The sequence below is a fragment of the Micromonospora sp. NPDC002389 genome (assembly GCF_040296095.1).
GTDB lineage: Bacteria > Actinomycetota > Actinomycetes > Mycobacteriales > Micromonosporaceae > Micromonospora.
The window spans coordinates 248087-361939 of record NZ_JBEOWP010000001.1 but is presented as its reverse complement, the minus strand read 5'-3'; the positions used below and the strand labels follow the sequence as shown (position 1 = coordinate 361939).

At 72.0% G+C, this 113853-nt stretch carries 101 protein-coding genes and 2 tRNA genes (2 of these 103 only partly in view); 59 read left to right on the top strand and 44 right to left on the bottom strand.

The window, feature by feature from the left end:
- Positions 1-578, top strand: the 3' portion of a protein-coding gene (sucD, locus tag ABT008_RS01640; protein ID WP_176095199.1) for a succinate--CoA ligase subunit alpha. Its footprint begins 310 nt before the window's first position; 578 of the gene's 888 nt are visible here — the last part of the coding sequence; its start codon lies off the left edge, out of view; it ends in the stop codon at positions 576-578.
- 44 nt (positions 579-622) lie between these two features.
- On the opposite strand, the gene ABT008_RS01635 is transcribed toward sucD, so the two are convergent.
- Positions 623-883, bottom strand: coding sequence for a DUF4190 domain-containing protein (locus tag ABT008_RS01635; RefSeq protein ID WP_350692730.1), 261 nt, complete (start codon positions 881-883; stop codon positions 623-625).
- 160 nt (positions 884-1043) lie between these two features.
- Here ABT008_RS01635 and ABT008_RS01630 point away from each other — a divergent pair, with 160 nt between their 5' ends.
- Positions 1044-2336, top strand: a complete 1293-nt coding sequence (locus tag ABT008_RS01630) for a cell division protein PerM (protein ID WP_350692729.1) — start codon at positions 1044-1046, stop codon at positions 2334-2336.
- A gap of 133 nt (positions 2337-2469) precedes the next feature.
- Here ABT008_RS01630 and ABT008_RS01625 read toward each other — a convergent pair whose 3' ends face one another.
- Both ABT008_RS01625 and ABT008_RS01620 read right to left on the bottom strand, forming a co-directional pair.
- Positions 2470-3159 (bottom strand): DUF4190 domain-containing protein, encoded by a 690-nt coding sequence (locus ABT008_RS01625; protein ID WP_350692727.1) that lies wholly within the window; start codon positions 3157-3159, stop codon positions 2470-2472.
- Between the two features lie 13 nt (positions 3160-3172).
- Positions 3173-3463, bottom strand: a complete 291-nt coding sequence (locus ABT008_RS01620) for a CD225/dispanin family protein (RefSeq protein WP_350692725.1) — start codon at positions 3461-3463, stop codon at positions 3173-3175.
- Between the two features lie 172 nt (positions 3464-3635).
- Between ABT008_RS01620 and purN the strand changes: the two genes are divergently transcribed.
- Together purN and purH are read left to right on the top strand one after the other, a co-directional pair.
- A complete protein-coding gene (gene purN, locus ABT008_RS01615) occupies positions 3636-4247 on the top strand; it encodes a phosphoribosylglycinamide formyltransferase (RefSeq protein ID WP_350692723.1) in 612 nt (203 codons plus the stop codon).
- Positions 4244-5815 carry a bifunctional phosphoribosylaminoimidazolecarboxamide formyltransferase/IMP cyclohydrolase gene (gene purH, locus ABT008_RS01610; RefSeq protein ID WP_350692721.1) on the top strand — a complete coding sequence of 524 codons (1572 nt, stop codon included), beginning with the start codon at positions 4244-4246 and terminating at the stop codon, positions 5813-5815. The genes purN and purH overlap by 4 nt, the downstream gene beginning before the upstream one ends.
- Before the next feature lie 97 nt (positions 5816-5912).
- On the opposite strand, the gene ABT008_RS01605 is transcribed toward purH, so the two are convergent.
- From ABT008_RS01605 to ABT008_RS01585, 5 genes are all read right to left on the bottom strand, one after another.
- Positions 5913-6938, bottom strand: coding sequence for an ABC transporter ATP-binding protein (locus ABT008_RS01605; protein WP_350692719.1), 1026 nt, complete (start codon positions 6936-6938; stop codon positions 5913-5915).
- On the bottom strand, positions 6922-7953 hold the full coding sequence (locus tag ABT008_RS01600; RefSeq protein WP_350692718.1) for an ABC transporter ATP-binding protein: 1032 nt from the start codon (positions 7951-7953) through the stop codon (positions 6922-6924). Before ABT008_RS01600 ends, ABT008_RS01605 begins: the two co-directional genes overlap by 17 nt.
- Before the next feature lie 5 nt (positions 7954-7958).
- Positions 7959-8915, bottom strand: a complete 957-nt coding sequence (locus ABT008_RS01595) for an ABC transporter permease (RefSeq protein WP_350692716.1) — start codon at positions 8913-8915, stop codon at positions 7959-7961.
- A gap of 112 nt (positions 8916-9027) precedes the next feature.
- Positions 9028-9966 (bottom strand): ABC transporter permease, encoded by a 939-nt coding sequence (locus tag ABT008_RS01590; RefSeq protein ID WP_350692715.1) that lies wholly within the window; start codon positions 9964-9966, stop codon positions 9028-9030.
- Positions 9967-10043: 77 nt separating this feature from the next.
- Entirely contained in the window at positions 10044-11645 is a 1602-nt protein-coding gene (locus ABT008_RS01585) for a peptide ABC transporter substrate-binding protein (protein ID WP_350692713.1), read from the bottom strand.
- A gap of 433 nt (positions 11646-12078) precedes the next feature.
- Here ABT008_RS01585 and ABT008_RS01580 point away from each other — a divergent pair, with 433 nt between their 5' ends.
- Positions 12079-12939 (top strand): bifunctional methylenetetrahydrofolate dehydrogenase/methenyltetrahydrofolate cyclohydrolase, encoded by an 861-nt coding sequence (locus ABT008_RS01580; protein ID WP_350692712.1) that lies wholly within the window; start codon positions 12079-12081, stop codon positions 12937-12939.
- Positions 12940-13038: 99 nt separating this feature from the next.
- Positions 13039-13989: a malate dehydrogenase gene (locus ABT008_RS01575; RefSeq protein ID WP_350692710.1), complete on the top strand. Its 951-nt coding sequence runs from the start codon at positions 13039-13041 to the stop codon at positions 13987-13989.
- A 118-nt stretch (positions 13990-14107) separates the two neighbouring features.
- On the opposite strand, the gene ABT008_RS01570 is transcribed toward ABT008_RS01575, so the two are convergent.
- The gene (locus tag ABT008_RS01570) at positions 14108-14875 is read right to left on the bottom strand and encodes a TetR/AcrR family transcriptional regulator (protein ID WP_350692708.1); all 768 of its coding nucleotides are present in this window, start codon (positions 14873-14875) and stop codon (positions 14108-14110) included.
- 82 nt (positions 14876-14957) lie between these two features.
- Between ABT008_RS01570 and ABT008_RS01565 the strand changes: the two genes are divergently transcribed.
- Together ABT008_RS01565 and ABT008_RS01560 are read left to right on the top strand one after the other, a co-directional pair.
- Entirely contained in the window at positions 14958-15356 is a 399-nt protein-coding gene (locus ABT008_RS01565) for a VOC family protein (protein ID WP_350692707.1), read from the top strand.
- 162 nt (positions 15357-15518) lie between these two features.
- Positions 15519-16736: an NADP-dependent isocitrate dehydrogenase gene (locus ABT008_RS01560; protein ID WP_117226137.1), complete on the top strand. Its 1218-nt coding sequence runs from the start codon at positions 15519-15521 to the stop codon at positions 16734-16736.
- Between the two features lie 455 nt (positions 16737-17191).
- On the opposite strand, the gene galT is transcribed toward ABT008_RS01560, so the two are convergent.
- The 4 genes from galT to ABT008_RS01540 form a co-directional block, all read right to left on the bottom strand.
- Complete coding sequence (gene galT / locus ABT008_RS01555) at positions 17192-18268, bottom strand: galactose-1-phosphate uridylyltransferase (RefSeq protein WP_350692704.1); 1077 nt, start codon at positions 18266-18268, stop codon at positions 17192-17194.
- The gene (locus ABT008_RS01550) at positions 18265-19053 is read right to left on the bottom strand and encodes a DeoR/GlpR family DNA-binding transcription regulator (RefSeq protein WP_350692703.1); all 789 of its coding nucleotides are present in this window, start codon (positions 19051-19053) and stop codon (positions 18265-18267) included. Before ABT008_RS01550 ends, galT begins: the two co-directional genes overlap by 4 nt.
- Positions 19054-19144: 91 nt before the next feature.
- A complete protein-coding gene (gene cysC, locus ABT008_RS01545) occupies positions 19145-20674 on the bottom strand; it encodes an adenylyl-sulfate kinase (RefSeq protein ID WP_350692701.1) in 1530 nt (509 codons plus the stop codon).
- A gap of 108 nt (positions 20675-20782) precedes the next feature.
- On the bottom strand, positions 20783-22342 hold the full coding sequence (locus ABT008_RS01540; protein ID WP_350692699.1) for a glycosyltransferase family 2 protein: 1560 nt from the start codon (positions 22340-22342) through the stop codon (positions 20783-20785).
- 292 nt (positions 22343-22634) lie between these two features.
- Between ABT008_RS01540 and ABT008_RS01535 the strand changes: the two genes are divergently transcribed.
- The 4 genes from ABT008_RS01535 to ABT008_RS01520 are packed head-to-tail and all read left to right on the top strand — an operon-like array spanning position 22635 to position 26083.
- Positions 22635-23549, top strand: coding sequence for an ABC transporter ATP-binding protein (locus ABT008_RS01535; RefSeq protein ID WP_350692698.1), 915 nt, complete (start codon positions 22635-22637; stop codon positions 23547-23549).
- Complete coding sequence (locus ABT008_RS01530; RefSeq protein ID WP_350692697.1) at positions 23542-24423, top strand: ABC transporter permease; 882 nt, start codon at positions 23542-23544, stop codon at positions 24421-24423. The genes ABT008_RS01535 and ABT008_RS01530 overlap by 8 nt, the downstream gene beginning before the upstream one ends.
- Positions 24420-25373, top strand: coding sequence for an ABC transporter ATP-binding protein (locus ABT008_RS01525; RefSeq protein ID WP_350692695.1), 954 nt, complete (start codon positions 24420-24422; stop codon positions 25371-25373). Before ABT008_RS01530 ends, ABT008_RS01525 begins: the two co-directional genes overlap by 4 nt.
- Positions 25373-26083 (top strand): ABC transporter permease, encoded by a 711-nt coding sequence (locus tag ABT008_RS01520; protein ID WP_350692694.1) that lies wholly within the window; start codon positions 25373-25375, stop codon positions 26081-26083. The genes ABT008_RS01525 and ABT008_RS01520 overlap by 1 nt, the downstream gene beginning before the upstream one ends.
- 178 nt (positions 26084-26261) lie before the next feature.
- On the opposite strand, the gene valS is transcribed toward ABT008_RS01520, so the two are convergent.
- Genes valS through ABT008_RS01505 form a run of 3 tightly spaced genes read right to left on the bottom strand, consistent with a single transcriptional unit; the run spans position 26262 to position 32689 of the window.
- The gene (gene valS, locus ABT008_RS01515) at positions 26262-28826 is read right to left on the bottom strand and encodes a valine--tRNA ligase (RefSeq protein ID WP_350692693.1); all 2565 of its coding nucleotides are present in this window, start codon (positions 28824-28826) and stop codon (positions 26262-26264) included.
- A gap of 45 nt (positions 28827-28871) precedes the next feature.
- The gene (locus ABT008_RS01510) at positions 28872-30758 is read right to left on the bottom strand and encodes an ABC transporter ATP-binding protein (protein ID WP_502890314.1); all 1887 of its coding nucleotides are present in this window, start codon (positions 30756-30758) and stop codon (positions 28872-28874) included.
- The gene (locus ABT008_RS01505; protein WP_502890313.1) at positions 30755-32689 is read right to left on the bottom strand and encodes an ABC transporter ATP-binding protein; all 1935 of its coding nucleotides are present in this window, start codon (positions 32687-32689) and stop codon (positions 30755-30757) included. The genes ABT008_RS01510 and ABT008_RS01505 overlap by 4 nt, the downstream gene beginning before the upstream one ends.
- On the opposite strand from ABT008_RS01505, the gene ABT008_RS01500 reads away from it, so the two are divergent.
- Positions 32593-34008 (top strand): MFS transporter, encoded by a 1416-nt coding sequence (locus tag ABT008_RS01500; protein ID WP_502890312.1) that lies wholly within the window; start codon positions 32593-32595, stop codon positions 34006-34008. The genes ABT008_RS01505 and ABT008_RS01500 overlap by 97 nt on opposite strands.
- A gap of 96 nt (positions 34009-34104) precedes the next feature.
- Here ABT008_RS01500 and ABT008_RS01495 read toward each other — a convergent pair whose 3' ends face one another.
- Both ABT008_RS01495 and ABT008_RS01490 read right to left on the bottom strand, forming a co-directional pair.
- Entirely contained in the window at positions 34105-34584 is a 480-nt protein-coding gene (locus tag ABT008_RS01495) for a methylated-DNA--[protein]-cysteine S-methyltransferase (RefSeq protein ID WP_350693165.1), read from the bottom strand.
- Positions 34585-34655: 71 nt separating this feature from the next.
- Positions 34656-36173 carry a DNA-3-methyladenine glycosylase 2 family protein gene (locus tag ABT008_RS01490; RefSeq protein ID WP_350692689.1) on the bottom strand — a complete coding sequence of 506 codons (1518 nt, stop codon included), beginning with the start codon at positions 36171-36173 and terminating at the stop codon, positions 34656-34658.
- Positions 36174-36405: 232 nt separating this feature from the next.
- Here ABT008_RS01490 and ABT008_RS01485 point away from each other — a divergent pair, with 232 nt between their 5' ends.
- The 3 genes from ABT008_RS01485 (at position 36406) to ABT008_RS01475 (ending at position 39098) form a co-directional block, all read left to right on the top strand.
- Positions 36406-36891: a hypothetical protein gene (locus tag ABT008_RS01485; protein ID WP_350692688.1), complete on the top strand. Its 486-nt coding sequence runs from the start codon at positions 36406-36408 to the stop codon at positions 36889-36891.
- Positions 36892-36938: 47 nt separating this feature from the next.
- Positions 36939-38024 carry a redox-regulated ATPase YchF gene (ychF, locus tag ABT008_RS01480; protein WP_350692686.1) on the top strand — a complete coding sequence of 362 codons (1086 nt, stop codon included), beginning with the start codon at positions 36939-36941 and terminating at the stop codon, positions 38022-38024.
- Between the two features lie 135 nt (positions 38025-38159).
- Complete coding sequence (locus tag ABT008_RS01475; protein WP_350692685.1) at positions 38160-39098, top strand: hypothetical protein; 939 nt, start codon at positions 38160-38162, stop codon at positions 39096-39098.
- Between the two features lie 35 nt (positions 39099-39133).
- Here ABT008_RS01475 and ABT008_RS01470 read toward each other — a convergent pair whose 3' ends face one another.
- Entirely contained in the window at positions 39134-39856 is a 723-nt protein-coding gene (locus ABT008_RS01470; RefSeq protein WP_350692683.1) for a SanA/YdcF family protein, read from the bottom strand.
- Positions 39857-40480: 624 nt separating this feature from the next.
- Entirely contained in the window at positions 40481-41218 is a 738-nt protein-coding gene (locus ABT008_RS01465; protein ID WP_350692682.1) for a methyltransferase domain-containing protein, read from the bottom strand.
- A gap of 267 nt (positions 41219-41485) precedes the next feature.
- Here ABT008_RS01465 and ABT008_RS01460 point away from each other — a divergent pair, with 267 nt between their 5' ends.
- Both ABT008_RS01460 and ABT008_RS01455 read left to right on the top strand, forming a co-directional pair.
- A complete protein-coding gene (locus ABT008_RS01460) occupies positions 41486-42400 on the top strand; it encodes a hypothetical protein (protein WP_350692681.1) in 915 nt (304 codons plus the stop codon).
- Entirely contained in the window at positions 42397-42792 is a 396-nt protein-coding gene (locus tag ABT008_RS01455) for a type II toxin-antitoxin system VapC family toxin (RefSeq protein ID WP_350692679.1), read from the top strand. Before ABT008_RS01460 ends, ABT008_RS01455 begins: the two co-directional genes overlap by 4 nt.
- A 486-nt stretch (positions 42793-43278) precedes the next feature.
- On the opposite strand, the gene ABT008_RS01450 is transcribed toward ABT008_RS01455, so the two are convergent.
- A complete protein-coding gene (locus ABT008_RS01450; protein ID WP_350692677.1) occupies positions 43279-43695 on the bottom strand; it encodes a GntR family transcriptional regulator in 417 nt (138 codons plus the stop codon).
- Positions 43696-44025: 330 nt separating this feature from the next.
- Here ABT008_RS01450 and ABT008_RS01445 point away from each other — a divergent pair, with 330 nt between their 5' ends.
- The 3 genes from ABT008_RS01445 to ABT008_RS01435 are packed head-to-tail and all read left to right on the top strand — an operon-like array spanning position 44026 to position 46612.
- On the top strand, positions 44026-44319 hold the full coding sequence (locus ABT008_RS01445; protein WP_350693164.1) for a DivIVA domain-containing protein: 294 nt from the start codon (positions 44026-44028) through the stop codon (positions 44317-44319).
- Positions 44319-44567, top strand: a complete 249-nt coding sequence (locus ABT008_RS01440; protein ID WP_350692676.1) for a hypothetical protein — start codon at positions 44319-44321, stop codon at positions 44565-44567. The genes ABT008_RS01445 and ABT008_RS01440 overlap by 1 nt, the downstream gene beginning before the upstream one ends.
- Entirely contained in the window at positions 44567-46612 is a 2046-nt protein-coding gene (locus ABT008_RS01435; RefSeq protein WP_350692674.1) for a hypothetical protein, read from the top strand. The genes ABT008_RS01440 and ABT008_RS01435 overlap by 1 nt, the downstream gene beginning before the upstream one ends.
- On the opposite strand, the gene ABT008_RS01430 is transcribed toward ABT008_RS01435, so the two are convergent.
- Together ABT008_RS01430 and ABT008_RS01425 are read right to left on the bottom strand one after the other, a co-directional pair.
- Positions 46605-46967 (bottom strand): PH domain-containing protein, encoded by a 363-nt coding sequence (locus ABT008_RS01430; RefSeq protein ID WP_117226445.1) that lies wholly within the window; start codon positions 46965-46967, stop codon positions 46605-46607. The genes ABT008_RS01435 and ABT008_RS01430 overlap by 8 nt on opposite strands.
- 45 nt (positions 46968-47012) lie before the next feature.
- Positions 47013-47909, bottom strand: a complete 897-nt coding sequence (locus ABT008_RS01425; RefSeq protein WP_350693163.1) for a LysR family transcriptional regulator — start codon at positions 47907-47909, stop codon at positions 47013-47015.
- 86 nt (positions 47910-47995) lie between these two features.
- Between ABT008_RS01425 and ABT008_RS01420 the strand changes: the two genes are divergently transcribed.
- Positions 47996-48415, top strand: a complete 420-nt coding sequence (locus ABT008_RS01420; RefSeq protein ID WP_350692673.1) for a VOC family protein — start codon at positions 47996-47998, stop codon at positions 48413-48415.
- A 22-nt stretch (positions 48416-48437) separates the two neighbouring features.
- Here the strand turns inward: ABT008_RS01420 and ABT008_RS01415 are convergent, their stop codons facing one another.
- On the bottom strand, positions 48438-48761 hold the full coding sequence (locus tag ABT008_RS01415; protein WP_350692671.1) for a 4a-hydroxytetrahydrobiopterin dehydratase: 324 nt from the start codon (positions 48759-48761) through the stop codon (positions 48438-48440).
- Between the two features lie 182 nt (positions 48762-48943).
- On the opposite strand from ABT008_RS01415, the gene ABT008_RS01410 reads away from it, so the two are divergent.
- Positions 48944-49399 carry a (deoxy)nucleoside triphosphate pyrophosphohydrolase gene (locus ABT008_RS01410; RefSeq protein WP_350692669.1) on the top strand — a complete coding sequence of 152 codons (456 nt, stop codon included), beginning with the start codon at positions 48944-48946 and terminating at the stop codon, positions 49397-49399.
- Positions 49400-49651: 252 nt separating this feature from the next.
- Here ABT008_RS01410 and ABT008_RS01405 read toward each other — a convergent pair whose 3' ends face one another.
- The 5 genes from ABT008_RS01405 to ABT008_RS01385 all read right to left on the bottom strand — a co-directional run bounded on the left by ABT008_RS01405 (position 49652) and on the right by ABT008_RS01385 (position 56618).
- Positions 49652-50722 (bottom strand): succinate dehydrogenase/fumarate reductase iron-sulfur subunit, encoded by a 1071-nt coding sequence (locus ABT008_RS01405; protein WP_350692668.1) that lies wholly within the window; start codon positions 50720-50722, stop codon positions 49652-49654.
- Positions 50723-50725: 3 nt separating this feature from the next.
- Positions 50726-52675, bottom strand: a complete 1950-nt coding sequence (locus ABT008_RS01400; protein ID WP_350692666.1) for a fumarate reductase/succinate dehydrogenase flavoprotein subunit — start codon at positions 52673-52675, stop codon at positions 50726-50728.
- An 11-nt stretch (positions 52676-52686) separates the two neighbouring features.
- A complete protein-coding gene (gene sdhC, locus ABT008_RS01395; RefSeq protein ID WP_350692664.1) occupies positions 52687-53499 on the bottom strand; it encodes a succinate dehydrogenase subunit SdhC in 813 nt (270 codons plus the stop codon).
- A 270-nt stretch (positions 53500-53769) separates the two neighbouring features.
- On the bottom strand, positions 53770-55185 hold the full coding sequence (locus ABT008_RS01390) for a TldD/PmbA family protein (protein ID WP_350692662.1): 1416 nt from the start codon (positions 55183-55185) through the stop codon (positions 53770-53772).
- On the bottom strand, positions 55182-56618 hold the full coding sequence (locus ABT008_RS01385; RefSeq protein WP_350692660.1) for a TldD/PmbA family protein: 1437 nt from the start codon (positions 56616-56618) through the stop codon (positions 55182-55184). The genes ABT008_RS01390 and ABT008_RS01385 overlap by 4 nt, the downstream gene beginning before the upstream one ends.
- A 159-nt stretch (positions 56619-56777) precedes the next feature.
- Between ABT008_RS01385 and ABT008_RS01380 the strand changes: the two genes are divergently transcribed.
- From ABT008_RS01380 to ABT008_RS01360, 5 genes are read left to right on the top strand one after another with little or no spacing between them, the layout of a single operon-like run.
- Complete coding sequence (locus ABT008_RS01380) at positions 56778-57809, top strand: ABC transporter ATP-binding protein (protein ID WP_350692658.1); 1032 nt, start codon at positions 56778-56780, stop codon at positions 57807-57809.
- The gene (locus ABT008_RS01375; protein ID WP_350692656.1) at positions 57806-58813 is read left to right on the top strand and encodes an ABC transporter ATP-binding protein; all 1008 of its coding nucleotides are present in this window, start codon (positions 57806-57808) and stop codon (positions 58811-58813) included. The genes ABT008_RS01380 and ABT008_RS01375 overlap by 4 nt, the downstream gene beginning before the upstream one ends.
- The gene (locus ABT008_RS01370; protein WP_350692655.1) at positions 58810-59748 is read left to right on the top strand and encodes an ABC transporter permease; all 939 of its coding nucleotides are present in this window, start codon (positions 58810-58812) and stop codon (positions 59746-59748) included. The genes ABT008_RS01375 and ABT008_RS01370 overlap by 4 nt, the downstream gene beginning before the upstream one ends.
- A 14-nt stretch (positions 59749-59762) precedes the next feature.
- Positions 59763-60749, top strand: coding sequence for an ABC transporter permease (locus tag ABT008_RS01365; protein WP_350692654.1), 987 nt, complete (start codon positions 59763-59765; stop codon positions 60747-60749).
- 33 nt (positions 60750-60782) lie between these two features.
- Positions 60783-62525, top strand: a complete 1743-nt coding sequence (locus tag ABT008_RS01360; RefSeq protein ID WP_350692652.1) for an ABC transporter substrate-binding protein — start codon at positions 60783-60785, stop codon at positions 62523-62525.
- A 53-nt stretch (positions 62526-62578) separates the two neighbouring features.
- On the opposite strand, the gene ABT008_RS01355 is transcribed toward ABT008_RS01360, so the two are convergent.
- Positions 62579-64726, bottom strand: coding sequence for a S9 family peptidase (locus ABT008_RS01355; protein WP_350692650.1), 2148 nt, complete (start codon positions 64724-64726; stop codon positions 62579-62581).
- A gap of 86 nt (positions 64727-64812) precedes the next feature.
- On the opposite strand from ABT008_RS01355, the gene mshB reads away from it, so the two are divergent.
- The 3 genes from mshB to ABT008_RS01340 all read left to right on the top strand — a co-directional run bounded on the left by mshB (position 64813) and on the right by ABT008_RS01340 (position 66734).
- Complete coding sequence (gene mshB, locus ABT008_RS01350) at positions 64813-65739, top strand: N-acetyl-1-D-myo-inositol-2-amino-2-deoxy-alpha-D-glucopyranoside deacetylase (RefSeq protein ID WP_350692648.1); 927 nt, start codon at positions 64813-64815, stop codon at positions 65737-65739.
- 14 nt (positions 65740-65753) lie between these two features.
- Complete coding sequence (locus ABT008_RS01345; RefSeq protein ID WP_350693162.1) at positions 65754-66191, top strand: hypothetical protein; 438 nt, start codon at positions 65754-65756, stop codon at positions 66189-66191.
- 78 nt (positions 66192-66269) lie between these two features.
- Positions 66270-66734, top strand: coding sequence for a hypothetical protein (locus tag ABT008_RS01340; RefSeq protein ID WP_350692647.1), 465 nt, complete (start codon positions 66270-66272; stop codon positions 66732-66734).
- 32 nt (positions 66735-66766) lie between these two features.
- Here ABT008_RS01340 and ABT008_RS01335 read toward each other — a convergent pair whose 3' ends face one another.
- Positions 66767-67738 carry a GNAT family N-acetyltransferase gene (locus tag ABT008_RS01335; protein ID WP_350692645.1) on the bottom strand — a complete coding sequence of 324 codons (972 nt, stop codon included), beginning with the start codon at positions 67736-67738 and terminating at the stop codon, positions 66767-66769.
- A 79-nt stretch (positions 67739-67817) separates the two neighbouring features.
- On the opposite strand from ABT008_RS01335, the gene fdxA reads away from it, so the two are divergent.
- The 5 genes from fdxA (at position 67818) to ABT008_RS01310 (ending at position 71618) form a co-directional block, all read left to right on the top strand.
- Positions 67818-68144, top strand: a complete 327-nt coding sequence (gene fdxA / locus ABT008_RS01330; RefSeq protein ID WP_007464872.1) for a ferredoxin — start codon at positions 67818-67820, stop codon at positions 68142-68144.
- A complete protein-coding gene (gene dapC, locus ABT008_RS01325; RefSeq protein WP_350693161.1) occupies positions 68141-69250 on the top strand; it encodes a succinyldiaminopimelate transaminase in 1110 nt (369 codons plus the stop codon). Before fdxA ends, dapC begins: the two co-directional genes overlap by 4 nt.
- Complete coding sequence (locus ABT008_RS01320) at positions 69250-70242, top strand: prephenate dehydrogenase (protein ID WP_350692643.1); 993 nt, start codon at positions 69250-69252, stop codon at positions 70240-70242. The genes dapC and ABT008_RS01320 overlap by 1 nt, the downstream gene beginning before the upstream one ends.
- An 84-nt stretch (positions 70243-70326) precedes the next feature.
- Positions 70327-70971: an SIMPL domain-containing protein gene (locus tag ABT008_RS01315; protein WP_350692641.1), complete on the top strand. Its 645-nt coding sequence runs from the start codon at positions 70327-70329 to the stop codon at positions 70969-70971.
- Positions 70971-71618, top strand: coding sequence for a nucleoside/nucleotide kinase family protein (locus tag ABT008_RS01310; protein WP_350692640.1), 648 nt, complete (start codon positions 70971-70973; stop codon positions 71616-71618). Before ABT008_RS01315 ends, ABT008_RS01310 begins: the two co-directional genes overlap by 1 nt.
- Here the strand turns inward: ABT008_RS01310 and ABT008_RS01305 are convergent.
- Positions 71595-74222 (bottom strand): hypothetical protein, encoded by a 2628-nt coding sequence (locus ABT008_RS01305; protein WP_350692639.1) that lies wholly within the window; start codon positions 74220-74222, stop codon positions 71595-71597. The genes ABT008_RS01310 and ABT008_RS01305 overlap by 24 nt on opposite strands.
- Before the next feature lie 140 nt (positions 74223-74362).
- Positions 74363-74923, bottom strand: a complete 561-nt coding sequence (locus tag ABT008_RS01300) for a sugar O-acetyltransferase (RefSeq protein ID WP_350693159.1) — start codon at positions 74921-74923, stop codon at positions 74363-74365.
- Between the two features lie 140 nt (positions 74924-75063).
- Here ABT008_RS01300 and ABT008_RS01295 point away from each other — a divergent pair, with 140 nt between their 5' ends.
- Positions 75064-78390, top strand: a complete 3327-nt coding sequence (locus ABT008_RS01295; RefSeq protein ID WP_350692637.1) for a S8 family serine peptidase — start codon at positions 75064-75066, stop codon at positions 78388-78390.
- Positions 78391-78486: 96 nt separating this feature from the next.
- On the opposite strand, the gene dapD is transcribed toward ABT008_RS01295, so the two are convergent.
- Positions 78487-79446 (bottom strand): 2,3,4,5-tetrahydropyridine-2,6-dicarboxylate N-succinyltransferase, encoded by a 960-nt coding sequence (dapD, locus tag ABT008_RS01290; protein ID WP_350692635.1) that lies wholly within the window; start codon positions 79444-79446, stop codon positions 78487-78489.
- 137 nt (positions 79447-79583) lie between these two features.
- Between dapD and dapE the strand changes: the two genes are divergently transcribed.
- Positions 79584-80657, top strand: coding sequence for a succinyl-diaminopimelate desuccinylase (gene dapE / locus ABT008_RS01285; protein WP_350692633.1), 1074 nt, complete (start codon positions 79584-79586; stop codon positions 80655-80657).
- A gap of 109 nt (positions 80658-80766) precedes the next feature.
- Here the strand turns inward: dapE and ABT008_RS01280 are convergent, their stop codons facing one another.
- Positions 80767-80919 (bottom strand): hypothetical protein, encoded by a 153-nt coding sequence (locus ABT008_RS01280; protein WP_350692631.1) that lies wholly within the window; start codon positions 80917-80919, stop codon positions 80767-80769.
- A 138-nt stretch (positions 80920-81057) separates the two neighbouring features.
- Here ABT008_RS01280 and ABT008_RS01275 point away from each other — a divergent pair, with 138 nt between their 5' ends.
- The 9 genes from ABT008_RS01275 (at position 81058) to nudC (ending at position 94203) form a co-directional block, all read left to right on the top strand.
- Entirely contained in the window at positions 81058-81912 is an 855-nt protein-coding gene (locus ABT008_RS01275) for an LOG family protein (RefSeq protein WP_350692630.1), read from the top strand.
- Position 81913: 1 nt separating this feature from the next.
- Positions 81914-82459, top strand: coding sequence for an LOG family protein (locus ABT008_RS01270; protein ID WP_350692628.1), 546 nt, complete (start codon positions 81914-81916; stop codon positions 82457-82459).
- Between the two features lie 52 nt (positions 82460-82511).
- A complete protein-coding gene (locus ABT008_RS01265; protein WP_350692626.1) occupies positions 82512-86105 on the top strand; it encodes an ATP-dependent helicase in 3594 nt (1197 codons plus the stop codon).
- A gap of 25 nt (positions 86106-86130) precedes the next feature.
- Complete coding sequence (locus tag ABT008_RS01260; RefSeq protein WP_350692625.1) at positions 86131-89490, top strand: ATP-dependent helicase; 3360 nt, start codon at positions 86131-86133, stop codon at positions 89488-89490.
- A 221-nt stretch (positions 89491-89711) separates the two neighbouring features.
- Positions 89712-89915: a cold-shock protein gene (locus ABT008_RS01255; RefSeq protein ID WP_155214663.1), complete on the top strand. Its 204-nt coding sequence runs from the start codon at positions 89712-89714 to the stop codon at positions 89913-89915.
- 220 nt (positions 89916-90135) lie between these two features.
- Positions 90136-90321 carry a hypothetical protein gene (locus ABT008_RS01250; protein ID WP_350692623.1) on the top strand — a complete coding sequence of 62 codons (186 nt, stop codon included), beginning with the start codon at positions 90136-90138 and terminating at the stop codon, positions 90319-90321.
- A 118-nt stretch (positions 90322-90439) separates the two neighbouring features.
- The gene (locus ABT008_RS01245) at positions 90440-91753 is read left to right on the top strand and encodes a M16 family metallopeptidase (protein WP_350692622.1); all 1314 of its coding nucleotides are present in this window, start codon (positions 90440-90442) and stop codon (positions 91751-91753) included.
- A 114-nt stretch (positions 91754-91867) separates the two neighbouring features.
- Entirely contained in the window at positions 91868-93199 is a 1332-nt protein-coding gene (locus ABT008_RS01240; protein WP_350692620.1) for a M16 family metallopeptidase, read from the top strand.
- 20 nt (positions 93200-93219) lie between these two features.
- Complete coding sequence (gene nudC, locus ABT008_RS01235; protein WP_350693158.1) at positions 93220-94203, top strand: NAD(+) diphosphatase; 984 nt, start codon at positions 93220-93222, stop codon at positions 94201-94203.
- A 233-nt stretch (positions 94204-94436) separates the two neighbouring features.
- Here nudC and ABT008_RS01230 read toward each other — a convergent pair whose 3' ends face one another.
- From ABT008_RS01230 to ABT008_RS01220, 3 genes are all read right to left on the bottom strand, one after another.
- Positions 94437-94709, bottom strand: a complete 273-nt coding sequence (locus tag ABT008_RS01230; protein ID WP_350692619.1) for a hypothetical protein — start codon at positions 94707-94709, stop codon at positions 94437-94439.
- 234 nt (positions 94710-94943) lie between these two features.
- Positions 94944-95180 (bottom strand): DUF397 domain-containing protein, encoded by a 237-nt coding sequence (locus ABT008_RS01225; protein ID WP_350692618.1) that lies wholly within the window; start codon positions 95178-95180, stop codon positions 94944-94946.
- Between the two features lie 69 nt (positions 95181-95249).
- On the bottom strand, positions 95250-96230 hold the full coding sequence (locus ABT008_RS01220) for a helix-turn-helix domain-containing protein (RefSeq protein ID WP_350692616.1): 981 nt from the start codon (positions 96228-96230) through the stop codon (positions 95250-95252).
- A gap of 223 nt (positions 96231-96453) precedes the next feature.
- Between ABT008_RS01220 and ABT008_RS01215 the strand changes: the two genes are divergently transcribed.
- Entirely contained in the window at positions 96454-97773 is a 1320-nt protein-coding gene (locus ABT008_RS01215; protein WP_350692615.1) for an MFS transporter, read from the top strand.
- Between the two features lie 55 nt (positions 97774-97828).
- Here ABT008_RS01215 and ABT008_RS01210 read toward each other — a convergent pair whose 3' ends face one another.
- Complete coding sequence (locus ABT008_RS01210; protein ID WP_350693156.1) at positions 97829-98071, bottom strand: mycoredoxin; 243 nt, start codon at positions 98069-98071, stop codon at positions 97829-97831.
- 93 nt (positions 98072-98164) lie between these two features.
- Between ABT008_RS01210 and ABT008_RS01205 the strand changes: the two genes are divergently transcribed.
- From ABT008_RS01205 to ABT008_RS01195, 3 genes are all read left to right on the top strand, one after another.
- Entirely contained in the window at positions 98165-100315 is a 2151-nt protein-coding gene (locus tag ABT008_RS01205; protein WP_350692614.1) for an ATP-dependent DNA helicase UvrD2, read from the top strand.
- Positions 100316-100455: 140 nt separating this feature from the next.
- Positions 100456-100740 (top strand): hypothetical protein, encoded by a 285-nt coding sequence (locus ABT008_RS01200; protein ID WP_350692613.1) that lies wholly within the window; start codon positions 100456-100458, stop codon positions 100738-100740.
- A gap of 135 nt (positions 100741-100875) precedes the next feature.
- Positions 100876-101241 (top strand): WhiB family transcriptional regulator, encoded by a 366-nt coding sequence (locus ABT008_RS01195; protein ID WP_350692611.1) that lies wholly within the window; start codon positions 100876-100878, stop codon positions 101239-101241.
- Between the two features lie 311 nt (positions 101242-101552).
- Here ABT008_RS01195 and ABT008_RS01190 read toward each other — a convergent pair whose 3' ends face one another.
- The 3 genes from ABT008_RS01190 to ABT008_RS01180 form a co-directional block, all read right to left on the bottom strand.
- A complete protein-coding gene (locus ABT008_RS01190; protein ID WP_350692609.1) occupies positions 101553-102881 on the bottom strand; it encodes an ABC1 kinase family protein in 1329 nt (442 codons plus the stop codon).
- A gap of 10 nt (positions 102882-102891) precedes the next feature.
- Entirely contained in the window at positions 102892-103995 is a 1104-nt protein-coding gene (locus tag ABT008_RS01185) for a TOMM precursor leader peptide-binding protein (protein WP_350692607.1), read from the bottom strand.
- A gap of 192 nt (positions 103996-104187) precedes the next feature.
- Entirely contained in the window at positions 104188-104355 is a 168-nt protein-coding gene (locus ABT008_RS01180; RefSeq protein WP_012014940.1) for a DUF5679 domain-containing protein, read from the bottom strand.
- A 536-nt stretch (positions 104356-104891) separates the two neighbouring features.
- Here ABT008_RS01180 and ABT008_RS01175 point away from each other — a divergent pair.
- Together ABT008_RS01175 and ABT008_RS01170 are read left to right on the top strand one after the other, a co-directional pair.
- Positions 104892-105413, top strand: coding sequence for a M48 metallopeptidase family protein (locus ABT008_RS01175; RefSeq protein WP_350692605.1), 522 nt, complete (start codon positions 104892-104894; stop codon positions 105411-105413).
- A gap of 32 nt (positions 105414-105445) precedes the next feature.
- On the top strand, positions 105446-106066 hold the full coding sequence (locus tag ABT008_RS01170; protein ID WP_350692604.1) for a hypothetical protein: 621 nt from the start codon (positions 105446-105448) through the stop codon (positions 106064-106066).
- A 25-nt stretch (positions 106067-106091) separates the two neighbouring features.
- On the opposite strand, the gene ABT008_RS01165 is transcribed toward ABT008_RS01170, so the two are convergent.
- Positions 106092-107405 (bottom strand): zinc-dependent metalloprotease, encoded by a 1314-nt coding sequence (locus tag ABT008_RS01165; RefSeq protein ID WP_350692602.1) that lies wholly within the window; start codon positions 107403-107405, stop codon positions 106092-106094.
- Between the two features lie 113 nt (positions 107406-107518).
- Here ABT008_RS01165 and ABT008_RS01160 point away from each other — a divergent pair, with 113 nt between their 5' ends.
- The 6 genes from ABT008_RS01160 to ABT008_RS01135 all read left to right on the top strand — a co-directional run bounded on the left by ABT008_RS01160 (position 107519) and on the right by ABT008_RS01135 (position 113494).
- Positions 107519-108532 carry a YlbL family protein gene (locus tag ABT008_RS01160; RefSeq protein ID WP_350692601.1) on the top strand — a complete coding sequence of 338 codons (1014 nt, stop codon included), beginning with the start codon at positions 107519-107521 and terminating at the stop codon, positions 108530-108532.
- 189 nt (positions 108533-108721) lie between these two features.
- Positions 108722-111721 carry a UPF0182 family membrane protein gene (locus ABT008_RS01155; RefSeq protein ID WP_350692599.1) on the top strand — a complete coding sequence of 1000 codons (3000 nt, stop codon included), beginning with the start codon at positions 108722-108724 and terminating at the stop codon, positions 111719-111721.
- Between the two features lie 172 nt (positions 111722-111893).
- Positions 111894-111967, top strand: a tRNA-Met gene (locus ABT008_RS01150).
- 151 nt (positions 111968-112118) lie between these two features.
- Positions 112119-112192: transfer RNA gene (locus ABT008_RS01145), tRNA-Met, on the top strand.
- A 150-nt stretch (positions 112193-112342) separates the two neighbouring features.
- Complete coding sequence (locus ABT008_RS01140) at positions 112343-112585, top strand: hypothetical protein (protein ID WP_350692598.1); 243 nt, start codon at positions 112343-112345, stop codon at positions 112583-112585.
- A gap of 75 nt (positions 112586-112660) precedes the next feature.
- Positions 112661-113494 carry a phosphoribosylaminoimidazolesuccinocarboxamide synthase gene (locus ABT008_RS01135; RefSeq protein ID WP_350692596.1) on the top strand — a complete coding sequence of 278 codons (834 nt, stop codon included), beginning with the start codon at positions 112661-112663 and terminating at the stop codon, positions 113492-113494.
- Positions 113495-113510: 16 nt separating this feature from the next.
- On the opposite strand, the gene ABT008_RS01130 is transcribed toward ABT008_RS01135, so the two are convergent.
- On the bottom strand, positions 113511-113853 hold the 3' portion of the coding sequence (locus tag ABT008_RS01130) for an ATP-binding protein (protein WP_350692594.1). 128 nt of this gene lie beyond the right edge of the window; only the last 343 of its 471 coding nucleotides appear in the window; the start codon falls outside the window, past its right edge; its stop codon occupies positions 113511-113513.

Sequence of the window (113853 nt, the reverse complement as noted above, 5' to 3'; positions counted from 1 at the left end):
TGCCGGTGCACGACACCGCCGCCTTCTGGGCGTACAACACGGGCAAGGGCGAGCGGACCCGGATCGTCGGGCCGAACTGCCCCGGCATCGCCTCGCCGGGTGCCTCCAACGCCGGCATCATCCCGGCCGACATCACCGGCAGCGGCCGGATCGGCCTGGTCAGCAAGAGCGGCACGCTGACCTACCAGATGATGTACGAGCTGCGGGACATCGGCTTCTCGACCTGCGTCGGCATCGGTGGTGACCCGATCATCGGCACCACGCACATCGACGCGCTGGCCGCGTTCGAGGCCGACCCGGACACCGACGCCATCGTGATGATCGGTGAGATCGGCGGCGACGCCGAGGAGCGGGCGGCCGAGTACATCAAGGCCAACGTCACCAAGCCGGTGGTCGGCTACATCGCCGGCTTCACCGCCCCGCCCGGCAAGACCATGGGGCACGCCGGTGCGATCATCTCCGGCTCGGCGGGTACCGCCGACGCGAAGAAGGCCGCGCTTGAGGCGGTCGGCGTCAAGGTCGGCAAGACCCCGACCGAGACCGCCAAGCTGATGCGGGAGATCATGTCCGCCGGCTGAGCCGGTACGACAGTCTTCGAGGGGCCGACCGGAAGGTCGGCCCCTCAGCGGTTCCAGTACGGGTAGTTGCCCGTGGCGGACAGGATCAGGCTGATCACGATGTTGAGCACACCCAGGCCGATCGAGACGTAGCCGAGCACCGGCGACTGCCGGTAGCGGCGTGCGTCGCGGATCGACAACCAGCCGAAGACGATGCCGAGGATGCCGCAGCAGAGCACCCCGGTCACGATGCCCAGCACGCCCCACAGAGTGGTGCGGTCCCGGCCTGCCGGTGGCGGCGGGGGCGGTGGATACGGAGCGTTCACGGCACTTCCCTTTCGGACACTAGCTGCCGCGACGTCGGCCACGGCCCTGAGCCGAGGCTAGACCGGACCCTGCGGCCGGCACGCCGGATCAGCGAACTCACCTCCGGACGGGGTGGTGTCCGGACAGCCGGGGCGGCCCCGGCATGCCAGAGTAGAGACGATGTCCTCCGTCACCCCTGACCAGCCACGCCGGGCCACCGACGCCCGCGGGGTCGGCGCCCGGCCACCCGGTCGCGCCGGCCCGCCCCGCCGGGTACCGGTGCAACGGGGCACGCCCGGCGGTCGCCGTCACCCGCCCCTCGCGGTCGCCGCGCTGGTGGCCGCCGGTGGGGCCGCGCTCACGTCCTGGCTGCCGGTGGCGTTCGCACTCTGGTTGTTCCAGCTCAGCGAGGGCGCCGCCACCCTGCTGGGCGCGATCCGCGCTGGGGCGGCCGGATGGCTGCTGGGGCACGGCGTACCGCTGGACACCGCCGCCGGCCCCCTGGGCCTGGCCCCGCTCGCGGTCACCGTGCTGGCGATCTGGCGACTCACCCGCGCCGGCGTGCACGCCAGCCGCGCGGTCGGCGCACGCGGCAGCCGGTCGCCGGGACGCACGCTGGCCGTCGCGGCGGCGGTCGGAGTCGGGTACGGCCTGATCGGGCTGCTCGCCGCGCTGCTCGTGGGCACCGGCGACACCGGTGTGTCGTGGTCCCGGGCCGCAGTGACGCTCGCCGTGCTCGGCACACTCGCCGCCGGTCTCGGCGCGGCCCGGACCACCGAGCTGGCCGACGTGCTCGCCGGGCAGGTGCCGACGCCGGTGCGCGAAGGGGCCCGGGCCGGCCTGGTGGCCGCACTGGTGCTGCTCGGCGCGGGGGCGGCCGGGGCGGGACTGGCCGTGGCGACCGGCGGGGGCGACGCGGCCGACCTGATCGGCGCCTACCGCACCGGCGTGGCCGGGCAGGCGGGCATCACCCTGGTCAGCCTGGCGTACGCGCCGAACGCCGCCCTCTGGTCCACCAGCTACCTGCTCGGGCCCGGCTTCGCCGTCGGCACCGACACGGCGGTCCGCACCAGCGAGGTGTCCGTCGGCGCGCTACCGGCACTGCCGTTGTTCGCCGGACTGCCGAGCGGGCCGGTCGACGGGCTCGGCTCGATCGTGATTCTCGCGATGCCGGTCCTGGTGGGCATGGGTGCCGGTTGGCTACTGGCCCGCCGGTTGATCCGGTCCGCCGGGGTCGACCGCGCACCGCTGCGCTGGCGGCGGCTGCTGGTGCCGGCCGTACTCGTCGGCCCGGTGGCCGGGGCGCTTCTCGGGGTGCTCGCCGAGGTCTCCGGCGGGCCGCTCGGTGCCGGGCGGCTGGCCGAGGTCGGCCCGGTCGGTTGGCAGGTGGCGCTGGCCGCGACGCTGATCACGGGCGGCGGGGCGGTGCTCGGCGCGGCGGCCACCCGCTGGCTCACCCGTCGACCGGGCTGACCGCTGGGCCGCCCGTCACCGCAGCGAGAAGGCCAGAAACGGGCGTCGACCGTCACCGCTGTGGGAAGGCCAGAAACGGGCGAGGGGCGCTCTGGCAGTGCGGAGCGCCCCTCGACCAGCTTTGTCGTTGTCTCTAGCCACGGGTCACAAAGCTGATCAAGATCATTACGATCTGGAGCACGCCCAGCAGAAGCCCGATGCCACCACAGATCAGGCCGGCGAGGGCCTGCCCGGAGTTGGTGGCCAGGCCCTGATCGGCCTTCTGCTTGCCCATCCAACCGGTGATGGCCGCGGCCAACCCCAGCGGGATGCCGAGATAGCAGCAGACCAGCGGAATCGATGCGATGCCGAGGATCATCGACACCAGGCCGAGGGTGTTCTGCTGTCCCCCCGAGCCGGCAAAGCCCGCGTGCGGGTACATCGGCGCACCGCCGTACGGCTGCGGGGCGTACGGGTCATGGTAGGGCTGGCCACCGTAGGGGTGCCCCGACGTCGGCGGCTGACCGTAGGCCGGGGGCTGACCGTACGCCGGCTGTCCGGCGGGCGGCGCCGAGTACGGGTCGTGCGGCTGCCCGGAGATGGGCGGCTGCTGACCGTACGGGTCGTAGGGCTGCCCCGAGGTGGGCGGCTGCTGACCGTACGGGTCGGCCTGCTGGTACGGGTCGGCCTGCTGGTACGGGTCGACCGCAGGCGTGTGCGGTTCAGGTGTGGCGTACGGGTTGGCCGGCGGCGGTGCGTACGGGTTGTGCGGAGGTGGAGCTGTCGGGTCCCCGTACGGCTGTTGCTGGCCGTACGGGTCCTGACCGGGGTTACCGGGTTGCATGTGGTTCCGTAACTCAGACGTTCGAGCCGCTGAGCGAACCGAGCACGCCACCACCGACGCAGCAGAGCAGCACGATCACGAGCCAGGCGACACCGACGATGATGGCCCACTTGGACCACTTCTTGGACTCGGCGGACGCGGCCTGGGCACCGGCGTGGTCACCCTGCTGGAGCAGCTGGTTGACCTTCGAGGCGTTGATGATGGCGGGGATCGCCAGCGGCCAGAAGAGGAAGATGGCGACGATCGACATCGTCATGTTGTTGTCGACCTGCTGGGGCGGCTGGGAGGGGTATCCGGGCTGCATGATGACGAGCTCCTCACGTACGTGTCGCTGATGGGTGCGGGCCGGACGTGCGCCGGTCCCAAGCGACCGGCAGCGTACCCGGTCTGTGCGACTTCGGTGGTCGGCGAAGGGCGGGCGGCCCACCGGGTGGGCACCGGACCAGCGCTGATCCGCCGCCGGATAGGGTGTGCCGGTGACCGAGCCCGCCCGCATCGTCGTCCTCGTCTCCGGCTCCGGCAGCAACCTGCAGGCGCTGCTGGACGCGACCGCCGACCCGGCGTACGGGGCCCGGGTGGTCGCGGTGGGCGCGGACCGCGACGGCATCGCCGGGCTGGACCGGGCCGCCGCCGCAGGGGTGCCGACCTTCGTGGCGCGGGTCAAGGACCACCCGTCCCGCGAGGAGTGGGACGCGGCGCTCACCGAACGGGTCGCCGAGCACCGGCCCGACCTGGTCGTCTCGGCCGGGTTCCTGAAGCTGGTCGGTACGCGGTTCCTCGCCGCCTTCGGCGACCGCTACCTGAACACCCACAACACCCTCCTGCCGGCGTTCCCCGGCATCCACGGCCCCCGGGACGCGCTCGCCTACGGGGTGAAGGTCACCGGGGCGACGCTCTTCTTCGTCGACGCCGGGATGGACACCGGCCCGATCGTGGCGCAGGTGGCGGTGCCGGTGCACGAGGACGACGACGTGGACACGCTCACCGAGCGCATCAAGGAAGCCGAGCGGCAGCAACTCGTCGAGCAGGTGGGCCGGCTGGTCCGCGAGGGTTGGACGATCACCGGGAGAAAGGTCACAGTTCCGTGAGTTCCATCGAGGACGGGCGTCGCCCGATCCGGCGGGCACTGGTCAGCGTCTACGACAAGAGCGGTCTGGTCGACCTGGCCCGGGCGTTGCACGCCGCCGGTGTGGAGATCGTCTCCACCGGGAGCACCGCGTCGACGATCGCCGGTGCCGGCGTGCCGGTGACCGCCGTGGAGCAGGTGACCGGCTTCCCGGAGATCCTCGACGGCCGGGTGAAGACCCTGCACCCGAAGATCCACGGTGGACTCCTCGCCGACCTGCGCAAGGACACCCACATCGCCCAGCTCGACGAGCACGGCATCGCCGGGATCGACCTGCTGGTGTCCAACCTGTACCCGTTCCAGCAGACCGTCGCCTCCGGCGCGAGCCAGGACGAGTGCGTCGAGCAGATCGACATCGGTGGTCCGGCGATGGTGCGCGCCGCCGCCAAGAACCACGCCTCGGTGGCCGTGGTGACCGACCCGGCCGCGTACCCGCTGCTGCTGGCCGCGCTCGACGGCGGTGGCTTCACCCTGGCGCAGCGGCGGGCGCTGGCCGCCCGCGCCTTCGCCGACATCGCCGAGTACGACGTGGCGGTCGCCGACTGGTTCGCCACGTCCCTGGCCCCGGCGGAGGACGGCGGAGCGGAGTTCGCCGGGCTGGCGCTGCGGCGGCAGGCGGTGCTGCGGTACGGCGAGAACCCGCACCAGGGCGCGGCGGTCTATGCGGACCCGGCGAGCCCGCCCGGGTTGGCCCAGGCCGAGCAGTTGCACGGCAAGGAGATGTCCTACAACAACTACGTCGACGCGGACGCCGCCTGGCGGGCCGCGAACGACTTCGCCGACCAGCCGGCGGTGGCCGTGATCAAGCACGCCAACCCGTGCGGCATCGCGGTCGGCGCGGACGTGGCCGAGGCCCACCGCAAGGCGCACGCCTGCGACCCGGTCTCCGCCTTCGGCGGCGTCATCGCGGTGAACCGGCCGGTCTCGGTCGAGCTGGCCGGGCAGATCGCCGAGATCTTCACCGAGGTCGTGGTGGCGCCCGGGTACGAGCCGGGGGCCGCCGAGGTGCTCCAGGCCAAGAAGAACATCCGGCTGCTGCGGGCACCGGAGTTCCGCCCGCTGCCGACCGAGTGGCGGCAGATCACCGGCGGTGTGCTGGTGCAGGAACGCGACGCGATCGACGCCGAGGGCGACGCCCCGGCGACCTGGCGGTTGGCCACCGGCGAGGCGGCCGACGAGGCGACCCTGGCCGACCTGGCCTTCGCCTGGCGGGCGGTACGCGCGGTGAAGAGCAACGCGATCCTGCTGGCGCAGGACGGCGCGACGGTCGGCGTCGGGATGGGCCAGGTCAACCGGGTCGACTCGGCGCGACTGGCGGTCAGCCGGGCCGGTGCCGACCGGGCGCGGGGCGCGGTGGCGGCCTCGGACGCGTTCTTCCCGTTCGCCGACGGCCCGCAGATCCTGATCGACGCCGGCATCCGGGCGATCGTGCAGCCGGGCGGCTCGATCCGGGACGAGGAGGTGATCGCCGCCTGCAAGCAGGCCGGCGTCACCATGTACCTGACCGGCACCCGGCACTTCTTCCACTGACCCGCCGCCGCGCCCCCTGCGGCGCCGTGTGCTCTTGCGGCTGTGGTGTTAGGAAGGGTCCCCTGCTATGCACCAGGCGTTAGCAGGGGACCCTTCCTTACACCGATCGCAGCTCGGCGAAATGACAGGCGGACGGGTGCGGGTCGGCGGCCCGCGGCACCGCCTGCGGATCCTCGACCGCGCAGATCTCCTGCGCCTTCCAGCACCGGGTCCGGAAGTGACAGCCGCTCGGCGGGTCGGCCGGGCTCGGCACGTCACCGCGCAACCGGATCACCGTACGGCGCTCCCGGGCGTCCGGGTCCGGCACCGGCGCGGCCGAGAGCAGCGCCTGCGTGTACGGGTGGGTGGCCCGCTGGTAGATCTCGTCCTCGGTGCCGATCTCCACGATCCGGCCCAGGTACATCACCGCGATCCGGTCCGAGATGTGCCGCACCACGGACAGGTCGTGCGCGATGAAGATGTACGACAGCCCGAACTCGTCCTGAAGCTGCTCCAACAGGTTGATCACCTGGGCCTGGATGGAGACGTCCAACGCGGAGACCGGCTCGTCGCAGACGATCACCTCGGGACGCAGCGCGAGTGCCCGGGCGATGCCGATGCGCTGCCGCTGGCCACCGGAGAACTGGTGCGGGTAGCGGTTGACGTGTTCCGGGTTCAGCCCGACCACGTCGAGCAGTTCCTGCACCCGCCGCTCGCGACTGCCCTTCGGGGCTGCCTCGGGATGGATCTCGAACGGCTCACCGATGATGTCGCCGACGGTCATTCGCGGGTTCAGCGAGGTGTATGGGTCCTGCATGACCATCTGCATGTTCCGGCGGATCCGGCGTAACCGGGCTCCGGAGGCGGCGAAGAGGTCCTGCCCGGCCAGGGTGGCCCGGCCGGCGGTCGGCCGCTCCAGCCGCATCAGCAGCCGGGCCAGGGTGGACTTGCCGCAGCCGGACTCGCCGACGATGCCCAGCGTCTCGCCCCGGCGGAGCTGGAAGCTCACCCCGTCGACGGCCTTCACCGCGCCGACCCTCTTCTGGAACAGCACCCCCCGCGTGATCGGGAAGTGCTTGACCACGTGGTCGACGTCGAGGATCGTCTCGCCGGTCACCGTGGTGGGCTCAGTCGGCGCGGTCATCGCGTACCTCCTGCGCGAAGTGGCACGCGCTGGTCCGGCCGTCGCCGAGGACCAGGTCGTGCGGTACCTCGTCGACACAGACCTGCTGCGCGTACGGGCATCGGGGATGGAACGGGCAGCCGCCGGGGATGCGCATCAGGTTCGGCGGCAGACCCCGGATGGTGGAGAGCGGCCCGCCGCGCTGGTCCAGGCGCGGGATCGACGCCAGCAGCCCCTTGGTGTACGGGTGGGCGGGCGCCCGGTACAGCGAACGTACGTCGGCGTGCTCGACGATGCGGCCCGCGTACATGACGGCGATCCGGTCGGCCACGTCGGCGACCACGCCCAGGTCGTGGGTGATCAGGATCATCGCCATGTCCAGGTCCCGCCGCAGGTCGGCGAGGAGGTCCATGATCTGCGCCTGCACGGTGACGTCGAGCGCGGTGGTCGGCTCGTCGGCGATGAGCACCTTGGGTTCCATGGCCAGCGCCATCGCGATCATCACGCGTTGGCGCATGCCGCCGGAGAACTGGTGCGGGTAGTCGCCGAGACGTGCGCCGGCGGCCGGGATCTGCACCAGGTCCATCAACTCCACCGCGCGGCGACGGGCGTCGGCACGGGTCATGCCGAGCCGCTGGCGCAGCGTCTCGCCGATCTGCCAACCGACCGGGAAGACCGGGTTCAACGCGGAGAGGGCGTCCTGGAAGATCATCGCGATCTCCTTGCCCCGGACCTGCCGGCGTTGCTCCTCGGGCAGGGCGAGCAGGTCGCGCCCCTGATAGAGGATCTGCCCGGAGGTGACGTGCGCCGGTGGGCTGTCCAGGATGCCCATCACGGCCTGCGCGGTGACGGATTTGCCGGAGCCGGACTCGCCCAGCACCGCGAGCGTCTCGCCCGGGTCCAGGTGGTAGCTGACCCCGTTGATCACCGTGGCCACCCCCTCGCCGGTACGGAACTCGATGTGCAGGTCCCGCACCTGGAGCAGGTGGCCGCCGGGTGGGGTGGGGGTGGCCGGGGTCGGTGGCGTCGTGGTCATGTCGGTCACCGCAGCTTCGGGTCGAACGCGTCGCGGATGGCGTCGCCGAGCATGATGAACGCCAGCACGGTCAGGGCCAGGAACGTCGACGGGACGACCAGCGGCGTCGCCGACTCGCGCATGTGCACCCGACCGTTGTTGATGTCGATGCCCCAGGAGATGGTCGGCTCCCTCAGGCCGATGCCGAGGAACGAGAGCGTCGCCTCGGCGGCGATGAACGAACCGAGCGCGATGGTCAGCACCACGATCGCCGGGGCGAGCGCGTTCGGCAGGATGTGCCGCCACATGATCCGGCCGTTGCCGGCGCCCAGCATCCGGGCGGCGGACACGTAGTCCTGCTCCCGGGCGGTGATCACCGAGGAGCGGACCACCCGGGCGGCGGTGGTCCAGCCGAGCACCGCGAGTACGAAGATGACGGCACCGACGCGTACCGTGGCGCTGTCGCTGGCGACCCGCTTGAGCAGCACGATCGCGGCCAGCAGCAGGGGGATGCCGAGCACGATGTCGATGACCCGGCTCAGCACCGCGTCGACCCAGCCGCCGAAGTACCCGGCGAGCATCCCGACGACCAGCGCGATCACCCCGGTGAGCAGCGCCGAGAGGGCGCCGACCAGCAGGGACGCCCGGGCGCCGTAGACCGCGCGGGCGTACGTGTCGCAGCCCTGGAAGTCGTACCCGAAGATCGCCCCGCCGGACGGGGCGGCGTGCTGCCGGGACAGTACGCACTCACCCGGATCGTTGCTGGTGAACAGCCCGGGCACGGCGGCCATCGCGGCCACCAGCAGCACCAGCGCCAGGCTGATCCAGAAGATCGGCTTGCGGCGCAGGTCGCGCCAGGCGTCACCGGCCAGACTGCGCGGCTTGCGAGGTCGGCCGACCTGGTCCGGCGCGACCGGCTCACCCGACGGCCCACGTCGCGCGGCCTGGTTCTCCGACGCCGCCACGGTCTCGAAGTCACTCATGCCAGCCCCTCGCTGCGCTCGGTGCCGGCATTTCCGCTGAGCTGATGATTCGTTCGCTGCGCTCACTCATGCCGCCCCCTCGCTGCGCTCGGTTTCGGCTCCCTCGCTGCGCTCACTCATAGCGGATCCTCGGGTCCAGGACGGCGTACAGGACGTCCACCACCAGGTTGGAGACCAGGTAGACCACGACGAGCACGCTGACGATGCCCACCACCAGCGGGCCGTCCTCGGTGCGGATGCCGCGGAACAGGTTGAAGCCGACGCCGGGGATGTTGAACACGCCCTCGGTGATGATCGCGCCGCTCATCAGGTTGCCCACCTCGACGCCGAGGAAGGTGATCACCGGGATGAGCGAGTTGCGCAGGACGTGCACGCTGACCACCCGCCGGTTCGGCAGGCCCTTGGAGCGGGCGGTACGCACGTAGTCGGCGCGCAGGTTCTCGGCCACCGAGGTACGGGTCAGCCGCAGCGCGGTGGCCAGCGAGAGCGAGCCGAGCACGATCCCGGGCAGCAGCAGGGAGCGGAAGTCGGGGTCGGCACCGGCGGTGGGCGGGAAGACCTGCCACTTGACACCCAGGAAGTACTGCGCGAGCGGCGCGAGCACGATGGTCGGGATGCCGAGCACCAGCAGCGTCAGCAGCAGGGTGGCGTTGTCGAAGATGCCGGCCCGGCGGATGCCGGCGAGGACGCCTGCGGTGACCCCGAAGATCACGGCGACCGCGATGGCGATCAGTGCCAGTTTGATGGTGACCGGCCAGGCGGTGGCGAGGATGTCACCGATCGACCGTCCGGTGAGTGACTCACCGAGGTCGCCGCGGAGCAGGTTGGCGAGGTAGTCGACGTAGCGGTAGAAGAAGCCGCCGACGCCGGTCGCGTCGAGGTGGTACTTCTCGGTGAGATAGGCCCGCTGTGCCTCGGTGACCGGACGTTCACCGGCGAGCGCCTGGATCGGGTCGCCCTGGCCGGCGAACATCAGCGCGTAGACGATCAGCGTGGTGCCGAAGAAGGCCAGGACCATCTGCAGTAGGCGCCGCACGATGAAGCGGAACATACTAGGCAGTCTTCCCAAAAAGGGCGAACCACGTGGCGGGTCGGGTCACCTCGACCCGACCCGCACCCGTGGTCGTGTTACTTGACGGCCTCGATCTGGATCAGGTCGACCCGGTCGAAGAGGTCCATCTCGACGTTCTTCACCTTGGTCGAGTGACCGAAGTTGTTCTGACCGAAGCGCAGCGGCACCACCGGCAGGTCCTCGGCCAGCAGGTCCTCGGCCGCCTGGTACTTCTCGATCGCCTCGTCCTCGCTGGGGGCGCTGGCGCCCTCGGCGAGCAGCTCGTCGAACTCCGGGTTGCGGTAGCCGTAGTAGTTCGACGAACCGTTCGAGCTGTACAGCGGGCCCAGGTAGTTCTCCATGGACGGGAAGTCCATGATCCAGCCCATCCGGAACAGGCCGACCGGCTGCTTGGCCTTGACCTTGGTCAGCAGGTCGGCGAACTTCGGCTCGGCGTTGCCGACGCAGTCCACGCCCAGGTTGGCCTTGAGCTGGTTGCAGGTGGCGTCGATCCAGTCCTTGTGCCCACCGTCGCCGTTGTACGACAGAGTGATCTTCGACGGGCCGCCCGCAGCCTGGTACAACGCCTTGGCCCTGGCCGGGTCGAACTCGCCCGGTGCGCCGACGGTGTTCTCCCGGTAGCCGGCGACCACCGGGGAGACGAACGAGCGGGCCGGCTGCTGCGAGTCCTTGAAGATCGACCGGGTGATCTCCTCGCGGTCGATCGCCATCGAGATGGCCTTGCGGACGTCCGGGTTGCTGTACTCCTCCTGGAAGGTGGGGAAGGCCAGGAAGTGCAGCGACGAGGCGGGACTCTGCTGGAACCGGTCACCCAGGTCGGTGGCGGCGGTCGACAGGTTCTCGGTCGGGATCGTCTTGATCACGTCGAGGTTGTCCGACAACACGTCCGCGTACGCGGCGGTGAGCTGCTGGTAGATCCGGAACTCGACGCCGGCCACCTTCGGCTGCTCGCCGGGGAAGGCGTCGTACCGCTCGACCTCGACCTTGGCGTCGTGCTGCCAGGTGCCCTTCATCTTGAACGGGCCCTGACCGATCGGCGCCTGCTCGTACCCCTCGGCCAGCTCGCCGGGCGCGGAGAACGCGGCCTGCGGCAGCGGGTAGAAGGCGGTGTAGCCGAGCATCGCGGTGAACTCGCTGTACGGCTGGGACAGCGTGACGGTGAAGGTGTCGTCGTCGACCTTCTTGAGCCCGCTGAGCGTGGTGGCCTTCGGGTTCTCGCCCTGGAGGTCGTCGTACCCGGCGATCTTCTCGAAGAAGTAGCTGGAGTTCTGCCCGTTCGGGGCGTACGCGCCGTAGTTCCAGGCGTCGATGTAGTTGTCGGCGGTGACGTCCTCGCCGTTGTGGAACGTGTAGCCGTCCTTCAGCGTGATCGTCCAGGTGGTGTTGTCCTCGGACGTGATCGACTCGGCCGCGACCTCGTACGGCTTGTGGGCCTCGTCGTAGTCGACCAGCGGGCTGAACAGGGCGGCGAGCACCTGGGAACCGCTCGTCTCGTTGGTGTTGGTCGGCACCAGGTGCTGCGGCTCGGCGATCTCGATTCGCACGGCCGCGTTGGGGTCGCTCTCACCGGAACCGTCGCCGCCCGAGCCGCAGGCCACCAGGCCCAGGGTCACCGCGAGCGGGAGGGCGGTCCAGGCGGCGAGCCTACGAACGCGCATTGAGCCTCCTCATCTCATTACGCTGCGCTATCGAGCCCGGATTGGGGGTAACTCTGCGCAACGCTCGGCAACGGTAAGTCGTGCGCCGAGACTCGGCAACGTAGTGGTCTCGAAGGGGTAACAGAACGAGGCCCTACAGGTTGGCGGGACCCGGTCGGCGTGCTACGCCGAAGCGCCCAAAGCGTCGATGACGTGCAGACCTCTAGGGAGGTTGGAAGGTGCGGCGCGGCGGCCGGTGCCTTCTCGGGATCGGGCGGCCCGATCGTCGGATACGTGGTCCTTCGTGCCCGGCTGTCCGGAGTCGGAGTGGTCGGCGGCACAAGTAGTCACTCAAAGTGAGGAACGACACCTGACGGAAAGTAGTTTCGTGGTCGGTGTCGCGGGCCCGCCAGGTCGGGGGAGGCGACGGTGGCGGGCGTGAGACGATCAGATCGTGACGGCGACGCTTCTGGACGGCAAGGCGACCGCGGCGGAGATCAAGGACGAGCTGCGGGCGCGGGTCAAGGCCCTGGCGGAACGGGGAACCGTGCCGGGACTGGGCACGGTGCTGGTCGGTAGCGACCCCGGTTCCCAGGCGTACGTCAACGGCAAGCACCGCGACTGCGCCGAGGTCGGCATCGCCTCGATCCGCCGGGAGCTGCCGGCCGACGCGACCCAGGAGCAGGTCGACCGGACCGTGGCCGAGCTGAACGCCGACCCGGCGTGTCACGGCTACATCGTCCAACTGCCCCTGCCGGCGCACCTGGACACCCAGCGGGTGCTCGAACTGATCGACCCGGAGAAGGACGCCGACGGCCTGCACCCGGTCAACCTGGGCCGGCTGGTGCTCGGCTACGACGCGCCGCTGCCCTGCACCCCGCGCGGCATCGTGGAACTGCTCCGTCGGCACGAGGTGCCGCTGCGCGGTGCCAACGTCGCGGTGGTGGGACGCGGCAACACCGTCGGTCGTCCGCTCGGGCTGCTGCTGACCCGGCGCAGCGAGAACGCCACCGTGACGCTCTGCCACACCGGCACCCTCGACCTGGCCGCGCACACCCGCGCCGCCGACATCGTCATCGTTGCGGCCGGCGTACCCGGCCTGCTCACCGCCGAGATGATCACCCCGGGCGCGGTGGTGGTCGACGTGGGCATCACCCGGGTCATCGGCTCGGACGGCAAGGGTCGCTACACCGGCGACGTGGACCCGGAGGTCTTCGAGGTGGCCGGCAAGGTGGTGCCGATGCCCGGCGGGGTCGGTCCGATGACCCGGGCCATGCTGCTGACCAACGTGGTCGAGCGGGCCGAACGCGGCTGAGGTGACGGAAGGCCCATAACCGTCCGCCCCTGGCCTGCCCGGTGCCAGGATGGCTGATACCGTCCGGAAAACCGACTGGTAGCAGGGAGTGGGACGACCATGGGTAAGAAGGTCACTGTCGTCGGCGCCGGATTCTACGGCTCCACCACCGCGCAGCGCCTGGCCGAGTACGACGTCTTCGACACCGTCGTCATCACCGACATCATCGACGGCAAGCCCGCGGGCATCGCCCTCGACCTCAACCAGTCCCGTGCGGTCGAGGGTTTCGAGACCAAGGTCGTCGGCGTCACCACCGGCCCCAACGGCGAGGGCTACGAGGGCATCGAGGGCTCCGACGTCGTCGTCATCACCGCCGGTCTGCCGCGTAAGCCGGGCATGAGCCGGATGGACCTGCTGGAGACCAACGCCAAGATCGTGCGCCAGGTCGCCGAGAACGTCGCCAAGTACGCCCCGAACGCCGTCGTCATCGTGGTCTCCAACCCGCTGGACGAGATGACCGCGCTGGCCCAGATCGCCACCCAGTTCCCGCGCAACCGGGTGCTCGGGCAGGCCGGCATGCTGGACACCGCCCGGTTCAGCAACTTCGTCGCCGAGGCGTTGCAGGTGCCGGTCAAGTCGGTGAAGACGCTGACCCTGGGGTCGCACGGCGACACCATGGTCCCGGTGCCGTCGCAGAGCAGCGTGAACGGCAAGCCGCTGCGCGAGGCGATGCCGGCCGAGCAGATCGAGGACCTGGTCGTCCGCACCCGTAACGGTGGGGCCGAGGTGGTCGCCCTGCTCAAGACCGGTTCGGCGTACTACGCCCCGTCGGCCGCCGCCGCCCGGATGGCCAAGGCCGTCGCCGAGGACTCCGGCGAGGTCATGCCGGTCTGCGCCTGGGTCGACGGCGAGTACGGCATCTCCGGCGTCTACCTGGGCGTCGAGGCGGCGATCGGCGCCGAGGGCGTCAAGCGCGTGGTCGAGACCGACCTGGACGCCGACGAGCTGGCCAGCCTCAAGGAGGCCGCCGAGGCCGTCCGCGCCAAGCAGGCCGACGTCGCCAACATGTGATCCACGCGTCGCCGGCGCCCCACGACCCCGTGTCGTGGGGCGCCGCGCCGTCTCCACGCCAGGTTGATCAAGAAGTTTGCGTCTCCGAATCGCTCCTCGGGAGACGCAAACTTCTTGATCAACTCGACTGGTCGATGAGGGTGGTCAGGGCGTCCAGGATGCGGGTCAGGCCGAAGGCGTAGGCGTGGTCGGGATGGTAGGCCGCGTGCTGGGCGGTGCCGGCGGCGGCGCCGACGCGTACGGCGGTGGGGTACTGCTGCTCGTCGAGGACCTGGGCCAGTAGGGGGGCGTTCGCCGTCCACCACTGCTCGTCGGTCCAGGCGGTCTGCGCTCGGGCGGAGCGCGCCTCGGCCGCCGAGCGGGCCGCGGCCCGGACGAAGTCGAGGACGAAGGTCAACGCGGCGTCCCGGGTCACGTCGTCCAGACCGGTGTCGTCGAAGGCGCGCAGCTCGTGCTCGTACTTGGCCATCAGGCCCGGCCCCAGCGGCGGGCGGCCGGTGGCGACCTCGGCGGCCCAGGGGTGGGCGATGAAGAGCTCCCGGTTGTCCTGCGCGAGCGCCGCCACCCGTGCCCGCCACGGCTGGTCGGAGAGGTCCGGCCGGGGCATGCCCGCGTAGATCGCGTCCAGCATCAGGTCGAGCAGTTCGGCCTTGCCCGGCACGTACGTGTAGAGGGTCATCGGCGCCACCCCGACGGCCTGGGCGAGCGCGCGCATCGTCACCGCGTCCAGCCCCTCGGCGTCGGCCAGCGCGATGGCGGCCATCACGATCTCGTCCAACGAGCGGCCCTGGCGGGGGCCGCGGCGCGGAGGGCCGGCGTCGGGCTGCCGCCAGAGCAGGCGCAGGGTGTGGGCGGGATCGCCGCCTCCGGTGTGATGGTCGGGCACCCTCCGATCTTTGCAGGCCAAATCTCTGTACGCAGTACGATGTACAATGTACGAAGTAAATTTCCGCAAGGTGGGAGAGCGCATGCAGATCACCGCTTCGGCCATCTCGCTCAACGTCGAGGACGTGACGACGTCGGCCGAGTTCGTCAAGCAGCACTTCGGGTTCCGGGAGGAGATGTCGGCCGACGGGTTCGTCTCGCTGGCCCGGGACGGGGTCGGCTTCAACCTGATCTTCCTGCGTACTGGCCTGGCCAGCCTTCAGCCCGCGAGCCTGAAGGATCAGCGGGCCGAGGGCGTGCTCGTCGTGTTCGTGGTGGACGACATCGACACCGAGTACGCCCGCCTCCAGGCCGCCGGTGTGCCGATCGTCACCGAGCTGCAGACCGAGCCCTGGGGAGAGCGTTTCTTCCAGATCGCCGACCCCAACGGGGTGATCCTGCAGGTGGTCCAGTGGCTGCACGGCACCGAGCAGGCCGACTGATCCACCGCGCATGCGCCGGGCCTGGCGGGGTAACTCCCGTCGGGCCCGGAGGCCGTTCCCTGCCGTCGGACGGTCGACCGGTGGGCGCGGCGTTCCCCGTCCCGGCCGATCCAGTACGCTCGTACTGCTTGAGCATGTGTCCCCCGAGAGGAGCGCCGGCCGATGGCGAAGATCAAGGTAAACAACCCGGTCGTAGAGCTCGACGGCGACGAGATGACCCGGATCATCTGGAAGCAGATCCGCGAGCAGCTGATCCTGCCCTACCTCGACGTCGACCTGCACTACTACGACCTGTCGATCCAGCACCGTGACGCCACCGACGACCAGGTGACCGTCGACGCCGCGAACGCCATCAAGGAACACGGCGTCGGCGTCAAGTGCGCCACGATCACCCCGGACGAGGCCCGGGTGGAGGAGTTCGGGCTGAAGAAGATGTGGCGGTCGCCGAACGGCACCATCCGCAACATCCTCGGCGGCGTCGTCTTCCGCGAGCCGATCATCATGTCGAACGTGCCCCGGCTCGTCCCGGGCTGGACCAAGCCGATCATCATCGGCCGGCACGCCCACGGCGACCAGTACCGCGCCACCGACTTCGTGGTCCCCGGCCCGGGCACGGTCACCATCACCTACACCCCGGCCGACGGGTCGGACCCGGTGGAGATGGAGATCGCCAACTTCCCGGGCGGCGGCATCGCCATGGGCATGTACAACTACGACGACTCGATCCGGGACTTCGCGCGGGCCTCGTTCCGCTACGGCCTGGACCGCGGCTACCCGGTCTACATGTCCACCAAGAACACCATCCTCAAGGCGTACGACGGCCGGTTCAAGGACATCTTCGCCGAGGTGTTCGAGAACGAGTTCAAGGCGGAGTTCGACGCCGCGGGCCTGACCTACGAGCACCGGCTCATCGACGACATGGTCGCCGCCGCGCTCAAGTGGGAGGGCGGCTACGTCTGGGCGTGCAAGAACTACGACGGTGACGTGCAGTCGGACACCGTCGCGCAGGGCTTCGGCTCGCTCGGTCTGATGACCTCCGTGCTGCTCTCGCCCGACGGTCGCACCGTCGAGGCCGAGGCCGCGCACGGCACCGTCACCCGGCACTACCGGCAGTGGCAGAAGGGCGAGAAGACCTCCACCAACCCGATCGCCTCGATCTACGCCTGGACCCGGGGCCTGGCCCACCGGGGCAAGCTGGACGGCACCCCGGCGGTCACCGAGTTCGCCAACACCCTGGAGCAGGTCATCGTCTCCACCGTCGAGAGCGGGCAGATGACCAAGGACCTGGCGCTGCTCATCTCGCGGGACGCCCCGTGGCAGACCACCGACGAGTTCATGAACACGCTCGACGAGAACCTGGCGCGCCGCCTGGCCGCCTGAGTCCCCGTCCGCATCCCGCGAGCCCGCCGGCCGACCAGCCGGCGGGCTCGCGGTCTGCTGCGGCGGGCTCGTGCTCCTCGGCGGGCTCGCGGTCTCCGGCGGGCTCGTGGCCCTCTGCGGGCTCGTGGCCCTCTCCGGCGCGGCGCGGGGGACACGCCGTGCCGCGTCACCCGATCCGGCGCGCCTCGTTGACCAGGATGGACGAGATGCCAGTCCCGTCCTGGAAGGTTGACCGTCGCCGCCGCGCGGCACGCGTGCCCAGCAGCCAGCCTTCCTCGGCTGTCACGACAGCCAGCCGTCCCTTCCCCGCGGGGGGCCCTGTCCCGGGCCCCCCGCGCCCTGCTTCCCGGCCCCCCGCGCCCTGCTTCCCGGCCTTCGCGTGCTGCCGCTGCGTTCCTGCCGACCGCGTTCCTGTCGGCCCGGACCCCGTGCGCGCCGACCGGCCCCGTGCCAGGTCAGACGGCGCGGAGCCGGGCGGCGGCCTGCTCCGGGGCGATGTCGTTGCTGAACACGCCCATCGCGGACTCCGTGCCGGCCAGGTACTTCAGCTTGTCCGCGGCCCGCCTCACGCTGAACAGTTGCAGATGCAGGTGGCCCAGCTCCCGGTCGACGCGTACCGGTGCCTGGTGCCAGGCGGCGATGTACGGCATCGGCGCGTCGAACAGGCCGTCGAAGCGGCGCAGCAGGTCCAGGTAGAGCGGGCCGAAGGCGTCCCGCTCGGCCTCGCTCAACGCCGGGATGTCGGGCACCGGCCGGTGCGGGGCGAGGTGCACCTCGAACGGCCAGCGGGCGGCGGCGGGGACGTACGCGGTCCAGTGCTCGTTGCCGGCCACCACCCGCTCGCCGGCCGCGCGTTCGGCGGCGAGCACGTCGGCGTAGAGGTTCCGACCGCCGGTGCGCTCCGCGTGCCGGCGGGCCGCGCCCAACAGTGACCGGGTACGCGGCGTGACGAACGGGAACGCGTAGATCTGCCCGTGCGGGTGGTGCAGGGTCACCCCGATCTCCACCCCCCGGTTCTCGAAGCAGAACACCTGCTCCACGCCGGGCAACTCGCCCAACGTGGCGGTCCGGTCGGCCAGCGCGTCGAGCACGGTGCGGACCCGGCGCGGCGGCAGACCGGCGAAGGAGCCGTGGTGGTCGTCGGTGAAACAGACCACCTCGCAACGCCCCTGCCCCGGCCGGACCGCCGTGAACGGCGTCATCTCGGTGGGCTCGTCGACCACGTTGCCGCTCAGCGCCGGGAAACGGTTCTCGAAGACCGCCACGTCATAGTCGGGTGCCGGGATCTCGCTGAACCACTCGTCGGTGGAGGGGCAGAGCGGGCACTGGGCGGCCGACGGAAGGAAGATCCGCGTCTGCCGGTGGACCGCCAGCGCCACCCACTCGTCGGTGAGTGGGTCGTAGCGGAGTTGGGAGGCGGGTGGGGGAGGGGGCAGGTCGCGCCGGTCCGGCTGGTCCCGGACGGCGTCGTCCCGCTCGTCGAAGTAGATCAGTTCACGGCCGTCGGCCAGCCTGATCGCGGTACGCCTCATCGCAGCCCTCCGGGACCGGTCGCCGGCACCACGAGCAGCTCACCGACCCGGTCGGCGAGCAGCCGACGGGCCTCCGGAGCCAGCCGGTCGTCGGTGACCAGCACGTGCGCGTCCGACAGCGGGGCGATGGCCGAGAGGCCGACGGTGCCCCACTTGGTGTGGTCGGCGAGCACCACGAGCCGGTCGGCGGCGGCCACCAGGGCCCGGTTGGTCTCCGCCTCCAGCAGGTTCGGCGTGGTGAAGCCTGCCCGGTCGGTGACCCCGTGGACGCCGAGGAAGAGCAGGTCCAGGTGCAGGGACCGGACAGCCGCCACGGCCAGCGGCCCGACCAGCGCGTCCGACGGCGTCCGCACGCCGCCGGTGAGCACCACCGTCTGGTCGTCCCGGCCCTGGTCGTGCAGGATGTCGGCGACCGGCAGCGAGTTGGTCACCACGGTCAGGGACGGCACGTCGACCAGCCGTCGGGCCAGCTCGGCGGTGGTGGTGCCGGCGGAGAGCGCGATCGCCGCGCCGGGGTGCACCAGCCGTGCCGCACGGGTGGCGATGGCGGCCTTCTCGGCCTGCTGGCGCACCGACTTGGCCTGGAAGCCGGGCTCGTCGGTGGAGCCGGCGACGGTGGCGCCGCCGTGTACCTTGGCCAGCAGGCCGCGCTCGTGCAGCAGGTCCAGGTCGCGTCGGATGGTCATGTCGGAGACACCGAACTCGACGGCCAGCTCACCGACGCGGACCCCGCCGGTCGCCCGGACCCGGTCCAGGATCGCCGCCTGGCGTTGTTGGGCGAGCATCGGCACCCTCCGCGCCCCACGTCAACGAACATCTTCGAACATGGGCAAACATAGCGCGGGTCGGCAACCTCCCGAAAGGATGATCCCCGGGTCAGAGCGCCGGTCGGGGCGGCTCGACCCAGCCGGTCTCGGTGAGCTGGTGCAGGACCGCGTGCACCGCCTCGTCCACCGCGACATCCGTGGTGTCGAGGACCAGGTCGGCGTCGGTCGGCTCCTCGTACGGGTCGTCGATGCCGGTCATGCCGGTGAGCAGACCGGCCCGCGCCCGCGCGTACAGGCCCTTGCGGTCGCGTTGCTCGCACACCTGCAACGGCGTGGCCACGTGCACCAGGACGAAACCGGCACCCGCCGCCACGGCCATCTCCCGGGCGATCGCCCGAGCCTGGGCGTAGGGGGCGATCGGGCAGCAGATGGCGATGCCCCGGTGCCGGGCGATCTCGGCGGCCACCCAGCCGATCCGGCGCACGTTCGTGTCCCGGTCGGCCCTGCTGAAGCCCAGTCCGGCGGTCAGCTCCCGGCGCACCACGTCGCCGTCGAGCAGTGTCACCGTACGCTCGCCCTGCTCGCGTAGGGTGTCGGCGAGACCTCGGGCGACCGTCGACTTGCCCGAGCCGGAGAGCCCGGTGAGGAAGACCACCAGCCCCCGGTGCCGCCGGGGTGGCCGCGCCCGGGTCAACTCCTTCGCCACCGCGGGCGGGGTGTGCCACTCCGGCAGCGGGAAGCCCCGGTCCAGCAGGTCGTCGACCTCGGCCTGGGTCAGCGCCAACCGCCGGTTGCGCGGCGGGATGTCCTCGCGCCAGCGCCACTGGCCGTCCCGGTTGTCGTACGCGAGTTCCCGGGGCACCAGCACCCGCAGCCCGGCGCCGGAGAGCATCTCACCGGTGGAGAGCAGGTGGGTGACGCCGTACGCGGCGGACACCCGGGCCCGCAGCAGGGCGTCGCTGATCTCGTCCCGCCGCCGGGAGAACGGCACCGCGACCAGGGTGGCCGGCGGCATTCGGTCGCGGGCGGCGAAGACGCCGCGCACCAGCGCCTCCGGGGACAGGCCCCCGGTGCCGTCCTCGCCCACCGGGATCATGATCAACAGGTGGGCGCTGAGCGTGCGGACCGCGTGCGCGATCTGGGCCAGTTGCGGCCGGTGCAGCGGCCGGTCGGCCACCACGCCGAGCACCCGGCCGGGCGGCAGCATGGCCCGGATCTCCTCGGGCGGGCGACGCAGCCGCTGGAACGGACCGTGCCCGCCGTCGCCGAGCCGGCGGACAGCGCCGCCGACCCCGGCCACGCCGTCCCGGACCTGCCAGGCGTCGGCCACCTCCAGCGCCGCCACCGGCGCTCCCTCGCCGTCGGTGAGCACCAGCGTGCGGCGGTCCGGGTCGTGCAGGTCGAGCCCCTGGGCCAGCGTCGTGGGCACCTGGAGGGTCACCGCGACCGGCCACGGCGCGCCGTCGACGAGCCGACCACGGCGGCTGACGGAGACCAGGTCGGCCCGGGTCATGAAGCCGGCCAGCGGTGCGTACGCACCGGTGAGCAACAGCTCCAGATCCGCGAGCTCGCCGGGACGCGGCGTGTACGTCGGCGCGTCCCGCAGCACCTCGTCGGGCAGCACCCACCCGTTGCTCATCAGACCCCCAACTCCGGCGACCGGCACACAGTTTCGCAGCCGGTCGCCGATCGGTCGAGAGCGCCACTCCTCCCACGGCGCCCGCCGGGCCCGGTGAGTGATCCAGGGTCAGGTGGTGCCGACCGCGCCGCGTCCGGTCGGACCGGGACGGCGGCCGAACGCCCGCTGCAACCGCCGCAACAGGCCGACCTTCTCCGGCTGCCGCGGGGGAGCCGGACTCGGGCGCCTGTCCACCACCACCGGGCCGTCGGCGCCGACGGACACCGCCAGCGGCACCTTCGCCCCCTTGGTCCAGCCGGAACAGGTCACCCGGGCCTTCAGGGTCCACTCACCCGCGTCCGGGCCGCCGTCGAGCGTGTCGACGTCGACCGTCGCGGTGCCCTGGTAGACCATGTGCAGGCCACCCGAGGCGGCGGTGACGCGCTTCACCTCGAACCGCACCGGCAGGAGGAACTCCACGCCGTCCCCGGCGCGCCGGGCGACGACGTCCAGCCGGCCGTGCCGCAGCTCCTTGGTGCAGTCGAGCAGGTCGGCGGAGATCTCCTCGACCGGTACGACGAGCAGGTCCCGCCCGTCGGCATGGGAGAACGCGATCGGCCCGTCGCCGTCGCGTAGTTGCCCGGTCAGGGTGACGACGAGCGTCGAGCCGGTCAGCTCGTACCCGGTCAGGCGGACGACGGCACGGACGCCCGCCTCCCACTCGGCCAGGCGGTGCAGGTCCTCGGCGCGGCCCTCGGCGGCGAGCCCGGCGACGGTCCGTTGCAGCGCGGGCAGCGCGGCGGCGACCCCCGGCGCGAACCGTTCCCGGATCGTCCTGCGGACCTCGTCGACGACCTGGTCGGCCCAGTCCCGTGGCGCATCCCGCAGCCGCTTGCCGCGCAGGCGGGCGACCATCTCGTTGCGCAGCCACCGCCGGTGCAACCGGTCGCGCAGCGGACCCGGCGGCACGTGCGCGTCGACGATGTCGAGCACCGCGCGCAGGCTGTCGAAGTACTCGGCCGGATCCAGCCGGGTGGCGGTCAGGTTGCCACCGTCGGCCCGCTTGGCGTGGTGGTAGCAGGTGTAGCCGGACAGCACGCTGACCCGGCGGGCGAGCAGGTACGCCCGGGTCACCAGGTGATGGTCCTCCAGGCGTCGCCGGTCCTCCGGGAACCGCAGGTCGTGCTTCAGCAGGAAGGCCCGACGGAACATCTTGTGGCAGGTCAGGCTGTCGATCAGCGGGGCGTCGTCAAGCGTGGCGTGCGGGCGGTCGACCCGGAACAACTCCCGGGGCACGGACCGGCCGTGGCCGACCATCTTGCCGATCGCGATGTCCGCGTCGTGCCGCACGGCGTACGCGTACAGCCGTTCCAGGGCCTCGTCGGCGAGCCAGTCGTCGTCGTCGACGAACTGGACGTACTCCCCGCGCGCCCGGGCGACCCCGAGGTTGCGCGGCCGCGACGGCCAGCCGGTGTTCTCGACGTGCAGCACCTGGATGTGCGGGTGCGCGGCGGCCAACTCGTCCAGCCGGTCCCCGGTGTCGTCGGTCGAACCGTCGTCGATGAAGATCACCTCGAACTCCGTCGCCGGCATGGACTGCCGCAGCAGGGAGTCGACGAGCGTCTGGATGGTCCCGCCGACGTTGTATGCCGGCACCACCACGCTTACTTTGGGCCCGCCAACCGTCATCGCCCTCCTGTCCCCCGCTTTGGCCGATTGTCGTATCGCGTGCTCCAGTGTGTACCAAATGCCGCGATCACGGAGCGTGCGGGCTCGAATCCTCCTCTTTCGGCGCGGCGGACGCAACCGGCACCGGCGCGCCGGTGTCGCGGGGTGCGGGTGTCGCGGGGTCAGGGTGTCGCAGGGTGCGGGTCGAGGGCGTGGTAGCTCACCCTAGGGGGAAGCTACCCGGGGAGGATCAGGGGAAACAGGGGCGGTCACCGGGGTCCGGAACATTGCCCGTCTTCTCTAGGCTGTCGACGTGACACTGATCGCAACCGAGTCGTTGACGAAGGTCTACGGCGGCGGGGTCACCGCACTGTCCGAGCTGACGGTAGCGGTGGAGCCAGGAATAGTCGGGCTCGTCGGCGCCAACGGCGCCGGCAAGTCGACGCTGATCAAGCTCCTGCTCGGCCTGCTCGCCCCGACCAGTGGCCAGGTACGCGTACTCGGCCTCGACCCCACCACCGACCCCGCGGCGGTACGCGCCCGGGTCGGCTACATGCCGGAGCACGACTGCCTGCCGCCCGACCTGTCCGGCGCCGAACTGGTCACCCACCTCGGGCGGATCAGCGGCCTGCCCCGCACGGTGGCGCGCGAACGCGCCTCCGAGGCGCTGCGGCACGTCGGGCTGCACGAGGAGCGGCACCGCCCGGTGGGCGGCTACTCCACCGGCATGAAGCAGCGGGTCAAGCTCGCCCAGGCGCTGGTGCACGACCCCGACCTGCTGCTGCTCGACGAGCCCACCAACGGTCTCGACCCGGCCGGCCGGGACGCGATGCTGGCCCTGGTGCACCGGATCGGCACCGAGTTCGGCATCTCCGTGCTGGTCTGCTCGCACCTGCTCGGCGAGGTCGAGCGGATCTGCGACACGCTGGTCGCGATCGACGGCGGACGGCTGCTGCGTGCCGACCACATCGCCGCGATGACCTCGGCCACCGACGTGCTCGCCGTCGAGGTGAGCGAGGGCACCGACGACCTGGCCGCCCGGCTGACCGCGCTCGACCTGCCGGTGAGCCGGGAGGGGCAACTGCTCCTGGTCCCGCTCGCCGACGACGGCACCTACGACCTGATCCTCGGTGCGGTGGCCGAACTGGACCTGCCGCTGCACCGGTTGGACCAGCGTCGACACCGGGTCTCCGAACTCTTCTCCCGAAGGGAGAGCACCCATGCCTGAGCCGACCGGCGTCATCCACGACATCGGCTACCAGCGGTACACCGGCCCCCGGCTCGGACGCCGCTACGTCTTCGGATCGCTCTACCTGCACGGCGTACGCACCGCCTTCGGGTTGGGCCGCAGCGCCAAGGCGAAGATCTTTCCCTGGCTGGTGGTCGGCATCGTGCTCATGGTGGCCGTCGCCGCCACCGCGATGCGTGCCCAGTTCGGCGAGGTCGTGATGACCTACGCGCAGTTCGCCGACAACATGAGCTGGCTGGTCCTGTTCTTCGTCGCGGTGGCCGCGCCCGAGCTGGTCTCCCGGGACCTGCGCAGCGGCGTGCTGCCGCTGTACTTCTCCCGGCCGCTGCCCCGCGCCGACTACCCGCTGGCCAAGCTGCTCGCCCTGGTCACCTCGCTCTGGCTGCTGCTCGGTGCGCCGCAGCTCTTCATGTTCCTCGGTGCCGCGTTCACGCTGGACGGTCCCGGCGCAGTCTGGGACGAGTTCGTGGACCTGGTCGGCGGGCTGCTCTACGCCGGTCTCTGGGCGGCGGTCTTCGCCTCGATCGGCCTGCTGGTCGCCTCGCTGACCGGCAAGCGGGCCTTCGCCGCCGGTGGCATCGTCGCGGTCTTCCTGATGACCACGCCGATCGTCGGCACCATGTCGATCCTGCCCTCGCAGGCGGCCAACCAGCTCTCCGGTCTCGCCTCCCCGTCCACTCTGGTGCAGGGCGTCGGCGTCTGGACGCTGCGCGACCTGTTGATCACCGATCAGGACGCCTTCGTGCCCGACCTCGGCCCGTTCGGCCCGGTGTACGCCGTGGCCGCCGTCGCGCTCGTGGCCGGCTGCGTCGCCCTGCTGCTGGCCCGCTACCGGAAGGTGGCCGCACGATGACCACGACCTCCTCCGCCGCCGCGCCGACGGCCACCACCACCAGCAGCCTCGACCTGGCCGGGGTCTCCCGCTGGTACGGCAACGTGGTCGCCGTCAACGACGTCAGCATGTCCCTCGGCCCCGGGGTGACCGGCCTGCTCGGGCCGAACGGGGCCGGCAAGACCACGCTGCTGCACATGATGGCCGGCTTCCTCGCCCCGTCCCGTGGCGCGGTCACCCTGGACGGGCGGCCCACCTGGCGCAACCCCGAGGTCTACCGCCGGCTCGGGCTGGTCAGCGAGCGGGAGGCGGTGCACTCGTTCCTCACCGCCTACGAGTTCGTGCTGGCTACCGCCAAGATGCACAAGCTGCCCGATCCACCGGAGGCGGCCCGCCGGGCGATCGCCATGGTCGAGATGGAGGGCGCGCAGGACCGCCGCATCGGCACGTACTCCAAGGGCATGCGGCAGCGGGCCCGGGTGGCGGCGGCGCTGGTACACGAGCCGCAGGTGTTGCTGCTCGACGAGCCGTTCAACGGCATGGACCCGCGCCAGCGGCTGCACATGATGGAGCTGCTGCACTCGCTCGGCGACGCGGGCCGCACCATCCTGTTCAGCTCGCACATCCTGGAGGAGGTCGAGCAGGTCTCCGGCACCGTGCAGGTGATGGTCGCCGGCCGGCTCGCCGCCTCCGGTGACTTCCGCACCATCCGCCGCCTGATGACCAACCGGCCGCACGTGTTCGCGATCCGCTCCACCGACGACCGGGCGCTGGCCGTCGCGCTGATGGCCGAACCCTCGGTCAGCGGCGTCGAGCTGGGCCGCAACGGCCTGACCGTACGCGCTGGCGACTACGGCTCGTTCACCCGGGCGCTGCCGAAGGTGGCGCTGGCCCGGGGCGTACGCGTCAGCCAGCTCGTGCCCGAGGACGAATCCCTGGAGAGCGTCTTCTCCTACCTGGTGGAGGCCTGATGTCCACTGTCTCCTGGATCACCGCGCGCGGGCTGTTCGGTCGCCGTCGGTTCCTGTTGCTGCTGCCGCTGCCCGTCCTGCTGGTGGCGCTGGCCGTACTCTCCCGTGGTCTGGGGGTGGCGCCCACCGACTGGGGGCCGCCGGTGCTGGTCGGCCTCGGCCTGGCCGTGGTGCTGCCGGTGATCGCGCTGATCGTCGGCACCGGCGTGCTCGGTGCCGAGATCGACGACGGCACGGTGGTGCACGTGCTCACCACGCCGCTGCCGCGCTGGCAGATCGTGCTGCCGAAGCTTGCGGTGGCGGCCGGGGCCACCGCCGTCACCGTGGCGGTGCCGCTGTTCGCCGCCGGCCTGCTGGCCGACTCGGCCCGCCTCGGTCTGGCGCTCGCCGTCGCCGCGGCGATCGGAGCGCTGGCCTACTCGGCGCTGTTCGTGGCGAGCAGCCTGCTCACCCGGCGGCCGGTGTTGCTCGGCCTGGTCTACGTGCTGATCTGGGAGGGGCTGCTCAGCAACGTGGTCACCGGCACGCGGGTGCTCTCCATCCAGCACTACGTGATCGCCATCGCCGACAAGCTCGCCCCGACCGCGCTGCTCAACACCACGGTCTCCGTGCCGGTGGCGGCGGTGATGACGGTGCTGGTCAGCATCGGCTTCACGCTGCTCGCCATCGACCGCCTGCGCTCCTTCTCGGTAGCCGGCGAAACCAGCTGACGGATGTAAGGAAGGGCCCCTTATTAACGACTCCGGCATAGGAGGGGCCCCCTGTTAACAGTCCCGGCGGACCCGTGCCGGCCGGTTGTTAACAGGGGGCCCTTTCTATACACCAGGCGTTAACAGGGGGCCCTTCCTTACAACGCAGCCCTTCCTTACATCGCAGCCTTGCTGCAACTCAGAAGGCGCAGGCGATGACGAGTTCGGTGGTGCGGTCCGGCAGCAGGTCGAGTTTGCCGATCCGGCCCGCCGCCCGTAGGTCGTCGGCGACCTCGGTGAGCTGGTCGAGCAGGGCGGCCGGACCGAGCGCCTCGGCCAGCGGCACCTCGGCCTTCATCGACAGTTTCCGCTCGGACTTGGCCCGCCGGACCTGCCCCAACGCGTCGGACGCCAGCCGCAGCAGCGCCGGGTCACCCTCGCCCTGGACGGCCCGGTTCACCTCGTACGTGGTGGGCCACGGCGCCCGGTGCACCGACCCGTACCGCCACCAGGACCACACCTCCTCGGTCGCGTACGGCAGCACCGGTGCGAAGAGCCGGAGCTGCACGGAGAGCGCGGTGGCCAGCGTCGCCCGGGCCGAGTCCGCCCCGGCACCCGTGCCGTAGGCGCGTTCCTTCACCAACTCGATGTAGTCGTCGCAGAACCGCCAGAAGAACGACTCGGTGGCCTGCAACGCGGCCGTGTGGTCGTACGCCTCGAACGAGGCGGTCGCCGCCGCCACCACGGACGCCAGTTCGGCCAGCACCGCCCGGTCAAGTGGGGTGGTCGCCGGGGCGCGCAGGGCGTCGGCGGCACCGAGCCCGAGCGCGAACCGCGACGCGTTGAGCAGCTTGGTGGCGAGCCGCCGACCGACCTTGATCTGGGCCGGGTCGAACGCCAGGTCGGTGCCGGGCCGGCCGTTGGCCGACCAGTAGCGCACGGCGTCGGAGCCGTGCTGCGCAAGCAACGCCATCGGGGTCACCACGTTCCCCTTGGACTTGGACATCTTCTTGCGGTCCGGGTCGAGGATCCAGCCGGACAGCTCGGCGGTGTGCCAGGGCAGCGTGCCGTGCTCCAGGTGCGCCCGCACCACGGTGGCGAACAGCCAGGTCCGGATGATCTCCTGGCCCTGCGGGCGCAGGTCCATCGGGAAGACCTTCCGGAACAGCTCCGGGTCACGTTCCCAGCCGCCGGCGATCTGCGGGGTCAGCGACGAGGTGGCCCAGGTGTCCAGCACGTCCGGGTCGCCGACGAAGCCGCCCGGCACGCCGCGCTGTGACTCGTCGTACCCCGGTGGGGCGTCCTCGGACGGGTCGATCGGCAGCGCGGAGTCCTCCGGCGTGAGAGGGTGGGACCAGTCCGGCTCGCCAACGTCGTCGAGCCGGTACCACACCGGCACCGGCACGCCGAAGAATCGCTGCCGGCTGACCAGCCAGTCCCCGGTCAGGCCGCTCACCCAGTGCTCGTAGCGGTGCCGCATGTGCTCCGGCACCCAGCGCAGCTCTCGCCCCCGGGCCAGCAGCGCCTCGCGCAGGTCGGCGTCGCGGCCACCGTTGCGCAGATACCACTGCCGGGTCGAGACGATCTCCAGCGGCCGGTCACCCCGCTCGTAGAACTTCACCGGATGCGTGATCGGTCGCACGTCGCCGACCAGGTCACCCGCGTCGGAGAGCAGCTCCACGAGACGCCGCCGGGCTCCGTTGACGGTCTGCCCGGCCAGCTCCGCGTACGGGCCGTCGGGCACCCCGGACGGTGGTTCCGGCAGCAGCCGCCCGTCGCGGCCGATCACCACCCGGGTCTCCAGGTCCAGTTCCCGCCACCAGGTCACGTCGGTGAGGTCACCGAAGGTGCAGACCATCGCGACGCCGGTGCCCTTGGCCGGGTCCGCCAGCGGGTGTGCGCGCACCGGCACCTCCACCCCGAAGACGGGCGTACGCACCGTCGTGCCGACCAGGTCGGCGTACCGCTCGTCGTCCGGGTGGCAGACCAGCGCGACGCAGGCCGGCAGCAGCTCCGGCCGGGTGGTGTCGATCAGCACCTCGCGCCCGTCCGGCCCGTGGAACCGCAGCCGGTGGTACGCGCCGGGGCGCTCCCGGTCCTCCAGCTCGGCCTGGGCCACGGCGGTGGCGAAACCGACGTCCCACAGCGTCGGCGCCTCCGCCTGGTACGCCTCGCCCCGGGCCAGGTTGCGCAGGAAGGCCCGCTGCGAGGTGGCCCGGGCCGCCGACCCGATCGTGGTGTACATCAGCGACCAGTCCACCGAGAGCCCCAGCCGCCGCCACAACGCCTCGAACACCTGCTCGTCCGAGACGGTCAGCCGTTCGCACAGCTCGATGAAGTTGCGCCGGGAGATCGGGGTCGGGTCCTTGCGGGCGGCGTCGTCCACCGGCGCCTGCGGTGCCTGCCACTCCGGGTCGTACGGCAGGCTCGGGTCGCAGCGCACGCCGTAGACGTTCTGCACCCGTCGCTCGGTGGGCAGGCCGTTGTCGTCCCACCCGATCGGATAGAAGACCGTCCGGCCCCGCATCCGCTGGAAGCGGGCGACCAGGTCGGTGTGCGTGTACGAGAAGACGTGCCCCATGTGCAGCTCGCCGGATACGGTCGGCGGCGGGGTGTCGATCGCGTATACGTCCGACCGCTCCTTCGTGCGGTCGAACGCGTACGTGCCGTCCTCCTGCCAGCGGCGCGACCAGGTCTCCTCGAGCCCGTCCAGGGTCGGACGCTCGGGGACGCCGTTGCGGGCCGTCCTCGCCGTATCAGTCATCCGTCGATGGTAGGCGGGGGACCAGGTGGGCGGTCACCGGAATATCTAGAGCAGCGACTCGCGCCACTGGCGGTGCAGCGCGGCGTACCGGCCACCCTCGGCGACCAGCCGGGCCGGGGGACCGTCCTCGACGATCCGCCCGCCGTCGAGGACCAGGACCCGGTCGGCGGTCTCCACCGTGGAGAGCCGGTGCGCGATCACCACCGCCGTACGGTCGCGCAGGATGGTGCCGAGCGCCCGCTGCACCAGGCGCTCGGTGGGGACGTCCAGCGACGAGGTGGCCTCGTCCAGGATCAGCACCGCCGGATCGGCCAGGAAGGCCCGCGCGAACGCGACGAGCTGCCGCTGCCCGGCGGAGAGTCGGCCGCCGCGTCGGTGCACCTCGGTGGCGTACCCGTCGGGAAGCGCGGCGATGAAGTCGTGCGCGCCGATCGCCCGCGCGGCGGCCTCGACGGCGGCGTCGTCGGCGTCCGGCCGACCGAACCGGATGTTCTCCGCCACCGTGCCACCGAACAGGTGGGTCTCCTGGGTGACCAGCACCATCGTGCGCCGCAGCTCGGTGTCGGCCACCTGGCGCAGGTCCACGCCGTCGAGGCTGACCGTGCCTCCGGTCGGGTCGTGGAACCGGGCGAGCAGCTTGGCGACGGTGGACTTGCCGGCACCGGTCGGCCCGATCAGCGCCACCGTCTGCCCGGCGGGAATGTCGAGGTCCAGGTCGGTCAGGATCTCCCGCCCGGTGTGGTAGCCGAACGACACGTCCCGGAACTCCACCGCGCCCCGGGTCGGCCCGCGCGGCAGCGGCACCGGCTGCGCGGGTTCGGCGACCTCCGGCCGCTCGTCGAGCACCCCGGCGAGCTTCTCCAGCGCGGCGGTGGCCGACTGGAGCGAGTTGTAGAACTGGCTCAGCTCCTGCATCGGCTCGAAGAACCGGCGCAGATAGAGCAGGAAGGCGGCCAGCACACCGACGCCGGTCTCACCGCCCAGCACCCGGGCGCCGCCGTAGCAGAGCACCACCGCGACGGTGACGTTGCCGATCAGCTTGATCCCCGGCGAGTACGTCGCGATCAGGCGGAAGGCATGTCGGCTGCTGTGCTGGTAGTCGTCGTTGACCGAGGCGAAGATCTGCTGGTTGCGCTCCTGCCGGCGATACGCCTGGACCGCCCGGATACCGCGCATCGACTCCACGAAGTGCACGATGACCAGCGCCATCGCCTCTCGGGTGCGACGGTATGCGGCGGCCGAGGCGCGGGCGAACCAGCGGGACAGCCAGAACAGCAGCGGGAAGGCGAGCAGGGTCACCGCCGCCAGCGGCAGGTCCAGCCAGAGCAGGATGCCGGCCACCGACACGATCGTCAGGGCCGCCATCACCAGGCTCTCCACACCTCCGTCGACCAACTCGGCGATCGAGTCGATGTCGCTGGTCAGGCGCGAGATCATCCGGCCGGAGGTGTACCGCTCGTGGAACGCCACCGGCAGGCGCAGGAAGTGGGCGTACACCCGCTGGCGCAGGTCGAGCAGGGCGGCCTGGCCGATCCGGGCGGAGAGGGCGAGGAAGCCGCGCCGGGCCGCGTACTCGGTGCCGCTCGCGGCGGCGAAGGCCAGGGCGACCGCGACCAGCGGGCCGGGCCGACCCTCGCGCAGCGGTTCGATGGCCCGGTCGATGCCGAGCATCACCAGGTACGGCCCGGACATGGCGGCGGCGTTCTGGGTCAGCAGCAGCGCCACCGCGGCGCCCAGCCGGGCGTGGTGCGGGCGCAGCACGTCGGCCAGCAGCGCCCGGCTGCGGGCCCGCAACCGGGCCACCGCCTCCGGGCTGGTGTCCTCGGCCAGGCTGCGGTCGGCGTGCGGGTCGGGGGCGATGCCCCGCCAGTGGGCCGGGTCGGAGATCGTCGGTGCAGGCGCGGCCGGGTCGGGTCCGACGGCCCCGGTCACGAGCGCACCAGCGGTGAGCCGTCGGGTGCCGGGTCGGCGGGCGCTCGGGGCGGCGGCGGTGTAGTCGGAGCGGTCGGGCCGGTCGCTCCGGTCGCTTTGGCCGGTTCGGCCAGTCCTGTCGGTTCGGCCAGTCCTGTCGGGTCGGCCAGTCCTGTCGGCTCGGCCGAGAGCACCGCCCGGTACGCCGGGACCGTGGCCAGCAGTTCGGCGTGCGGACCGACCGCGGTGATCCGGCCCTGCTCCAGCAGCGCGACCCGGTCGGCGAGCGCGATGGTGGACGGCCGGTGCACCACCAGCAGCGCGGTGGTGTCGCGCAGCACCCGCTTCAACGCGGACTCGACAAGCGCCTCGGTGTGCACGTCGAGCGCGGAGAGCGGATCGTCGAGGACGAGGACGGCGGGCCGGACGAGCACCGCCCGGGCCAGCGCCAGCCGCTGCCGCTGGCCACCGGAGAGGGAGAGCCCCTGCTCGCCGAGCCGGGTCCGCAGACCCCACGGCAGGTCGTACGCGAACTCGGCCTGGGCCAGCGTGAGTGCCGCCCGGACCTCGTCCTCCCCGGCGTCGGGCCGACCCAGGGTGAGGTTCTCCCAGACCGACATGGAGAAGAGCGTCGGCTCCTCGAAGGCCATCCCGACCAGCCCGCGCAGCGAGGCCAGCCGCAGGTCACGCAGATCGTGACCATCCAGGGTGATCCGGCCGCCCGTCACGTCGTGCAACCGTGGCACCAGCGACAACAGCGTGCTCTTGCCGCTGCCGGTGGCACCGACCACGGCAAGCGTCTCGCCGGGCTCCACGGACAGGTCGATGCCGCGCAGCACGGCGGCGGTGCTGCCCGGGTAGCAAAAGGTCACCGCCTCGAAGCGCAGCCGCCCGCGCACCGCCGGGCCGGCCAGGGCCACCGCACCGGGCGCGTCGACGATGCTCGGTACGGTGTCCAACACCTCCTGGATACGGTCGGCGGCGGTGGCCGCCTCCTGCCCGTTGGCGATGATCCAACCCAGCGACTGCACCGGCCAGATCAGCATGAGTTGGAGGCTGACGAACGCGACGAGCTGGCCGATGGTGAGCCGCCCGGTGGCGACCGCCGCCGCACCGGCGACCAGCACCACGCCGAGCGTCAGGTTGGGCACCAGGTCGAGCAGCGCGGAGGTACGGGCGAGCAGCCGCCCCTTGCCCACCCCGGTGTCGTGCAACGCCCGGGTGCCGCCCGCGAACCGTGCCGCCAACTGCGGCCCCCGCCCGTACGCCTTCATGGTGCGCAGGCCCTGCGCGGTCTCCTCGACCAGCGTGGCGACGTCGCCCTGCTGGTCCTGCATCCGCCGGGACGCGGTGTGGTAGTGCCGGCCGAAGCGTCGGGCGATCAGGAACAGCGGCACCGCGCTGGCCGCCACCAGCAGTCCCAGGACCGGGTGCAGCCGGATCAGCAGCACCACCACGACCAGGTAGGTGACCACGTTGAGGACGAGGAAGAACAGTCCGAAGGAGAGGAACCGGCGTAGCACGGACAGATCGCTGGTGATCCGGGACAGCAACTGCCCGGAGGGCCACCGGTCGTGGAAGCTGGCCGGAAGCCGTTGCAGGTGGGCGTAGACGTCGGCGCGGATGGTCGCCTCCATCGCCACCGAGGACGACGACTGCACCCAGCGCCGGATGAAGATGAGCACGGCTTCGGCCAGCCCGAGCGCCAGCGCGAGCGCGCCGAGCCTGAGCAACCCCCGGAAGTCCTGCGCGGCCACCGGACCGTCGACCACCCGCTGTGCCACCAGCGGCACGGCGATGCCCGCGCCGGTGGCGGCGAGCCCGGCCAGCATCAGCCAGGCGAACTCGGTGGAGTGTGGGCGCAGGTAGCGGCGCAGCCGCCACAGGTTGTGCAGCGGATGTCGCCCGACCTCGCCCCGGTCGGTCGGGCCGCTGTCGCTCCCCGCAGCCACTACCCGACGGTAGCGGCAAAAGCCGGGTCGCCGGTGTCGGCTTGTTGTCAGCCATCTTGCCCTGTCGGACGGTTGTCCACAGGCGAGGAGTCACGGCTGCGGGCGTCCGGTCCGACTGTCACGATGGAGCGATCGCCTTCATCGAGAACTATCGTCAGTTGTTCGGCTGCCCGGCGGTCGCCAGGGCTGTCGCCGCAGCGTTCGTCGCGCGGTTGAGGGACGGCGGGACACCGCTGGCCATGGTCCTGACGGTGGGGCACGGCACCGGCTCGTTCACACTGGCGGGTCTCGCCACCGGGGCCTTCGGCCTGGCCGCCGCGCTGTCCCGGCCGGCGCACGGCTGGTTGCTCGACCGCCGTGGCCAACGCGTTCTGCTGTTCACGGCGGCGGGCAACAGCCTGGCGCTGCTCGGTCTCGTCGCGGTCGTTCAGGTCGCCGCGCCGACGCCGGTGATCCTCCTGGTCGCGGCGGTGGTCGGGCTGACGCTGCCCGCGCAGGCAGCGGCGCTGCGGGCACTGCTGCCCGGACTGACCGATCGACGACTGCGGCCGGCGGCCTACGCGGTGGAGGCCAACGCACAGGAGTTGACCGCGATCGTCGGCCCGCTCGTCGTATCCGTCCTGGTGGCACTGGTGTCACCCGGTGGGGCGCTCGCCGCGCTGGCGGTGATCGGTGTCGTCGGCACCGGCTGGTACGCGGCCGCACCGGCGGTGGGTCGCTGGCGCGGCGGCACCGACCGACCGCGACATGCGACGACCCCGCGTTCGTCGGCGATCTGGACGCTGATGTTCGTGGTGGCGAGCATCAGCGTCGTCCTCGGTGTGCTTCAGGTCGTCGTCCCGGCCTTCGCCGAGGAGCGGGGCGTCGCTCACCTCTCCGGGGTGTCGCTGGCCGCGTTCGCCACCGGCAGCCTGCTGGGCGGTGCGATCTACGGTGCCGGGCGATGGCGGCGCAGCAGCGTACGCCAGTTGCGCCTGCTGCTGCCCGCCATCGCCCTGGGGGTCGGGATGCTCGCCCTGGCCGACGGTGTCGTCATGCTGAGTGCCCTGGCGGTGGTCGCGGGACTTGCCATGGCACCGGCATTCGCGGTCACCTTCCTGCTCTGCGACGAGGTGGCCCCGCCGGGTCGGGCGGTGCAGTCCTTCACCTGGCTCGGCGCCGCGAACACCGCCGGCTTCGGTGCCGGCGGAGCGCTGGCCGGAGTGCTCGTCGAACGGACCGGAACGAGCGCAACCTTCGTGTTCGCCGCCGCCGTGGTAGTGACCGGGGCTGTCGTCCTGTGGACCCGACCCGGGTTGGTGCCGCCTGCTCGCCCGTGACTCCGACGGCCCCCGATCAGGCCGGCGCGCGGGGCCGTTCTCCCCGCCGCCCCCGTCCCGGCGCGGCTCGCGCCGAAGCAGGTCGGGCCCTGCGCCTCAACGGCCTGCCTCGTGCGCGAGCAGCAGCTCCTTCACCGGCAGCCCCCAGCGGTAGCCGCCCAGCGTGCCGTCGGTGCGCAGCACCCGGTGACACGGCACGAAGAGAGCCGCGGCGTTGCGGGCACAGGCCGCTGCGGCGGCGCGGATCGCGGCCGGGCGTCCGGCCAGGCCCGCGTACGCGGTGTAGGTGACCGGCTCACCCGGCTTCACCTCGCGCAGCACCTGCCAGGCGTGCGCCATGAACGCCCCGTCGGTGTGCTGCTCGACCGGCACCGGGTCGATCGCGGCCAGGTCGCCGTCGAAGTACCGGGTGACGGCGTCGGTGACCGGACCGAGTTCCCGACGCTGCCGAAGCGTGCCCCGCAGGCGTGGATGGATCAGCGGCAGCAGGGCATCCGGATCGGCGATGAAACCGGCGGCCCGCACCGCACCGTCCGGACCGGTGAGGACGGTGAGTGGGCCGGCGGGAGTGTCCATCGTGGCGCAGTCGACGGTCGAGGTGTTCGGGCTCTGCGAGGTGCGGTTCACACTGTCCTCCAAGGTCGGGTTCATGCTGCTCTCCACAGCCGGATCACCGCGTACGAGCGCCAGGGGCGCCACGCGGTGGCGTACGCGTCGAGGGTCGTCGGGTCGTCCGGCAGGCCGAGGGCGGCAGCACCCCGGCGGACCGCCAGGTCGGTGGGGAGGAACGCGTCCGGGTCGCCGAGCGCCCGCATCGCCAGGTAGCCCGCCGTCCACGGGCCGATGCCCGACGTCGCCGTCAACCGCCGTGCGGTCTCCTGCCGGTCACCGCCGGGTGCCAGGTCGAGCCCGCCGTCGACGACCGCCCGGGCCACCCGTCGGATCGTCTCCCGCCGGCCCACCGGCATCCGGAATCCGGCGTCCGGCACCCGCAGGATCTCCTCCGCCGAGGGGAACCCGCGCAGCCAGCCCTGCCGATCGCGCAGGCGCTCGATGACGTGATCGCCGTCGCCCGCGCCGGCCCTGTCGCCAGTCGGCCGGTCGCCAGCGTCGGCCGTGCCGTCGGGCGGGGCGTCGGGGATCGCGGCGAGCAGCCGGGTCAGCGTGGCACGGGCCGAGGCGAGCGAGACCTGCTGGGTGGCGATGGCCCGGACGACCGTCTCGAAGCCGTCCACCGCGCGCGGGACACGGATGCCGGGCTCGGCAGCGACCGCGCCGGCCAGCGCCGGATCGGCACCCAGGGTCTGGTCGACGGCGATCGGGTCGGCGTCGAGGTCGAACAGGTGCCGGCAACGGGCCACCGCCGGGGCGAGATCCCGCAGGTCGGTCAGCCGCAGGGTGGCCAGGACATGCCCGTCCGCCGGGGTCAGGACGGCTTCGCCGGGGCCGTGGGGCAGCCGCAACCCCCGGCGGTACGTCCCGTCGCGCACCTCGTCCACCCCGGGCAGCGTGCGGTAGGCCAGGAAGTCGAGCAGCGCGGCAGCGTGCAGCGGTGGACGGTACGCCAACCGCACGGTGACCGTCCCCGCCCCGCCCGTGTCGGGCCTGCGGGCACTGCGCAACTGGGACGGGGGTACCCCGAAGACGTCGCGGACCGTGTCGTTGAACTGCCGTACGCTGCCGAACCCGGCGGCGAAGGCGATCTCGGCCAGGCCCAGTCCGGTGGTCTCGATCAGCGTCCGGGCGGTCTGGGCCCGTTGCGCCCGGGCCAGTGCCAGCGGTCCCGCGCCGAGTTCCGCCCGGAGCATCCGGTGCAGGTGCCGTTCGGTGTACCCGAGCCGGGCCGCCAGCCCCGGTACACCATCGCGGTCGACCACGCCGTCGGCGATCAACCGCATCGCCCGGCCCACCACGTCGGCGCGGACGTCCCACTGCGGCGAGCCGGGGGAGGCGTCCGGCCGACACCGACGGCAGGCGCGCAGACCGGCCCGCTGGGCGGCCGCCGACGACGGGAAGAACCGGACGTTGCGCCGTTTCGGGGTCACCGCCGGACAGGACGGCCGGCAGTAGATCCCGGTCGAGGTCACGCCGGTGTAGAACCAGCCGTCGAACCGTTGGTCACGGCTGTCGACAGCCCGGTAGCACCGCTCGAAGTCCAGATCCACGTCACCGATGATGCGCCTACCCGCCGACCTCCGGCTGGCGGAATTCGGACCCGCATGTAAGGAGGGGTCCCCTACTAACGCCTCGTGTATAGGAAGGGTCCCCTCCTTACATCCGCACCCGTCGCGAGCTGCGGTGAGTGGCGGATGGGGGCGCTGGGTGCGGTGGGGCGGCGGGGAAAGTGTCGGTTGTGGTCGGTAGCGTGCGGCCACCAACTCAAGAAGGGGCGCGGTGATGGCGAGCGTGGCGGGTCGGGCGTCGGCGTCGAGGCAGGGGGACCCCCCGCTGGACGAGGCCGTCGTCCAACGCTTCTACGAGCGGATGCGCCTGGTCGCCCCGGCGGCGGTCGGCGCCATCGAGCGGGACCGCGCCGACGACCCGGCGCGCTCCTTCGGCGACACCGCCTGCGGCCGCCTGGTGCGGTCGCTGGACCGCGACGGCGTACGCGCCCTGGGCATGTGGGTGCACCACTGGTGCATGCGTTTCTACGACGACGACACCCGTGCCGCGCTGCGGCTGCTCCGGGAGATCGCCACCCGGCCGGCGCTGGGCTGGACGGCCGACGAGGTGCACTGGATGCTCGGCGAGTCGCACGGCGCCGACCCGACCGCCGACGCCCGGTTCACGCTGCCGCTGGCCGCCGCGGCCGAGCTGGCCCCGGGTTCGCTGCGGGTCGACACGCTGGTGCCCCGGCAGGCCGGCCCGAGCCGGCGAAGCTGACCCACCGCTGACCGTGGTCGGCGGGTAACGGCGTAAGCTGGCTCGTCGTGAGTCTCACCATCGGCATCGTCGGCCTGCCCAACGTCGGCAAGAGCACCCTGTTCAACGCGCTGACCAAGAACGACGTGCTCGCCGCGAACTACCCGTTCGCGACGATCGAGCCCAACGTCGGCGTGGTCGGGCTGCCGGACGAGCGGCTGGTCAAGCTCGCCGAGATCTTCAACTCGCAGAAGGTGCTCCCCGCCCCGGTGTCGTTCGTCGACATCGCCGGCCTGGTGCGGGGCGCCTCCAAGGGCCAGGGGCGGGGCAACGCCTTCCTCGCCAACATCCGCGACGCCTCCGCGATCTGCCAGGTGGTGCGGGCCTTCTCCGACCCGAACGTGGTGCACGTCGACGGCAAGGTCTCACCGGCCGACGACATCGAGACGATCAACACCGAGCTGATCCTCGCCGACCTGCAGACCCTGGAGAAGGCGCTGCCCCGGTTGGAGAAGGAGGCCAAGCTCCGCAAGGACCGGGCCGCCGCGGTGACCGCCGCCAAGCAGGCCGTCGAGGTCCTGGACGGCGGCACCACCCTCTACGCGGGCGCGGCGGCAGCCAAGATCGAGCTGGAGCACCTGCGGGAGCTGCACCTGCTCACCACGAAGCCGTTCCTCTACGTCTTCAACGTCGACGAGGCCGAGCTGAACAACGCCGAGTTCCTCGACGAGCTGCGGGCGCTGGTCGCCCCGGCCGAGGCGGTCTTCATGGACGCCAAGATCGAGTCGGAGCTGGTGGACCTGCCCGAGGAGGAGGCCCGCGAGCTGCTGGAGTCGATCGGGCAGTCCGAGCCGGGGCTGGACCAGTTGGTCCGGGTCGGTTTCCGCACGCTCGGCCTCCAGACGTACCTCACCGCCGGCCCCAAGGAGGCGCGCGCCTGGACCGTCCCGGTCGGCGCGACCGCGCCGGAGGCCGCCGGGGTGATCCACTCCGACTTCCAGCGCGGCTTCATCAAGGCCGAGGTGGTCTCCTACACCGACCTGGTCGAGGCCGGTTCGATGGCGGCCGCGAAGTCGGTGGGCAAGGTCCGCATCGAGGGCAAGGAGTACGTGATGCAGGACGGCGACGTGGTGGAGTTCCGCTTCAACGTCTGACCTCGGCCCGGATCGTGGCAGTGCAGCTGCTCCAGACCCGGCGTGTCGAACAGCCACACTGCCACGCTTCTCCAGCCTGTCCGCTTCGCGATCGAGTTGTGACAGAGGGTGATTGATCCGCCTAGGGTCGCGGGTATGCAACCGACCCCAGGCGCCCTTCAGGGACCCCCGCCCGCACACCCGGGGCTGACCGCGCGACTCACCCAGCTGTCCGCCACCGATCAGATGGTCGCCGACGCCGTGGCGTCACTCAACGCCGGCCAGCCCACGCCACTGTGCGTCGGGCTGCTCGACACCCCGGTCGGCAGCGACTACCTGCCGGCCGCCAACATGATCGTCCTCTCCGCCAAGTACGCCGGTCCGGCGCTCGGCGTCATCGCCGACAAGTTGATCCTCTACCGGCTGGCGGCCCGCCTCGACCAGCTGCCCGTGGACGTGGCCGATCCGGTCGCGCTCCAGGCGTTCAACACGCGACAGGAACACCTGTGGCGGTTGGCGAATCCGGCACCGGCTCCGGTACCTCCGGGGATGCTCCGGTTCTACCAGGGCACCAACCGGGAGAACTTCTATTCCGGGCCCGGCAGCATCTCGGTCGTCGGACTCGATCCGGGCAAGGCCGGTGGCGGGATCGGCTGCAAGCGGTGGGAGAAGCACATGGTGGCCGCAGAGTACAAGGACCAGGGTTGGCACACCGTCACGCTCAGCTTCGAGGTGGCGCTCTCCTACGCGCGGCAGCACACCGAGTGGGCCATGGGAATGAAGGAACACGAGCCCGCCCTACGGGACGTGGCGGAGCACGGCGGCCTCGTCCTCAGCTTCGACGTGCCGGAGGCGAGCGTTGCCGGTAACGACCGGTGGCGCCAGGACAAGAGCGGTGACAGCAACAACTTCCAGACCACTGACGCGATCCCGCCGGGCCAGATCCAGGTGGTCGAGGAACTTGCCGTGCCCGGACCGTTGACGAAGGTCGCGCCGCCGCCGATGGTCGCCCAGGTCCCGGCGGTGCAGCGGCAGGCGACCGCCGCCCAGCAGAGCGGTGCCAAGCGGCGGGTCTACCCGACGAACTTCTCCTGAGGCAGCGGTGCGGATCTTCCCGGTGCGGCTAGGGGTCAGCCGGTCCGGAGGGCCTCTTCGACACCGGTCTCGCGCTCGCCCAGGTGCACCGGGTCGCGTCCGGAGAGCACGTCCACCGCTGCCTTCAGACCGGCGCCGTACTCGCGGGTCGAGCTGATCCGCCAGGTCCGGTTGTTCAGCTCCTGCATCGTCTCGTCGCCCACCCCGTTGGCGTCGACGCCGAGGTGACGGCAGACCGTGACGGCCCGGGCCAGGTGGAACGACTGGGTGACCACGGTCGCCCGGTCGACGCCGAAGACCCGCTTGGCGCGGGCGCAGGAGTCGTACGTGTCGAAGCCCGCGTAGTCGAGCACCACCTTGTCGGCGGGGACTCCCCGGTCGACGAGCCAGCGTTGCATCGCCTCCGGCTCGTTGTACTCGTGGCGCATGTTGTCGCCGGAGACGAGGATCGCCCGCACCTTGCCGGTGGCGTACAGCTCGCGAGCGATCTCCAAGCGGGCGCTGAGGAACGGCGACGGGGTGCCGTCCGGCTGGACCCGGGTGCCCAGCACCAGGGCGACGGGGGCCTCAGGCACCGCCTCGGCGGTGTACGTGCGCCCGTCGGCGCCGGAGCGGATCCAACTGGTGCTGGCCCAGGCCCCACCGGTCACCAGCACCACGCCGGCCGTGCCGGCCAGCACCGCGCGGCGCAGCCAGCGGCCCCGGCCGTTCTCCCTGACCCGGCGCAGCCCGGCTGACACGGTGGTACGGATCGGCATGTGATCGATTATCCCAGCCCGTGGCGAGGCCACTCCCGGCACTGGTGCTGGTGCCCGTGGCGTCGTGGCCCGGACGTGCGTGGCCGGGACGTGCGCGTGGCCGGGACGTGAGTGGCCGGGACGTGAATGGCCGGCATGCGGATGGCCGGTACGTGGATGGCTGGCACGTGGATGGCTGGCACGTGGATGTTCGGCACCTGGATGGCTGGTGCGAAGCGCGGCTGGTGCAGGGGGATGGCCGCGCCGGTACAGGGGTGTGGGCGCTGTCGAGCTGATGGCGCAAACGGATCACCGACCGGCCCGCTCGGTGCGAGTCGCCAGCCTGGGTGATGAGCTGAACGGTTCAGCTCGACAGGGGCCGCAGGCGGTGACGTGCCGGGCCCGGCACGGCGCTGGCCCCGCATGGATCGCCGGCACCGGGCCGCGTCGGCATTTGGCCGCATGGATCGCCGGCACCGGGCCGCGTCGGCATTTGGCCGCATGGATCGCCGGACCGTATCGACGCCGAGCCGTATGGATCGCCGGGCCGTGTCGGCACCGGGTCGGCCTCAGTCGTACCCGTTCGGGTCGGTGGGTGGTGCGGGCACGGGCGGCATGATGGCCGTTCCGTGCCCGCACCGGTCGTCAGCCGAGCCGGTAGACGGAGACGTGCGAGGTGCTGTCCACCCCGAACGCCGAGCGGTCCCAGTCGGCGTACCGCTCGGCGAGGTGGAATCCGGCCTGTGCCGCCATCTCGTCGATCTGCTCCGGCCACATGTACCGCATGGCGAACGGGTGCAGGTGTACCCCAGTGCCGTCGAAGGTGACGGTCTGCCGGAGGAACGTCTGCGCCTCGCGGTCGTAGCGGTGCAGCCGGATGGCGACCGAGTCCTCGGTCACCGACCAGGGCCGGACCTGTTCGTCCCGGTCGATGTCCGCCGGGTCCGGCACGTACGTCTCGATGACGAACGCCCCACCCGGCTCCAGCACCCGCGCGACGTTGCGGAAGCAGTCCGCCTGCCGCTCCTCGCGGGTGAGGTTGAACAGCGTGTTGAAGATCAGGAACACCAGCCGGTACGGCCCAGTGACCCCGGGTACGTCCGCCATGTCGCCGATGGACACGGGGATGTCCGCGCCGCCCGGCTTGTCGCGCATTTTCGCGACCATCTCGGGTGACCCCTCCACCCCCTCGACGGCACAGCCGTGCGCGGCGAGCGGGAGGGCCACCCGGCCGGTGCCGATGGCGAGTTCCAGCGCCCGACCGTCACCGGCCAGGTCGGCGAGGAACGCCGCAGCCGGCATCGGGTCGGGCAGGCCACCGGGCAGGTCGTAGGTGTCGGCCCAGAACTTGCCGAAGTGTCCCGGGTCGTCGAAGACCGACATCAGCGGCCTCCGGTGGTGCTAGTGGCGCCGTGCGGCGCCTCGATCGTGGGAAACCACGTAATCACGAAGCCTCGTTTCGACAGAGTCGGTGACTGTGGGTCGCTGAACGTGCGTCGTGGCGTACCTCATGTCGTTGGCTCCCTTCGGTTGGCTGAGGATCAGCCAACCGGCGTCGATGCGGCGCGGCAACCGGTTTTCCAGGGAGAGGGTGGAGTCACCGTCGTCGTGTAACGCGTACGCTGATCTCGGCCTGCCAGGGTTCGGTGAGTGGGGGTGATGGCTGTGGATGGTCAAGGCTCTCGGATTGATGATCTAACGCTGTACGCGACTGGTCCGGCCACTGAGGGCGGCAGATTGCCGCTTGCTGAGCTGGCACGTTTGGCGAGTGGGCTTCAGGCCGCGCTTGAACAGATCGCCCTCGCGATCACCGGGCGGTCGCCGCGTCCCGGACGGCGTCCAGCGGACATCGTCGAGGCGGTCCGGCTCGACTTCGTCGGTTTCCGGGCAGGCTCAGCTGTGCTGGATATCGCGCGAACCGGTCAGCTCTATCTCGGTGACGGACTGCTCGAACAGTCTCTTGCCGCGTTGGAAGCAGGCACCAGAGACCTCCGGGAGCGCCCGAACGAACGTCCCCAGTACTTCACCACTCAACTCGTGAACAGTCTCCGCACGCTGACCGGCGCCATCGGTGACCGGAACGTGACCCGGGTTGAGTTGCGCCAAGGCGATCAGGTGCGGCTGGTGGTGGATGAGGCACTCCAGGTAGCAGTGCGGCAAGTCGCCTTCGAACAGGTCGCGCAAGAATCCACGGTTGTCGGCCGGTTGCACATGGGTGATTTCTCGCCGGCCACCCTCCGGTGCCGCATCGACACATATGCCGGTAGCATTTCGTGTGACTTCGAATCCGATCTTCGCGACGCGGTGCTTGACGCAATGGATCAGATGGTGATGGCCGAGGGCACGGCCGAGTTGGAGCCCAACGGCCGCACCATCCGGATTCTCCACCTTGCTGCGTTGCGGAGGCTCGATGCGGCCCGACCGAAGAGCCTTGACGACCTTGCCAGGGAACAAGGGGTGGGGCCGATCGGGTCCGTTGACGAGCTGCGTGGAGCGCCTGTCGAGGGCATGGAGGAGTTCTTGGCGGCTTTACGCTCCGCGCGCGGCAGAGGCGAGAACGAGTGAAGTACACAGTCGTCGACACCGACGCATTCTCGGAGATCTGGCAAAGCCCGTCCGACCAACTTCTTGAACGCCTGATCGGCTCGACTCCGGTACTCAGCTTCGCTACCGTCGCCGAACTGCATTTCGGTGCGGCGAAGGCGGGGTGGGGCGAGCGCCGCGTGCTGGCCCTGGAGGAAGCGATCCGCCGGTATCTGGTGGCTCCCTACGACCCGGATTTGGCGCGGCTCTGGGGACGACTGAAGTCGCAGGCGCAGAAGTCCGGACACGCGTTGGGTCATGCCACACAAACGAACGACTTGTGGGTCTGTGCCACCGCGATCTATCACAACGCGCCGTTGTTGACACTGAACCGCCGCCATTTCGAGAGCTTCCCGGGCCTGGTGCTCGCCTGATTCGAGGGTGGGCTGACAGGCACCGGAGCGATCTGCGAGGGCCGCCCAGCAACCGCGATCAGTTGACCAACTGGGGCGATTACCTGACGCTTGACTGCGGCGAGTGACCTGCCTTCCGGTGCTCAGGCTGGCGCTCGCTGACCTCAAGGTCGTACTCGATCCTGGATCGAGTGGTTATGGTGGCGCTTGGATGCCACTCGATCCAGGATCCAGCGTGATCTTCGACTGGCATGCCCCTCCGGCGTTTTGGCGTGCCGCGACGAACTGGGCCTGAGCTTCTTCCAGCTTCGTGATGCCGCCGTCAACTGCGCGATGATCTGTGCCGCGCTCACACAACCTCCCTAGTCGTGGTGGCGAGCGCTGTTCGCGACCAACCGTGCTCGATCGGGTTCACCTTACGCGCGCGGCGCGACTTTCTGTGTTCTGTGCGGACACGGAGCGTCTGGGTGGTGATCGTGTGTTGGTCGCTTCCGGTGGAAGGTGGGGTCAGCGCGGTTTGGGGCGGGTCACAACGACCTCGTCACCTGGCATGACTTCCACGCCGCCTTCTGCATCGCGCACTTCGAGGATCGGCACGCCCTCATCCATGCCGAGTGACCGTCGTTCCGCGCCTGTCGGCATGCGGGTGATCACGGAGGCGCCGGGCGGTAGTTCCATCTCGCGGCGCTCTTGAGCCTCCCGGACCCGGGAGCCGAACGGTCGGCTGGTGGTAACGAGTCCTTCCGATCGAAGTAGAGCTATCGCCATTCGGACGGCGTCCCGTCCGATCCCGTGCTCCTGGCTCAGCCGGGCCTCGCTGCCGATGCTCGATCCCGGTGCCAGCGTGCCGGCCTCGATCTGCTCTCGGATCAGGTCCGCGAGCTGGACGTATACCGGCGTGTGCGAGCGCGGATCGATCGTCATGAGACAAGCCTTATGCCCCCGTGGCCACGATCGAATAGGGCTATGTTGCAACAAAGGGTTGTTTGAATGTTGCCACATTGCTAGGTTGCCTGTTGCGAGAAACGACCGAGGAGATACGGAGGGTTCGTCACTCCTTGGCGTGACGCGGTGAGCTGCTCTGCTGTCGTACTGCCATGGGGCTGCGGTGGTGGGGCGACGGGGCACCCGCCTGCCCGGGTTGGCGGGTGCCCACCTTGTCCAGGGGATACGCGACCAAAGGGAGTACGGGGCGTGGGCTTCTTCCGACGCAGAAGATGGTCCGAGCAGGTCGGGCGCGATGCGGGGACCGGAGTGGCCGGTCCGGTCGGTCTGGACCAGGGGACCGGCTGCTACCGGTCGGCGATTCGTCCGCCGTTGCGGCCGTGGCAGGTGCGGGAACGGCGGTTCCGGACGACCCGGTTCGGGCGGCGTGGGCTCGACCCGGACGAGGTACAGGAGTTCCTCGACCGGGTGGCCGACGACCTGGCCGCCGTCCACGACGCGCTGGGCAACAGTGTGCGGGAGGCGGTGCGGTTCCGGGACGCGCTGCGGCAGTGGCAGTCCGAGCAGGCTCGCCGGGCGAATCCGGCGGGCGGGCGGTACTGATGGGGCAGCGGTTCGTGATTCACGTTCCGGTGGTCGCCGGTGACCTGGGTGTGGCCGTCCGGCTGGCGCGGGTGGTGGCCCGGTGGTCGAGTGTGCTGGCCGCGACCGACCCCGGCGAGACGACCGTGTCGGCCGAGGACGAGCAGGGCGTACGCCATCGGGTCTTCTGTGACCTGAGGCTGTCCGGCGACCGGCGCTGCCTGCTGCGGACCGGCCACGACGGGCCGTGCGCCGGGCGGGTGCCGTGATGAGTGCGGACGAAGACCGGCCGCCGCTCGGCCCACCGGCCGCACCGGTGGTCGGGTGTGCCACCTGCGGCGGGGCGGGAAACGTGACCGAGGCGTGCGGCTGCACCGACGGTGGCGACCGGTTGCTGGTGGGCTGGCGGGACGAGGTCGGTCAGGCGTACCGGGACTGTCGGCTCTGCGGCGGAGCGGGACGTGTGGTCCGGGACTGTATGGACTGCGGGCGGACCGGTCGGTGGCGGGCGCAGTTGGTGCTCACCGTGGCCGATCTCGACACCGGGGCGGTGGCCTCCGCGAACGTCGTGCCGGGAAGCGTCGAGCCGACCCTGGCGGACCGGGGTGGCTCGTGCCTCGACCTGACCGCGCTGGTCCGCGAGCAGCGGGCGATCATCGAAGCGGCCGGTGCCGCCGCCGAGCCGACGGGTGGGGATCCGCTGCGGGAACGGAACCGGCCGTGGGAGGCGGCCACCCTGGTCCTGCCGTTGCATCGGCGGTGGTATCCGGGACTACCGGCGCAGCAGCGACGCGAGCTGGAGGCCGAGGCGATCGTCCGGCACGTGCACCGGCCGTGGTGGCTGTGGCTGACCCGATCGGCAGCGCCGCCCGCCGAGGAGCCGGACGCCCGGCTGGCCCGGCTCTGCGAGGTGGCCGACCTGCTTCGGCTGGATCTGGTGGTCGAGGCGCGTCGACACCGGCGGGGGAGACCGACGTGGCACGTGCGGTACGAGGTGCCCGGTGGGGAGGTGCCCGCACCCATCCCGGCCCACTGGCCCGACCTGGCCACGGCGGTCGCCGCCACCACGGTTGCCGATGCGCTGTTCGGGCTGGGGGAGCGCGGGTCGGCGGCACCCGCGTACACGATGGTGCCCGGCGACGGGACGCGGGCCGTGCGGCCGGTGGTCGACCTGGCGCGGCTCGGCGGGCTGGTTCTCGCCGACCTGCGGCAGGCACCCGGTGCCCAGGCGGTCTGGCGCGACGGGCGCTGGTGGCACCTGCGACTCGCCGAGGACGGCGACACGGTGGTCCTGACCGAGCGGGACACCGGGCAGGTCGCCCGGCAGTCGGTCAGCCTGCTGCGGCGGGTCGTCGAGCCGACCGCGCCGACGTGGCAGGGCGTGCCGGTGCCGTGGAATCCCTGCCCCGACTGCGTGCCGGGGGGCCGGCTGGTGTCGTGCTACTGCCGGATCGACGGGGGAGCGGCCGAGCCGGGATGCCGGGTCTGCGGCGGTGCCGGGTTCGCGCCGGTGACCGGCGGCTGCCCGTACTGCCGGGGCGGCCGCCGCCGGTACGCCGCGCTCACCGTGACGGTGACCGACCTCATCGACCGGGCCGAGCACCACCTGTGGCTGCCGGGCGACGGGCCCGAGGTGTCGCCCGGCCACCGGCTCGACGGCCCCTACCGGCTCGCCGACCAGGCCAGCCGTTTCGGCGTACGCCCCGAACACCTCACCGACGCCGACGGCGGCCGAACGCTCGACACGGCGCTGCGGGACGGCCTGGTGCTGGCCGGTGGGCCGGACCCGGAGCGACGGTTCGTGTCCTCCGCCGCCGCCGGGCGGCCCGGTGCCCGGCTGATCGTGGTCGCCCGCCGTCCGGACGTGCCGCCTCTGGCGGACCTGGTGCGCCTGGCCCACGGACTGTCGCTGACGCTGCTGGTGGGGGTGTGCGACGAACGGCCCGCCGGGATGGCGCTGCGCTGGTCGGTGTCGCTGGTGCGGTGCGGCGCGGCCCGCGAGCGGCCGATTCAGCCCACCGTGGAGGCGGCGATCGACTTCTGCCTGCGCTTCCTCGACCACGCAGTCCGGGATGCGGTGCCCACCGATCCCGGCGTACCGATCCACGTGCCGCAGGCCCCGGCCACGGCTCGGCTGCCCGACCCGCTGCCGGGGATTCTGGCGCTGGCCGCACACCACGCGGGTACGGAGGCGTCGGTGGAGTTCGGCCGGGACGGCTGCCGGATCGACCTGCTGGTGCCGGAGGGGTGGCGGCTGATCGCCCGGGCGGCGTCGTTCGGGCACGCCCTGCGCGGGCTGGGACTGGTCAGCTGATGTAGTGCAGGATGACGTTGTGCACGTGGTGGCTCTTCTGGTCGCCCCGGAACTCCACCTCGTAGGTGTGCGTGCCGACGTGGATGGCGATGGCGCCGGTGGAGAAGAACGAGCCGCCCCAGGACTTGTTGCTGACCACGCTCACGCTGGTGATCTTCGAGTACGGGATGCTGGTGATCGCGTACTTCTTGCCGATGAACGAACGGTCCTGGATGATCACGCGCCGATCCGTCAGCCCGATGAACCCGGTGCCGGTGCCGACGGCGTCGTAGACGGCGATGATCTGTTCCCCGTCGAGCAGGCCACTCTGGATCTGCTGGAACTGCTCCTTGCGGTCGTACGTCGCGTTCGTCATGTACTCCACGGTAGGTGGCCGACGCCAACCACAAGATCCGCCAGGTCAGCCCGGCGGGGCGTCCCGGTTGGCGTCGTCGGCGGCGCGGACGAACTCGCGGACCCGGGTGGTGGTGTTGCTTCCCAGCCAGACCAGTCCGCGCAGGATCGGTGGTGCGTCGGCGATCGGCACGTACGCCACGTCGGGGCGCGGGTAGTAGTGCCGGGTGTGCTCGCCCACCGGCAGCACGCCCCGGCCCATCGCCACCAGGGTCAGCATCTCGGAGAAGGTGGCGCCGGACGGCCCCTTCGGCACCGGGCGACCGGCCGGGGTGTGCTCCGGCGTACGGTCGCGCTTGAACGCCGCCGACGTGACCACCGGGTACTGGACGACCGGGTGGTCGGCCAGCACCTCGACGGAGACGGACCCGGCGCCGGCCAGCGGGTGGGTCGCGGCGACCGCGAGCAGCCGGGACTCGGTGAGCAGTGGCGGTCCGCAGGCCATCCCGTCGAACGGGTACGCGGCGACGAGGATGTCGATCGAGCCGTCCAGCAGGCTCTGCCGGGAGTTGTGCAGTTGCACCTCGCGTACCTCGACCCGGCACTCCGGATGTCGTCGGGTGAACACCTCGACGGCCCTGAGCAGGACGGGCGCGGTCCACTCGCCGAGGAACGCGACCGTCAGCCGGCCACCCGTGCCGCGTCCCGACTCGGTGGCCCGGCGTACCGCCTCGTCCATGCCGGCGACCAGCGGCGTCAGGTCCTCGGCGAGCCGCCGGCCGATCGGGGTGAGCCGCACGACCCGGCTGGTACGGGCGAACAGCGGCGCGCCGATCCGGTGCTCCAGCTTCTTGACCACGTGGCTGACCCGACCGGTGCTGACCCGCAGGCGTTCGGCCGTCCGGCCGAAGTGCAGCTCCTCGGCGAGGGTCAGGAAGGTCTCGATCTCGTACCGCTCCAGCACGTCCGTTCCCATCGTTGACCAGGACGCAACGATGGTAGTGCGATCGGCTCTTGGTCCGTGTCGCAGGTCGGCGCATCGTGAACGGCATGAACACGACTACCCGCACCTCCGACCATCCGGTACGCGTCACCGGTTTCGACCATGTGGTGCTCAACGTGGCCGACGTCGAACGCTCCCTCGACTTCTACTGCGGGGTGCTCGGTCTGGCCCCGGTCCGGGTCGCGCAGTGGCGGGCCGGGCAGGTGCCGTTCCCATCCGTCCGGATCAGCCCGGAAACCATCATCGACCTGGTCCGGCAGGACCGGGGCAGCGCCAACGTCGATCACTTCTGCCTGGTCGTGGCTCCGCTGGACTGGCAGCGGGTGATCGACTCCGGCGTCTTCACGATTCTCGAAGGCCCGGTCGGGCGCTTCGGTGCGCGTGGCGACGCGGTATCGGTCTACGTCCGTGATCCGGACGGCAACTCGGTCGAGCTGCGGACGTACCCGCAGGATGCCGAGGTCTGAGCGGGGTGTCGGGGGCCGCCGGTCAACCCAGGCGGTTCTCGCCCGGCTCCGCCACCGCACGGTAGGCGTCCTCGATCCGGGCGGCCAGCAGGACCTCACCCTCGGTGAGGGGCTCGTCGTTGTGCCCGACCCGGATCTGGGTGTGGTCGGCCCGTCGGCTGATCTCCGGCCGTAGGTGCAGCGCGTCGGCGACCACCTTGACCCGTTCGGTCAGGGCCGCGTGCTGCGTGTCGTCTATGACCAGAGTGCGCCGAATCTGGTCGCCCTCGCGCGTCCACCCGTTGAGTAGGGTGAGGGCGTCGCTGAGGTAGTCGTGCTTTGCTCGACCGCCGAACAGCGCACGCATCACCGCACCTCCCAGGCTTCGTTGCCGGCTTGTGGCCAAATCGTCGCCGCCCCGTGTCTTGTCGGTGCCTCTAGTCTTACGTCACTCGGATGGTGTGTCCACGCCCACACTTCTTGGGATTCCTGCCCTGACGGTCGACCAAGCTACCCAAACCGCCGATTGATCTGGCACGCTGGACGCCCGTGCAGACCGAACGGGCTAATGGTGGCGGGCAGGCAGCCCGCAGGGACCCGAAGGTGATCGTCGGGGCGGCCATCATCGAGGACGGGCGAGTGCTCGCCTGTGCCCGGTCGGCTCCACCCGAGGTCGCCGGCATGTGGGAGTTCCCCGGCGGCAAGGTGGAGCCGGGGGAGAGCGAGACGGCGGCGTTGGCCCGGGAGTGCGCCGAGGAGCTGGGCGTACGCGTCGAGATCGGCGACCGGGTCGGCCGCAGCGTCCGGATGGCGCACGGCCGTTCGGTGCTCAAGGTGTACGCGGCCCGCCTGCTGCACGGTGACCGACCGCAGGCGCTGGAACACTCCGCGATGCGCTGGCTCACCGCCACCGAGCTGGACACCGTCACCTGGCTACCCGCCGACGCCCCCATCATCACCGCCCTCCGCCCCCTCCTTGCCCAAACCCTCCCCCCACCCACCTGACCACGCCCGCCCAAGCACCCCCCTGCCCGCCCCCGCCGCCCCCGCGCCGCCCCCGCGCCGCCCCCGCGCCGCCCCCGCGCGCTGATCAAGAGGTTTTGGTCGAGGAGGGCGCTCACTGAGGGCGCAAACTTCTTGATCAACGGGGTGGTTGGTGGCGTGGTGGGTGAGGGGGTGGTTGGTGGTGGGGTGGTGGGCGGAGACGCGGAGGAGGGGCCGTGGCATCGCCACGGCCCCTCCTGCGGTGCGTACTCGTCAGTGCTTGTTGTCGTCCTGCTCCGGGTGCGCGAAGTTGAGGTGCTCCGGGGGCAGCGGGAAGGTCACGTCGTCGCCGAAGGGCGAGGGTGCCGCCGCCCGGTCGAAGGTGAGCTCCGTCAGCGGCAGCTTGCCGCTCGCGTCGACCGCTGGGGCGGTCGGTCGGGGCACCTCACGGTGCCAGTTGACGCCCTGCTGGGCCTGCACCTCGGCGTCGGCGTCGTGGGAGCCGCCCGCGTGCGAGTGCACGCCGTGGCCGCCGGCGCTGGAGCGCACGGCGCCCGGGGTGTGTTCGCTGGTCACGCTGGTCTGAGGCACCTGACCCCTCCGGAAGATCTTGCTACCGAGCCATACAAGTGGATCGTACCTGCGGTCGACGACCCGTTCCTTCATGGGGATGATCCCATTGTCGGTGATCTTGATGTGCTCGGGGCAGACCTCGGTGCAGCACTTGGTGATGTTGCAGAATCCGAGACCCTGTTCCGCCTGCGCGTACTCCTTGCGGTCGGTCTTGGCGTCCAGCGGGTGCATGTCCAGTTCGGCGGCCCGGATGAAGTACCGCGGACCGGAGAACGCCGGCTTGTTCTCGTCGTGGTCACGGATCACGTGGCAGACGTTCTGGCACAGGAAGCACTCGATGCACTTGCGGAACTCCTGCGAGCGCTCCACGTCGACCTGCTGCATCCGGTAGTCGCCGGGGGCCAGGTCGGCCGGGGGAGCGAACGCCGGGGTCTCCCGCGCCTTCTCGTAGTTGAACGACACGTCGGTGACCAGGTCCCGGATCACCGGGAAGGTGCGCAGCGGCGTCACCGTGACCGTCTCGTTCTCCTCGAACGTCGACATCCGGGTCATGCAGCTGAGCTTCGGCATCCCGTTGATCTCCATCGAACAGGAGCCGCACTTGCCCGCCTTGCAGTTCCACCGGCACGCCAGGTCGGGCGCGTCGGTCGCCTGCAACCGGTGGAGCACGTCGAGGACCACCTCGCCCTCGTTCACCTCCACGGCGTAGTCCGTCAGGTCGCCCCCGTCGGCGTCACCCCGCCAGATCCGGAAGTTGCGCTTCGTACCCATCTCTCAGCTCTCCTTCCCGGCAGTGTCAGCGGCGGCGACGGCGTCGAACTCGGCCAACTCCTCGTCGGTCAGGTACTTGGCCAGCTCGGTGCGGTCGAAGAGGCCGAGCAACTCGGTCCGCATCTTCGGCAGCGGCTTGCGCTCCAGGCGGACGGTCTCGCCCTCCAACGAGCAGACCAGGTTGACCCGTCGCCACTGCGGATCCATGGTCGGGTGGTCCTCACGGGTGTGGCCGCCGCGCGACTCCCGGCGCTCCAGCGCCGCCTTGGCGGTGCACTCCGACACGACCAGCATGTTGCGCAGGTCCAGTGCGAGGTGCCAGCCGGGGTTGTAACGCCGGCCGCCGACGGCGCTGACCTTCGCCACCCGCTCGCGCAGCTCGGCCAGCCGGACCAGCGCGTCCTCCAGCTCGGCCTCCCGCCGGATGATGCCGACCAGGTCGCCCATCACCGCCTGGAGGTCCTGCTGGAGGGTGTACGGGTTCTCGCCGGTGTCCCGCTGCAGCGGGGCCAGGGCGGTCTCCACCGCGGTCTCCACCGCCTCCACGGCCACCCGGGGTCGCCCGCCGAGCTGGTCCACGTAGGTGGCCGCGTGACCCCCCGCGCGCTTGCCGAAGACCAGCAGGTCGGAGAGGGAGTTGCCGCCCAGCCGGTTCGAGCCGTGCATGCCGCCGGAGACCTCACCGGCGGCGAAGAGGCCCCGCACCGAGCCGTACGCGGCACCGCTGTCCGGGTCGACCTCCACGCCGCCCATCACGTAGTGGCAGGTCGGGCCGACCTCCATCGGCTCCTTGGTGATGTCGACGTCGGCCAGTCCCTTGAACTGGTGGTGCATCGACGGCAGGCGGCGACGGATCTCCTCGGCCGGCAACCGGGAGGCGATGTCCAGATAGACGCCGCCGGCCGGGGTGCCCCGACCCTCCTTGACCTCGGTGTTGATCGCTCGGGCCACCTCGTCGCGGGGCAGCAGCTCCGGCGGGCGCCGGTTGTTGTCCGGGTCGTCGTACCAGCGGTCCGCCTCCTCCTCGGTCTCCGCGTACTGCTTGCGGAAGACGTCGGGGACGTAGTTGAACATGAACCGCTTGCCCTCGGAGTTCTTGAGCACGCCACCGTCACCGCGTACCGACTCGGTGACCAGGATGCCCTTGACCGAGACCGGCCAGACCATGCCGGTGGGGTGGAACTGGAGGAACTCCATGTTGATCAGGGTCGCCCCGGCCCGCAGCGCCAACGCGTGACCGTCCCCGGTGTACTCCCACGAGTTCGAGGTGACCTTGTAGGAGCGGCCGACGCCACCGGTGGCGAGCACCACGGCGGGTGCCTCGAAGAGGACGAACTCGCCGGACTCCCGGTAGTAGCCGAACGCCCCGGCGACCCGGTCACCGTCGAGCAGCAGCTCGGTGATCGTGGTCTCGGCGAAGACCTTGATCCGGGCGTCGTACGAGCCGTGGTCGCGCTTGTCCTCCTGCTGCAACGAGACGATCTTCTGCTGGAGGGTGCGGATCAGCTCCAGGCCGGTCCGGTCGCCGACGTGTGCCAACCGGGGGTACTCGTGGCCGCCGAAGTTGCGCTGCGAGATCTTGCCGTCCTTCGTACGGTCGAAGAGCGCCCCGTACGTCTCCAGCTCCCAGATCCGCTGCGGCGACTCCTTCGCGTGCAGCTCCGCCATCCGGAAGTTGTTCAGGAACTTGCCGCCGCGCATGGTGTCGCGGAAGTGCACCTGCCAGTTGTCCCGGCTGTTCACGTTCCCCATGGCCGCCGCGGCGCCGCCCTCGGCCATCACCGTGTGCGCCTTGCCGAACAGCGACTTGGAGATGATGGCGGTCTTCTTGCCGGCCAGGCGCGCCTCGATCGCCGCGCGCAGGCCGGCGCCGCCGGCCCCGATCACGACGACGTCGTAGTGGTGTCGCTCGATGCGGGTGGTGGTGCTCGGTCCGTGCTGAGGATTGGTCATGTCGGGGGCCCTTAGTTGATGAACCGCAGGTCGGAGATCCACCCGGCGGCGATCGACATGACGTAGAAGTCGGTCAGCGCCAACGTGCCGAGGGTGATCCAGGCGAGCTGCATGTGCCGGACGTTCAGCCAGGAGACGAAGCCCCAGGCCCGGTAGCGGACCGGATGCTTGGAGAAGTGCTTGAGCCGTCCGCCGATGATGTGCCGGCAGGAGTGGCAGGAGATGGTGTACGCCCAGAGCATCACCACGTTGCCGACCAGGATCAGGTTGCCCAGGCCGAAGCCGAAGCCCTCGGGACTGCGGAAGGCGGCGATCGCGTCCCACGTGTTGATCAACGAGATGATCGCGGCGAAGTAGAAGAAGTACCGGTGCGAGTTCTGCACGATCAGCGGGAACCGGGTCTCGCCGCCGTAGCTGGCGTGACCGTCGGGCACCGCGCAGGCCGGCGGCGAGAGCCAGAACGACCGGTAGTACGCCTTGCGGTAGTAGTAGCAGGTGAGCCGGAACAGCAGCAGGAACGGCAGGGTGAACGCGGCGTCCGGGATGATCCACCACCCCGGCAGGTACTGCCCGAAGTGCGACGCCTCGGGAATGCACCGGTCGGTCACGCAGGGGGAGTAGAACGGGGTGAGGTAGTGGTACTCCTCGACCCAGTACCACCGGTGCATGAAGACCCGGACCGTCGCGTACGTGATCCACGCACCGAGCCCGATGACGGTGATCAGTGGCGCGAGCCACCAACGGTCCGTACGCAACGTCTTCGCCGCGATGGCGGCACGTGCCCGCGCCCCCCGCGGTTTCGGTTTCGTTGCCGATGATGTCATTCGCGTCGTCTCCCTGACGGGGCCCTGTCACGGGCGGCGGAACACTTCCGGTCGGCAGGCGGACCGGTCACCCCGCGCCCACGTGCCACGTCATGCGCACACCAACGACCGCACCGGGTTTGTCGGCGCAGCTAAGTGACACACGTTACGCCGATCTAGGCGGGCCGTCCGCGCAAGGCAGTGTCCCGTGTGTCCCGAACTTTGGAAAGCCTCTCGCCATGATCAATATGTGAGCGTCCGAAAAAGATCGACAAACGGTCGATGAGCTGGTCAGCCGGACGCCCCGCCGGTGAAGTTCCACGCGGCCAGCCGCAGCGACGGCGCCTCCCACCAGACACCGTCGTACCGGTCCGGCTGGCGTACCGCCCGGCGGCCCACCTCCAGCACCCCGCCCGGCGACAGCGCCCGGGGATACGACTCGGTGAAGCGCAGGTCGCGGACCGCGCGGGTGACCTGCCCGTCTTCGACCAGCCAGAGTCCGTTGCGGGTCAGCCCGGTCACCACGAGACTCTTCGGATCGAGCACCCGGGTGTACCAGAGGTCACTGACCAGCAGCCCACGTCCCATCCGGGAGACCAGAGCCGCGGTGTCGGCGTCCACCACCGCCCCGCTCGGCGGCGCCGTCGCCCCGACCGCCTCCACCGCCTCGGCGCGCCCGGACGGGACCAGCCGCAGGTTGCGCGGCATCGGGCCGAAGGTGGCGCTGCCGGGCGCGGCGTGACCGGTCGAGGTGGTGCCCGACTCGGCGGCACTGCGCCGGTCGTGCGCCACCGCCGTGGTGGTGCCCGCGTCCACCAGGGTCACCGCCCCGGTCGGCGTGCCCTCCAGGTCGAACGGCAACGCGGTGGCACCGAGCGGATCGTCGACGAGCGTCACCGCCGGGTCGAGCTGGGCGGCTCCGGGCTCGGCGAACGACTGCCGCTCGGCGTACCGCTTGCCGTTGAAGCCGTACCAGGCGAGGTTCTGCAGCAGGTCCGCCACCGCGGCCGGCTCCAACACCACCGGGTAGCGCCCCGGTGCCAACTCGATCGGGTCGACGGCCGCCCGGGCCTTCGCGGCGGCGTGTCGTCCGAGAGCGGCGCCGTCGAGGTCGGCGAGCCGTTCGACACTGTTCCTTGCCACCCCGTCCGCACCACCGGCCCGGGCGATCCCGTCCATCGCGGCCTCGGCCGTGCGGCCCTGCGCCGAGTGCCCGGCGGAGTTGGCGAACGCCACCGACCGGGACGTGGTGCGGCAGTAGCCGGCCGTCTCCAACCCGTCGGCCGCGTCGACGAAGGCCCGCACCAGGGCGGCCCGCTCGTCCGGACCGGCGTCGGCGGTGGCACCGTCCCAGAGCGCCGGTGGCGGCATCTCGGTCGGCGGGGTCAGACCGGGCCAACCCCGGTCGGGCGGGGTGAAGCGGGTCGCCGCCACCACCCGCTCCACCAGCGCGCGAAGCCCGTCGGCGCTGACCGCGCTGCCCACTCCGGTGGCGGTACGCCCACCCAGGTGCAGCCGCAGCCGGACCTCCACGGCGGACTCGGCGACGTTCTGGTGGATCGCCGAGTTGGCGAACCGGGTCAACGCCAGCTCGCCCCGGGTCACCGTCACCTCGGCCTGGGCGTCCGCCCCGCCCAGCCGGGCGACCAGCTCCACCACCCGCCCGGCCAGCTCCACCTCGCTGCCGGCGGTCACTGGACTCGTCATGCGCGCACCCCCACCCGGACGCCGCGGAACCGGGCCGGTGCCGCCGGATGGCCGGTGTGGCCGATCTGGCCCGGCTGGCCCTTGCCGCAGTTCGGCGTGCCCCACGAGACGATCTCCGAGGAGAGCATGTCCATCGAGCGCCAGAACTGCGGCCCGATGCCGGTGTACGTGGGGTTGCGGACCATCCGCCCACGTCGGCCGTTGCGGATCTCCCAGCCGATCTCGCAGCCGAACTGGAAGTTCAGCCGCTTGTCGTCGATGGACCAGGAGCGGTTGATGTCCATCAGCACTCCCTCGTCGGTGGCGGCGACGATCTCCTCCAGGGTGTGCGGGCCGGGCTCCAGGCCCACGTTGGTCATCCGCACCATCGGCAGCCGGGCCCAGCCGTCGGCGCGTACGCTGCCGCCGTAGTCCAAGCCCGCGACGGCGGCCGAGTCCCGGCCGGCCAGCACGCCCACCCACCGTCCGTCGCGGACCGCGTCCCGCCGGACCGCCGGTGAGCCCTCGTCGTCGTAGCCGAAGCTGCCCAGCGCGCCGGGGATGGTCGGGTCGATGGTGATGTTCATCAGGTCGGAGCCGTACCGCAGCGAGCCGAGCTGGTCGAGGTCCAGCCAGGACGTGCCGGCGAAGGCCGCCTCCCAGCCGAGGATGCGGTCCAGCTCGATGGCGTGCCCGACCGACTCGTGGATCTGGAGCGCCAACTGCTCGCCGCCGAGGATCAGGTCGGTCTCGCCGGCCGGGCAGAGCGGCGCGGTCAGCAGTGCCCGGGACTCCTCCGCGATGCGGGCCGCGTGGGCGGTCAACTCCAGCGAGTCGACCAGCTCCCAGCCGGTGGTGCCGTACTGCCCGCGATAGCTCGGCCAGGACCGGCGCTGCGTCTCGCCGTCGCCGATGGAGGTGGCCGAGATGCCCGCACCGCACTCGCGGATGTGCTGGTCGATGCGGTGGCCCTCGCTGGACACGAACCACTTCGAGGTGTCCCAGACCTGATAGAGGCCCTCGGTCAGGTCGGCGCCGTGGTCGGCCATCGTGCGGGTCGCGGCCACCAGCAGGTCGCCCTTGTCGGCCAGCGAGACGCCGAGCGGATCCACCTCGCAGGGCGAGGCCCAGCTCGCCGTCGTCGGCGTCGACGGCACCAGGTCCACCGGGGGACCGGGCACCCGGGCGCTCGCCGCGGCGATCCGCGCCGCCCGTCGGCCGGCGTCGCGGGCGGTCGCGTCGGAGACGTCGGGTACGGCGTGGAAGCCCCAGCTCGACCCGACCAGCGCGCGTACGCCCAGCCCGATGCTCTCGTCCTGGGTCAGTGCCTCCACCTCGCCGTTGCGGGCCGTCATCGACTCGTAGCGCCGGTGCATCACGCGGGCGTCCGCGTACCGGGCGCCCGCGTCCAGCGCTGCCTGCACGGCGACCTCGGCCGCGTCGAACTCGGTCATCCCCGCACTCCGTCGTGCTCGCTCATGGCCCGACCCTAGGCCAGCCGGCGGACGCACGCGCGACGGACGGCATGTGCCGGGCCGGTGGACCGTGGAGCTTACTTTCACTGTCGTACGTCTGCTGTAGTTTCCCTCCGGCGGATGCGGAGGGAGGCGGTCGTGGACCCTTACCTGCGAGTGGACGACCTGCGCGTCAGCTTCACCGCCACGGACGGCGTGGTGCGCGCCGTCGACGGGGTCTCCCTCTCGGTCGCGCGCGGACGCACGCTCGCCGTCGTCGGTGAGTCCGGCTCGGGCAAGAGCGCCGCCGCGCTGGCGGTCCTCGGCCTGCACGACCCGCGACGGTCCACCGTCACCGGACGGATCACCGTCGGCGGGCGCCCGCTCGTCGGCCGTCCGGAGACGGAGGTACGCCGGCTGCGCGGCCGGGACATGGCGATGGTCTTCCAGGACCCGCTCTCCGCACTGCATCCCTATCAACGGGTGGGCCGCCAGATCGCCGAGGCGTACCGGGTGCACCATCCCCGGGCCGGGCGCGCCGAGACGCGGCGGCGAGTGGTGGAGATGCTCGACCGGGTCGGCATCGCGCAACCGGAGCGGCGATTCGACCAGTACCCGCACGAGTTCTCCGGCGGAATGCGGCAGCGGGCGATGATCGCGATGGCGCTGGTGAACGAGCCCGCCCTGCTCGTCGCCGACGAACCGACAAGCGCGCTGGACGTCACCGTGCAGGCGCAGATCCTGGAGTTGCTGGCCGACCTCCAGGCCGAGTCCGGCACCGCGATCCTCCTGATCACCCATGACCTCGGCGTGGTCGGCCAGATCGCCGACGAGGTGCTGGTGATGTACGCCGGCCGCGCCGTCGAGCAGGGTGCCGTCGAGCAGGTGCTACGCCGGCCGAGGCACCCGTACACCTGGGGGTTGCTCGGCGGCGTGCCGTCGTTGCACGGCGACGCGGACGCGGACCTGACCCCCGTCCCGGGGCATCCGCCGAGCCTGGTCGACGTGCCTCCCGGCTGCCCCTTCCACCCGCGCTGCGGTTACGCCGCGCGGGTCGGCGAGCGGTGCCGCACCGAGCGGCCCGAGCCACGTCCCGAGGCCACCGGCCACCGGTCGGCCTGTCACCTGAGCGACGAGGAGCGCGCCCGCCACCACGCCGAGCACGTCGTCCGGACGGGGCCGATCCGGTGACGCGGGCTGTCGCCGCCGACGACCCGTTACTGCGGGTACGCGGCCTGACCAAGCACTTCCCGGTGCGCGGCGGCCTGCGGCGGGCCGGTGTGGTGCGGGCGGTGGACGGGCTGGACTTCGAGGTACGCCCCGGCGAGACGCTCGGCCTGGTGGGCGAGTCCGGCTGCGGCAAGACCACCACCGGTCGGATGTTGGTGCGGTTGCTGGAGCCGACCGGCGGGCGCATCGAGTTCGCCGGTCGGGACATCACCCACGCGTCGCGACGTGATCTGCGTCCGCTGCGCCCCCACCTTCAGATCATCTTCCAGGACCCGTACGCGTCGTTGAACCCCCGTCACCCGGTCGGGCGGATCATCGCGACGCCGTTGCAGGTCAACGGCATCGTTCCGCCCGGCGGGACCGACGCCCGGGTCCGCGAACTGATGGAGTTGGTGGGGCTCGACCCCGCGCACCGTCACCGGTATCCGCACGAGTTCTCCGGCGGCCAGCGGCAGCGGGTCGGCATCGCCCGGGCCCTGGCCACCGCTCCCCGCCTGGTGGTCGCCGACGAGCCGGTCTCCGCGCTGGACGTGTCGATCCAGGCCCAGGTGGTCAACCTGCTCCGGGACCTGCGGCGCGAGTTGGGGCTGGCCTTCGTCCTCATCGCCCACGACCTGGCCGTGGTCCGGCACCTCTGCCAGCGGGTCGCGGTGATGTACCTGGGCCGGATCGTCGAGATCGGCGACCGGGACGACGTCTACCGGCGGCCCCGGCACCCGTACACCCGGGCGTTGCTGTCGGCGGTGCCGGACCCGACCCGCCTCGGCCCGACGCGGCTCGGTCCGGCCGCACGTGTCCGGCTCACCGGCGAGCTGCCCGCACCGCTCGACCCGCCCTCCGGCTGCCGGTTCCGCACCCGCTGCCCCACGGCCCGGGACCGCTGCGCCGTGCAGGACCCGGCCCTGGTCCGGCGCGACGGCGCCCCCCAGGCCGTCGCCTGCCACTTCCCGGACCACGCGACATGACCACGGGGACCGTCGGCCGGTCGCCGGGGCGGTTGGCCGCGTGGCGGCTGCGCCGGGACCGCACCGCGCTGGCCAGCGGGGCGCTGCTGGTCCTGTTCGTGCTGGTGGCGCTCGGGGCACCGGTCATCGAGTCGGTCTACGGGATCGGCCCGCGCGACCAGTTCCAGCACAAGCTGGACGGGTACGGGATGCCGCTCGGCTACGCCGGTGGGGTCTCCGGCGACCACTTCTTCGGCCTGGAACCCGGGTTGGGGCGGGACGTCTTCATCCGCCTGGTGTACGGCCTGCGTACCTCGCTGCTCGTCGCCGTCACGGCGGCGCTGCTCACCTCCGTGGTCGGCGTGGTGCTCGGCGCGCTCGCCGGATACCTCGGCGGGTGGCTGGACGCGCTCGTCGGGTGGTTCACGGACCTGACGCTGGCGATGCCCTTCCTGGTCGTCGCGCTCGCCCTGGCCCCGACGCTGACGCTGCGGTTCTACGGGCCACGGGAGGCGGTGCCGCCGGCCTTCGGGGTGGCGATGCTGATCGGGATCTTCGCCGCCTTCGGCTGGACCACCACCGCCCGGCTGGTACGCGGGCAGGTGGTCGCCTTGCGCGAGCGGGAGTTCGTGGCGGCGGCCCGGGCCAGCGGGGCGGGGCTGGGGCACATGCTGTTCCGGCAGTTGCTGCCGAACACCTGGGCGCCGATCCTGGTGTCGTTCTCGCTCGCCGTGCCGCAGTTCGTCACCGGTGAGGCGGCGCTGTCCTTCATCGGGGTGGGACTGACCGAGGAGACGCCGAGCTTCGGTCGGATGATCTACCAGAGCCTGGACTACCTGCAGACCGATCCGGCGTTCGTCTTCTTCCCCGGCGTCACGATCTTCGCGCTCGTACTCGCCTTCAACCTGTTCGGGGACGCGCTGCGTGACGCGCTCGACCCGAGGTCGGCGCGGTAGGGGAACTTCTCGCGATGCTGAGATTCCTGGTCGGGCGGGTCCTCTCCGCGGTGCTCACCCTCTTCGCGGTCAGCGTGCTGACGTTCCTGATGTTCTTCGCCCTGCCCCGCGACCCGGTCACCGGCATGTGCCCGAAGAACTGCGACCCGGAGCGGCTGGAGCGGGTACGGCAGGAGTGGGGCCTGAGTGACCCGCTGGTCAGCCAGTACGCGGGATACGTGAAGGGCGTCTTCGTCGGTCGCGACCTGGGCGACGCCCAGGGCGGTCGGTGTGACGCACCCTGCCTGGGCTGGTCGTACGTGAACAACGAGGCGGTGACCGACACCATCGCGCGGGTGCTGCCGGTGACGGTGAGCATCGTCGTCCCGGCGGCGGTGCTGTGGCTGCTGCTCGGTGTGGGCCTGGGCATGCTCTCCGCCCTTCATCGGGGCACCTGGCTGGACCGGGCCGCCATCGGCTTCGCGCTGGTCGGTGCCTCGACGCAGGTGTACTTCGTCGGCGCGGTGCTGCTGCTGGTCTTCGTCTACACGCTGGGTTGGCTGCCGGTGCCCGGCTACACGTCGCCGTTCGACGATCCGGTGCGCTGGGCCGGTGGGCTGGTGCTCGCCTGGGTGTCGTTGGCCTTCCTGTTCTCCGCGATCTATGCCCGGCTGTTCCGCGCGCAGATGGTGGAGACGTTGGGCGAGGACTTCGTCCGCACCGCGCGGGCCAAGGGACTGAGCCGGACGCGGGTGTACGGGCGGCACGCGTTCCGCGCGGCGATCACCCCGGTGGTGACCGTCGCCGGCCTGGACGTGGGCGCGGCGCTCGGCGGCACGGTGATCACCGAGACGACCTTCGGCATCCACGGGCTCGGCCGGACGGCGGTCGAGGCGGTCCGCGCCGGCGACCTGCCGATGATCATGGCGACGGTGCTGATCTCGGCGGTCTTCGTGGTGCTGGCGAACGTGCTGGTGGACCTGATCTATGCGGCCATCGACCCGCGGGTCCGGCTGGGCTGAGCCGGCCCCCATCCACGACCGAGGAGGTAGCAGATGAGAGCACGTACGGCGGTCGCGGCGGTCGGCGCGATCGCGCTGGTGGTGACGCTGGGCGCGTGCACCGAGAACACCGGCGGCGGCCCGTCGGTGGACACCGGGCGGCAGCACACCGGGATCATCGCCACGGATCCGTCGGACTCGACGGGGCCCGCCCCGCCGGTGGAGGACGCGCAACGCGGGGGGACCTTCACCGTCATCCGGGAGACCCCGATCTCCCACCTGGACCCGCAGCGGACGTACTCGTTCGCCGGCCTGATGGCCGCACCCCTGTTCGCGCGTTCGTTGACCACCTGGAAGGACGACGGCCAGGGCAACCTCGTGCTGGTCGGTGACCTCGCCGAGACGCCGGGCCGCGACGTCGACGGTGACTGCACGGTGTGGGAGTTCACCGTCAAGGACGGGGTCAGGTTCGAGGACGGGCGACCGATCACCGCGAAGGAGATCGGGTACGGCATCGCCCGCTCGTTCGACCCGGCCCTCACCGGCGGCCCCACCTACCTCCAGGAGTGGCTGGCCGACACGCCGCAGTACGACACCAGGTGGCGCTTCGAGCCCGGCCGGTACGCGTTGCCGCCGGGCCTGACCACGCCGGACGAGAGGACGCTGCGGTTCGAGTTCGCCAGAGCCCGCTGCGACCTGCCGTACGCGGTGTCGTTGCCGAGCAGCGCCCCGCTGCCGCCGGACCGGGACACCGGGCTCCACCTCGGCGCCGCACCGTTCTCGTCCGGGCCGTACAGGGTGACCCGCTTCCGAGCCGGCGTCGAGATCGTGATGGAGCGCAACCCGCACTGGGACCCCGCCACCGACCCGGTACGCCACCAGTACCCGGACCGGTTCGTCTGGACCTTCGGCCCGTCCCCGGACGCGGCGACCAACCGGGTGATCGCCGACAACGGCGCCGACCGCAGCGCGCTGTCCTGGAACTACGTGCCGCCCTCGCTGGTGTCCCGGGTGGCCGGTGACGCCGCGCTGCGGTCCCGGACCCTGTTGTCCCCGACGCCCAGCGCCAACCAGTTGGTCATCAACAACCAGCGGGTCACCGACCTGCGGGTCCGTCAGGCGCTCAACTACGCCGTCGACCGCGAGGGCGTGGTGAAGGTGCTCGGCGGGGCGCACGTGGCGTCGCCGGCCACCACGTTGATGCCGCCGGCCACCATCGGCCACCGGCCGTACGACGCCTATCCGGGTGGACCCACCGGTGACCCGGAGAAGGCACGGGAACTGCTTGCCGGGCAGAGCCCGGAACTGGTCCTCGGTGTCGCCGACAGCGCCCAGGAACAGCAGGTGGCGACGCAGCTCAAGGGCAACCTGGAACGCGCCGGGTTTCGGATCGTCATCCGCACCATCCCGGACGACGCCAAGCTCGACGAGATCAAGAAGCGGGACAACCCCTGGGACCTGTACCTGGGGTCGTGGGCGGCGGACTGGCCCAGTGGCGCGTCGATCCTGCCGGTGCTCTACGACGGCCGCAGCATCCGGGCGGCGGGCAACAGCAACCAGTCGTACTTCCACCATCCCGCGATCAACGCCGAGTTCGACCGGATCCTCGCGCTGCCCCCGCCCGCGCAGGGGCCCGAGTGGACGAAGCTCGACGAGCGGATCATGCGGGAGCACGCGCCGGTGGTGCCGCTCTACGTCGACGTGGCGTACCTGGTGCACGGCTCGAAGGTGGGCGGCGTCTTCGTCTCCAGCGTGTTCGGGTACCCCTCGTTCGTCACTGCCCACGTCAAGCCCTGACGTGTTAGGAGGGGTCCCCTGCTATGCACGAGGCGTTAGCAGGGGACCCCTCCTTACACCGACAGGTGCGTGCGGAGGAAGTCGAGTTCCAGGCGCAGGAGGCGTTCGGCGAGTCCACCGGCGGCCATGTGCGTCGCGCCGGTCAGCGGCAGCACCGAGTGCGGTCGCCCGGCGGCCAGCAGCGCGGCCGAGAACCGCAGCGTGTGCGCGGCCACCACGTTGTCGTCCACCATGCCGTGCACCAGCAGCAGCGGTCGGGCCTGCGCCGGGTCGGTGGGCGGCTCGGCGGCCGCCTCCACCAGCGAGTGGTGGGCGTACACGTCCGGGCCGTCGTCGGGCAGGCCGAGATAACGCTCGGTGTACGCGGTGTCGTAGAGGGCCCAGTCGGTCACCGGCGCCCCGGCGATCCCGCACCGGAACAGCTCCGGGTGACGCAGCACCGCCAACCCGGCCAGCCAACCGCCGAACGACCAGCCGCGCACCCCGACCCGGGACAGGTCCAGGTCCGGGTGCTTGTCGGCGAGCGCAGTCAACGCCTCCACCTGGTCGAGCAGGATCACGTCGGCGACCCGCCGGTGGATGGCCTTCTCGAACGACGGCGCGATGCCGGGCGTACCCCGGTTGTCGACCACCACCACCGCGAAGCCGGCGTCGGCCCACCACTGCCGTTCCAGCCAGGCCGCGCGGGCGGCGACCACCTCCTGGTGCCCCGGCCCGCCGTACACGTCGAGCAGCACCGGCAGCCGTCGGCCGGTGACGTGGTTGTCCGGATAGAGCACGGCCGACGGCAGGCGCCGGTCGGTGACCCGTTCCAGCAGCGGCAGCGGGGAGTAGCGGGGGGTGGCCGCCAACGACCGGAGCACGGCCACCTCGCGGTCGCCCTGGCGGACCGTCCACCGCACGCCCGCGTGGTCGAGCGAGGCGACGCCGACGACCAGCACGTCCCCGCCGACCGCGCCGTGGTGCCAGCCCGCGTCGCTGGTCAGCCGACGGGCGTCGACCCCGCCGCCGATGCTGGTGCGGACCCGGAACAGGTGCTGCTCGCTCGGCTCGCCGTCGCTCGCCTCGACCAGCAGGTCCGCCGGTCCGGTGCCGGTGGCCAGCCGACCCACCACCCGGCGGACGTAGAGCGAGGGCGGGGTGAGCAGGGTGCCGTCGGCGAAGAGACACCGTGCGTCGTACCCGTCGTGGGCGAGTTCGCCGCCGACCAGCACCCGCCCGTCCGGCAGGTGTGCGGGCGTACCGGCGATCGGCTCGACCCAGCGCGGGTCGGCCAGTTCGGCGTGCACCTGGGTCTCACCGGTGCGCGGGTCGACGGCGAGAACCAGGCCGTGCTGCTGCGCGCGGCGCAGCACGGTGATCAGCGGAGCGCCCTCGGCCCAGTGCACCGCGGTCAGGTACGGATAGGTCTCCCGGTCCCAGTGCACGTCCACCCAGCCGCCGTCGAGGTCGAGCAGGTGCAGGCTGACCTCCGCGTTGGGTCCGCCGGCCACCGGGTACGCGACGCTGACCGGCGGGCTCGCCGGCTGCGCCGGGTCGTGCAGATGCCAGCGGGGCAGCCGGGACTCGTCGACCCGGGCGGCCAGCACCGAGCGGCCGTCCGGTGCCCACCAGTAGCCCCGGTGCCGGTCGAACTCCTCCGCCGCGATGTGCTCGGCCAGCCCCCACAGCACCCCGGAGTCCTCGCCGGCCAGGATCGTGTCGGTGCCGTCGACGTCGACGACCCGCAGTTCGCCCCGGCGAACCCCCTCGGCGGCGTCGGTGACGTACGCGAGGCGTTGGCCGCTCGGGTCCGGCCGGGGGTCGAGGACCGGGCCGGCGGCCGGGACCTCGATCACGTCGCCGTGCACCAGGTCGGCCCGGAACAGGCGGCCGGCCAGTGCGAAGACTGCCACCCGGCCGGCGGCGTCCAGGGCGTACGCGCCGATGCCGGCGGCGCAGAGCCGCAGCCGTTCCCGTCGGGCCCGTTCGCCGGGGCTCAGCGCGGCCGGGTCGGCGTCCTCGCCGAGCAGCGTGGCCGGGTCGGCGACCAGCCGTTCCTCGCCGCTCGCCACGTCGAGCTGCCAGAGCGCGTCGGCCGGGTCCTCCGGCCCCGCGGAACGCAGGAAGACCACCCGGGCCCCGTCGTCGGCCACGGAGACGGCGCGTGGCGCCCCGTGGCTGAACCGGCGGGTGCGGGCGGCCAGCTCGGGAAAGTCCACAGGCCAGATCGTATGCGGCGGCCGAGCGTGATGTGCCGGACCCGAGCGGACGCGTCAGGACTGATCGGGGAGAACCGCCGGTTAGAGTGACCCTCGTGACGACGCTGCCCGACCGCCGCCTGTTGCTGGTCCACGCGCACCCCGACGACGAGTCCATCGGCACCGGTTCGACCATGGCGCACTACGCCGCCACCGGCGCCCACGTCACCCTGGTCACCTGCACACTCGGCGAGGAGGGTGAGATCCACGTGCCGGAGCTGGCCGGGCTCGCCGCCGCCGAGGCCGACCAGCTCGGCGGGTACCGGATCGCCGAGCTGGCCGCCGCCTGCGCCGAGCTCGGCGTGGCCGACCACCGTTTCCTCGGTGGCGCCGGGCGCTACCGCGACTCGGGCATGATGGGCCTTTCCACCAACGATCACCCGCGCGCCTTCTGGCAGGCCGACCTGGACGAGGCCGCCGGCCAGCTGCTGGAGGTGGTCCGGGAGGTACGCCCGCAGGTGGTGATCACCTACGACGAGAACGGCTTCTACGGCCACCCCGACCACATCCAGGCGCACCGGGTGGCGATGCGGGCCGTCGAGCTGGCCGCCGCCGAGGGGATCGCCCCGGCGAAGGTCTACTGGACGGCGATGCCGCAGAGCGTCCTGGAGGCCGGGATGACGCACTTCGAAGAGTCGTCGGACAACCCGTTCGCCGGCATCGAAAACGCCACCGACCTGCCCTTCTGCACGCCGGACAAGGACATCGCGGCGCGGATCGACGCGACCGAGCAGCACGCCGCGAAGGAGGCGGCGATGCGGGCGCACGCCACCCAGATCCCGGCCACCTCCTGGCTCTACTCGATCGCCGGCAACTTCGGCGCCGAGTTCATGGGCGTGGAGTACTTCACCCTCGCGGTGGGGGCCAAGGGGCCGGGCAGCGGCCCGTACGGCTGGGAGTCGGACCTGTTCGCCGGGCTGGAGACCGCCGAAGACCCCGATCGCACACCGGTCGGTACGGCCGGTCTCCGGTGACCGTACCCGCCGCGATGTCGGTCGCCCCGCCCGAACAGCAGTCGCCGCCGCCCGCACGGGCCTGGCGGCGGCCGGTCGACATCGGCCTGCGGGCGCTGGGCGGGCTGGTCGCCCTGGCCGCCGGCGCGGTGACGGCGGTGCTGGAGCTGCTGCTCGCCCCGCTGCGGGTCGGCGGATACCTGGTCGGGGCGGCGGTGCTGGTGGCCGTGCTCGCGAACATCGCGCTGAGCTGGTTCGCCATGGAGACGGTGGGATCCCGGTGGGCGGTGCTGCTGCCGGCGCTGCCGTGGGTCGTGATCATGGTGGCCGCCGCTGACCGGACCACCGAGGGCGACGTACTGCTGGTCGGCAACTGGGTGGGGCTCACCCTGGTGGTGGCCGGGTCGATGACCTTCGCGGTGATGGCGTTCCGGTCCATCCTCGCGCCGAACCCGCCGTCCAGCCGGTACTGACGCCACCCCGCCCCGGGTGATAGACATTCCTGCCAGGAGGCCCGCCACCGGGGCGGGCGGTACGGCGGGAGGCGTGCGATGGGGCAGCGGTGGCGCGCGGTCGGAGTGCTTGCGATCGCGTTGTTCGCGGTCAACGTGGTCGCCCGACTGGTGATCCGGTTCGGCTTCGACGGTGACGAGGCCGCCGCCGACCGGGTGACCCTCGGGATGTTCGCGGTGATCGGGTTGATCCTGGCCGGGGTCGCGTACTCCTGGGGCCGGTCGCGTCCGGTGGCCCAGTGGGGCGCCGAGGTGGCCGGTGCGATCGGCATCGCGCTCGCGCTGACCATGTTCGTCGGACCGCTGCTGGTGGGCCGCAGCCCGTTCGCCGACGGCAGCGCCACCTTCTTCTGGCAGGTCGTGCTCTACCTCGTCGCGACCACCGTCGGCACGATCCTGGGCTACCTCCTGCTCACCACGCTGGGCCGCGACCACCGGTCGCAGAGCCTCCAGGAGTACGCCGAGAGCGGCACCGGCAAGCCGCGCCGCAGCGTTCGTCGCTGACCGGTACGTCCGGCCCGGGTCGCGCCGTCAGCTCAGGGCGCGACCCGGCTCCGGTAGGTGTGGTGCGTGGTGAAGCCCAGCGTGCGATAGAGCGTCACGGCGGCCGCGTTGCGCTGCTCGACCTGGAGGAACACGTCGGTGGCGCCGGCCGTGCCGCCCCACTCGGCGAGCGCGCCGATCACGGCGACGGCCACCCCTCGGCGGCGGGCCTCGGGCAGCACCTCGATCAGGGACAGGCCCAGCCAGCGCCCCGCGCCGGTGACCGTGCCCCGGCCGACCCCGACCAGCCTGTCCCCGTCGTACGCGTGCGCGAAGCGGACCTGTCCGACGGCGGTGAGCACGTGCCGGGCGGCGTCGGGCAGCCCGCCCTTGCGGCCGGCGGCCACCGTGAGCCAGTCGTCCGACGGCGCGGCGGTCAGCTCGACGGCGGGTGCGGTGGCCGTGGCGGCGCGGGCCACCCGGCCGCCGGGTGCGGTGAGGTCGGCCAGCGGCACGGTCTGCACCAGCACCAGCGGGCGACTCTCCCAGCCGCGCAGGTCGAGTTCGGCGCCGACCGGTGCGGCCAGCGGCAGCGGCGTGTTGACGATCGCCGGACGGCCCCGTTCGGCGTACCAGCGTTCGACCGCGTCGAGCGCGGCCGGCAGCGGCCGGTCCGGGTCGCCGACCGGCAGCGCGGAGTTGGCCCGGCCGGTCCAGCCGTCGGCGGAGCGCAGCAGCCAGTCGCCGAGCCGGCCGCGCACGGGCGCCGGCCACGCCTCGTCGGCCGCGAGTTCCAGCTCGACCACGGCGTCGGCGGTGGGCCGGCGGGTCGGCGGCACCCGCTTGGCGCGGTGCACCTCGGCGATCGGCACGCGCAGCCGCCCCTGCCGGGTGGTCATCTCCAGGTGGGTCTCGGTCAGCTCGACCAGCTCGCCGAGGGCGTCGGAGAACACCGGCCGACCGGCGCGTGAGCCCACGATCCGCCGGACCACGATCCGGTGTCCCACATCCTGCTCTCGGAGCACGATCGACCTCCTCCCCGGCGAGATACTAGGCTCTAACCGTCGCGGGTGATCGCGACGAGTCTTGCGGAGGAGAAGACCGGTGACCTACATCATCGCCGAGCCGTGCGTGGATGTGCTCGACAAGGCATGCATCGAGGAATGCCCGGTCGACTGCATTTACGAGGGCAACCGGATGCTCTACATCCACCCCGACGAGTGCGTCGACTGTGGTGCCTGTGAGCCGGTGTGCCCGGTCGAGGCGATCTTCTACGAGGACGACGTCCCCGAGCAGTGGAAGGACTACACCGGCGCCAACTACGAGTTCTTCGAGGACCTGGGCTCGCCCGGGGGCGCCTCCAAGATCGGCAAGGTGGAGAAGGACGCGACCTTCGTCGCCGCGCAGCCGCCGCGCGGCGAGGGGCACTGAACGCCCCCGCGCCGGTCTCGTCGCGGCTGCCCGAGTTCACCTGGGACACGCTGGACGCCGCGGCGACCCTGGCTGCGGCGCATCCGGACGGCCTGATCAACCTCTCCATGGGTACGCCGGTCGATCCGGTGCCCGAGGTGATCCGGCGTGCCCTGGCCGACGCGTCGGACGCACCGGGGTACCCGCTCACCGCCGGTACCCCGGCCCTGCGTGCGGCGATCACGGCCTGGGTGGCCCGGTCCTGCGGGGCCGGCGTCGACGGGCTCGGGGTGCTGCCCACGATCGGGTCGAAGGAGCTGGTCGCCTGGTTGCCGACCCTGCTGGGGGTGGGGCCGGGTGACGTCGTGGTGGTGCCGTCGGTGGCCTATCCCACCTACGAGGACGGGGCCCGCCTGGCCGGGGCCACCACGGTCCGCGCCGACTCGCTGACCGCGGTCGGTCCGACCTCCCGGGTACGCCTGGTCTGGGTCAACTCGCCGGGCAACCCGACCGGCCGGGTCCTGCCCGCCGCCCACCTGCGCAAGGTGGTGGACTGGGCGCGGGAACGTGGCGCGGTGGTCGCCAGTGACGAGTGCTACCTGCCGCTGGGTTGGGAGGCCGAGCCGGTCTCGGTGCTCTCGCCGGAGGTCTGCGGCGGCTCGTACGACTCGGTGCTGGCCGTGCACTCGCTCTCCAAGCGGTCCAACCTCGCCGGATACCGGGCGGGTTTCGTGGCCGGTGACCCGGCTCTGGTGGCCGAGCTGCTCAAGATCCGTAAGCACGCGGGGATGATCGTGCCCAAGCCGGTGCAGGCGGCGATGGTGGCCGCGCTGGACGACGAGGAGCACGCCATCGCGCAGCGGGAGCGGTACCGGGCGCGCCGCGAGGCCCTGCGGGCCGCGTTCACCGGGGCCGGGTTCACCGTCACGCACTCCGAGGCGGGGCTCTACCTCTGGCTGACCCGGGGCGAGGACTGCTGGGACACGGTCGACTGGTTGGCCCGGCGCGGCATCCTGGTCGCCGCCGGTGTCTTCTACGGGCCCACCGCCGGGCAGTACGTCCGGGTGGCGCTGACCGAGTCCGACGAGCGGGTCGCCGCCGTCGCCGCCCGCCTCGCCGGACCCTGATGCGCGCGGCGGTGGTCGGCACCGGCCTGATCGGCGGTTCGGTGCTGCTCCGGCTGCACGCCGCCGGGGTGGACGTGACGGGCTGGGACCCGGACGACGCGACCCGCCGCCAGGCCCGGCTGGCCGGCGTACCCACCGCCGACCGGCTGGCCGACGCGGTGGCCGACCGGGACGTGGTGTTCCTCGGTGGGCCGCTGCCGACCCTGCCGGCGACCCTGGTCGAGGTGGCCGCGGCGACCGAGCCGGGCTGCCTGCTCACCGACGTGGGCAGCACCAAGGCCGAGCTGGCTGCCTTCGCCGCGACCCGGGGTCTGACCCACCGCTTCGTGCCCGGTCATCCGATGGCCGGCACCGACCGGGCCGGCCTCGGCGCGGCCCGGCCTGAGCTGTTCGCGGGCGCCGCCTGGGTGCTCTGTCCCGCGCCGGACGGGCTGGTCGCGTTCCGTCGGCTGGCCGCCCTGGTCACCGAGGTGATCGGGGCCCGGGTGGTGCCGATGGCGGCGGACCGGCACGACGCCGTGGTCGCGCTCTCCTCGCACGTGCCGCACCTGCTCGCCGGTGCCCTGGCCGGAGCCGCCCAGCGCTCGCCGCTGCGCGACGCCGTGCTCACCCTGGCCGCCGGCAGCTTCCGGGACGGCACCCGGGTCGCCGGCACCCCGGCCCCGCGCACCGCGAACATGCTGCGCGGCAACCGCGACCAGGTGCTGGCCGCCCTGACCGAGGTGACCGCCTACCTGGACGAGTTGACCGAGGCGCTGCGGGCCGGGGACGGCGACACGCTCACCGCCCGCTACGCCGAGGCGGGCGCGGCCCGCGTCGCGCTCGCCGGTCGGCCCTACCAGCCGACGGTCCGCCCGTTCCGGGTCGACGGTGCGGCGGCCGACGAGGTCGCCTGGCTGACCGGGCTGGGTGCGGCGGGCGGTCACCTCAGCGGGTGCCGGGTCGCCGACGAGGTGGTCTCGTACACCGCCCAGCTCCCGCAGGCAGGCTGAGGCGGTCCGGCCGCCCGTGTCCGGCTGAGCCGTGGCGCCGCGCATCGGTGGGCGCGGTACGGGAGCCGCCGCTAGGGTGAGGGCATGGTGGACGGACCGGTGGTGACCGTACGGGGCGAGGCGTACCGGGAAGTCGCTCCGGAGGAGGCCCGGTTCACGGTGACCGCGCTCGCGCGCGACCGGGAGCGCGAGCCCACGCTGACCCGGCTGGCCGAGCGGGCCGCCGCGATCCGGGTGCTGCTCGACTCGTACGGCCCGACGATCGACCGTCGGGAGACCGGCGACCTGCGGGTGCGGCCCGAGACGCGGCGCTCCGGCGAGCGGGTGGTGGCCTGGCACGGCTCGGTGCTGACCACGGTGACGGTCAGCGACTTCACCGCGCTCGGCGAACTGATGCTGCGTCTGGCCGACCAGGACCAGGTGGCGGTCGCCGGGCCCTGGTGGTCGCTGCGCCCGGACAGCCCGGCCTTCCGGGAGGCGCGGCATGCCGCGATCGCCGATGCCCTGCTGCGCGCCCGCGAGTACGCCGAGGCACTCCAGGCCCAGGTCACCGACCTGATCGAGCTCGCCGACGAGGGCGGCGGACAGCCGATGATGGCCCGGATGGCGTTCGACGCCGGTGGGGTCGAGTCGACCACCCCGCCGGAACTGGAGCTGGACCCGCAACCACAGTCGGTGCACGCGGCGGTGCGGGCCCGGTTTGCGATCAGCCGGCCGGTCCTGTCCTGATGACCGAGGCCCGGGTGCTGCCCGTCGACGAGCTGCTGCGGCGGGCCCGAGCCCTGGCCGACGCGGGCCCCCGGCAACTGCTCGGCATCACCGGCGCACCCGGTGCGGGCAAGTCCACGCTCGCCGCCGAGGTGGTCGCGGCGGTCGGCCCGGCCGCGCGTCTGGTGCCGATGGACGGTTTCCACCTGGCCCAGGCCGAGCTGCACCGGCTGGGCCGCGCCGCCCGCAAGGGGTCGATCGACACGTTCGACGCCAACGGGTACGTCTCACTGATGCGCCGCCTGCGGCGCAAGGAGCCGACGTCGGTCTGGGCGCCGGAGTTCCGCCGTGAGCTGGAGGAACCGATCGCGGGTGCGATCGAGGTGCCGCCGGAGGTCCGGCTGGTGGTGACCGAGGGCAACTACCTGCTCGTGCCGGACTGGCCCTGGGACGAGATGCGGGCGTTGCTGCACGAGGCGTGGTTCCTGGACCTCGACGGCGACCTGCGACGGCGTCGGCTCGTCGCGCGGCACGTCGCGTACGGGCGGTCGGCGGAGGAGGCGCGCGCCTGGGCGCTGGGCAGTGACGAGGTCAACGCGGCGCTGGTGGCCGAGACCGCCGCTCGGGCCGACCTGGTGGTCCGGCTAGCCGACCCCCCGCCGGGGTGACGGTACGGCCCGACGCAGCATCCAGGCCACCCGGGACCGTTCTCGCTGGAACTCGGCCGCCTCCGGGTAGCCGCTGTGGCTGCGGATCGGCGGGTCGGCCACCTCGCCGTCGCTCGGGTGCAGTGCCTCCGGGTCGGCGACCGCGATGTCGCGTTCCCCGGCGGCGACCGGCCAGCCGAGCGGATCGGTGTCCCGCCAGAAGTTCGTCCACCGGGTCCCGGCCGGGGGGCGGGTCAGTGCCCGGGTCAGCACCGGCAGCCGGTCCGGCCCGAAGTACGCCGGGAAGATCCGCCCGTAGAGCCGGGTGAGCTGGCACCCGTAGGAGAAGAACCAGATCCGTTGCCGCCAGCGACGCGGTATCTGGAGGATGACGGCGGTGCAGATGACCGTGCCCTGGCTGTGTCCGGAGAGGATGATGCCGTCCACCCGGCGGGGGTCGTGTTCGGCCAGGGCGAGCAGCCCGGCGGCGCGGGTGAGTAGTTCCGGCACGGCCCGTTCGGCGTAGCTCGGTGGGGCGAGCGGGTGCGCGGCGCGTGGCCAGAACGTGCCGACGTCCCAGACCACGCCGACCGACCGCCGGACCGTGTCGTTGCGGTAGACCAGTAGGCCGATCGCGGCGATCGCCAGTGGCAGCCAGCCGAGCAGCCGGTCACCGATGTCGGCGACGACCCCGACCACGGTCCCGGTGGTGCCCGAGTTGAGGTCGTGCGGGCGGGCCGGGGACAGGACGGCCACGCAGCCGAGCGCGGCCAGCGTCCCCGCGGTGCCCGCGTACCAGCCGATCAGGCGCAGCGCGTGTTCGCCGACCAGACGGTGCAGGGCCTGGTGGGTGCTCACGTCCCGGGCGCGGCGCAGGTCGTGCGCGGAGAGGCCGCCGCGTGCCCGCAGCTCGGCGTACTCCTGTCGGCGCAGGCGGCGGAACAGCACGAGGGCACGGATCGCGACCAGGGCGAGCAGCAGCAGTGCCATGCCGAAGACCAGACCGGACCAGGTCACCGGGACCGGCGGCACCACCGGGGGGCGTCCGCTGTCGGTGGCGTCACGGTTGAGCAGGTCGCTGACCCAGTAGAGCAGGCCGGTGCTGTACGCGAGGCAGAGCAGCCACCCGAACCCGGCGATGACGGCCGGGCCGCGACCACGCCAGGCCAGGTCGGTGTACGGCCCGAGAGGCTGGGTCACGCTGCTCGGCCGGGTACGCGGCAGCAGCAGGCCGCCTGCGGCGAGGAGCAGCAGTACCGGGACGACCTGCCACACCGCGAGGGGTGCCGGCGGCAGGAACGGCAGCCAGCCGTGGCACCAGGCGGCGCCGACGGCGATCAGCACCGTGGCGGCGGCCGGTGTGGCGCCACCGCGCCGGCCGGAGCGGGCGGTCGCGCCGATGGCGATGAGCAGCAGCAGTTGGCCGGTGCCGAGCCAGGCGAGGACCCGGTCGAAGCCGGGGAGGGAGCGGTCCTCCTGGCAGCCGGGAAGTGAGGACACGTCGCCGCAGCCGGCGGGTGGGCGGAGGGTGGCCAACTGCGCCGCGCCGCCCGCGCTGTCCGGCAGCATCAGCACCAGGACGGTGCCGACCAGCCCGAGACCGGTGAGGGCGACGACGGTGGCGCTCCACGGGCCGAGTGGGCTCGCCCCGTCGCGTCGGGTGAGGAACGGCCGGCCGATGGCCACCACCGTGATCACGACGACCGCGACCATCAGCGCCACGGTGGGCCAGGCGATGGCGGCCCGGGCTCCGTGCGGCGGATGCAGTGCCAGGGTGGTGCCGAGCGGCACGGCGGCGGCCACCACCGTGCCGGTGCAGAGGTGCAGCACCGCGGCGCGGCGGAGCTGTCCCTCGCCCCACCAGAAGGTCGGATCTTCGAGTGGGTTGGCGAGCGGGCCACGGGGTGGCTCGGGTGGCGACGGCGGCTCCTGTTCCGGCTGGCCCTCGGGCAGGTCGGCGTCGGCCTCACCGGGTACCTGGCGGACCGGCGGGTCGGTCGGATCGGCCGGCATCACCGCCTCGTACTGGTAGGTCCGCCAAGCGACCAGGCCGAGCACCACGATCAGGGCGAGCGGCACGAGCAGTCCGACCGCGAGCGCCCGACCGCCCCGCTGCCACCAGGGGTCGGCGAGGAACTGCCAGGGCCCCGGGATCCGGTTCAGACAACTCTCGTCGACGCACTGCCAGCCGATCAGGTCGACGCCGACGCCGGTCAGCGCCAGCACGGGCGTGGCGGTCAGCGTCAGGCAGAACAGCCGGATCAGCCAGGCGGTGATCCCGGACCGGCTGGCGAATCGCTCGGTAGCCGGGTCGGCCGGGATGTCGGGCCGGGCGTGCAGCGCCACGTTGGCCAGGGTGAAGGGCAGCAGCAGCGTCCACAGCGCCCGTTCCACGTCGCGGGCGGTCCGCGCGCCCGAGGTCAACTGCCCCCAGCTGTACGCCTCGACCACGATCGGGTCGCCGGTCGAGGTGCCGGGGGAGCGGTAGAAGCCGGTGACCGGTCCACCGGCGACCAGTCGCGGCGAAGTGGGTTCGGTGCCCGGCTCGGTCGGCACGCCCAGGGTCTCGGCCGGCGGCGTGTTCGACACACCGTGTACGCGTAGTTCGAGAATCCGACCGCTCATGACAAGCCTCCCGGTGACGACTCTGTAACCCAGAGTGCCTGAACCGTGGAGGGGGTGCCATCCACCGCGAGGGTGTTTTCGCAGGTGGAAGTGGTTTCGTGGGGGTCGATCCGGTTCGGACGGTGACCGAGCGTGCGGGGTTACTGGTCCAGGTGGCGTACCGGGCGGGCCGGGTTGCCGACGGCGACGACGTTGGCCGGCAGGTCCTTGGTCACCACGGCGCCGGCGCCGACCACCGTGTTCTCCCCGATGGTGACACCGGCCAGGACGATCGCCCCGCCGCCCAGCCAGACGTTGTCGCCGATGGTGATCGGCTTGGCCGCCTCCCACTTCGCCCGGCGCTGCTCCGGGTCCACCGGATGCGTCGGGGTGAGCAGTTGCACGTTCGGGCCGACCTGCACGTCCGCGCCGATCGTGATCGGCGCGACGTCGAGGAAGACCGCGTTGAAGTTCACGAAGCTGCGCGGCCCGATCCGGATGTGGTAGCCGTAGTCGCAGTAGAACGGCGGGCGGATCCAGGTGTCGTCGCCGAGTTCGCCGAGCAGCTCCCGCAGGGCGGCGAGGCGGGCGTCGGAGTCGTCGGCGGGGCTGGTGTTGACGCGTTCCATCAGTCGGGCGGCGCGCTGGAGGTCGGCGAGGATCTCCGGTCCCTCGGCGAGATACGGCTCCCCGGCCAGCATGCGTTCCTTCATGGAGCTCACCTGTCTGATCATGCCGTCATCCACGACGCGACGGTATCGACTTCGTCGATTTCTTGACTCCTTTATGCATACTCGGTATGCAATCCTGACAGGTATCGATGTGAACCACATCGATAAGACAACCCAGAAGGAGGGTTCGGTTGCCTCGCAGAAGCAAACTGACCGCCATCGGGCTGGTGCTGGGCCTCGTGCTCGGCGTACCGGGCACGGCCACCGCCGGTCCGTCCCCAGCCGCCGCACCGGGGTCCACCCCGTCGTCCGGCGCCCGTCCGGCGTCGGCCGGACATACCACCGTCACCCTGATCACCGGTGACCGCGTCACGGTGAGCCCCTCCGGTGCGGCGAGCGTCCGCCCGGCCGAGGGTCGCACCGGGATCCGCTTCCTCACCCAACGCCAGCGGGACCACCTCTGGGTGGTGCCGCAGGACGCCCTGCCGCTGATCCGGTCGGGCCGGGTCGACCGGCGTCTCTTCGACGTGACCGGGTTGATCGCCGCCGGGTACGACGACCGTCACCGCGCCGACCTGCCACTGCTGATGACCTACCCGGAGGGCGCGGCGCGGCGTACCGGGGCGCCCGACGGAGTGACCGTCACCCGCGACCTGGCCGCCATCGGCGGCGTCGCGGCCACCCTGGACAAGCAGGAGTCGGGCCAGCTCTGGGCCGCCCTGGCCGGTGGCAGTGCGCGGATCGACGCGGCGGGGGGTGTCGAGCGGCTCTGGCTCGACGGCCGGCGGCATCTGACCCTGGAGCACAGCGTGCCGCAGATCGGTGCGCCCGCCGCCCATCAGGCCGGCTACACCGGCCGGGGCGTACGGGTGGCGGTGCTGGACACCGGCGTCGACGCCGCACACCCCGACCTGGTCGGGCGGGTCGGCGCGGCGGAGAACTTCACCGAGGAGGAGAACCCCGGCGACATCGTCGGGCACGGGACCCACGTCGCCTCGATCATCGCCGGCAGCGGCGCCGCGTCCGACGGCCGTAACCGAGGGGTCGCCCCGGAGGCGACGCTGCTCGACGGCAAGGTCTGCGAGGAGTACGGCTGCCCCGACTCCGCCATCCTGGCCGGGATGCAGTGGGCCGCCGTCGACCAGCAGGCCGACGTGATCAACCTGAGCCTGGGCGGGACGGACAGCCCGGAGGTCGACCCGCTGGAACTGGCGGTCGACACGCTGACCGAGCAGACCGGTGCACTCTTCGTGATCTCGGCCGGCAACAGCGGCCGGGCCGGTTCGGTGGGCTCACCGGCCAGCGCGGACGCGGCACTCGCCGTCGGCGCCGTCGACCGGGACGACGAACTCGCCTTCTTCTCCAGCCAGGGTCCGCGGGTCGGCGACGACGCGCTGAAGCCGGACATCACCGCACCGGGGGTGGACATCGTCGCCGCCCGGGGAGAGGGCACGCTGCTCGGCGATCCGGTCGGCGAGCAGTACGTCTCGCTCTCCGGCACCTCGATGTCCGCGCCGCACGTGGCCGGGGCGGCGGCGTTGCTCGCCCAACAGCGCGGTGACGCCACGGCAGCCCAGCTCAAGGCCACCCTGATGTCCTCCGCCGCGCCGCATCCGGAGCTGACCGCCTACCAGCAGGGCGCCGGCCGGGTCGACGTGGCCAGGGCGATCACCCAGCAGGTGACCAGTGAGCCGGCGAGCGTCTCGTTCGGCCGTACGCTCTGGCCGCACGACGACGACGAGCCGATCACCCGCGAGGTGAGCTGGCACAACACCGGGAGCACCGCGCTCACCCTGGAGCTCGTCCTCGACGTGACCGGCCCCGACGGGACGCCGGCACCGGCCGGCATGTTCGCGCTGAGCACGCGCAGCGTCGTGGTGCCCGCCGGCGGTACGGCGTCCGCCACCGTCACGACCGACACCAGCGTCGACGGCCCGGACGGTCACTACACCGGCCGGATCGCGGCCCGTGCCGGCGACACCGTGGCCCTCACCCCGCTGGCGGTGCACAAGGAGGTGGAGAGCTACACCGTGACGGTGCAGCACCTCGGTCCCGACGGTACGGCGACGGAGGACTACAGCACCTCACTGCTCGGCCTGGACGACTTCGTCGACTACTTCGCGTACGACCCGTCCGGCACCGCGCAGATCCGTGTGCCCAAGGGCCGGTACGGGCTGAACAGCTACCTGTTCGACATGGAGACCGAGGAGTCGGCGTTCCTCGTCCAGCCGGAGCTGGCCGTCACGAGGGACACCACGGTCACCGTCGACGCCCGCCGGGCGAAGCCGGTGCGGATGACCGTGCCGCAACGGTCGGCAACGCCGGCCCTGGTGGACATCAGCGCGAACTACCTCCTGGACGACGGCGGCGCCAGTTACGGTCTGCTCGCCTTCGACTTCACCGGCATCAGTACCGGACAGCTCGGCCGACCCGTCTCGCCGAAGAGGTTCCTCGGCACGGTGGGCAGCCAGTGGGCCGACGTGGAGGCGGAGAGCAGCTCCTACCTCTACGCCCTGGCGGAGAGCGTCCCGGGTCGGATGCCGACCGGGCTGATCCGGAACTACCGCAACGGTGACCTGGCCACCGTCACGCAGAAGTTCCGCAGCGGATACCCGGACACCGTCGCCGAGCGGGTCGTCTACCCGGTCTTCGCCGAGAACGTGGGCGGCTGGGCGCTCGGTCTGCCCACCGCGGCCCCCGGCAAACGGGTCGAGTACTACAACACCAAGGGCATCCGCTGGACCGGCGATCTGAGCATCGGCGTACCGTCCGAGGACGGGTGGCCGGTCGGGGTGGCCTTCCTGTGGTCGGAGCCGACGGCCTACCGGGCGGGCAAGAAGTACCAGGACACCTGGCTCGGCGCTCCCTACGGGCCGTCGTTCCCGGCGCCGCAGTGGCCGGGTGACGGACTGACCCGGCGGGGCGACGTGATCAGCCTGGCGGTGCCGCTGCACGGGGACGCCGCAGGGCACCCCGGGGCCTCGGTGGCGGACACCTCGCGTACCGCTCTCTACCGCAACGGCAAGCTGGTCGGCGAGAGCCCGGAGTCCGGCTGGGGCGAATTCGAGGTGCCGGCCGGGACGGCGACGTACCGGATGGAGACCTCGGTGAAGCGCAGCTTCACCGACCTGAGCACGGAGGTCGCCGCCACCTGGACCTTCCGGTCCCGGCACGTCCGGGGCGACGATCCGGTGGCGCTGCCCGCCTCGGCGATCAGGTTCACGCCCCGGCTCGACGCGACGAACACCGCCCCGGCCGGTCGGTCCTTCGTGATCCCGGTCCAGGTGCAACGGCAGCCCGGTGCCCCGTCGGCGCGGACCACCTCGCTGACCGTCGAGGTCTCCTACGACGGTGGCCGGACCTGGCAGCGGGCCCGGGTGAAGAAGGCCGGCAGCGGCTGGCAGGCCACCGTGCAGCACCCGAGGGGCACCGGCCACGTGTCGCTACGGGCCGCCGCCCGGGACAGCGACGGCAACACGGTGACCCAGCGGATCATCCAGGCCTACCGCCTGAAGTGATCCACCCGGTCCGCACAGATGTAAGGAGGGGTCCCCTGCTATGCACGAGGCGTTAGTAGGGGACCCCTCCTTACACACAAACCGCTACGCAGGACCTCAGTCGTTCGCGTGCAGGGCGGCGTTCAGGGTGATGCCCTGACCCTTACGCGGCCGGGCCTCCAGCCCACCGGTGATCGAGTTACGCCAGAACAGCAGCCCGTCGACCCCGGACAGCTCGCGGGCCTTGACCACCCGGCCGTCGGGCAGAGCGAGCTTCGAGGCGGCGGTGATGTAGCACCCCGCCTCGACCACACAGTCGTCGCCCAGCGAGATGCCGACACCCGCGTTCGCCCCGATCAGGCTGCGCTCGCCGATGCGTACCTTGTCGGTGCCGCCGCCGGACAGCGTGCCCATGATGGAGGCGCCGCCGCCGATGTCGGAGCCGTCGCCGACGACCACACCCTGCACGATCCGGCCCTCGACCATGGAGGTGCCGAGCGTGCCGGCGTTGAAGTTGACGAAGCCCTCGTGCATCACGGTGGTGCCGGAGGCGAGGTGGGCGCCGAGGCGTACCCGGTCGGCGTCGGCGATCCGGACGCCCGAGGGCACCACGTAGTCGGTCATCCGGGGGAACTTGTCCACCCCGTACACGGCCAGGTGCCGGCCGGCGGCCCGCTCGATGACGCGCAGCTCGTCGACCCGCTCCGGCGGGCACGGCCCGGCGGAGGTCCAAGCCACGTTGGCCAGCTTGCCGAAGACGCCGTCGAGGTTGAGCTCGTTGGGCCGCACCAGGCGGTGGGAGAGCAGGTGCAGTCGCAGGTACGCGTCACTGGCGTCCTTGATCGGGTCGTCCAGCGAGCCGATCACGGTGATCACCTGGACGGTACGCAGACCCGGCAGGGCCCGGTCGCCGATCGCGCCCGGCGGAAGGTCCAGCACGTCGGCCTGGTCCTCGCCGGGGACCAGCGGCAGCTCGCCGAGGCCCAGCTTGCCGGTCGGATACCAGGTGTCGAGCACCTGGTCGTCGGCGGTCACGGTGGCCAGGCCGATGCCCCACGCGGATTCTGTGGACGTCACTTACTCACCTCTCGCTCGCATGCTGCGCTGGCTGCTGCTCGCGACTGCGGGGTGGGCGAGCTCACTCCTCGCGCTTCGGCGAAGGGCTCGCGGGCTCGCGTCTCGCGGTCGCCGGTTGTGACGGTACCGTGCGGACCATGGAGAACCCGCTTACCCCCGAGGTCCTCGCCGATCCGGTGGCGTTGACCCGCGCCCTGGTCGACATCGAGTCGGTCTCGCTCAACGAGAAGGCCATCGCCGACTGCGTCGAAGAGGTGCTGCGGAAGCTGCCCCACCTGGCCACCTACCGGCACGGCAACACGGTGATGGCGCGTACCGACCTGGGGCGGGCGTCCCGGGTGGTGTTGGCCGGTCACTTGGACACCGTGCCGTTGAACAACAACTTCCCGTCCACGCTGCGCGGCGACCTGATGTACGGCTGCGGCACCTCGGACATGAAGTCCGGGGTGGCCTACGCGCTGCACCTCGCGGCCACCCTGCCCGAGCCGCGTTACGACGTGACGTACTTCTTCTACGAGGCCGAGGAGATCGAGTCCCGGTACAACGGCCTGCGGCTGGTGGCCGAGGCGTACCCGGAGTGGTTGACGGCCGACTTCGCCCTGCTGCTCGAACCGACGTACGGGATCGTCGAGGCGGGCTGCCAGGGCACCATGCGGGCGAGGGTGGTCACCACCGGCGTACGGGCTCACTCCGCGCGTGCCTGGCACGGCGTCAACGCGATCCACGGTGCCGGTGAGGTGCTGCGGCGGCTTTCGGAGTACCAGGCGCGACGGGTGACCATCGACGGGTGTGACTACCGCGAGGGCATGAACGCGGTGCGGATCAACGGTGGGGTGGCCGGCAACGTGGTGCCGGACCGGTGCGAGATCGAGGTCAACTACCGGTTCGCGCCGGACCGTACGCCGGCCGAGGCGGAGGCCCACCTGCGCGAGGTGCTCGCCGGGTACGAGGTGACGGTGACCGACTGCGCGGCCGGTGCGCTGCCCGGTCTGGAGGCCCCGCCCGCTCAGGAGTTCCTGGCGGCGGTGGGTGCCGCGCCGATCGGCAAGCTGGGGTGGACCGACGTGGCCCGCTTCGCGGCGATGGGGATCCCGGCGCTCAACTTCGGTCCGGGTGACCCCAACCTCGCCCACCACCCGGACGAGCACGTCGAGATCGGCAAGATCCGTGACGGTGCCGCCACCCTGCACCGCTGGCTCGCCTCCGCCTGATCCGGCGGACTCCCGCGTCCGGTCGTGCGGGCGGCGGTGCGGCGACGCCCCGCCCGACCGCGCGACCGGCACGCGGGGGACAGGGCTCGGGGTGTGGCGGCGACGTGCTCTAGACGCGGGTGAGCGCCGCGTCGGGAGCGGACTCCGCAGGAGGCTCGGGCGGGTCTTCGAGCAGGCGGGTACGGCGACGCTCGGCCACCACGTCGCGGATGCGCCGCTGCATCTGACGCCTCATCCGGATCCGTTCGTTGCTACTGATCACGCTGTCTCCTCCCCCGAAGCCTGCGCGCCGGGCATACCCGGTATGTGAATAGTAAGACGTACGGGAAAGCGAATTGGTTGCACAAGATCACGAAGTGTTTGCCGGGCACCCTGGCCGAACTCCACTACGGTTGCTCCCATGACTCAGAGCAACCGCCGCGAACCAGGACGGGAGCGGCACCGCGGCGCCGTCACACTGCGCCGCCAGGCGATCACCACCAGCACAGCGGACCAGGGACTGCTGGACTCCCGGACCCGCGCGGACTGGAAGACCAAGGACGCTTGGCGGGCGCTACGGATACTCTCCGAATTCGTCGAAGGCTTCGACACCCTCGCCGACCTGCCGCCCGCGGTCAGCGTCTTCGGTAGCGCCCGGAGCAAGCCGGACAGCCCGGAGTGCCAGCTCGCCGAGGCGCTCGGCGCGGCCCTGGCCCGCGCCGGCTACGCGGTGATCACCGGGGGTGGGCCCGGTGTGATGGAGGCGGCCAACCGGGGCGCGAGCGAGGCCGGTGGGCACTCCGTCGGTCTCGGCATCGAACTCCCCTTCGAGCAGGGCATCAACGAGTGGGTCGACCTGGCCATCGACTTCCGCTACTTCTTCGCCCGCAAGACCATGTTCGTCAAGTACGCCCAGGCGTTCGTCGTGCTGCCCGGCGGCTTCGGCACCATGGACGAGCTGTTCGAGGCGCTCACCCTGGTGCAGACCGGCAAGGTGACCCGGTTCCCGGTGGTGCTGATGGGCACCGAGTACTGGCAGGGGCTGCTCGACTGGCTGCGCGACACGATGGCCGCCGAGGGCAAGATCGGACCGGTCGACCTGGAGTTGATCTGCGTCACCGACGACGTCGCCGCGGCGGTCCGGCACATCGTGGAGGCCGAGGCCGCGCTCAACACCGAGCAGGAGGCGGTACGCGCGGACGCGGTGGCCCGTACCGCGGCGGACCAGCAGGCGGCGGCCGAGTCGGCGGAGCAGGCCGAGCAGGCGGAGCGCTGAGGTGGCCGCGATCTGCGTGTTCTGCGCCTCGTCCCGCACCCTCGACCAACGGTGGCTCGACCTAGCCGAGGCCACCGGCGCGGAACTCGCCCGACGAGGGCACACGCTGGTCAGCGGCGGTGGTCGCGTGGGCATGATGGGCGCCCTGGTCGAGGGGGCCCGCGCGGCCGGCGGCCGGACCGTCGGGATCATCCCGCAGGTGCTGGTCGACCTGGAGGTGGCCGATGTCGCCTCCGACGAACTGGTGATCACCGACTCGATGGCGAGCCGCAAGGTCCTCATGGTCGAGAAGTCGGACGCGTTCCTCACCCTGCCCGGTGGTTTGGGCACCCTCGACGAACTCTTCGAGGTCTGGACCACCGCCACCCTGGCCCTGCACCGCAAGCCGATGGTGATGGTGGACACCGACGGCTTCTACACCCCGTTGATGGACTGGCTGCGCGCGGTCACCGACCAGAACTTCCTCAAGCCCGCCGGCTTCGATCTCGTGCAGGTCGCCGACACCGTCCCCACCGCCCTCGACGTCATCGAGGCAGCCCTCACCTGACGGCGGGTGTGGCGCGTCGGGCAGTGTCGCAGGGCCGTGATGGGATGGCGGGATGCAGGCGTACCGGTTGGTGCGTCGGTCCGGCGGGCCGACCCAGGAGGACGACCCGGTCACCGGGCATTCTCCGGACCTGGCCGGCGAGCCGTCCGCACCTGCACCTGCCCACGCACCCGGCGCGGAGCAGACGTCGGCAGATCCTCGGCAGGCCGAGGTCGTGGCGCACACCGACGGGCCGATGCTCGTCCTCGGTGGACCGGGCACCGGGAAGACCCGCACCCTCGTCGAGGCGGTGGCCGCCCGGGTCGAGGAGGGGGTGGATCCGGAGCGGATCCTGGTGCTCACCTTCAGTCGCCGGGGCGCCGTCGACCTGCGGCACCGGATCGAGGCGCGGATCGCCGCGAACGGCCGGCGGGTGGTGCGCGAGCCGCTGGTGCGTACGTTCCCGGCGTACGCGTTCGGGTTGCTGCGGCGGGCCGCCGCCGAGCGGGGTGAGCCGTCGCCGCGGCTGCTCACCGGGCCGGAACAGGATCTGATCATCCGCGAGCTGCTGGACGTGGTCGGTGAGGAGCCCGGCGACGAACCGGTCGGCTGGCCGGAGGAGTTGCGCCCGGCACTGCGTACCCGGGCGTTCGCCGCCCAGCTCCGTGACCTGCTGATGCGGGCGGCGGAGCGGGGCGTCGGCCCGGTCGAGCTGGCCCGGCTCGGCGAGCGGCTGGGCCGCGCCGACTGGCCGGCCGCCGCCCGCTTCCTGCGCGAGTACGTGGCGGTGCTGGCGCTGCGGGACGTCGCCAACCGGGGCTCGGTCGCGTACGACCCGGCGGAGCTGGTCCGGGCGGCCACCGGTCTGCTGCGCGACGACGCCGAGGTGCTGGCGTCCGAGCGACGTCGCCTGGCGTACGTCTACGTCGACGAGTTGGCCGACACCGATCCCGCCCAGCTCGACCTCTTGGACACGGTCGCCGGGGGTGGCACGCCGCTGGTCGCCTTCGCCGATCCCGACTCCTCCACGTACGCCTTCCGGGGCGCCGACCCGGGCGGCGTGACGACGTTCCCGCACCGCTTCCGCACCGCCTCCGGCGCGCCGGCCGCACAGGTGCTGCTCAGCACCAGCTACCGCGCGGGGGAGCGGCTGCTCGCCGCCGCGTCCCGGCTCGGCCGGCGGTTGCGTGGTCCGGCGGCGCACCGCCGGCTGCATCCGTTGCCCGACGCGCCACCGGGCAGCGTCGAGGTCCGCACCTTCCGTTCGGCCACCAGCGAGGCGGCCTGGCTGGCGCATGCGCTGCGGGAGGCGCACCTGCTCGGCGGCGTCCCCTGGGCCCGGATGGCGGTGCTGGTCCGCTCCACCGGTCGGCAACTGCCTGGGCTGCGTCGGGCGTTGCACGCGGCCGGCGTACCGACCGTGGTGCACGGCGAGGACCTGCCGTTGCACCTGCAACCGGCGGTGGCGCCGCTGCTGCTGCTGTTGCGCTGCGCGTTGGAGCCGGAGCGGCTGGACGAGGAGGCCGCCGTCGCGCTGCTGCACTCGCCGCTCGGCGGTGCCGACCCGCTGGCGGAGCGTCGGCTGCGGCAGGGCCTCCGGGCGCTCGCCCTGGCCGGCGGTGACCGGCGGCCCTCCGGTGAGCTGATCGTCGAGGCGCTGCGCGACCCGGCCGAGCTGGCCGGGGTGGAGCGGCGCTGGGCCGAGCCGGCGCAGACGGTGGCCGGGCTGCTGGCGGTGGCCCGCGAGACGGCCGGTCGGCCGGGCGCCGGCGTCGAGGACGTGCTCTGGGCGGTCTGGCAGGCCAGCGGGCTGGCCGAGCTGTGGTCCGCCGCGCTGGCCCGGGGCCCGGCCGTGGCCGGCGAGGGGGACCTAGCCCGGCGGCGCCGGGCCGAGGCGGCTGACCGGGACCTGGACGCGGTGCTGGTGCTCTTCGACGCCGCCGCCCGGTTCACCGACCGGCTGCCGGGCGCGCGTACCGAGGTCTTCCTCGACCACGTGCTGGGCCAGGAGCTGCCCGCCGACACGCTCGCCTCCTCCGCCGACCGGGGCGACGCGGTACGGCTGCTCACCGCGCACGCCGCCAAGGGCCTGGAGTGGGATCTGGTCGCCGTCGTCGGGGTGCAGGAGGGCGTCTGGCCTGACCTGCGGCTGCGCGGCAGTCTGCTCGGCTCGGAACGGCTGGTCGACGTGATGACCGGTCGGGCGGACGGTGCCGGTGAGGTCGCCACCCTGGTCGGGCAGACTTCCGCGCTGCTCGACGAGGAACGCCGGCTGTTCCACGTCGCGGTGACCCGGGCCCGACGGCGACTGCTGGTCAGCGCGGTGGCGTCGGCGGCCGTCGGCGGCGACGACCACGAGGAGCAGCCCAGCCGGTTCCTCTACGAGCTCGGGCCGATCGACCCGTCCGGGGACGGGCCCGCCCCGACCCCCGGTGGGCCACCGCCGCCCGCTCCGCCTGAACCCTCGGTGCCCGGAGCGCCGCGCGGAGCGACGCAGATCGACGACCAGGACGATGCGCAGGGCCAGAATGAAACGCAGGGCCGGGACGAAGCGCAGGGCCGGGACGAAACGCAGGGCAGGGACGAAGCGCAGGGCCGGGACGGGGACGACGCCCAGGACCGGGGCGACCGGGCCGGGTCGCGGGCGCTGCCGTTGAGCCGTCCGCCCCGGGCGTTGACCCTGCCCGCGCTGGTGGCGGAGCTGCGTACCGCGGTGGCCGACCCGGCGGCGTCGACCGCCCGGCGGCGGGCGGCGGCGGCCGAACTGGCCCGACTGGCCGCCGCCGGGGTCGCGGGCGCACACCCGGACGACTGGTGGGGGCTGCGACCGCTCTCCGACGACCGGCCCCTGGTGGACGAGGGGGATCCGGTCCGGGTGACCCCGTCGGCGATGGAGAGCGCGCTGCGGTGCAGCCTGCGCTGGCTGCTGGAACGGCACGGCGGAAGCCCACCGGCCAGCGCCGCGCAGGGCGTCGGCAACCTGGTGCACGCGGCGGCGATGCTCGCCGAGGACGCCAGCGCGGACCGGGGTGCGCTGCTGGACTACGTGGCCGCCCGGTTCGACGCGATCGAGCTGGCCGCGCGGTGGATGGTCGGGCCGGAGCGGACCCGCGCCGAGGCGATGGTGGACAAGCTGCTGCGCTGGCTGGCCGCCAATCCGCGCCGGTTGCTCGCGATCGAGCACGAGTTCGCGGTACGCCTGGACGACCCGCACCGGCCGATCGAGCTGGTCGGGCGGGTGGACCGGCTGGAGGTTGACGCGGACGGCCGGCTGGTGGTGGTGGACCTCAAGACCGGCAAGTCCACCGCCGTGACCGAGCGGGACCTGGCCGAGCATCCGCAGCTCGGCGCGTACCAGGCGGCGGTGGAGGCGGGGGCGTTCGCCGAGTACGGCGACGAGCCCGGCGGTGCGGCGCTGGTGCAGCTCGGTACCGGCGCGCGGGACGCCCGGGAGCAGGCCCAAGCCGCCTCGACCGACGGGCCCGAGGCCGGCTGGGCGACCGCGCTGGTCCGGCGGACCGCCGATACGATGGCCGCCGCCACCTTCGCCGCGGTCGCCAACTCGAAGTGCCGGGTCTGCCCGGTACGGACCAGTTGCCCGGTCTCCGGGCAGGGACGTCAGGTGGTCGAGCCACCGACCGTCCGGCGACCGGAGCACCAGGAGTGAGCGTGTCAGCTCCGAAGAGGGCCGCATGACCCAGCCCGCGCTGTTCAATCCCGCGGCACCGGCGCCCCGGGCGGCGGCCGTCGGTCCCCGGTACACGCCGCTGGAGCTGGCCAAGCTGCTCAAGCTTCCGGCACCGACCCGGGAACAGGCGGCGATCATCGCAGCCCCGGTGGAGCCGCTGCTGGTGGTCGCCGGCGCCGGTTCGGGCAAGACCGAGACGATGGCCGCGCGGGTGGTCTGGCTGGTGGCCAACTCGTACGTCCGGCCCGAGCAGGTGCTCGGTCTCACCTTCACCCGCAAGGCCGCCGGTGAGCTGGCACATCGGGTGCGTACCCGGCTCGACCAGTTGGTGCGCCGGCTGGGGCGGCGCGGACGGGACCCGCTCGACGACCCGTTCGCGGGCGAGCCCACGATTTCCACCTACCACTCGTACGCCGGACGGATCGTCACCGAGCACGGCCTGCGGGCCGGGTACGAGCCCTCCACCCGGCTGCTCACCGAGGCGTCCCGCTGGCAGCTCGTGGACCTGATCGTGCGCAACTACGACGGGGACATGTCCGAGGTGGACCGGATGCCCAGCACGGTCACCGACGCGGTGCTGGCGCTCTCCGGCGAGCTGGACGAGCACCTCGTCGACCCGGACGCCCTCGCCGCGTGGACCGGCCGGTTCTTCGCCGACGTGCAGTCCCGTCCCGGACGGGTCTACGCCGACGTGCGCAAGGCGCTCGCGCTCCAGCAGACCCGGTTGAAGCTGCTGCCGCTGGTGCGCGCGTACGCCCGGCGCAAGGACGACTTCGAGGCGATGGACTTCGCCGACCAGCTCGCCCGGGCCGCCCGGGTGGCCCGGGACCATCCCGGCGTCGGCGAGATCGAGCGCGGCCGCTACCGGGTGGTGCTGCTCGACGAATACCAGGACACCAGTCACGCCCAGGTGGTGCTGCTCGGCGCGTTGTTCGGCGGTGGGCATCCGGTGACCGCCGTGGGCGACCCCTGCCAGTCCATCTACGGCTGGCGCGGGGCCAGCGCCGGCACCCTGGACCGCTTCCCGACCGAGTTCGCCCGCACCGACGGGGAACCCGCCCGGGCGCTCGGGCTGACCACCAGTTGGCGGAACCGGCCGGAGATCCTCGCGGTGGCGAACGCGCTCTCCACCCCGTTGCGGGCGGCCGGTGCCCAGGTGCCGGAGCTGCACGCGGCGCTCAGCGTCCGCGACCCGATCCCGCACCGCAGCGCGCGCGGCGCCGCCGCCGGCACCGTGCACTGCGCGTTGCTGGCGACGTACGCCGACGAGGCCGACTGGATCGCCGACAGCGTGCTGGCCGCCTGGCGGGGTGCGGCACGGATGCCGGGGGTGCTGCCCGAGCAGATTCCGGTGACCCGACGCCCGACCACGGCGGTGCTGGTCCGGCTGCGCAGCCAGATCCCGGTGATCGCGGCGGCGCTGCGGGAACGTGGCCTGCCGGTCGAGGTGGTGGGGCTGGGCGGACTGCTGGACACCCCGGAGATCCGCGACGTGGTGTGCACGCTGCGGGTGCTCGCCGACCCGACCGACGGTGCCGCGTTGTTGCGCCTGCTGACCGGTGCCCGGTGGCGGATCGGGCCACGGGATCTGGTCGCGCTGCACCGCCGGGCCAAGGCCATCGCGGCGGCCCGTCGCCAACTCGCCGACGACGGTACGGCCGAGATCATGCCGGACCGCCTGGACGAGGCGACGCTGATCGAGGCGCTGGCCGACCTCGGCCCGGCGCAGGCGTACTCGGCCGAGGGCTATCTGCGGCTGCGCGCGTACGCCCGGGAGTTGGGTCTGCTGCGGTATCGGCTGGACCAGTCGCTGCCGGAGCTGATCGCGGACGTGGAGCGGACCACCGGCCTGGACGTGGAGGTGGCGGTACGGGCCGGCGGCGAGGGTGCCGGTGACGCCGGCCTGGCGCGCAGTCACCTGGACGCGTTGGGTGACGTGGCCGCGCGGTTCAGCGGGGAGACGCCGGGCGCCACGCTCGCCGGTTTCCTGGCCTACCTGGCCGCCGCCGAGGACGAGGAACGCGGCCTGGCACCGGGCGAGGTGGAGGTGGTCGAGGGGGCGGTGCAGATCCTCACCGCGCACGCGGCCAAGGGGCTGGAGTGGGACGTCGTCTCGGTGGCCGGGCTGAGCCGTGGGGTGTGGCCGGGGCCGGTCCGCAACTCCGACCACTGGCTGGGCGGGCTGGGGGTGCTGCCGTTCCCGTTGCGCGGCGACGCGGACGGGCTGCCCGACCTGGACCTGGCCGATCTGGACGACCAGCGGGGCGTGGCCCGGGCGGTGGAGGACTTCACCGACGCCTGGCGGGCGCACGACGAGCGGGAGGAACGCCGGTTGGCGTACGTCGCGGTGACCCGCCCGCGTCGCCTGCTGCTCTGTTCCGGCCACTGGTGGGGTGAGGGCACCAAACGTCCGCGCGGCCCGTCCGGGCTGCTGCGCGAGGTGCACGACGCCTGCCTGGACGCCGGGGCCGGTCACCTGGTGGACGAGTGGGCGCCCGAACCGTCGCCGGACGCGGTGAACCCGACCACCGAGGTGGTGATCCGGGCCGAGTGGCCGGCCGACCCGCTGGGCGTACGCCGCTCCACGTTGACCGAGGCGGCGTCGCTGGTCCGGCGTCACCTGACCGACGACGCACCGGCCGCCCCGGAGGACGAGGCCCCGGATCAGGACGTGGCCCGGTGGCGGCGGGAGGCCGATCTGCTGCTCGCCGAGCGGGCGGAGCTGAGCCGGCTGTCCGGACCGATCGAGGTGACGCTGCCCGAGCACCTGTCGGTCACCCAACTGGTCGCGTTGCGTCGGGACCCGGCGGCACTGGCCCGGTCGCTGCGCCGGCCGTTGCCGACCGAGCCGAACCCGTACGCCCGCCGGGGCACCGCCTTCCACGCCTGGCTGGAGCAGCGCTTCGGCGCGGACCGGCTGCTCGACACCGACGAGTTGCCGGGTGCGGCGGACGCCGACGCGGCGCCGGACGAGGCGCTGGCGGAGCTGCAACGGCGGTTCCTGGGCAGCGAGTGGGCGGACCGTACGCCGGTCGAGGTGGAGGTGCCGTTCGCGACGGTGATCGGCGGCGTGGTGGTCCGCGGCCGGATGGATGCCGTGTTCCGCCGTCCCGGCGACCGGTTCGACGTGGTCGACTGGAAGACCGGTGCCCAGCCTTCGGGCGCGGCGGCCGAGGTGGCCTCGGTGCAGTTGGCGGTCTACCGGTTGGCCTGGGCCGAGCTGGCCGGTGTCCCGGTCGACCGAGTCGGCGCGGCGTTCCACTACGTGCGGGACGGGGTGACCGTCCGTCCGGCGGACCTGCTCGACGTCGACGGCCTGACCGCCCTGATCACGTCGCTGCCGGAAATCGGGCTGGACGGGTAGCGCGGGCCTGAATCCGTGGTACTGTGCCCGCGTTGCAGTTTTGGTTCCAGCTCTGTTTGCGCCTGGCGGATTGTGGCCCCAGGCGCTCTTTGTTATGTCCGGACCTCTCCGGGCGGGGCGACCAGCAGCGACAGAAGTTCCGGGAACCGCCCGGAGCTCTCCACTCTTTCGACCCCGTAACAGGTGCGGGTTCGACGTTCCGTCAAGGAGACGAAACAAGCATGGCTATTGGCACCGTCAAGTGGTTCAACGCTGACAAGGGCTTCGGCTTCATCACCCCGGACGGCGGCGGCGCCGACGTCTTCGCCCACTTCTCGGCCATCCAGACCTCCGGCTACCGCAGCCTGGACGAGAACCAGCGCGTGGAGTTCGAGGTCGTCCAGGGCCAGAAGGGCCCGCAGGCGGAGAACATCCGCCCGGTCTGATCTGCCGGGTTCGCCCGCGACGGCCGGGCCGCCTCCGCCACCCATTGGGACCGGAGGCGGCCCGGCCGTCCGCATTTCGGACGGCCGGTTTGGCGGAACCCTGAGTCGGTAATCAGCCGTCCTACCGTCGGGTGGACGACTGTCACCACCTCCCGGCTGGGGAACGCTGGGTGCGGGGGGATGAGCCGGGGGGATCGGCTCAGCTCGGGGAGGAACGACCATGGTGGGTTCGGCGGCGGTGCGGGAACTACTCCTGGTGGTCGCGGTGGCGGCCGCCGGGCTGCTGCTGGCCACGGCCGTGGCGTTCGCTCCCTGGCCCGTCACGCCGGGCGGGGCGGCCCCGTCCGGCCTGGTGGACCTGCACGGGCCGGCCGCCACCGCGCGGCCGGGCAGCACCGCCGGTTGAGCCGGCGGATGAAAGGAAGGGCCCCTTCCTAACGCCTCGGGTATAGCAGGGGTCCCCGGCTAACACCTGCCGCCCTTACCCGCCTCCCCGGCTCGGCGGAGGCGTTAGGGTCGGATCCGTGCCGACGCGCAGAGCGAGAATCCCAGCCGCGAAGTACCCCGTCGAGCGGTTCACCCTCGACAACGGCCTGCGGGTGGTCCTGACCCCCGACCGCAGTGCACCGGTGATCGGCGTGGCGGTGGTCTACGACGTGGGCATACGGTCCGAGCCCGAGGGACGGACCGGCTTCGCGCACCTCTTCGAGCACCTGATGTTCCAGGGCTCGGAGAACCTGGAGAAGCTCGCCCACTTCCGGCACGTCCAGGGGGCCGGTGGCACCTTCAACGGCTCCACCCACCTGGACTACACCGACTACTACGAGACCCTGCCGAGCAACGCCCTGGAACGGGCGCTGTTCCTGGAGGCCGACCGGATGCGCGGCCCTCGGCTGACCGAGGAGAACCTGCGTAACCAGGTGGACGTGGTCAAGGAGGAGATCCGGGTCAACGTGCTCAACCGGCCGTACGGCGGGTTCCCCTGGTTGACCCTGCCGCCGGTCATGTTCGACACCTTCCCGAACGCGCACGACGGGTACGGCTCCTTCGACGACCTGGAGTCCGCCACCGTCGCCGACGCGGCCGACTTCTTCCGGCGCTACTACGCCAGCGGCAACGCCGTGCTCGCGGTCAGCGGCGACATCGACACCGCCGAGGCCGTCGAGCTGATCGAACGGCACTTCGGCGACGTACCGGCCCGTCCGGCGCCGGACCGGCCGGACTTCGCCGAGCCGGAGCCGACCGCCGAGAGGCGCACCGCGTACGAGGACAAGCTGGCCCCGCTGCCGGCGGTGGCCTCCGGCTGGCGGGTGCCCGACCCGATCGGGGACTTCGCCGACTACCTGCCGTTCGTGGTGCTGGCCGAGGTGCTCACCGACGGCGACGCCTCCCGGCTGGTCGAGCGGCTGGTGCACCGCGACCGCACGGTCACCAGCATCGGCGGCTACCTGGGCTTCATGGGCGACCCGTTCGACGTCCGCGACCCGACCGCCCTGCTGATCCAGTCCCACCTGCCGCCCGGCGGCGACGTCGACAAGGTGCTGCGCACCGTCGACGAGGAGCTGGACCGGGTCGCCACGGACGGCCTCACCGAGGGCGAGCTGGCCCGTACCCAGGCCCGGATGGCCACTCACCTGCTGCGCGACACCGACGCGGTGCTGTCCCGCGCGCTGCGAATGGCGGTGTTGGAGCAGCAGCGCGGCGAGCCCGGCCTGCTCGGCGAGCTGCCCCGGCTGGTCGGTGAGGTCACCGACGAGCAGGTCCGCGCCGCCGCGGCCACCCTGCGGCCGGAGCGCCGCGCGTCCGTCGAGGTGATTGCGAAAGGTGGCCGCCAGTGAGCGCGAGGAGTGAGCCGGGCCTGCGAGCCCCGCAGTCGCGAACGAAGGATGACCAGTGAGCGCGAGGAGTGAGCCGGGCCTGCGAGCCCCGCAGTCGCGAACGAAGGATGACCAGTGAGCACGCCCACGCGAACGCTGCCGCCGCTCGGCCCGACCCGTCGACTCAAGCTGCCCCGGCAGGCCGAACGCACGCTCGACAACGGGCTCACCGTGATCGTGGTACGCCGTCCGGCGGTGCCGCTGGTGGAACTGCGTCTCTGGATGCCGTTCGTCCGTGCCCACCTCGCCCGGGGCCACCTGCTGGCGCAGACCCTGCTCTCCGGCACCGAGACGATGAGCAGCGTGCAGATCGCCGCCGAACTCCAGCGGATCGGCGGCGGGCTCTCCGCCGGGCTCGACCCGGACCGGTTGATGCTCTCCGGCACCGCGCTGGCCACCGGGCTGGACCGGATGCTGGAGATCCTCGCCGACGTGGTCACCGGTGCCAACTACCCGGCCGAGTGGGTCGGCGTCGAGCGGGACCGGCTGGTGGACGGCATCCAGGTGGCCCGGAGCCAGCCCGCCCATCTGGCCCGGACCGCGCTGCTGCGGCGGATCTTCGGCCGGCACCCGTACGCGGTCCAGACCCCGGAGCCCGAGCAGGTCCGCGCGGTCCGTCCGGCCGCCCTGCGGACGCTGCACGCCCAGCGGGTCCGACCCGCCGGCGCGGTGCTGGTGCTGGTCGGCGACGTACGCCCAGAGCGGGCGTTGGACGCCGCCGAGAAGGCGCTCGCCGGCTGGCAGGGCGGCGAGCACGCGGCCGAGGTGCCGCCGGTCCCGCCGCTGGAACCCGGCCCGCTGCTGCTGGTCGACCGGCCCGGTTCGGTGCAGTCGTCGATGCGGATGGCGTTGCCGGCGGTGCCGCGTACCCATCCGGACCACGCCGCGTTGCAACTGGCCAACCTGATCTTCGGCGGCTACTTCTCCTCGCGCTGGGTGGAGAACATCCGTGAGGACAAGGGCTACACGTACGGTCCGCACTCGATGGTCGAGCACTCGGTCGGCGGTTCGGTGCTGCTGGCCGCCGCCGAGGTGGCCACCGAGGTGACCGCACCGGCGCTGCTGGAGACCACGTACGAGCTGGGCCGGCTGGCCACCGTGCCACCCAGCCAGGAGGAGTTGGACCAGGCCCGCCAGTACGCCCTCGGCACGCTCCAGCTCGGCATCGCCACCCAGGCGGGCCTGGCGTCGTTCGTCAGCGCGTACGCCGGGAGCGGGTTGCGGCTGGACTTCCTCTCCGAGCACGCGGCCCGGCTGGCGAAGGCGAGCGTCGACGACGTCACCGAGGCGGCGGCCCGCTACCTCGCCCCGTCCCGCGCGGTCACCGTCGTGCTCGGTGACGCCGAACGCATCGAGCCCTCGCTGTCCACGCTGACCCCGGTCCACACCACACCGGCGACACCGTGAGCGGGCCCACCGGCACGGCGTTGCCGTCGGACGGCTGGGGACAGCCGGTCGACTGGGTACTACAGGGGGAGGCGGCCCCGCCGCTGGCCCGCTCGACGCTGGACCGGGCGGCGCATCGGCGTACCGATCCGCAGTGGTTGGCGGCGGCCTGGTCCGGCGCGCGGGTGCTGGTGCTCGACGTGGAGGCCGGCGGCCGGGCGCTGGTGCGGACCGACACCCAGGTGCCGGAACTGGTCCTGGTGGCAGCGGACGACCTGCCCTCGACGCTGGCCGCCGACGCGGTGTTCCTCGGGGTGGAACCGGACGGGGTGCCGGTCTTCTGCGTGCACACCGCGCTGACCGTGCGCCCGGACACCCGGTCGGCTCACCTGCGGGGTGTCGGACATCTGCTCAGCGACCGGGACGCCGGGCTGTTCACCACGGCGCTGGCGCTGACCAACTGGCACCTGCGGCACCTCTATCACCCGGTCACCGGCGCACCGACCCGCACCGACGAGGCGGGGTGGTCCCGGGTGGACGGCTCCGGTGAGCGGGTGTGGCCGCGTACCGACCCGGCCATGATCGTGCTGGTGCACGACGGTGTCGACGGTCTCGACGGGCGCTGCCTGCTGGGCAACAACGCCGCCTGGCCCAGCCCGAAGGGGCAGCGCCGGTTCTCCTGTCTGGCCGGGTACGTCGAGCCGGGCGAGTCGGCCGAGGCCACCGTGCTGCGGGAGGTACGCGAGGAGGTCGGCGTGCCGGTCCGCGAGATCACGTACGCGGGCAGCCAGGCGTGGCCGTTCCCGGGCTCGCTGATGCTCGGTTTCCTGGCCACCGCCGACCCGGAGCACCCGGTCCGGCCCGATCCGGCCGAGATCGCGCAGGCCCGCTGGTTTACCCGGCAGGAGATCGGTGCCGCGCTCGCCGGCCGGGAGGTGGACGCCGGAGGCGACCGTCTGCTGTTGCCCCCACCGTCGTCGATCGCGCTGTTCCTGATCCACCGCTGGTTCGACGGCCACTGCTGAGATGTAAGGAAGGGTCCCCTGCTAACGCCTGGTGTATAGCAGGGGACCCTTCCTTACCTCCACGCCGAGCACGGCGGCGGGTGCGCCGGGTGCGGCGCTGGCGTGCGCGGATGCGCCCCCGACCCGTGGCCGTCGTTGCCGCGGCGGCCACGGGCCGGGGACACGGGCCGTCGTGGTCGGCTGGGTGAGGAACACGGCGGGGGAGCCGGTCGACCACGACGGACGTGGGGAGGTCAGGTGTCGGGCGGACCCGGGCGGGCCCGCCAGCGCCTCGGGTCGTCCAGCGGCAGCACCTTGACCCGCTGCCGGCCGGAGCGTACGGCGCCGACGGTGGCGATGGCCCGGGCGAGGTGCAGGGCTGCGTCGCGGTCCTCGGCGTGCACGACCTGGCGACGCGGCTCGGGCCGGGTGGTCTCGTCCCGCAGCCGGTGACCGCCGGCCCAGGCGGCCGTGATGTCGGTGTCGGCAGCGGCGCGAATGTCGGTGCGAACGATCAGGAACCGCATGTGGGTCTCCGATGTGCCGCGATGCGTGGAACCGTGGAAGTTCCACGTCACTACCCGGCCATCGTACGCCCGGTCCGCATCTCAGCAAGTGAAACACGGCGATTGATTTCAGCCCCGTCCGATCATCCGATGCCTGCTCATCGGGGTGGTCGGGGCGGATGGCAGCGGATGGTCGGGGTGGACGACGACGGGGCCGTCGGTGGTGTGCCGACGGCCCCGCGAGACGTGCCCGAACTAGTTCAGGTCGAACTGCCCGTTCTTGGCGCCGGAGATGAAGCCCAGCCATCCGGCCCGGTTGAACAGCAGGACCGGGCCACCCGGGTCCTTGCTGTCGCGCAGCGCCATTGCGGCGGGGCCGGTGCTAAGTGGTGCGACCTCCACGCAGTTGGAGGTCTGGCTGCGCGTGCTGGTACGCCAGGGGGCGTGCGCGAGCTGGGCGAGGACGGACGGCGTGGTGCGAATGTCGTTCATGGTTGAGCTCCTGACGTGAACCGATGGATCGAGTGGGGACGCACGTGCCGAGCGCGGTCCCCTCCTCGGTCACCGCTCCGTCAGGCTCCCGGAGGAACCACGGCGCTGGGCCGGCGCCGTTGCCGATCCATTGGCCACAATGGACGATGCTCCCGGACTGGTCAGCCGTTCCGACGACTTGACCAGCCAGGAGTGGGTATCCGCTGCGGAAAGTGCCGCCGTACGTAGCCACTCGAACACCACTTTATAGTGATTTAGGGTGATTGCATCGGTCGACATGACGTCGGTGAAGCCACCTTCGATGGCGAGCGTCTCCGGATCGAGTGGATCGGCGAACCGATAGACCGAGAACGCGGTCGGTGGGAGGTACCACTGCCCGATCGGCGTCTCCCTGGGCAGGACGTGCAGCGTGACGTTGGGCAGCATGGCCAGCTCGCAGAGCTGCTCCAACTGCTCCCGGAGCACCTCGGGCGGCCCGGCCCGGTGCCCGAGCGCCGCCTCCTCCAACACCGCCGTGTACTGGGGCGCGTCGTGTTCCCGGGTGAGCAGCCGCTGCCGGGCCTGCCGGGCCTTGACCTGCGTCTCGGTCTCCTCCTCGGCCTCCGGATCGCCGGCCTCCCGGCCGACCTGGTATGCCGAGGAGAGCCGGACCCGGGCGTACCCCGGGGTCTGCAACAACCCCGGCACCAGCACCGGGTTGTACTCGGAGATCTCGGCGCAGCCCGCCTCCAGCTCGGCGAAGCCGCGTTGCTGCTGTGTCATCGCCGGATAGTTCTTGAGCCAGCCGCGCATGTCGCCGGCCTCGTCGGTGATGCCGAGCAGCTCCGCCCGCCGTGCCTCGTCGGCGTCGTACAGGTCGAGTAGGTCCCGGACGTCCTGCGGGTCGGGCCGGCTGCGGCCGTTCTCCAGTCGGGACAGCTTCGACGCGGAGGCCCAGCCGACACGCTCGATGACCTGGTCACCGGTAAGCCCGGCGGCCTCGCGCAACTGGCGCAGTTCGCGGCCGAGCCGCTGCCGACGCAGGATCGGACTGGGTGCGGCAGGAGGCACGGTGTCCTCTTTTCCGTCGACCGCCGCAGACGCGACGGTAACTGTATGAAATTCGCCCCCCACGGCCAGTATGGACGTCGCGACCGGCGCCGGAGGTACCGGCGGGGGCGTGTCATGAGAAATACGGACACCCGACACACCGGAACGAGACCGCCGTCATCTGCGTCCCCGCCCCGGACGGGTTCCCGACCGCGCCCGAGTCGCGCCACCCCCGGAGGGATCAATGCGAACCGTCCTGAGTCGCCCGGACTTCCGCCTGCTGTTCGGCGGACTGCTGGCCAGCATGACCGCAGAGTCGATCCTGCTGCTGGCACTCGCCATCTGGGTGAAGGACCTCACCGGATCGGACGGCCTCGCCGGTGCCACCATCTTCGTCATCCTCGCGCCGAGGACCCTCGCGCCGCTGGTCGGCTGGTTCGTCGACCGGTATCCCCGGAAGCCCTTCTTCGTGGTCACCAACGTCGCCATGGCGTTGCTGCTCACCCCGCTGTTCGCGGTGCGGGACGCGGACGACATGTGGATCATCTATGCGGTGGCCGCGCTCTACGGCCTGTCGAACCTCACCGTCGGCGCGGTGCTCAGTCGGCTGATCCAGGAGCTGGTCCCGTCCGACCTGCTCGGTGAGGCCAACGGCGCGTTGCAGACCGTGCGGCAGGGTCTGCGGCTGGTCGGTCCGCTGGCCGGCGCCGGCCTGTACGCGGTGCGCGGCGGCTGGGTGCTGGCCGCGGTCGGGATGGCCGGATTCCTGGTCGCCGCCGCCGTGGTCGGCATGCTCCGGGTGGCCGAGTCGCCCGCCCGGCCGACCGATCGGCTCGCGGACCGCCCGGCCGACGGCACCACCCGGGTACGGCGGCTCTCCGCCGAACTGGTCGCCGGACTGCGGCACCTCGCCGGCGAGCCGGCGTTGCGGCGGGCGGTGCTCGGCTACGGCCTCGGCTCGCTGGTGATGGGCTTCACCGAGTCGCTGATCTTCGCGTACGTGGACTCGGGGCTCGGACGGGACGCCGCGTTCGTCGGCGTACTGGTCACCGTGCAGGGCATCGGTGGACTGGTCGGCGGGTTGTGCTCGGCGGCCGTCCTACGTCGACTCGGTGAGCTGGGCACCCTCGCCGCCGGAGTGGCGTTCTTCGGCCCGGCGGCACTGGCGCTGGCGTACCCGAACCTGTGGCTCGGCTTCACTGCGGTGCTGCTGGCCGGGGTCTCCCTGCCGCTGACCCTGGTCGGCCTGCACACGCTGATCCAGCGGCGGACCCCGCCCGAGCTGATCGGCCGGGTCGCGGCGGCCTCGGAGGCGGTGATCCGGTGCCCGCAGGCGATCTCCGTCGGCGTGGGCGCGCTGATCGTCGGGGTGCTCGACTACCGGGCGGTCTTCGTGTCGATCGGCCTGGCCACCCTGCTGGCCGGTGGCTACCTCTGGGCCGGGCGCCGGCTGAGCCCGCCGGCCGGACCGGCGGCGCGTACCCGGGTGCCGGCGCCGCGCCCGGCCGCCGAGGACCGGGACCCGGCGCCCGTCGGGACGCTGAGCGGCCGGGGCGGCCGCTGACCACGACGCGGCGGCCGGTCCCGATCGGGACCGGCCGCCGCAGGTACGTCCGTGGTCAGACGGTGATGCTCGCCAGGTGCTGCTTGACCTGGTTGATCGACGGGTTCGTCAGCGCGCTGTCGTCGGCGAAACGCAGGGTGGGCACGGTCTGGTTGCCGCCGTTGACCCCCATCACGAACTCCGCCGCCGCCGGATCCTGCTCGATGTCGACCACCTGGTATTCGATCCCCTCCCGGTCGAGCTGCGACTTCAGCCGGTGGCAGTAGCCGCACCAGGGAGTGGAGTACATGGTCAGCATGGTGAGATCCTCCAACGTCATGCGCGCCTGCTCGCGCAGATCAGCACAGGCTAACCGCTGCAACATCCGAGCGAGCTGCGACAATTCCCCGCTGTGGTGGTTAACTCCGCGTCCGAACGCGTGCTGACCGGGCTCGACCCGGAACAACGCTCGGCCGTGACCGCCTCGGCTGGTCCGGTCTGCGTACTCGCCGGGGCGGGCACCGGCAAGACCCGGGCGGTCACCTCGCGGATCGCGCACCGGGCGTTGACCGGGGAGATCTCCGCCCGGCACGTGCTCGCCGTCACCTTCACCGCCCGCGCTGCCGCCGAGCTGCGCCACCGGCTCGCCGCGCTCGGGGTGGCCGGCGTGCAGGCCCGGACCTTCCACGCCGCCGCACTGCGCCAGGTGCGCTACTTCGCGCCCCGGCTGCTCGGCGGGCGGGCCATGCCCGAGCTGCTGGACAGCAAGGTGCGCCTGGTCACCCTCGCTGCGGCCCGGGCCGGCCTGCGGACCGACCGGACCGCCGCCCGGGACCTCGCCGGTGAGATCGAGTGGGCCAAGTCGTCGCTGGTCGAGCCGGGGGAGTACGTGGTGGCGGCGGCGAAGGCGCTGCGCGAGACGCCGCACGAGCCGACCAAGGTCGCCGAGGTGTTCGCGGCGTACGAGAAGCTCAAGCGCAGCGGTGGTGTGATCGACTTCGAGGACGTGCTCCGCGCCGCGGTCTGGGGGATCGAGGAGCACCCGGACGTCGCCGAGCAGGTACGCAACCAGTACCGGCACCTCGTCGTCGACGAGTACCAGGACGTCAACCCGTTGCAGCAGCGGCTGCTGGACGCCTGGCTCGGCGGCCGGGACGACGTGACCGTGGTCGGCGACGCCAGCCAGACGATCTACTCGTTCACCGGGGCGACGTCGTCGTACCTGGTCGACTTCCCGCGTCGCCACCGGGGCGCCACGGTGGTCCGGCTGGTCCGTGACTACCGGTCCACCCCGCAGGTGGTCGGGCTCGCCAACGCGGTCATCTCGCAGGCCCGGGGCACCGAGGCGCGGCTGCGCCTGGAACTGGTGGGCCAGCGTCCGCCCGGCCCGGAGCCGGAGCGGCGGATCTTCACCGACGAGCCGGCCGAGGCCGCCGCGGTCGCCGCCCGCTGCCGTGCGCTTGTCGACGCCGGCACCCCGGCGCGCGAGATCGCCGTGCTGTTCCGCACCAACGCGCAGTCCGAGGCGTACGAGAAGGCGCTGGCCGAGGCGGGCGTGCCGTACCTCGTCCAGGGGGCCGAGCGGTTCTTCGAGCGGGCCGAGGTGCGGCAGGCGATGGTGGCGCTGCGCGCGGCCACCCGGTCGATCCCCGGCGAGACGCCGCTGCCGGTGGCGGTGGTCGAGGCGCTCGCCGCCGTCGGGTGGGCACCCGACGCGCCCCCGCCCGGTGGGGCCGCCCGCGAGCGGTGGGAGGCGCTGGCCGCGCTGGTCCAGCTCGCCGAGGAGTACGCGGCCACCCCCGACCTGATGCCGCTCGGGGTGGCCGCCACGGTCGAGCGCCCGGTCACCCTCGCCGACTTCGCCGACGAACTGGCCCGGCGGGCGGCCCAGCAGCACGTACCCACGGTGGAGGGGGTGACCCTGGCCTCGCTGCACTCCGCGAAGGGCCTGGAGTGGGACGCCGTCTTCCTGGTCGGGCTGGCCGAGGGCACCCTGCCCACCACGTACGCGCGCACCACCGAGCAGGTCGAGGAGGAGCGCCGGCTGCTGTACGTCGGCATCACCCGGGCCCGCCAGTGGCTCTGGCTGTCGTACGCCTCGGCACGTTCCCCGGGCGGGCGGGCCCGGCGGCCGTGCCGGTTCCTGCCCCAACTGGCCCCGGGCGGGACGGAACGGGCGACCTCGGGCGGCCCGGCGCGCGGTGCCCAGCGGCGGGCTGCCACCCGGATCGTCTCCTGCCGGATCTGCGGCACCACCCTGTTCGCCGGGCCGGACCGCAAGCTGGGCCGCTGCGCCACCTGCCCGTCCGACATCGACGACGAGCTGCACGAGCGGCTGAGCGAGTGGCGCTCCCGGGTGGCCGGGGCCCAGCGGGTGCCGGCCTACGTGGTCTTCACCGACGCGACGCTCGTCGCGCTCGCCGAGCGGCGCCCGGCCCGGCCCGAGGAACTGGTCGCGATCGCCGGCATCGGCCCGCGCAAACTCGGCCTGTACGGGGAGGCCGTGCTGGCGCTGGTCGGGGGTGCGGCGGTCGATGAGATCTGCCCTCAGAAAACTTTCTGAATCTGACCGTTAATTCGTTTGCCCTCGCCCCACCGACCGTCATAGCCTCAGGGCACACCTCGCGAGGGGGCCCTGTTCGGGCTGCTCACGGGGCATCTGTTCCGAGTCGATCGTCGAGTGAAGGCAAGGAGGTGGCACCGATGGAGAGTTACGTCAACCAGCGTCCGACGGCGCTGCCCGTTGCCGTCGCTCCGCTGTCGGCTGCCCTGATCTCCGTCGTTCCGGTGACGGAAGTTCGGGCGACCGTCGTCGCCACGCGACCGTGGGCCCCGCAGGCGCACCGGGTCGAGGTTCAGGCCGAGCTGATCCTCGCACCGAAGCCGAACGGGATCCAGGGGACCACTGGCTTCACGGGCAAGGGCGTCGATGGCGCCAGCAAGCGGATGGACGTCCGCGGTGTTCCACCTCGAGGTAGACCGGTCTGACCATCAGACCACCGGCTCACCTCGAGGCCGCGGAACCCGCACACCGGGATCCGCGGCCTCAGTTTTTTTGCACCGCCGAAGTACGTCGGAACAGCGATCCACGAGATCGAAGTGTGAGAGAGAGGTGACCGGGCGATGAGTCTGGCGTTGGCCCCGCTCGACCTGAGCGTCGAGATGGAGGCGAACCTGCCCTGCCGGAAGTTCGACCCCGACCTGTGGTTCTCCGACTCGCCCACCGAGCTGGAACTGGCCAAGTCGCTCTGCGGGGACTGCCCGCTGCGCGTCGAGTGCCTGGCCGGTGCGGTCGAGCGGGCCGAGCCCTGGGGCGTCTGGGGCGGCGAGATCTTCGAGCGTGGCGCGGTCGTCCCGCGCAAGCGGCCCCGTGGTCGCCCGCGCAAGGAGGACATCGCCCGTGACGCCGCCCTGCGGGTCGAGGCCGAGGCGCGACTGGCTGCCGACGGGCTCGCCCCGTCGCGCAACGCGGTCCGGCTGGCTGCCTGACATGTTCCCGAACCGGACCAACCCCGCCGGCCGCGTGCCGGCCGAGAGAGAGCTGACCACGATGCTGCATCTGCCGAACGGAACCACCGACATGTACCTACTCCACGAAGCGTTGTCGAAGGTGCGAATGTTGCGGCCTCAGGCCGGCCGCACCACCACGAGCACTGAGGCAACCCGATCCGCCCGTACCGTCGCCATGACCGGCCGTGCCCGGTCGGCCCGCGAGTTGGGCGTTCTGTAGGACCGACACGGGAAACGGCGGGCGGGGACCAGAGGTCCCCGCCCGCCGTCGTCGTGTGGTGGGGCGGTGCTCAGCCGACCGGGGCGAAACCGGGCAGCCAGCGTTCCAGGATGCCCCGGTAGGGCGCCTTGGCCTCCAACTGGCACAGCACCCCGATGGAGCCGAGCGTCACCCGGTGGATGAGCAGGTACGACGGCGGCAGGTTGAGGTGCCGGCTGAATTGGTACGCGGGCGAGCGCGGGTTGGCCAGCCGGGTCGCCTCGGCACGCAGCCAGGCCCGGGAGAACCGGAACTCCTCGGCGGCGATCGGTTCCAGCATCGGCCGCAGGAACTCCAGCAGCGCGCGGGCGTCGATCGGGTCGTCGGTGCTGACGAAGCCCTCCGAGCGCAGGCCGGCCTCCACCCCGTCGGCGTCGCCGCGCAGGGCCAGGGCGGCGATGCGGCCGATCGGTTCCGGCGTACCCTCCGGCATCCGGGCCACCGCGCCGAAGTCGATCACCCCGAGCCGGCCGTCCGCCAGCAGCCGGAAGTTGCCCGGGTGCGGGTCGGCGTGCAGCAGCCCGGCCCGCGCCGGTGCGGACAGGTGCAGCGTGGCCATCAGCAGGCCGGCCCGGTCACGGTGCTCCTCGCTGCCCTCCCGGATGATGTCCGACAGCGGTGTGCCCTCCACCCACTCGGTGACCAGCACCCGGGGCGAGGCGGAGAAGACCGTCGGGACGTAGATCTCGGGATCGTCGGCGTAGGCCGCGGCGAAGGCGCGCTGCGACTCCGCCTCCAGCTCGTAGTCCAACTCCTCGGTGATGCGTTCCCGCAGCTCGGCGAGGAGCGGCTTGACGTCCAGCCCGGGCTGGATGGCCCGGAACATGGCGCTCAGCCGGGAGAGCTGCTTGAGGTCGGCGAGCAGGGCGTCACCGGCGCCCGGATACTGGATCTTGACGGCCGCGTCCCGGCCGGTGCCGTCCGGCATCCGCCACACGGCCCGGTGCACCTGCCCGATGCTGGCCGCGGCGGCGGGGGAGTCGTCGAAGGTGACGAAGCGCTCCCGCCAGGCCGGACCCAACTGCTCGGCGAGGACCTTGTGCACGCTGGCGGCGGGCAGCGGCGGCGCGGCCTCCTGAAGCTTGGTCAGGGCCTGCCGGTACGGCGCGGCGACCTCCTCGGGCAGGGCCGCCTCGAAGACCGACAACGCCTGCCCGAACTTCATCGCCCCGCCCTTGAGCTGGCCGAGGACGCTGAAGAGCTGTTCGGCGGTGCGTTGCTGGATCTCGGCGGAGATCACGTCGGAGGCGAGGCCGGTGACACGTTTTCCCATGCCGAGGACGGTCCGCCCGGCGAAGCCGAGCGGCAGTGCGGCGAGCTTGGCGGTGCGGGACACGGCCCGGCGCGGGATGTCGGTCACGAGGTCATTGTTACCGACTCGACGGGCCCGCTGCTGCTCTGCGCCCGGGCTGGCGTTCATCTTCGGTGTACGCACCGCACCGGCAGCGGGGGTGTGGCGGCCAGTGCCGGCGGCGGGTGACGCCCGCCGGGCCGATCTCCACCGCCCCGCCGAGCGTCTCCGGCGTGCCGCCGTCGAGCTGCGCCAGCGCCTCGCCGACCGTGTAGGCGGTGGCCGCCAGGACCGTGCCGGTGGCACACGTCGGGGTGGCGGGCGTGTGGGCGATCTGGGCGGCGATCGTCGGCCAGTGCGGGTCCCGGTCGGCGCGGTGCAGGTCGAGGCAGCGCAGGCAGGGGCCGGTCGGCGGCCGGACCAGTGGCCCGATGACCGGTACGCCCTCCCGGACGTCGACCAGCAGGTGCGGCTGCCGGCGCTGGGCGTGACCGGCGGCCACCAGGGCGGCCGGTCGGTCGAGGCCGAGCTGGATCACCAGGTCGGGACGGGTCCGGCGCAGTGGTTCGGTGGAGGTGCCGGGTGCGGCGCGCGTCACGGTCGCCCGGACGGCCGCGTCGAGCGGACGCCCGAGGTCACCGGCGGCGATACCGCTGGCGACCAGGTCGACGGGGCGCACCGGGCCGGTGAGGTCGGGCTGGACGTGCCCGACACCGGCCTGGGCCAGGGCCAGGGTGACGGCGGCGCCGAGCGGCCCGGGACCGGTGACCGCCACCCGGGCGGCCAGGCGACGTCGGAGCACCTGGGCGGGGGTGCCGGGCAGCCGGGCGGCGGCCAGGGCCAGCGCACCGGCCTCCGCGGCGAGCCGGCTCCGGCGGGGCTCGGCGAGATCCCGGGGCACCAGCGTGTGCGCCGGCACCACCAGCCCGGCCTCGCGCAGTGCGTCGAGCAGGGCACGGGCGTGCTCCGGACGGCCGCCCGTGCCGGTCAGCACCTGCCGCTCGCTGCGCGTGCCGTCGAGCAGGTCGAGGAGCCGGACCGCCCCGGGGTCGGCGAATTCGACCAGAACGGCACGCTCCGGTGCCAGCCCGAGCTGGAGGGTGTGCCGGTCACGCCAGAGTCGGCTGAGGCCGGGCAGCAGGGTGGGGCGGGGCGACGGCGGGTGCTCCGTGATCGGCGGCATGGGTACGAACAGTGACCGATTCCCTGCTGTCCGTCGATCGTTGTCCACAGGTGGCCACCCGCAGATCCAGGGCTGTCCACAGGATTTGGCGAGTTTTCCACAACTCGTCGGTAACCCTGTCGGTGGCCCGACAGTGAGCGGGAACACCGCGAGGGGGTGGCCGCCGGCCACCCCCTCGCGCGGACGCGTACGTCAGACCTTCGCCTTGCCCAGGATGCGGTTCACTGTTGTGCCACACACCGGACACTTGCCCTTGGCCATGTTCATACCGGTCTTCGAGACCTCGACGCGGCCTTCGAAATCCCGCTTCTCCTTGCACTTGACGCAGTAACCGTTGTAGGTCTGGGCCTGGTCGGCCACGGTGTGCCTCCTCGTCTCGTCCGCCGGGTCGTTGCCGGTCCGGCGGTTCTCCCGGCGGCGGGCGCCTACGACGTCCGACACCGGGTCTTCTCCGTGGTCATCCACATGACCACCGGTTGGCGGACCCTACCCAGGTGCGGGCGGTTCCATGTCAGCTGCGCGTTGCCACTGTGAGCAAGGCGACGTCGAGAGTGTGCACGCCGAATTGGGCCAGATCAGTCCTTTTGGCGGGGACACGCCGACCGGAGGTCGCTAAATCCGCTGGTAGGGCCGTGCGGCCGGAGATCGGGACCCCCGCCGGTGGGGGTCCAGCGATGATCACTTACCGTGGTGCGCGGCGGTGCTGTGACACCTCACCGGCCATCACGAAGGGTGATCGTGACGCGTCACGATGCTCCGGCAAGAAATTTTTCGGGACTCCTGGCGACCAATCCCCATTTTCCGGGCGCGTGTCGGGGGGTTGACCCTTGCGGACCCCTGGTCACAACGCATTAGCTTGCCAACGTGACAGCAAACCGAGGCTGCGCGGTCCACTGATGGCGGGGGCGCGGAAGCCTGTCGTCGAGGTACGGCGCAGCCAGCGTCGGCGACGTACGGTGTCCGCCTACCGCGACGGTGAGCGGGTCGTCGTCCTCATCCCCGACCAGTTCTCCCGGGCCGAGGAGAGCGAGTGGGTCGACCGGATGCTCGCCCGGCTCGCCGCCCGTGAGGGGCGTCTGACCCGCTCCGACACCGAGCTGCTGGAGCGGGCCGGCCGGCTGATCAAGCTGTACCTGACCGAGTACGGCGACCAGGCGGTGCCGGCCAGCGTCCGGTGGGTCAGCAACCAGAACGGCCGATGGGGCTCCTGCACCCCTGCGGACCGCTCGATCCGGCTCTCCCACCGACTCCAGGAGATGCCGGATTGGGTGATCGACTACGTGCTGCTGCACGAACTCGTCCACCTCATCGTGGCCAGCCACAACGCGCAGTTCTGGGCGTTGGTCGGCCGGTACCCGAAGACCGAACGCGCCCGGGGCTACCTGGAGGGTGTCGCGGCGGTGGGCGGCACGCCCTGAGTCGCCGTCCACCCCGGCGGTAGGGTCGGAGGATGGCCCGACGTGTGGTGGTGGCGCTGCTCGCCCCGGTCGCCTGGACGCCGCCCGGTATCGACCCGGCGGACTGGCGTCGCGCGCTCGCCGAGGACGTGGTGGACCTGCTCGCCATGCTCAACGAGGTCGACACGGCGGTGGCGGCCACCCCGGCGGACCGCTGGCTGGCCGACGAGGTGATCTGGCCCGGCACGACCGTGTACGAGGTGCCCGAGCCGACTCCCAACGCCGTCTTCGCCGCCCTCACCGCCTCCGGCGACGGCTACGAGCAGGCGGCGGTGGTCGCCGGGGACGCCCCTGACCTGCCCGGACTCACCGTCGGTAAGCTCCTGCGCCCGTTGACCAGCCGGCCGGTGGCGCTCGCCCCGGTCGAGGGCGGTGTGCCGGGACTGCTCGGTGCGGCGGTCCGGCTGCCCGTACCCTCCTGGCTGCCGGCGCTGGACCTGGACAGCGCCGTGCCCGCGGCCGTACGCGCGGCGGCACCCGAGCCGGGCGACCTCGCGGTCACCCCGTCCTGGCACCGGCTACGCGGCCCGGCCGACCTGGCCCGGCTCGACCTCGCGCTGGACGGCTGGGAACACACCCGCGCCCTGCTCTCCGGCGCCGACCGGTCCGGCTGACGCCGGACCGGCGGGTGCGGCGGGATCAGGAGCGGCGGTCGTCGCCCTCGGTGCCGTCGGGGCGCTCCGGGCCCTTGCCCTCGACCTCGCCCGGGATCTTCTCCTCCGGGCCGCCCGGGGCGGTGAAGTCGAACTTCTCCAGCTCGGACATCAGGTCCACGTCGGCCATGGCGAAGGCCACCGGGTCGGCGAAGTCGTCGTCGGAGGGCAGCAGGTCGGGGTGGCCCCAGAGGGCGTCCCGCCCGGCGATGCCCCGGTGCTCGGTGAGCGCCGCCCAGAGCGCGGCGGCCTCGCGCAGCCGACGGGGACGCAGCTCCAGCCCGACCAGGGCGGCGAACGTCTGCTCGGCGGGTCCACCGGCTGCCCGACGGCGACGGAACGCCTCGCCGAGCGCGACCACGTTCGGCAGCCGGCCGTCGGCGGCACCGTCCACCACGTGGCAGACCCAGCCCTCGACCAGGGCGAGAGCGGTTTCCAGGCGGGCCAGCGACGCCTTCTGCGCCGGGCTGTCCTCCGGCGTGAAGATGCCCTCCAGGGCGATCGCCTGCATCGACTCAGGGTCGGTCGGGTCGACCCGGCCCATCGCCTCCTCGATCGCCTCCCGGTTGACCCGGATCCCGGCCGCGTACGTCTCGACGGCGGTGAGCACGTGCCCGCGCAGCCACGGCACGTGCTCGAAGAGGCGCTGGTGGGCCGCCTCGCGTAGGGCGACGTAGAGGCGTACCTCGTCCTCGGGCAGCTCCAGACCCTCGCCGTAGCCCCGGATGTTGGCCGGGATCAGCGCGGCGGTCCCGGCCGGGCCGAGCGGCAGGCCGATGTCACCGACGGAGAGCACCTCCGCGGCCAGCGACCCGAGCGCCTGGCCGAGCTGACCGCCGAAGAGGGCACCGCCGAGGGTGGCCACCATCGACTGCATCGGGCCGAGCTGGGCGCGCGCCTCCGGCGGCACCAGGTCGCCCATCGCGCCGACCATCCGGCTGGCCACCGGGTCGCAGAGCTTGCGCCAGACGTCCAGCGTCTTGAAGATCCACTCGTTGCGGTTCCAGGCCACCGTGGTCTTGATGCCGGAAGGCAGCGCCGAGGCCGGCTCCAGCCAGAGGTCGGCGATGCGCAGCGCTTCCTCGACCGCGTTGCGCTCGTACGGCGAGACCGCCGGGTCGCCCGCCGCCGCGAGCTGACTGGCCGCCACCTGACGGGCCAGGTCCCAGTTGACCGGCCCGCTGCCCGGCGCGGAGAGCAGGTGCTGCAACTGCGACATGAACTGCTGCATCTGCGCGGGGTCGTTGGGGTCGGGCGGCTGCCCACCCGGGAGCGCGAAACCGAACGGAATATCAGGCACGAGCTCTACGGTACGCGCGCCGCGCCCCAGGTCGCCGTCACCGCGGTTGCGCTGAGGGCGAAGTCCCGTCGTGCCGCCCGGCGCCCGGGAACCGGCTCGGTACGCTCTGCCGCATGAGACGACGTGGCGTGACCGTCCTCCTCGGTGCTCTGCTCACCGCACTGCTCAGCATCGGGGTGCTCGGCGCACCCGTCCCCTATGTCGTGCTCGGTCCCGGTCCGACGGTGGACACGCTCGGGCAGGAGGACGGCAAGGAGGTGATCCAGGTCACCGGCGGTGAGACCTCCACCTCCGCAGGTCAACTGCGGCTGACCACGGTGGGTGTGCAGCCCACCGTGAAGTTGCGCTCGGCCATCCAGGGCTGGCTCTCCGACGACCAGGCGGTGGTGCCGCGCGAGCTGGTCTACCCGCCCGGCGAGACCCGCGAGGAGGTCGAGCAGCGCAACGCCGAGGACTTCCAGGTCTCGCAGACCAGCGCGGAGACCGCCGCGTTGCGGGAGTTGGGGTACGAGGTGCAGGTCGTGGTCAAGACCGTCGCCGACGACGGTCCGGCCGCCGGGGTGCTGCGTCCCGGTGACGTGGTGACCTCGGTCGACGGGGAGCCGGTGCCGCTGGCCGGCCGACTGACCGAGCTGGTCCGGGCAAAGCCGGCGGGCACCGCCCTGCGCATCGGCTACACCCGCGACGGCGCCGCGCGTGTCGACACCGTCACCACCGAGGAGTTGGACGGCCGCCCGCGCATCGGGGTCGAGATCGAGCAGCAGCAGCCGCACCCGTTCACGCTCTCCTTCGACCTCCAGGACATCGGTGGGCCCAGCGCCGGGCTGATGTTCGCCCTGGGGATCATCGACAAGCTGACCCCGGAGGACCTGACCGGCGGCCGGGTCATCGCGGGCACCGGCACCATCGACGACTCCGGCCAGGTCGGGCCGATCGGCGGCATTCCGCAGAAGCTGGTCGGCGCGAAGCAGGCCAACGCCACCGTGTTCCTGGTGCCGGCGGCCAACTGTGCCGAGGCGGTGTCCAACAGCCAGCCGGACCTGCCGCTGGTCCGGGTGGGTTCGCTCGACGAGGCGCTCACCGCGCTGGAGACGCTGCGTTCCGGGGGCGAGCCGACGCTCTGCTGACCGCCGGACCGACCCGGCGTTCCGCCGGAACCACACGCTGACCTGCGACGACTGGTGGTCGGTGCGGTCGCGCACGGACCGGGTGCCGGCTGCGCGGCGCGACCTTGCCACAACGCATTCAGGAACACCCCGTACTCTGGGTGCCTGGTCGGAGCCGATCATAACGAGCGTGCGGAGCCAACAGTGGTCATGCGTAGCAGCAGCCCTCTGCCGAGGATGAGCCGACGCGGACGCGTCACAATCGGGGTGCTGATCGGGGTGTTCGTCCTGTTCACCCTGCTCGGCTGGGGGGTGCAGGCCTGGACCGACTGGCTGTGGTTCTCCGAGGTCGACTACACCTCCGTCTTCCGTGGCGTGATCGTCACCCGGTTGCTGCTGTTCCTGGCCGCCGCCGTCGCGATGGGCCTGATCGTCGGCGGCAACCTCTGGCTGGCGCAGCGGTTGCGGCCCCGGATGCGTCCGCACTCGCCGGAGCAGGCGACGCTGGAGCGCTACCGGATGCTGCTCGGCCCGCGGCTCGGGCTCTGGATCGCCGCCGCAGCCGTGGTGGTGGGTCTCTTCGCCGGCCTGTCCGCGCAGAGCCGCTGGAACCAGTGGCTGCTCTTCCTGCACGGCGGTGACTTCGGCGTGCAGGACCCGGAGTTCGGCGTGGACGTCGGCTTCTACGTCTTCCAGTTGCCGTTCTGGCGGTTCCTGCTCGGGCTGGGCTTCACCGCGGTGGTGCTGGCGCTGATCGGATCGCTGGCCGTGCACTACCTCTTCGGCGGGGTACGCCTGCAGGGCGTCGGCGACCGGATGAGCGGTGCGGCGCGAGCCCACCTGAGCTCGCTGGTCGCGGTCTTCGTGCTGCTCAAGGCCGTTGCGTACGTGCTGGACCGACGGTCGATGCTGCTGGAGTACAACGACGGCGTGGGCGTCTACGGCGCCGGGTACGCCGACATCAACGCGTTGCTGCCGGCCAAGGAGATCCTCGCTTACATCTCCGTGGTGGTGGCGATCGCGATCATCGTGTTCTCCAACGCCTGGATGCGGAACCTGGTCTGGCCGGGCATCTCGCTGGCGCTGCTCGGCGTCTCGGCGGTGGCGATCGGCGGCATCTACCCCTGGGCGGTGCAGACCTTCGAGGTCAAGCCGAGCGCCCGGGACAAGGAGGCGCCGTACATCCAGCGGAGCATCGACGCCACCCGTGCCTCGTACGGGCTGGACATCGCCGAGAACTCGGCGTACTCGGCCAGCAACCTGACCCCGACGGAGAGCCTGGCCACCGACACCGCAGTGGTGCCGAACGCCCGACTGCTCGACCCGCAGCTGGTCAGCGAGACCTACACCCAGCTCCAGCAGGTCCGTGGTTTCTACGACTTCGGCCCCAAGCTCGACATCGACCGGTACACGGTCGACGGCCGGACCCAGGACTACGTGGTCGGCGTACGTGAGATCAACTACGGCGAGCTGACCGCCCAGCAGAGCAACTGGATCAACCGCCACACCGTCTACACCCACGGGTACGGCGTGGTGGCCGCCCCCGCCAACCGGGTCGTCTGCGGTGGCCAGCCGTTCTTCGTCTCGGGCTTCCTCGGCGAGCGGTCGCAGGAGTCCTGCTCCTCGCCGACCGACCTGATCCCGGCCAGCCAGCCCCGGATCTACTACGGCGAGCGGATGCAGGACGGTGACTACGCCATCGTCGGCAAGCCGAGCGAGGACGCCAACCCGGCGGAGTTCGACCGGCCAGCGGGCGAGAGCGGCGAGGCCCGCGAGTCGTACTACACCTACACTGGCGAGGGCGGCGTCGACGTCGGGTCGTTCTCCCGGCGGCTGCTCTACGCGATCAAGGAGCAGGAGCCGAACTTCCTGCTCTCCGAGGCGGTCAACGACAACTCCAAGCTGCTCTACGTGCGTAACCCCCGGGACCGGGTGGAGAAGGTCGCGCCGTTCCTGACGCTCGACGGCGACCCGTACCCCGCCGTGGTGGACGGCCGGGTGCAGTGGATCGTGGACGGCTACACCACCTCGGCCACCTACCCGTACGCCGAGCGGGTCAACCTCCAGCAGGAGACCACCGACGAGCTGACCGGCCGGGGCACCATCCAGTTGGCCCGGGAGAACGTCAACTACATCCGCAACTCGGTCAAGGCGACCGTGGACGCGTACGACGGCACGGTCACGCTCTACGAGTTCGACGAGAACGACCCGGTGCTCAAGGCCTGGAACAAGGCCTTCGGCGGTGACCTGATCAAGCCGCGCGAGGAGATCCCGCAGTCGCTGGCAGACCACTTCCGCTACCCGGCCGACCTGTTCAAGGTGCAGCGCAACCTGCTGACCCGCTTCCACGTCACCAACCCCGGCGACTTCTACTCCGGCCAGGACTTCTGGCAGGTGCCGAACGTGCCGGACGCGCCGGACAGCGGGGTCAAGCAGCCGCCGTACTACCTCTACACGCAGATGCCCGGGCAGGAGGAGCCGACCTTCCAGCTCACCAGCGCGGTCACCCCGAACGGCCGGCAGAACCTGGCCGCGTTGATCTCGGCGTCGTACCAGGACGGGCGGCCCAGGTTGCAGGTGCTGGAGCTGCCCGACCAGACCCGGGTCTCCGGCCCGGTGCAGGTGCACCAGCAGATGACCAACAACGCCAACATCCGGCAGCAGCTGAACCTGCTCTCCTCGAACCAGGCCCAGGTGCAGTACGGCAACCTGCTCTCACTGCCGTTCGGCAACGGCATGCTCTACGTCGAGCCGGTCTACGTGAAGAGCAACCAGACCGACGCGTACCCGCTGTTGCAGAAGGTGCTGCTCTCGTACGGCGACGGTGGTTCGTTCGTGGTGCTGGCCGACAACCCGGCCGACGGCATCAAGCAGCTCGTGGAGCAGGGCAAGCGGGCGGCGGAAGGCAACCCGCCGCCGGCCACGGAGGAGCCGCCCGCGGGTGAGGAGCCGCCACCGGGTGGCGAGGAGCCGACGCCCACGCCCACTCCGACCGAGGCACCGCCGCTCACCGGCGATCTGGGTGTCGCCGCCGACCGGGTGCGCGCGGCGATCACCGAGGTGCGCGACGCCCAGGCGTCCGGTGACTTCGAGCGGTACGGCCGGGCGCTCAAGACGCTGGACGAGGCGCTGACCGCGTTCCAGCAGGCCCAGCAGGCAGCCGGCGCGAACGGTCCGGCACCGACCGGCAGCCCGTCACCGACCGGCTGACGAACCGCATCCGACCGGGCCCGTGGCCGGCGACCTCCCGTCGCCGCCACGGGCCCGGTCCGTTTCCCGGCCCAGCCCCGGCCCAGCCCCGGCCCCGCCCCGGCAGCGCCACGGCCGTTCTGTGGGTCGTTTTGCGGCGGGACGGGGTGGTGCGCTACGGTGGATCTACCGACGCGGGGTGGAGCAGCTCGGTAGCTCGCTGGGCTCATAACCCAGAGGTCGCAGGTTCAAATCCTGTCCCCGCTACTGCACGAGAAAGGCCCCGGATATCCGGGGCCTTTCTCGTTGTCCGGAGTGCGGTGCCCCCTCCCGGCGGCTGCCGGGAACACCTTGTTCGGGTACCGGTGGGGTGGTCGGTGGGGCTCGTGACGGATGGGGTAGGGTTGTCACATACCGACGCGGGGTGGAGCAGCTCGGTAGCTCGCTGGGCTCATAACCCAGAGGTCGCAGGTTCAAATCCTGTCCCCGCTACTGCACGACGAAGGCCCCGGATATCCGGGGCCTTCGTCGTTCCGCTGGCGAGTCGGCCGGTGGCCCGCCGTCCGCCGTCCGCCGTCCGGTGGCCCGGCTCGCAGCGCCGTTCGCCGGCCAGGGGTTGCGGGCCTCGGCGAGGATGGGGCCATGTCTTCCTTCGGCAAGTGGTGGGGGCGGCTCGGCACGCTCCTGGGAACGGTCGTGCTGGCGGTGTTCGTGCCGGTGGCCGCGTGGGCCTCGACCGGCACCGGGGAACTGGTCGTGGAGGCCGCCCGGCGACGCGGGCGGGGTGGTGGCTTCTTCGGTTTCCTGGGCCTGCTCTGCTGCCTGGCGGTGGTGGCCGTGGTCGTCCTGCTGCTGGTCCGACTCACCCGTAACCGGCGGCGCTGACCGGGTGCCGCAGCGCTTCGGAAGCGCTGCGGTCCCGCAACTGTGGTGCTTCCGGCGCGTGGTCTACTTGTTCGCGTGGAACTTCTGCACTCGGGCAAAGTGAGGGACGTCTACGCGGACGGCGACGACCTGATCCTGGTCGCCTCGGACCGCGTCTCCGTCTACGACGTGGTGCTGCCGACCCCGATCCCGGACAAGGGCAAGCTGCTCACCGCGTTGTCGCTGTGGTGGTTCGAGCAGCTCGCCGACCTGGTGCCGCACCACGTCATCTCCGCCACCGACGTGCCGGCGGAGTTCGCCGGGCGGGCGATCCGGTGCCGCCGGCTGCGGATGGTCCCGGTGGAGTGCGTCGCCCGTGGGTTCCTCACCGGCGGCGGCCTGAAGGAATACCAGAGCACGGGCGCGGTGTCCGGCGTCGCGCTGCCGCGTGGCCTGGGTGAGGCGTCCATCCTGCCCGAGCCGATCTTCACTCCGTCGACCAAGGCGCCGATGGGGGAGCACGACGAGCCGATGACCTTCGCCGAGGTGGTCGACGAGGTCGGTGCGGAGACCGCCGAGCGGCTGCGGAAGCTGACCATCGACGTGTACTGCCGGGGCGCCGAGCTGGCCGCCGAGCGCGGCATCCTGGTCGCCGACACCAAGATCGAGCTGGGCTGGGCGTCGGACGGCACCCTGGTCCTCGCCGACGAGGTGCTCACCCCGGACTCGTCCCGCTTCTGGCCGGCCGAGTCGTACCAGCCGGGCCGTACGCAGTTCTCCTACGACAAGCAGTACGTGCGGGACTGGGCGGCGGGCAGCGGCTGGGACAAGCGCGAACCGGCGCCCGAGGTGCCGGACCAGGTGGTCGAGGCCACCCGGGCCCGTTACGTGGACGTCTACGAGAAGATCACCGGCAACCGCTGGGAGTGACCCCGGGCGTCGGCCGTCACTCGCTGCGGTGCCGGCCGACGTGCTGCTCGGTGGCCACGGTCGCGGAGGTGATGCGGACCGTGGTGCCCGCCGGGCCGGTCTCCACGTCCATCGCGTCGGTCAGCTCGCGGGCCAGCCAGAGTCCCCAGCCGCCGGCGGTCTCCGGCGCCGGTCTGCTGCGGTCGTCGAGGCGTTGCACGCTGATGCCCTGACCGTGGTCGGAGACCTCGCATATCACCAGGTCCGACTGCGTCCAGAGGCGTAGCCAGCCCTGGCCTCCGCCGTGCCGGACCGCGTTGGTGATCAGCTCGTTGACCGCGAGCACGAAGTCGTCCAGGCGGTCGTCGCGCAGCCCTGCG

What these genes read in the sequence shown, in the direction of transcription:
- ABT008_RS01630 (WP_350692729.1), top strand. Translation starts at nt 1,044, where the DNA reads ATGTCCTCCGTCACCCCTGACCAGCCACGCCGGGCCACCGACGCCCGC.
- ABT008_RS01625 (WP_350692727.1), bottom strand. Translation starts at nt 3,159, where the DNA reads ATGCAACCCGGTAACCCCGGTCAGGACCCGTACGGCCAGCAACAGCCG.
- ABT008_RS01620 (WP_350692725.1), bottom strand. Translation starts at nt 3,463, where the DNA reads ATGCAGCCCGGATACCCCTCCCAGCCGCCCCAGCAGGTCGACAACAAC.
- ABT008_RS01605 (WP_350692719.1), bottom strand. Translation starts at nt 6,938, where the DNA reads ATGACCGCGCCGACTGAGCCCACCACGGTGACCGGCGAGACGATCCTC.
- ABT008_RS01600 (WP_350692718.1), bottom strand. Translation starts at nt 7,953, where the DNA reads ATGACCACGACGCCACCGACCCCGGCCACCCCCACCCCACCCGGCGGC.
- ABT008_RS01595 (WP_350692716.1), bottom strand. Translation starts at nt 8,915, where the DNA reads ATGAGTGACTTCGAGACCGTGGCGGCGTCGGAGAACCAGGCCGCGCGA.
- ABT008_RS01590 (WP_350692715.1), bottom strand. Translation starts at nt 9,966, where the DNA reads ATGTTCCGCTTCATCGTGCGGCGCCTACTGCAGATGGTCCTGGCCTTC.
- ABT008_RS01585 (WP_350692713.1), bottom strand. Translation starts at nt 11,645, where the DNA reads ATGCGCGTTCGTAGGCTCGCCGCCTGGACCGCCCTCCCGCTCGCGGTG.
- ABT008_RS01575 (WP_350692710.1), top strand. Translation starts at nt 13,039, where the DNA reads ATGGGTAAGAAGGTCACTGTCGTCGGCGCCGGATTCTACGGCTCCACC.
- ABT008_RS01565 (WP_350692707.1), top strand. Translation starts at nt 14,958, where the DNA reads ATGCAGATCACCGCTTCGGCCATCTCGCTCAACGTCGAGGACGTGACG.
- ABT008_RS01560 (WP_117226137.1), top strand. Translation starts at nt 15,519, where the DNA reads ATGGCGAAGATCAAGGTAAACAACCCGGTCGTAGAGCTCGACGGCGAC.
- galT (WP_350692704.1), bottom strand. Translation starts at nt 18,268, where the DNA reads ATGAGGCGTACCGCGATCAGGCTGGCCGACGGCCGTGAACTGATCTAC.
- ABT008_RS01550 (WP_350692703.1), bottom strand. Translation starts at nt 19,053, where the DNA reads ATGCTCGCCCAACAACGCCAGGCGGCGATCCTGGACCGGGTCCGGGCG.
- cysC (WP_350692701.1), bottom strand. Translation starts at nt 20,674, where the DNA reads ATGAGCAACGGGTGGGTGCTGCCCGACGAGGTGCTGCGGGACGCGCCG.
- ABT008_RS01540 (WP_350692699.1), bottom strand. Translation starts at nt 22,342, where the DNA reads ATGACGGTTGGCGGGCCCAAAGTAAGCGTGGTGGTGCCGGCATACAAC.
- ABT008_RS01530 (WP_350692697.1), top strand. Translation starts at nt 23,542, where the DNA reads ATGCCTGAGCCGACCGGCGTCATCCACGACATCGGCTACCAGCGGTAC.
- ABT008_RS01525 (WP_350692695.1), top strand. Translation starts at nt 24,420, where the DNA reads ATGACCACGACCTCCTCCGCCGCCGCGCCGACGGCCACCACCACCAGC.
- ABT008_RS01520 (WP_350692694.1), top strand. Translation starts at nt 25,373, where the DNA reads ATGTCCACTGTCTCCTGGATCACCGCGCGCGGGCTGTTCGGTCGCCGT.
- valS (WP_350692693.1), bottom strand. Translation starts at nt 28,826, where the DNA reads ATGACTGATACGGCGAGGACGGCCCGCAACGGCGTCCCCGAGCGTCCG.
- ABT008_RS01495 (WP_350693165.1), bottom strand. Translation starts at nt 34,584, where the DNA reads ATGGACACTCCCGCCGGCCCACTCACCGTCCTCACCGGTCCGGACGGT.
- ABT008_RS01485 (WP_350692688.1), top strand. Translation starts at nt 36,406, where the DNA reads ATGGCGAGCGTGGCGGGTCGGGCGTCGGCGTCGAGGCAGGGGGACCCC.
- ABT008_RS01475 (WP_350692685.1), top strand. Translation starts at nt 38,160, where the DNA reads ATGCAACCGACCCCAGGCGCCCTTCAGGGACCCCCGCCCGCACACCCG.
- ABT008_RS01470 (WP_350692683.1), bottom strand. Translation starts at nt 39,856, where the DNA reads ATGCCGATCCGTACCACCGTGTCAGCCGGGCTGCGCCGGGTCAGGGAG.
- ABT008_RS01465 (WP_350692682.1), bottom strand. Translation starts at nt 41,218, where the DNA reads ATGTCGGTCTTCGACGACCCGGGACACTTCGGCAAGTTCTGGGCCGAC.
- ABT008_RS01450 (WP_350692677.1), bottom strand. Translation starts at nt 43,695, where the DNA reads ATGACGATCGATCCGCGCTCGCACACGCCGGTATACGTCCAGCTCGCG.
- ABT008_RS01440 (WP_350692676.1), top strand. Translation starts at nt 44,319, where the DNA reads ATGGGGCAGCGGTTCGTGATTCACGTTCCGGTGGTCGCCGGTGACCTG.
- ABT008_RS01435 (WP_350692674.1), top strand. Translation starts at nt 44,567, where the DNA reads ATGAGTGCGGACGAAGACCGGCCGCCGCTCGGCCCACCGGCCGCACCG.
- ABT008_RS01430 (WP_117226445.1), bottom strand. Translation starts at nt 46,967, where the DNA reads ATGACGAACGCGACGTACGACCGCAAGGAGCAGTTCCAGCAGATCCAG.
- ABT008_RS01420 (WP_350692673.1), top strand. Translation starts at nt 47,996, where the DNA reads ATGAACACGACTACCCGCACCTCCGACCATCCGGTACGCGTCACCGGT.
- ABT008_RS01415 (WP_350692671.1), bottom strand. Translation starts at nt 48,761, where the DNA reads ATGCGTGCGCTGTTCGGCGGTCGAGCAAAGCACGACTACCTCAGCGAC.
- ABT008_RS01405 (WP_350692668.1), bottom strand. Translation starts at nt 50,722, where the DNA reads ATGGGTACGAAGCGCAACTTCCGGATCTGGCGGGGTGACGCCGACGGG.
- ABT008_RS01400 (WP_350692666.1), bottom strand. Translation starts at nt 52,675, where the DNA reads ATGACCAATCCTCAGCACGGACCGAGCACCACCACCCGCATCGAGCGA.
- sdhC (WP_350692664.1), bottom strand. Translation starts at nt 53,499, where the DNA reads ATGACATCATCGGCAACGAAACCGAAACCGCGGGGGGCGCGGGCACGT.
- ABT008_RS01390 (WP_350692662.1), bottom strand. Translation starts at nt 55,185, where the DNA reads ATGACGAGTCCAGTGACCGCCGGCAGCGAGGTGGAGCTGGCCGGGCGG.
- ABT008_RS01385 (WP_350692660.1), bottom strand. Translation starts at nt 56,618, where the DNA reads ATGACCGAGTTCGACGCGGCCGAGGTCGCCGTGCAGGCAGCGCTGGAC.
- ABT008_RS01370 (WP_350692655.1), top strand. Translation starts at nt 58,810, where the DNA reads ATGACCACGGGGACCGTCGGCCGGTCGCCGGGGCGGTTGGCCGCGTGG.
- ABT008_RS01365 (WP_350692654.1), top strand. Translation starts at nt 59,763, where the DNA reads ATGCTGAGATTCCTGGTCGGGCGGGTCCTCTCCGCGGTGCTCACCCTC.
- ABT008_RS01360 (WP_350692652.1), top strand. Translation starts at nt 60,783, where the DNA reads ATGAGAGCACGTACGGCGGTCGCGGCGGTCGGCGCGATCGCGCTGGTG.
- ABT008_RS01345 (WP_350693162.1), top strand. Translation starts at nt 65,754, where the DNA reads ATGTCGGTCGCCCCGCCCGAACAGCAGTCGCCGCCGCCCGCACGGGCC.
- ABT008_RS01340 (WP_350692647.1), top strand. Translation starts at nt 66,270, where the DNA reads ATGGGGCAGCGGTGGCGCGCGGTCGGAGTGCTTGCGATCGCGTTGTTC.
- ABT008_RS01320 (WP_350692643.1), top strand. Translation starts at nt 69,250, where the DNA reads ATGCGCGCGGCGGTGGTCGGCACCGGCCTGATCGGCGGTTCGGTGCTG.
- ABT008_RS01315 (WP_350692641.1), top strand. Translation starts at nt 70,327, where the DNA reads ATGGTGGACGGACCGGTGGTGACCGTACGGGGCGAGGCGTACCGGGAA.
- ABT008_RS01310 (WP_350692640.1), top strand. Translation starts at nt 70,971, where the DNA reads ATGACCGAGGCCCGGGTGCTGCCCGTCGACGAGCTGCTGCGGCGGGCC.
- ABT008_RS01305 (WP_350692639.1), bottom strand. Translation starts at nt 74,222, where the DNA reads ATGAGCGGTCGGATTCTCGAACTACGCGTACACGGTGTGTCGAACACG.
- dapE (WP_350692633.1), top strand. Translation starts at nt 79,584, where the DNA reads ATGGAGAACCCGCTTACCCCCGAGGTCCTCGCCGATCCGGTGGCGTTG.
- ABT008_RS01275 (WP_350692630.1), top strand. Translation starts at nt 81,058, where the DNA reads ATGACTCAGAGCAACCGCCGCGAACCAGGACGGGAGCGGCACCGCGGC.
- ABT008_RS01265 (WP_350692626.1), top strand. Translation starts at nt 82,512, where the DNA reads ATGCAGGCGTACCGGTTGGTGCGTCGGTCCGGCGGGCCGACCCAGGAG.
- ABT008_RS01260 (WP_350692625.1), top strand. Translation starts at nt 86,131, where the DNA reads ATGACCCAGCCCGCGCTGTTCAATCCCGCGGCACCGGCGCCCCGGGCG.
- ABT008_RS01255 (WP_155214663.1), top strand. Translation starts at nt 89,712, where the DNA reads ATGGCTATTGGCACCGTCAAGTGGTTCAACGCTGACAAGGGCTTCGGC.
- ABT008_RS01250 (WP_350692623.1), top strand. Translation starts at nt 90,136, where the DNA reads ATGGTGGGTTCGGCGGCGGTGCGGGAACTACTCCTGGTGGTCGCGGTG.
- ABT008_RS01230 (WP_350692619.1), bottom strand. Translation starts at nt 94,709, where the DNA reads ATGCGGTTCCTGATCGTTCGCACCGACATTCGCGCCGCTGCCGACACC.
- ABT008_RS01225 (WP_350692618.1), bottom strand. Translation starts at nt 95,180, where the DNA reads ATGAACGACATTCGCACCACGCCGTCCGTCCTCGCCCAGCTCGCGCAC.
- ABT008_RS01215 (WP_350692615.1), top strand. Translation starts at nt 96,454, where the DNA reads ATGCGAACCGTCCTGAGTCGCCCGGACTTCCGCCTGCTGTTCGGCGGA.
- ABT008_RS01210 (WP_350693156.1), bottom strand. Translation starts at nt 98,071, where the DNA reads ATGCTGACCATGTACTCCACTCCCTGGTGCGGCTACTGCCACCGGCTG.
- ABT008_RS01200 (WP_350692613.1), top strand. Translation starts at nt 100,456, where the DNA reads ATGGAGAGTTACGTCAACCAGCGTCCGACGGCGCTGCCCGTTGCCGTC.
- ABT008_RS01195 (WP_350692611.1), top strand. Translation starts at nt 100,876, where the DNA reads ATGAGTCTGGCGTTGGCCCCGCTCGACCTGAGCGTCGAGATGGAGGCG.
- ABT008_RS01185 (WP_350692607.1), bottom strand. Translation starts at nt 103,995, where the DNA reads ATGCCGCCGATCACGGAGCACCCGCCGTCGCCCCGCCCCACCCTGCTG.
- ABT008_RS01175 (WP_350692605.1), top strand. Translation starts at nt 104,892, where the DNA reads ATGGCGGGGGCGCGGAAGCCTGTCGTCGAGGTACGGCGCAGCCAGCGT.
- ABT008_RS01170 (WP_350692604.1), top strand. Translation starts at nt 105,446, where the DNA reads ATGGCCCGACGTGTGGTGGTGGCGCTGCTCGCCCCGGTCGCCTGGACG.
- ABT008_RS01160 (WP_350692601.1), top strand. Translation starts at nt 107,519, where the DNA reads ATGAGACGACGTGGCGTGACCGTCCTCCTCGGTGCTCTGCTCACCGCA.
- ABT008_RS01155 (WP_350692599.1), top strand. Translation starts at nt 108,722, where the DNA reads ATGCGTAGCAGCAGCCCTCTGCCGAGGATGAGCCGACGCGGACGCGTC.
- ABT008_RS01140 (WP_350692598.1), top strand. Translation starts at nt 112,343, where the DNA reads ATGTCTTCCTTCGGCAAGTGGTGGGGGCGGCTCGGCACGCTCCTGGGA.